This is a genomic window from Streptomyces sp. NBC_01498 (assembly GCF_036327775.1).
GTDB lineage: Bacteria > Actinomycetota > Actinomycetes > Streptomycetales > Streptomycetaceae > Streptomyces.
Genome location: NZ_CP109598.1, coordinates 4,772,160 through 4,885,925, shown reverse-complemented (window position 1 = coordinate 4,885,925; position 113,766 = coordinate 4,772,160). Strand labels below are relative to the sequence as shown.

At 71.9% G+C, this 113,766-nt stretch carries 102 protein-coding genes, 3 tRNA genes and 1 pseudogene (2 of these 106 running past the window's edge); 61 read left to right on the top strand and 45 right to left on the bottom strand.

Annotation, left to right across the window (positions count from 1 at the left end):
* The 6 genes from OG875_RS20935 to OG875_RS20910 all read left to right on the top strand — a co-directional run.
* Positions 1-972: the 3' portion of a T3SS effector HopA1 family protein gene (locus OG875_RS20935; RefSeq protein WP_330175749.1), read on the top strand. 153 nt of this gene lie to the left of the window's left edge; only the last 972 of its 1,125 coding nucleotides appear in the window; its start codon lies beyond the left edge, outside the window; its stop codon occupies positions 970-972.
* Positions 973-1,034: 62 nt separating this feature from the next.
* A complete protein-coding gene (locus OG875_RS20930) occupies positions 1,035-2,933 on the top strand; it encodes an ABC transporter ATP-binding protein (protein ID WP_330175748.1) in 1,899 nt (632 codons plus the stop codon).
* Complete coding sequence (locus tag OG875_RS20925) at positions 2,930-3,622, top strand: flavoprotein (RefSeq protein ID WP_330175747.1); 693 nt, start codon at positions 2,930-2,932, stop codon at positions 3,620-3,622. The genes OG875_RS20930 and OG875_RS20925 overlap by 4 nt, the downstream gene beginning before the upstream one ends.
* Entirely contained in the window at positions 3,619-4,488 is an 870-nt protein-coding gene (locus tag OG875_RS20920) for a class I SAM-dependent methyltransferase (protein WP_330175746.1), read from the top strand. Before OG875_RS20925 ends, OG875_RS20920 begins: the two co-directional genes overlap by 4 nt.
* Positions 4,489-4,559: 71 nt before the next feature.
* Complete coding sequence (locus tag OG875_RS20915) at positions 4,560-5,567, top strand: ABC transporter ATP-binding protein (RefSeq protein WP_330175745.1); 1,008 nt, start codon at positions 4,560-4,562, stop codon at positions 5,565-5,567.
* The gene (locus OG875_RS20910) at positions 5,564-6,856 is read left to right on the top strand and encodes an ABC transporter permease (protein ID WP_330175744.1); all 1,293 of its coding nucleotides are present in this window, start codon (positions 5,564-5,566) and stop codon (positions 6,854-6,856) included. Before OG875_RS20915 ends, OG875_RS20910 begins: the two co-directional genes overlap by 4 nt.
* 473 nt (positions 6,857-7,329) lie before the next feature.
* On the opposite strand, the gene OG875_RS20905 is transcribed toward OG875_RS20910, so the two are convergent.
* The 3 genes and pseudogenes from OG875_RS20905 to OG875_RS31040 form a co-directional block, all read right to left on the bottom strand.
* Positions 7,330-8,652: a M16 family metallopeptidase gene (locus OG875_RS20905; protein WP_330175743.1), complete on the bottom strand. Its 1,323-nt coding sequence runs from the start codon at positions 8,650-8,652 to the stop codon at positions 7,330-7,332.
* Positions 8,649-9,530: a M16 family metallopeptidase gene (locus OG875_RS20900; protein WP_330175742.1), complete on the bottom strand. Its 882-nt coding sequence runs from the start codon at positions 9,528-9,530 to the stop codon at positions 8,649-8,651. The genes OG875_RS20905 and OG875_RS20900 overlap by 4 nt, the downstream gene beginning before the upstream one ends.
* A gap of 63 nt (positions 9,531-9,593) precedes the next feature.
* Positions 9,594-9,977 (bottom strand): annotated as a pseudogene (locus tag OG875_RS31040) (M16 family metallopeptidase); the annotation flags it as partial.
* Between the two features lie 196 nt (positions 9,978-10,173).
* Here OG875_RS31040 and OG875_RS20895 point away from each other — a divergent pair.
* The 3 genes from OG875_RS20895 to OG875_RS20885 all read left to right on the top strand — a co-directional run bounded on the left by OG875_RS20895 (position 10,174) and on the right by OG875_RS20885 (position 10,920).
* Positions 10,174-10,356, top strand: coding sequence for an LxmA leader domain family RiPP (locus tag OG875_RS20895; RefSeq protein WP_330175741.1), 183 nt, complete (start codon positions 10,174-10,176; stop codon positions 10,354-10,356).
* Between the two features lie 119 nt (positions 10,357-10,475).
* Entirely contained in the window at positions 10,476-10,658 is a 183-nt protein-coding gene (locus OG875_RS20890) for an LxmA leader domain family RiPP (protein WP_330175740.1), read from the top strand.
* A gap of 79 nt (positions 10,659-10,737) precedes the next feature.
* Complete coding sequence (locus OG875_RS20885) at positions 10,738-10,920, top strand: LxmA leader domain family RiPP (RefSeq protein ID WP_078077248.1); 183 nt, start codon at positions 10,738-10,740, stop codon at positions 10,918-10,920.
* Positions 10,921-11,061: 141 nt separating this feature from the next.
* Here the strand turns inward: OG875_RS20885 and OG875_RS20880 are convergent, their stop codons facing one another.
* Together OG875_RS20880 and OG875_RS20875 are read right to left on the bottom strand one after the other, a co-directional pair.
* Positions 11,062-11,529, bottom strand: a complete 468-nt coding sequence (locus tag OG875_RS20880; protein ID WP_330175739.1) for a hypothetical protein — start codon at positions 11,527-11,529, stop codon at positions 11,062-11,064.
* On the bottom strand, positions 11,526-11,798 hold the full coding sequence (locus OG875_RS20875; protein ID WP_330175738.1) for a helix-turn-helix transcriptional regulator: 273 nt from the start codon (positions 11,796-11,798) through the stop codon (positions 11,526-11,528). The genes OG875_RS20880 and OG875_RS20875 overlap by 4 nt, the downstream gene beginning before the upstream one ends.
* A gap of 149 nt (positions 11,799-11,947) precedes the next feature.
* Here OG875_RS20875 and OG875_RS20870 point away from each other — a divergent pair, with 149 nt between their 5' ends.
* The gene (locus OG875_RS20870; protein ID WP_330175737.1) at positions 11,948-12,946 is read left to right on the top strand and encodes an LLM class flavin-dependent oxidoreductase; all 999 of its coding nucleotides are present in this window, start codon (positions 11,948-11,950) and stop codon (positions 12,944-12,946) included.
* Positions 12,939-14,078 carry a hypothetical protein gene (locus OG875_RS20865; protein WP_330175736.1) on the top strand — a complete coding sequence of 380 codons (1,140 nt, stop codon included), beginning with the start codon at positions 12,939-12,941 and terminating at the stop codon, positions 14,076-14,078. The genes OG875_RS20870 and OG875_RS20865 overlap by 8 nt, the downstream gene beginning before the upstream one ends.
* 39 nt (positions 14,079-14,117) lie before the next feature.
* Here OG875_RS20865 and OG875_RS20860 read toward each other — a convergent pair whose 3' ends face one another.
* From OG875_RS20860 to speB, 3 genes are all read right to left on the bottom strand, one after another.
* Complete coding sequence (locus OG875_RS20860; RefSeq protein WP_443079158.1) at positions 14,118-18,128, bottom strand: ABC transporter ATP-binding protein; 4,011 nt, start codon at positions 18,126-18,128, stop codon at positions 14,118-14,120.
* A gap of 82 nt (positions 18,129-18,210) precedes the next feature.
* Entirely contained in the window at positions 18,211-19,896 is a 1,686-nt protein-coding gene (locus OG875_RS20855) for a thiamine pyrophosphate-binding protein (RefSeq protein WP_330175734.1), read from the bottom strand.
* Complete coding sequence (gene speB, locus OG875_RS20850; protein ID WP_330175733.1) at positions 19,893-20,924, bottom strand: agmatinase; 1,032 nt, start codon at positions 20,922-20,924, stop codon at positions 19,893-19,895. The genes OG875_RS20855 and speB overlap by 4 nt, the downstream gene beginning before the upstream one ends.
* A 373-nt stretch (positions 20,925-21,297) precedes the next feature.
* Between speB and OG875_RS20845 the strand changes: the two genes are divergently transcribed.
* Together OG875_RS20845 and tesB are read left to right on the top strand one after the other, a co-directional pair.
* A complete protein-coding gene (locus tag OG875_RS20845) occupies positions 21,298-22,455 on the top strand; it encodes an acyl-CoA dehydrogenase family protein (protein WP_330175732.1) in 1,158 nt (385 codons plus the stop codon).
* A gap of 47 nt (positions 22,456-22,502) precedes the next feature.
* Positions 22,503-23,399, top strand: coding sequence for an acyl-CoA thioesterase II (gene tesB, locus OG875_RS20840; protein ID WP_330175731.1), 897 nt, complete (start codon positions 22,503-22,505; stop codon positions 23,397-23,399).
* A gap of 29 nt (positions 23,400-23,428) precedes the next feature.
* Here the strand turns inward: tesB and OG875_RS20835 are convergent, their stop codons facing one another.
* Entirely contained in the window at positions 23,429-24,217 is a 789-nt protein-coding gene (locus tag OG875_RS20835) for a phosphatase (RefSeq protein ID WP_330175730.1), read from the bottom strand.
* Between the two features lie 189 nt (positions 24,218-24,406).
* Here OG875_RS20835 and OG875_RS20830 point away from each other — a divergent pair, with 189 nt between their 5' ends.
* Positions 24,407-24,892 (top strand): peroxiredoxin, encoded by a 486-nt coding sequence (locus OG875_RS20830; RefSeq protein WP_330175729.1) that lies wholly within the window; start codon positions 24,407-24,409, stop codon positions 24,890-24,892.
* 37 nt (positions 24,893-24,929) lie between these two features.
* Here the strand turns inward: OG875_RS20830 and OG875_RS20825 are convergent, their stop codons facing one another.
* Positions 24,930-25,544 (bottom strand): SACE_7040 family transcriptional regulator, encoded by a 615-nt coding sequence (locus OG875_RS20825; RefSeq protein ID WP_330175728.1) that lies wholly within the window; start codon positions 25,542-25,544, stop codon positions 24,930-24,932.
* Between the two features lie 88 nt (positions 25,545-25,632).
* Here OG875_RS20825 and OG875_RS20820 point away from each other — a divergent pair, with 88 nt between their 5' ends.
* The 5 genes from OG875_RS20820 to OG875_RS20800 all read left to right on the top strand — a co-directional run bounded on the left by OG875_RS20820 (position 25,633) and on the right by OG875_RS20800 (position 32,603).
* Entirely contained in the window at positions 25,633-27,264 is a 1,632-nt protein-coding gene (locus OG875_RS20820; protein ID WP_330175727.1) for a carboxyl transferase domain-containing protein, read from the top strand.
* A gap of 106 nt (positions 27,265-27,370) precedes the next feature.
* Positions 27,371-29,329 (top strand): acetyl-CoA carboxylase biotin carboxylase subunit, encoded by a 1,959-nt coding sequence (locus OG875_RS20815; RefSeq protein ID WP_330177837.1) that lies wholly within the window; start codon positions 27,371-27,373, stop codon positions 29,327-29,329.
* Complete coding sequence (locus OG875_RS20810) at positions 29,326-30,261, top strand: hydroxymethylglutaryl-CoA lyase (protein ID WP_330175726.1); 936 nt, start codon at positions 29,326-29,328, stop codon at positions 30,259-30,261. Before OG875_RS20815 ends, OG875_RS20810 begins: the two co-directional genes overlap by 4 nt.
* A 2-nt stretch (positions 30,262-30,263) precedes the next feature.
* Positions 30,264-31,418, top strand: coding sequence for an acyl-CoA dehydrogenase family protein (locus OG875_RS20805; RefSeq protein WP_330175725.1), 1,155 nt, complete (start codon positions 30,264-30,266; stop codon positions 31,416-31,418).
* 150 nt (positions 31,419-31,568) lie between these two features.
* Positions 31,569-32,603: an ABC transporter substrate-binding protein gene (locus OG875_RS20800; RefSeq protein ID WP_330175724.1), complete on the top strand. Its 1,035-nt coding sequence runs from the start codon at positions 31,569-31,571 to the stop codon at positions 32,601-32,603.
* A gap of 57 nt (positions 32,604-32,660) precedes the next feature.
* Here the strand turns inward: OG875_RS20800 and OG875_RS20795 are convergent, their stop codons facing one another.
* On the bottom strand, positions 32,661-33,413 hold the full coding sequence (locus tag OG875_RS20795) for a lysophospholipid acyltransferase family protein (protein ID WP_330175723.1): 753 nt from the start codon (positions 33,411-33,413) through the stop codon (positions 32,661-32,663).
* 491 nt (positions 33,414-33,904) lie between these two features.
* Positions 33,905-35,674, bottom strand: a complete 1,770-nt coding sequence (locus OG875_RS20790) for a beta-N-acetylhexosaminidase (protein ID WP_330175722.1) — start codon at positions 35,672-35,674, stop codon at positions 33,905-33,907.
* 129 nt (positions 35,675-35,803) lie between these two features.
* On the opposite strand from OG875_RS20790, the gene OG875_RS20785 reads away from it, so the two are divergent.
* From OG875_RS20785 to glmS, 3 genes are all read left to right on the top strand, one after another.
* Positions 35,804-36,688, top strand: coding sequence for a DUF4429 domain-containing protein (locus tag OG875_RS20785; RefSeq protein WP_330175721.1), 885 nt, complete (start codon positions 35,804-35,806; stop codon positions 36,686-36,688).
* Between the two features lie 280 nt (positions 36,689-36,968).
* The gene (locus OG875_RS20780) at positions 36,969-37,250 is read left to right on the top strand and encodes a hypothetical protein (protein WP_330175720.1); all 282 of its coding nucleotides are present in this window, start codon (positions 36,969-36,971) and stop codon (positions 37,248-37,250) included.
* A 101-nt stretch (positions 37,251-37,351) separates the two neighbouring features.
* Positions 37,352-39,181: a glutamine--fructose-6-phosphate transaminase (isomerizing) gene (gene glmS, locus OG875_RS20775; RefSeq protein WP_330175719.1), complete on the top strand. Its 1,830-nt coding sequence runs from the start codon at positions 37,352-37,354 to the stop codon at positions 39,179-39,181.
* A gap of 78 nt (positions 39,182-39,259) precedes the next feature.
* Here the strand turns inward: glmS and OG875_RS20770 are convergent, their stop codons facing one another.
* Positions 39,260-39,781 carry a universal stress protein gene (locus OG875_RS20770; protein ID WP_330175718.1) on the bottom strand — a complete coding sequence of 174 codons (522 nt, stop codon included), beginning with the start codon at positions 39,779-39,781 and terminating at the stop codon, positions 39,260-39,262.
* Positions 39,782-40,214: 433 nt separating this feature from the next.
* On the opposite strand from OG875_RS20770, the gene OG875_RS20765 reads away from it, so the two are divergent.
* From OG875_RS20765 to OG875_RS20730, 8 genes are all read left to right on the top strand, one after another.
* Positions 40,215-40,493 (top strand): hypothetical protein, encoded by a 279-nt coding sequence (locus OG875_RS20765; RefSeq protein WP_330175717.1) that lies wholly within the window; start codon positions 40,215-40,217, stop codon positions 40,491-40,493.
* A 550-nt stretch (positions 40,494-41,043) separates the two neighbouring features.
* On the top strand, positions 41,044-42,249 hold the full coding sequence (locus OG875_RS20760) for a GlxA family transcriptional regulator (RefSeq protein ID WP_330175716.1): 1,206 nt from the start codon (positions 41,044-41,046) through the stop codon (positions 42,247-42,249).
* A gap of 10 nt (positions 42,250-42,259) precedes the next feature.
* Positions 42,260-42,853: an oligoribonuclease gene (gene orn / locus OG875_RS20755; protein ID WP_330175715.1), complete on the top strand. Its 594-nt coding sequence runs from the start codon at positions 42,260-42,262 to the stop codon at positions 42,851-42,853.
* A 207-nt stretch (positions 42,854-43,060) separates the two neighbouring features.
* Positions 43,061-43,133 (top strand) — tRNA-His (locus OG875_RS20750).
* A gap of 223 nt (positions 43,134-43,356) precedes the next feature.
* On the top strand, positions 43,357-44,703 hold the full coding sequence (locus tag OG875_RS20745) for an ABC transporter substrate-binding protein (protein ID WP_330175714.1): 1,347 nt from the start codon (positions 43,357-43,359) through the stop codon (positions 44,701-44,703).
* A 5-nt stretch (positions 44,704-44,708) separates the two neighbouring features.
* Positions 44,709-45,842, top strand: a complete 1,134-nt coding sequence (locus OG875_RS20740; RefSeq protein WP_443079276.1) for a carbohydrate ABC transporter permease — start codon at positions 44,709-44,711, stop codon at positions 45,840-45,842.
* 116 nt (positions 45,843-45,958) lie between these two features.
* Positions 45,959-46,747, top strand: coding sequence for a carbohydrate ABC transporter permease (locus OG875_RS20735; protein ID WP_330177836.1), 789 nt, complete (start codon positions 45,959-45,961; stop codon positions 46,745-46,747).
* An 89-nt stretch (positions 46,748-46,836) separates the two neighbouring features.
* Positions 46,837-48,261, top strand: a complete 1,425-nt coding sequence (locus OG875_RS20730; RefSeq protein ID WP_330175712.1) for a GH1 family beta-glucosidase — start codon at positions 46,837-46,839, stop codon at positions 48,259-48,261.
* A gap of 193 nt (positions 48,262-48,454) precedes the next feature.
* Here the strand turns inward: OG875_RS20730 and OG875_RS20725 are convergent, their stop codons facing one another.
* Positions 48,455-49,840 carry a sensor histidine kinase gene (locus tag OG875_RS20725; protein ID WP_330175711.1) on the bottom strand — a complete coding sequence of 462 codons (1,386 nt, stop codon included), beginning with the start codon at positions 49,838-49,840 and terminating at the stop codon, positions 48,455-48,457.
* Positions 49,837-50,571 (bottom strand): response regulator transcription factor, encoded by a 735-nt coding sequence (locus tag OG875_RS20720; RefSeq protein WP_330175710.1) that lies wholly within the window; start codon positions 50,569-50,571, stop codon positions 49,837-49,839. Before OG875_RS20720 ends, OG875_RS20725 begins: the two co-directional genes overlap by 4 nt.
* A gap of 118 nt (positions 50,572-50,689) precedes the next feature.
* Between OG875_RS20720 and OG875_RS20715 the strand changes: the two genes are divergently transcribed.
* On the top strand, positions 50,690-51,280 hold the full coding sequence (locus tag OG875_RS20715; protein ID WP_443079157.1) for a hypothetical protein: 591 nt from the start codon (positions 50,690-50,692) through the stop codon (positions 51,278-51,280).
* Positions 51,281-51,344: 64 nt separating this feature from the next.
* Here the strand turns inward: OG875_RS20715 and OG875_RS20710 are convergent, their stop codons facing one another.
* Positions 51,345-52,229 carry a spermidine synthase gene (locus OG875_RS20710; protein WP_330175708.1) on the bottom strand — a complete coding sequence of 295 codons (885 nt, stop codon included), beginning with the start codon at positions 52,227-52,229 and terminating at the stop codon, positions 51,345-51,347.
* A 153-nt stretch (positions 52,230-52,382) separates the two neighbouring features.
* Positions 52,383-52,865: a hypothetical protein gene (locus OG875_RS20705; protein WP_330177835.1), complete on the bottom strand. Its 483-nt coding sequence runs from the start codon at positions 52,863-52,865 to the stop codon at positions 52,383-52,385.
* A 343-nt stretch (positions 52,866-53,208) separates the two neighbouring features.
* On the opposite strand from OG875_RS20705, the gene OG875_RS20700 reads away from it, so the two are divergent.
* Positions 53,209-54,675, top strand: a complete 1,467-nt coding sequence (locus tag OG875_RS20700; RefSeq protein WP_330175707.1) for a tetratricopeptide repeat protein — start codon at positions 53,209-53,211, stop codon at positions 54,673-54,675.
* 138 nt (positions 54,676-54,813) lie between these two features.
* Here the strand turns inward: OG875_RS20700 and OG875_RS20695 are convergent, their stop codons facing one another.
* Positions 54,814-55,410 carry a histidine phosphatase family protein gene (locus tag OG875_RS20695; protein WP_330175706.1) on the bottom strand — a complete coding sequence of 199 codons (597 nt, stop codon included), beginning with the start codon at positions 55,408-55,410 and terminating at the stop codon, positions 54,814-54,816.
* 232 nt (positions 55,411-55,642) lie between these two features.
* On the opposite strand from OG875_RS20695, the gene OG875_RS20690 reads away from it, so the two are divergent.
* The 4 genes from OG875_RS20690 (at position 55,643) to OG875_RS20675 (ending at position 60,930) form a co-directional block, all read left to right on the top strand.
* Positions 55,643-56,713 (top strand): phosphatase PAP2 family protein, encoded by a 1,071-nt coding sequence (locus OG875_RS20690; protein ID WP_330175705.1) that lies wholly within the window; start codon positions 55,643-55,645, stop codon positions 56,711-56,713.
* Positions 56,613-57,878 (top strand): hypothetical protein, encoded by a 1,266-nt coding sequence (locus OG875_RS20685; RefSeq protein ID WP_330175704.1) that lies wholly within the window; start codon positions 56,613-56,615, stop codon positions 57,876-57,878. The genes OG875_RS20690 and OG875_RS20685 overlap by 101 nt, the downstream gene beginning before the upstream one ends.
* A complete protein-coding gene (locus OG875_RS20680; protein ID WP_443079156.1) occupies positions 57,878-59,569 on the top strand; it encodes a hypothetical protein in 1,692 nt (563 codons plus the stop codon). The genes OG875_RS20685 and OG875_RS20680 overlap by 1 nt, the downstream gene beginning before the upstream one ends.
* A gap of 92 nt (positions 59,570-59,661) precedes the next feature.
* A complete protein-coding gene (locus OG875_RS20675; protein WP_330177834.1) occupies positions 59,662-60,930 on the top strand; it encodes an AAA domain-containing protein in 1,269 nt (422 codons plus the stop codon).
* A gap of 310 nt (positions 60,931-61,240) precedes the next feature.
* On the opposite strand, the gene OG875_RS20670 is transcribed toward OG875_RS20675, so the two are convergent.
* Complete coding sequence (locus tag OG875_RS20670; RefSeq protein ID WP_330175703.1) at positions 61,241-61,453, bottom strand: DUF397 domain-containing protein; 213 nt, start codon at positions 61,451-61,453, stop codon at positions 61,241-61,243.
* A gap of 205 nt (positions 61,454-61,658) precedes the next feature.
* On the opposite strand from OG875_RS20670, the gene OG875_RS20665 reads away from it, so the two are divergent.
* The 3 genes from OG875_RS20665 to OG875_RS20655 are packed head-to-tail and all read left to right on the top strand — an operon-like array spanning position 61,659 to position 63,206.
* Positions 61,659-61,871, top strand: a complete 213-nt coding sequence (locus OG875_RS20665; protein WP_330175702.1) for a hypothetical protein — start codon at positions 61,659-61,661, stop codon at positions 61,869-61,871.
* Positions 61,855-62,376 (top strand): DUF6879 family protein, encoded by a 522-nt coding sequence (locus tag OG875_RS20660; RefSeq protein WP_330175701.1) that lies wholly within the window; start codon positions 61,855-61,857, stop codon positions 62,374-62,376. The genes OG875_RS20665 and OG875_RS20660 overlap by 17 nt, the downstream gene beginning before the upstream one ends.
* The gene (locus OG875_RS20655) at positions 62,373-63,206 is read left to right on the top strand and encodes a helix-turn-helix domain-containing protein (RefSeq protein WP_330175700.1); all 834 of its coding nucleotides are present in this window, start codon (positions 62,373-62,375) and stop codon (positions 63,204-63,206) included. Before OG875_RS20660 ends, OG875_RS20655 begins: the two co-directional genes overlap by 4 nt.
* A gap of 398 nt (positions 63,207-63,604) precedes the next feature.
* Here the strand turns inward: OG875_RS20655 and OG875_RS31035 are convergent, their stop codons facing one another.
* Together OG875_RS31035 and OG875_RS20650 are read right to left on the bottom strand one after the other, a co-directional pair.
* Positions 63,605-63,790 (bottom strand): DUF397 domain-containing protein, encoded by a 186-nt coding sequence (locus OG875_RS31035; RefSeq protein WP_443079275.1) that lies wholly within the window; start codon positions 63,788-63,790, stop codon positions 63,605-63,607.
* Positions 63,791-63,845: 55 nt separating this feature from the next.
* Positions 63,846-64,730 (bottom strand): helix-turn-helix domain-containing protein, encoded by an 885-nt coding sequence (locus OG875_RS20650; RefSeq protein ID WP_330175699.1) that lies wholly within the window; start codon positions 64,728-64,730, stop codon positions 63,846-63,848.
* A 203-nt stretch (positions 64,731-64,933) separates the two neighbouring features.
* Here OG875_RS20650 and OG875_RS20645 point away from each other — a divergent pair, with 203 nt between their 5' ends.
* The gene (locus OG875_RS20645) at positions 64,934-65,341 is read left to right on the top strand and encodes an ATP-binding protein (protein ID WP_330175698.1); all 408 of its coding nucleotides are present in this window, start codon (positions 64,934-64,936) and stop codon (positions 65,339-65,341) included.
* Between the two features lie 4 nt (positions 65,342-65,345).
* Positions 65,346-65,717 carry a hypothetical protein gene (locus OG875_RS20640; protein ID WP_330175697.1) on the top strand — a complete coding sequence of 124 codons (372 nt, stop codon included), beginning with the start codon at positions 65,346-65,348 and terminating at the stop codon, positions 65,715-65,717.
* A 309-nt stretch (positions 65,718-66,026) separates the two neighbouring features.
* Here OG875_RS20640 and OG875_RS20635 read toward each other — a convergent pair whose 3' ends face one another.
* Both OG875_RS20635 and OG875_RS20630 read right to left on the bottom strand, forming a co-directional pair.
* Complete coding sequence (locus tag OG875_RS20635; protein WP_330175696.1) at positions 66,027-66,908, bottom strand: glycosyltransferase family 2 protein; 882 nt, start codon at positions 66,906-66,908, stop codon at positions 66,027-66,029.
* A 179-nt stretch (positions 66,909-67,087) separates the two neighbouring features.
* The gene (locus tag OG875_RS20630) at positions 67,088-68,347 is read right to left on the bottom strand and encodes a cytochrome P450 (protein ID WP_330175695.1); all 1,260 of its coding nucleotides are present in this window, start codon (positions 68,345-68,347) and stop codon (positions 67,088-67,090) included.
* 535 nt (positions 68,348-68,882) lie between these two features.
* Between OG875_RS20630 and OG875_RS20625 the strand changes: the two genes are divergently transcribed.
* The 3 genes from OG875_RS20625 (at position 68,883) to OG875_RS20615 (ending at position 70,309) form a co-directional block, all read left to right on the top strand.
* The gene (locus tag OG875_RS20625; RefSeq protein ID WP_330175694.1) at positions 68,883-69,230 is read left to right on the top strand and encodes a hypothetical protein; all 348 of its coding nucleotides are present in this window, start codon (positions 68,883-68,885) and stop codon (positions 69,228-69,230) included.
* A gap of 244 nt (positions 69,231-69,474) precedes the next feature.
* Entirely contained in the window at positions 69,475-70,152 is a 678-nt protein-coding gene (locus OG875_RS20620) for a bifunctional DNA primase/polymerase (protein WP_330175693.1), read from the top strand.
* Between the two features lie 83 nt (positions 70,153-70,235).
* Positions 70,236-70,309 (top strand) — tRNA-Lys (locus OG875_RS20615).
* A 74-nt stretch (positions 70,310-70,383) separates the two neighbouring features.
* On the opposite strand, the gene OG875_RS20610 is transcribed toward OG875_RS20615, so the two are convergent.
* Positions 70,384-71,601, bottom strand: coding sequence for a M6 family metalloprotease domain-containing protein (locus tag OG875_RS20610; RefSeq protein ID WP_443079155.1), 1,218 nt, complete (start codon positions 71,599-71,601; stop codon positions 70,384-70,386).
* Between the two features lie 717 nt (positions 71,602-72,318).
* Between OG875_RS20610 and OG875_RS20605 the strand changes: the two genes are divergently transcribed.
* Complete coding sequence (locus OG875_RS20605; RefSeq protein WP_443079274.1) at positions 72,319-74,148, top strand: putative bifunctional diguanylate cyclase/phosphodiesterase; 1,830 nt, start codon at positions 72,319-72,321, stop codon at positions 74,146-74,148.
* 144 nt (positions 74,149-74,292) lie between these two features.
* On the opposite strand, the gene OG875_RS20600 is transcribed toward OG875_RS20605, so the two are convergent.
* From OG875_RS20600 to OG875_RS20590, 3 genes are all read right to left on the bottom strand, one after another.
* Entirely contained in the window at positions 74,293-75,354 is a 1,062-nt protein-coding gene (locus OG875_RS20600; RefSeq protein WP_330175690.1) for an LLM class flavin-dependent oxidoreductase, read from the bottom strand.
* A 242-nt stretch (positions 75,355-75,596) separates the two neighbouring features.
* The gene (locus OG875_RS20595; protein WP_330175689.1) at positions 75,597-76,316 is read right to left on the bottom strand and encodes a maleate cis-trans isomerase family protein; all 720 of its coding nucleotides are present in this window, start codon (positions 76,314-76,316) and stop codon (positions 75,597-75,599) included.
* Entirely contained in the window at positions 76,313-77,332 is a 1,020-nt protein-coding gene (locus tag OG875_RS20590) for a maleate cis-trans isomerase family protein (protein WP_330175688.1), read from the bottom strand. The genes OG875_RS20595 and OG875_RS20590 overlap by 4 nt, the downstream gene beginning before the upstream one ends.
* 159 nt (positions 77,333-77,491) lie before the next feature.
* On the opposite strand from OG875_RS20590, the gene OG875_RS20585 reads away from it, so the two are divergent.
* Positions 77,492-78,442, top strand: coding sequence for a D-2-hydroxyacid dehydrogenase (locus OG875_RS20585; RefSeq protein ID WP_330175687.1), 951 nt, complete (start codon positions 77,492-77,494; stop codon positions 78,440-78,442).
* Positions 78,435-79,844 (top strand): amidase, encoded by a 1,410-nt coding sequence (locus OG875_RS20580; RefSeq protein ID WP_330175686.1) that lies wholly within the window; start codon positions 78,435-78,437, stop codon positions 79,842-79,844. The genes OG875_RS20585 and OG875_RS20580 overlap by 8 nt, the downstream gene beginning before the upstream one ends.
* Before the next feature lie 116 nt (positions 79,845-79,960).
* Here the strand turns inward: OG875_RS20580 and OG875_RS20575 are convergent, their stop codons facing one another.
* On the bottom strand, positions 79,961-80,461 hold the full coding sequence (locus tag OG875_RS20575; protein WP_330175685.1) for a DUF3830 family protein: 501 nt from the start codon (positions 80,459-80,461) through the stop codon (positions 79,961-79,963).
* A gap of 276 nt (positions 80,462-80,737) precedes the next feature.
* Between OG875_RS20575 and ehuB the strand changes: the two genes are divergently transcribed.
* The 5 genes from ehuB to OG875_RS20550 all read left to right on the top strand — a co-directional run bounded on the left by ehuB (position 80,738) and on the right by OG875_RS20550 (position 84,879).
* Positions 80,738-81,661: an ectoine/hydroxyectoine ABC transporter substrate-binding protein EhuB gene (ehuB, locus tag OG875_RS20570; RefSeq protein ID WP_330175684.1), complete on the top strand. Its 924-nt coding sequence runs from the start codon at positions 80,738-80,740 to the stop codon at positions 81,659-81,661.
* Positions 81,658-82,404, top strand: a complete 747-nt coding sequence (ehuC, locus tag OG875_RS20565; protein WP_330175683.1) for an ectoine/hydroxyectoine ABC transporter permease subunit EhuC — start codon at positions 81,658-81,660, stop codon at positions 82,402-82,404. The genes ehuB and ehuC overlap by 4 nt, the downstream gene beginning before the upstream one ends.
* Positions 82,401-83,051, top strand: a complete 651-nt coding sequence (ehuD, locus tag OG875_RS20560; protein ID WP_330175682.1) for an ectoine/hydroxyectoine ABC transporter permease subunit EhuD — start codon at positions 82,401-82,403, stop codon at positions 83,049-83,051. Before ehuC ends, ehuD begins: the two co-directional genes overlap by 4 nt.
* Positions 83,041-83,865 carry an ectoine/hydroxyectoine ABC transporter ATP-binding protein EhuA gene (ehuA, locus tag OG875_RS20555; RefSeq protein WP_330175681.1) on the top strand — a complete coding sequence of 275 codons (825 nt, stop codon included), beginning with the start codon at positions 83,041-83,043 and terminating at the stop codon, positions 83,863-83,865. Before ehuD ends, ehuA begins: the two co-directional genes overlap by 11 nt.
* A 255-nt stretch (positions 83,866-84,120) precedes the next feature.
* Positions 84,121-84,879, top strand: coding sequence for an IclR family transcriptional regulator (locus tag OG875_RS20550; RefSeq protein ID WP_330175680.1), 759 nt, complete (start codon positions 84,121-84,123; stop codon positions 84,877-84,879).
* 179 nt (positions 84,880-85,058) lie between these two features.
* Here OG875_RS20550 and OG875_RS20545 read toward each other — a convergent pair whose 3' ends face one another.
* From OG875_RS20545 to OG875_RS20535, 3 genes are all read right to left on the bottom strand, one after another.
* Positions 85,059-85,652 carry a lytic polysaccharide monooxygenase auxiliary activity family 9 protein gene (locus OG875_RS20545; protein WP_330175679.1) on the bottom strand — a complete coding sequence of 198 codons (594 nt, stop codon included), beginning with the start codon at positions 85,650-85,652 and terminating at the stop codon, positions 85,059-85,061.
* Positions 85,653-85,850: 198 nt separating this feature from the next.
* Positions 85,851-88,100, bottom strand: a complete 2,250-nt coding sequence (locus OG875_RS20540; protein WP_330175678.1) for an SPFH domain-containing protein — start codon at positions 88,098-88,100, stop codon at positions 85,851-85,853.
* 14 nt (positions 88,101-88,114) lie between these two features.
* Entirely contained in the window at positions 88,115-89,620 is a 1,506-nt protein-coding gene (locus OG875_RS20535; protein WP_330175677.1) for a peptidoglycan-binding protein, read from the bottom strand.
* 181 nt (positions 89,621-89,801) lie between these two features.
* On the opposite strand from OG875_RS20535, the gene OG875_RS20530 reads away from it, so the two are divergent.
* From OG875_RS20530 to OG875_RS20520, 3 genes are all read left to right on the top strand, one after another.
* A tRNA-Lys gene (locus OG875_RS20530) sits at positions 89,802-89,875 on the top strand.
* 548 nt (positions 89,876-90,423) lie between these two features.
* A complete protein-coding gene (locus OG875_RS20525; RefSeq protein WP_330175676.1) occupies positions 90,424-92,418 on the top strand; it encodes a glycosyltransferase family 2 protein in 1,995 nt (664 codons plus the stop codon).
* Positions 92,415-94,367, top strand: coding sequence for a kelch motif-containing protein (locus OG875_RS20520; protein WP_330175675.1), 1,953 nt, complete (start codon positions 92,415-92,417; stop codon positions 94,365-94,367). Before OG875_RS20525 ends, OG875_RS20520 begins: the two co-directional genes overlap by 4 nt.
* An 82-nt stretch (positions 94,368-94,449) precedes the next feature.
* Here OG875_RS20520 and OG875_RS20515 read toward each other — a convergent pair whose 3' ends face one another.
* The 5 genes from OG875_RS20515 to OG875_RS20495 form a co-directional block, all read right to left on the bottom strand.
* On the bottom strand, positions 94,450-95,469 hold the full coding sequence (locus OG875_RS20515; protein WP_330175674.1) for a glycoside hydrolase family 6 protein: 1,020 nt from the start codon (positions 95,467-95,469) through the stop codon (positions 94,450-94,452).
* A 182-nt stretch (positions 95,470-95,651) separates the two neighbouring features.
* Positions 95,652-96,335 (bottom strand): class F sortase, encoded by a 684-nt coding sequence (locus tag OG875_RS20510; protein ID WP_330175673.1) that lies wholly within the window; start codon positions 96,333-96,335, stop codon positions 95,652-95,654.
* Between the two features lie 19 nt (positions 96,336-96,354).
* The gene (locus OG875_RS20505; RefSeq protein WP_330175672.1) at positions 96,355-97,320 is read right to left on the bottom strand and encodes a hypothetical protein; all 966 of its coding nucleotides are present in this window, start codon (positions 97,318-97,320) and stop codon (positions 96,355-96,357) included.
* 220 nt (positions 97,321-97,540) lie between these two features.
* A complete protein-coding gene (locus OG875_RS20500) occupies positions 97,541-98,362 on the bottom strand; it encodes a helix-turn-helix domain-containing protein (RefSeq protein ID WP_330175671.1) in 822 nt (273 codons plus the stop codon).
* Positions 98,363-98,402: 40 nt separating this feature from the next.
* The gene (locus OG875_RS20495; RefSeq protein WP_330175670.1) at positions 98,403-98,927 is read right to left on the bottom strand and encodes a DUF6879 family protein; all 525 of its coding nucleotides are present in this window, start codon (positions 98,925-98,927) and stop codon (positions 98,403-98,405) included.
* 127 nt (positions 98,928-99,054) lie between these two features.
* Between OG875_RS20495 and OG875_RS20490 the strand changes: the two genes are divergently transcribed.
* Positions 99,055-99,789 (top strand): aKG-HExxH-type peptide beta-hydroxylase, encoded by a 735-nt coding sequence (locus OG875_RS20490; RefSeq protein ID WP_330175669.1) that lies wholly within the window; start codon positions 99,055-99,057, stop codon positions 99,787-99,789.
* Positions 99,790-99,793: 4 nt separating this feature from the next.
* Here the strand turns inward: OG875_RS20490 and OG875_RS20485 are convergent, their stop codons facing one another.
* Positions 99,794-100,480: a pentapeptide repeat-containing protein gene (locus tag OG875_RS20485; RefSeq protein WP_330175668.1), complete on the bottom strand. Its 687-nt coding sequence runs from the start codon at positions 100,478-100,480 to the stop codon at positions 99,794-99,796.
* Positions 100,481-100,884: 404 nt separating this feature from the next.
* Between OG875_RS20485 and OG875_RS20480 the strand changes: the two genes are divergently transcribed.
* Positions 100,885-101,664: an HAD-IIA family hydrolase gene (locus OG875_RS20480; protein ID WP_330175667.1), complete on the top strand. Its 780-nt coding sequence runs from the start codon at positions 100,885-100,887 to the stop codon at positions 101,662-101,664.
* Between the two features lie 84 nt (positions 101,665-101,748).
* Here the strand turns inward: OG875_RS20480 and OG875_RS20475 are convergent, their stop codons facing one another.
* From OG875_RS20475 to OG875_RS20465, 3 genes are all read right to left on the bottom strand, one after another.
* Positions 101,749-102,855, bottom strand: coding sequence for a 2-aminoethylphosphonate ABC transporter substrate-binding protein (locus tag OG875_RS20475; protein ID WP_330175666.1), 1,107 nt, complete (start codon positions 102,853-102,855; stop codon positions 101,749-101,751).
* Positions 102,856-103,063: 208 nt separating this feature from the next.
* Positions 103,064-104,092: a hypothetical protein gene (locus OG875_RS20470; protein WP_330175665.1), complete on the bottom strand. Its 1,029-nt coding sequence runs from the start codon at positions 104,090-104,092 to the stop codon at positions 103,064-103,066.
* A gap of 224 nt (positions 104,093-104,316) precedes the next feature.
* Positions 104,317-105,588, bottom strand: a complete 1,272-nt coding sequence (locus OG875_RS20465; protein ID WP_443079273.1) for an ROK family transcriptional regulator — start codon at positions 105,586-105,588, stop codon at positions 104,317-104,319.
* Positions 105,589-105,737: 149 nt separating this feature from the next.
* Here OG875_RS20465 and OG875_RS20460 point away from each other — a divergent pair, with 149 nt between their 5' ends.
* Entirely contained in the window at positions 105,738-106,841 is a 1,104-nt protein-coding gene (locus OG875_RS20460; protein WP_330175664.1) for a Gfo/Idh/MocA family oxidoreductase, read from the top strand.
* Positions 106,838-107,344, top strand: coding sequence for a heme-degrading domain-containing protein (locus tag OG875_RS20455; RefSeq protein WP_330175663.1), 507 nt, complete (start codon positions 106,838-106,840; stop codon positions 107,342-107,344). Before OG875_RS20460 ends, OG875_RS20455 begins: the two co-directional genes overlap by 4 nt.
* 104 nt (positions 107,345-107,448) lie before the next feature.
* On the opposite strand, the gene OG875_RS20450 is transcribed toward OG875_RS20455, so the two are convergent.
* The 5 genes from OG875_RS20450 to OG875_RS20430 all read right to left on the bottom strand — a co-directional run bounded on the left by OG875_RS20450 (position 107,449) and on the right by OG875_RS20430 (position 111,151).
* Positions 107,449-108,090, bottom strand: a complete 642-nt coding sequence (locus tag OG875_RS20450) for a mycothiol-dependent nitroreductase Rv2466c family protein (protein ID WP_330175662.1) — start codon at positions 108,088-108,090, stop codon at positions 107,449-107,451.
* 112 nt (positions 108,091-108,202) lie between these two features.
* Positions 108,203-109,060 (bottom strand): fumarylacetoacetate hydrolase family protein, encoded by an 858-nt coding sequence (locus OG875_RS20445; RefSeq protein ID WP_330175661.1) that lies wholly within the window; start codon positions 109,058-109,060, stop codon positions 108,203-108,205.
* Between the two features lie 229 nt (positions 109,061-109,289).
* On the bottom strand, positions 109,290-110,054 hold the full coding sequence (locus OG875_RS20440; RefSeq protein WP_330175660.1) for a YidC/Oxa1 family membrane protein insertase: 765 nt from the start codon (positions 110,052-110,054) through the stop codon (positions 109,290-109,292).
* 174 nt (positions 110,055-110,228) lie between these two features.
* Entirely contained in the window at positions 110,229-110,549 is a 321-nt protein-coding gene (locus OG875_RS20435; RefSeq protein WP_330175659.1) for a DUF6412 domain-containing protein, read from the bottom strand.
* Between the two features lie 71 nt (positions 110,550-110,620).
* Entirely contained in the window at positions 110,621-111,151 is a 531-nt protein-coding gene (locus OG875_RS20430; RefSeq protein ID WP_330175658.1) for a winged helix-turn-helix transcriptional regulator, read from the bottom strand.
* Positions 111,152-111,254: 103 nt separating this feature from the next.
* Here OG875_RS20430 and OG875_RS20425 point away from each other — a divergent pair, with 103 nt between their 5' ends.
* Positions 111,255-112,772 carry an MFS transporter gene (locus tag OG875_RS20425; RefSeq protein ID WP_330175657.1) on the top strand — a complete coding sequence of 506 codons (1,518 nt, stop codon included), beginning with the start codon at positions 111,255-111,257 and terminating at the stop codon, positions 112,770-112,772.
* Between the two features lie 89 nt (positions 112,773-112,861).
* Positions 112,862-113,766, top strand: partial view of an SEC-C domain-containing protein gene (locus OG875_RS20420; protein ID WP_330175656.1) — the 5' portion only. Its footprint extends 94 nt past the window's final position; only the first 905 of its 999 coding nucleotides appear in the window; it begins with the start codon at positions 112,862-112,864; its stop codon lies off the right edge, out of view.

Below are 113,766 nucleotides of genomic sequence, written 5' to 3'. Positions count from 1 at the left end.
GCCTGGGTCGGCGAGGACGAGGTGACGGCCGAGTCCCCGTCCGCGATGCGCTTCACACTGGCCCGCACCCTGTACGAGGTGCTGCACACCGGGCGCGGCATACGCGACCGCAAGGCGCCCAAGACGCTGCGCGCCCCGGAGTACGAGGCCCGGCTCGCCGCGGCGACGCCCCACGCGACGACCGTCGCGCCCGCGATCCTCACCGACGGGCGGACGGCCGCCGGACGGCGTGTCGTGGAGATCGACGGTCTGCGGCTGAACCTGCCGGATTCGGTGTCGCTGGAGGAGACCGGCCGTACGGTCGGCGAACCGGCGCGCCCCGTGGTCCGGATGACGATGCCCGCCGCCCGCCCGCTGCTCTCGCCGGGCTTCTTCCTGGTGGACAGCGGCAAGGGCCGTACCGGCGGCGGCGATCTGCTGCGCGTCTATCTGCGGGTGAACGACGCCGAGCAGGGACCCGTCCTGTGGAACTCCGTCCTGAGCACGCTGGAGAGCCGGTCGGCGATCTACCGCGCGAAGATCATCTCGAACCCGGGCAGCCTGCCGCGCAACGACGGCATGGTGGTCTATCTCAGCTCCGAATCCTGGGGCGTGGTCGACGCGTTGACCGAGAGCGCCGTGGCCACCGGACTGCCGGACGGCCCCTCCCCCGCGTACGCGCATGTCGTGGCCCCGGGTGTGACGGCCGCCTGGGAGCCGAAGGACGACCGGGCCGGGATGCGCGGACTCAGTTTCGGCGAGCACCGTTCGCATGTGGTGGCGCGCGCGTTCGTGGCCGCCGCCGAGCAGGGGCGGGAACGCCCGACCGCCGCCGAGCTGTCGGCGGCCTGCGCCGCGGCGAACGTCGACCCCGCCGACCCCGCCCGGAACCTCGACTCGGCGCCCTGGCCCTGGACGGCCGGCACCGGGTCCACGTCCGCCGAGCCCACCACCGACCTCACCACCGGCACCGGAGCCGCCACCGCGCCCTGAACCGTCCGCCGTGCGACCGAAAGTGACCGGATGTAACCGCAAGCTGGAGGAGAACCACCACCATGGCCAAGGAAGAACCACGTCCGGCCGGCACCGACGAACTGCGCGTCTTCGCCCAGCTCCTGGAGGGCAGGAAGGCCGCCGTCGCCGGTGCGGTGGTGATGAGCATGCTCTCCGCCGTCGCCACGCTCCTGCTGCCCCTCCAGGTCCGGGACCTGGTGATGGCACTGGGCCAGGACGAGCGGCCGGTCCGTCCGATGCTCCTGATGGCCGGACTCGCCCTCGGCGCCGGTCTGACCGCGGCGCTCGGCTCCTTCCTGCTCGCCCGCGCCGGTGAGGCCCTGGTCTCCGAGGCGCGCTTCCGGATCGCCGCGCACATCCTGACCCTGCCGCTGCGGCGGGTACGGCGCGAGGGGGCCGGCAATCTCGTGGCCCGCGCCAGCTCCGACAGTTCGCAGCTGCGCTCCGTGGTGGACGTCGGTGTCGCGCAGATACCGTCGTCGCTCTTCCTGGCCGTGGGCACCCTGATCGCCATGGGAGTGCTGGACTGGGTCCTGCTCCTGGTCGTGCTGGCCACCTTCACGGTCGCCGGGCTGGGCATCGCCGCCTGCGTACGGGCGATCCGCAGCGGAGTCGAGCAGCAGCAGAACGCCATCGGCTCCATGTCCCAGCAGATGACGGCGGCCGTGCTGTCGCTGCCGACCGTCAAGGCGTTCCTGGCCGAGCGTCAGGTCGCCGCCTCCCTCGGGCACAGCGTGGACGACGCCCGCAAGGCCGCCGTGTCGGTCGCGCGGGTGAGCGCGCTGGTCGGTCCCACGATGCAGTTCGGCCAGCAGCTGTCGATCGTCGCGGTGATGGTCGTCAGCGGCGCCCGGCTGGCCTCCGGGGATCTGAACATCGGCGAGTTCGCCGCCTTCATCGTCTATCTGCTGCAACTGGTCTCGCCGATCACCCTGCTCGTCTCCGGCTTCGCCCGGATGCAGGCGGGCCTGGCCGCGCGCGGCCGGCTGAACAGCGTGCTCATGATCCCGTCCGAGGAGCCCGGACCGGCCGGTCCGGTCGAGCCCTCGCCCACCGCGCCGGCCGTGGAGTTCGACCAGGTCGTGTACGCGGACGGCGGGCGCACCATCATCCACGAGGCGTCCTTCGCCGCTCCCGCGCGCGGACTGACCGCCATCGTCGGCCCCTCCGGCGCGGGCAAGACCACGCTGCTCGGACTGACCGAGCGGTTCCTGCTGCCGGACTCGGGCCGGATATCCCTGTGCGGCCATCCGGTCGAGCGGTGGCCGCTGCGGCAGCTGCGCGGTGAGATCAGCTATGTCGACCAGAGCTTCACCCTGGTCGAGGGCACGGTGCGGCAGAACCTCCAGCTCGGCCAGGACACCGACGTACCGGAGACGGAGCTGTGGCGGGCGCTGGAGACGCTCGGGCTGCGCGCGGCCGTCGAGGCGCTGCCGGACGGGCTGGACACCGAACTGGGCCGTGCCGAGGACCTGTCGGGCGGTCAGCGGCAGCGGCTGGCGGCGGCCCGGGTGCTGCTCCGCGAGACCCGCATCGTGCTCTTCGACGAGCCGACGTCGCAGCTCGACAGCGAGAACGAGGAGCGGCTGCGGGCGCTGATGCGTGAACTGTCCGCCGAGCGCGCGGTGATCGCCGTCGCGCACCGCATCTCGACCGTGCAGGACGCCGATCTGATCGTGGTTGTGGACGAGGGCCACATCGTGGACCGGGGTACGCACGAGGAACTGCTGACGCGCTCCGCGCTCTACCAGGAGCTGGTGCACGGCCAGACGCTGCGCGGCGGCGACACCCCGCGCGCCGCCGCGCCCGCACCGGTGTCCGCGCCGGTCGACCCCGCGTCGACCGCCACCCCCATGGACCCGGCGCTCGCGCCGGAACCCGCCCCCGCTTCCGGACCCGCGCCCGTGGCGGGTTCGGGGGCGGGAGCGGCGGGCCGGTGACCGCCGGGGCGGGGGTGCCCGAACAGGTCGGCGTACGGCGGCTGCTGGTCGTCGGTACGGGGTCGGTGACCGCCGCCCATCTGCCGTTCTGGGCGAGCTGGCTGAAGATGGGGCAGCCGGGGGTGGAGGTGCGGTACGTCCTGACGGGCGCCGCTTCCCGGTTCGTCACCCGCGAGGCGCTGGTCGCCATCGGCGGCTGCGACGTGCTGGAGGACCGCTGGCCCGACGAGCCGGAGCCGCGCGCCCGCCATGTGGATCTCGCCCAGTGGCCGGACGCCGTGGTGGTCCTGCCCGCGACGCTCAACTACCTGGCCCGGCTGGCGCTCGGCCTCGGCGACTCGCCGTCCATGCTGGCGCTCCAGTGCACGGAGGCCGCGATCGCGCTGGCGCCCGCGCTGCCGCCCGGCGGCGCGCAGAGCGCGGCGTACGCGGAGCACTCCGCGAAGCTCGCCGCCCGCCGCAACGTGGTCGTCGTCCCGCCCCATCCCGGCCGCAGCACGACCAGTGGCCGGCGTGAGGCGTGGGCGCCCGCGTCGTTCCCCGACGTCCTGGCGGCGGCCGACACTCTGCGGTCCGAGCTGGCGGCGGCGTCGCAGGAGACGCCGCGGACGCCGGGTGAGCAGGAGCGGCCGGGCGGGCAGCAGGAACAGGCATCACCGGAACAGCGGAAGCAGAGGGAGAGATCATGACCACCGAGGCACCCGAGCAGGCGGAGCGGACCGAGCGCTCCGAGCAGCCGACCGGACCGACCGCGAACGGCACCGACAGCACCGACGGCTCCACGGCTTCCGCAGGTTCGAAGAGCCAGGCCGGCGCCCCCGGCAGCAGCGCGTACGGCGAGGCGCTCGCCGACGTCTACGACTCGCTCTACCCCACCTCGGGCCCGGCCATCGACTCCATGATCGCCTTCCTGGAGGAGCTGCGCCCGGCCCCCGCCTCCCTGCTCGAACTGGGCGTCGGTACGGGCCGGCTGGCCATCCCGCTGGCCACGCACGGCTACCGGGTGCACGGCGTCGACGCCTCCCCCGCGATGCTGGCGAAGCTGCACGAGAACGACCCCACGGGCGGGATCACCAGCTCGGTCGCCGACTTCAGCGCCCTGGTGGTGGAGGAGCGCTACGACGTCGTCCTCACCGCGCTCAACACGTTCTTCATGCTGCCCACGCAGGAGTTGCAGATCAGCTGTCTGCGCGGCATCCACGACGCGCTCGCCGACGGCGGGGTCGCGGTCTTCGAGACGTACAACCCGCAGAACTACCACCGGCTCTCCGAGGCGACCACCCAGATCGGCCATCTGGCCGCCGACGCGCTGCTGCTGGACACGATCCAGGTGAACCGTCAGCTCCAGTCCGCGCTCGTCGTCCACACGATCCTGGGCCCCGGCGGGCTGCGGAAGGTGCCCGAGGTCAGCCGGTACGCGTGGCCCGCCGAGTTCGACGTGATGGCCCGGCTCGCCGGACTGCGTGTCACCGGCCGCTGGGCGGGCTGGGACCGGAGCCCGCTGTCGGAGCTGACGGAGAAGCACATCGTCGTGGTAGAGCGTCAGGACGCGTGAAAGCTTGACGGAGTGATGTGTTAACGCAATACTCCAATGAGTTAACACATCACCGTCGGGAGGTGCGGCACATGACTGCGGCAGCGCTGGAGGTCGACCGCGTACGGAAGAGCTACGGCAAGCGCCGGGCCGTCGACGACATGAGTTTCGACATCCGCGCCGGTGAGCTGTTCGGCTTCGTGGGCAGCAACGGCGCGGGCAAGACCACCACGATGCGGATCATCCTCGGCGTCCTCACACCCGATGCCGGGGAGGTCCGCTGGCAGGGCCGTCCCGTCGACTTCGAGGCCCGCAGGCAGTTCGGCTACATGCCCGAGGAGCGCGGACTGTATCCGCGTATGAAGGTCGTCGAACAGCTGCGGTACCTGGGCGAGTTGCACGGCATGCCGGCCGCCGCCGCGCGTGCGGCGGCCGACCGCTGGATCGAGCGGCTGGAAGTCACGTCGTACGCCACCGAGGAGGTCCAGAACCTCAGCCTCGGCAACCAGCAGCGCGTACAGCTCGCCGCCGCCCTGGTGCACGAGCCGAAGGCACTGGTGCTGGACGAACCGTTCTCCGGGCTCGACCCGGTGGCGGTGGACGTGATGCGCGAGGTGCTCGTGGAGCGGGCCGCGCAGGGTGTGCCCATCATCTTCTCCAGCCACCAACTCGCCCTGGTGGAGCGGGTCTGCCACCGCGTCGGCATCGTCGGCGGCGGCAAGCTCATCGCCTGCGGCACGGTCCAGGAGCTGAGCGAGAGCGCCGAGCGCCGGCTGCTGGTCGACGCGCCCGGGGCGGGCGAGAACTGGGCGGCGGGGCTGCCGGGCGTGGAGGTCCTGAGCCGGGAGGGCACCCGTACCCGGCTGCGGCTGGCGAAGGGCGCCGACGACCAGCGGGTGCTGCACGCGGCACTCGCCACCGGTCCGGTGTCCGCCTTCGTCTCCGAACGGCCGCCGCTGACCGAGCTGTACCGCGATCTGGTCAGCAGAGACGACAGCGGGAACACGGAGGACGGAGACAGCGCGGGCACGGCCGGGACTCCCGTCACGGCCGCGGTCGCGGCAGGGGCGGACACCGAGAGCGAGGGCGGCGGACGATGAGCACAGCGGCACAGACGGACGCGGACGCGGTCACGGCGTCGGACCCGGCCACGGACCCCGGCGCGGGCCCGCAGGCACCGGACCCCGGCGCCTCCCCCGCCTCCGGCGGGCTCTCGGCCCGCCGGGCGGTCGGCCTGGTCGCCAAGCGCGAGATCAACAGCCGGCTGCGGACGAAGTCGTTCGTCCTCAGCACGCTCGGACTGGTCCTCGCCCTCGGCGTCTACACCCTGATCATCCTCTTCTCCAAGGAGGGGCCGACCAAGGTCGGTCTCGACGCGGACACCACCGCGATGCGCCCGATACTGACGGCCGTCGCCGACCGCGCGCCCGACCTCGACATCGAGTTCGTCCCCGTCGACGGCGACCGCGCCGAGACGCTGCTGCGCGACGGCGATGTCGCCGCCGTACTGAGCGGCGGCGCGGCCGACCTCACGATGACCGTGGAACGCGAGACGGACCAGGACCTGCTGGCCGTCGTGAACGCCGCGGTGACCGAGCAGCGCACCACCCTGGAGCTGGAACGCGCGGGCGTCGACCCGGTCGAGTTCGGTGAACGCGTGGCGTCGTCGGCCACCGTGACCAAGGCGCTGGACCCGTCCGGCAACAGCGCGGCCGAGCAGTTCGCGCTGATCCTCTCCTCCACCGGCCTGCTGTACTTCTTCTTCATCATCTACGGGATCATGCTGGCCCAGGGGGTCGTGGAGGAGAAGACGAGCCGCGTGGTCGAGCTGCTGCTCTCCAGCATCCGGCCCTGGCAGCTCCTCGCGGGCAAGCTGATCGGTGTGGCCGTGGTCGGCGTGACGCAGCTCGTCCTGCTCGGCGGCGCGGCGGTCGTGCTCGCCGAGGGCACGGGAGCCATCTCGCTGCCGACGGCGGTGGCCGGGACGCTGCTGACGATGGGCGTCTGGTTCCTGCTCGGCTTCTTCCTCTTCGCCGCCATGCTGGCCGCCGCGGCGGCGCGCGTCTCACGGCAGGAGGATCTCCAGGCGGTGGTGCAGCCGGTGATGGTGCTCATCACCACACCGTTCGTGCTGGGCATCGCCCTGCTGAGCAAGAACGCCCACGACCCGGTCATCGAGTGGCTCTCGCTCGTCCCGCCGCTCAGCCCGATCCTCATGCCGGCGCGCATGCTGCTGGGCATCGCCCCGGCGTGGCAGGTCGCGGTCTCCCTGGTGCTGGCCGTGGCCGCGCTGGCGGGGCTGACCCGGATCGCCGGGCGGATGTACGCCAACAGCGTGCTGCGCAGCGGTTCCAGGGTCCCGCTGGCCGAGTCCCTGCGGCTGCGCTAGTCCCGGCCCCGCCCGGGGTTCCGCGCCGTACCGCACCTCTCGGCCGGATCTCCCGCCCCGTCCCGCCCCGCGCCGTACGCGGAGCACCGACCCCGTCCGTTCCTCCGCCCTCCACCTCGTCCGTCCGCCGGCTCCCGCCCCCCGCGCAGAACGCGGGGTGGTAGGCCCGGCCCGATCCCCCCACCCGACCCCACATCTCACCCTCATCTCACTCACCGGGAGTACCTCATGAGCACAGCAGTCTGGATCGCCATCGCCGTCGCCCTCCTCGTCGCCGTCGTCGCGGGCACCAAGAAGGGCCGCCGCTGACCGGCCGGCCGGACCGGCGGCAGTGACTGAGGGGCCGGTGTTCCCGGGGGTCTCCCTGGAACACCGGCCCCTCACACGCGTCCACCCACGCGTGCGTCATGGGCGCCGCTTCCGGCGTCTCTTCCGACGCCGGGGGCGACACCGGAAGAGACCTCGGGAACGACTCAGAAGGTCATCTCGGCCGATCCTTCGCGGCGCAGTGGCGCGACCGCCGATTCGTCGGCGAGGACGACACCGGTGAAGGCCGACGGCCGGAAGAACCGCCGGGCGGCCTCCGCGACCGCGTCGTACGACACCCCGTCCAGCAGCGGACCCCACCCGTGCAGCCAGTCGGCGCCGACCCCGATGTGCAGCAGGTTCGACAGACCGGAGGCGAGGGAGGCCGGGGAGGACATCGCCGTGGCGAGCGAGCCGATGGCGAAGCTCCGGGCCTCGTCCACCTCCCGCTCGGACGGCGGTTCGGCGGCCATCCGCTCCAGTTCGTCCCGGATCACCCCGAGCGCGGCCACCGTGTGTTCGGCGGCGGTGTCGGCCTCGATCATCAGGGTCGACGCGCCCGGTACGGACTCCATGCCGGACCCGAGCTGGTACGCGTAACCCTTCTCCTCGCGCAGGTGCGCCACCAGCCGCGAGGCGAAGGACCCGCCGAAGACCAACTGGGCCAGATGCAGGGCCGGATAGCCCGGATCGGTGCGCGGCAGCGCCGGGGTGGCCAGCCGGATCATGCTCTGTACGGCGCCGGGCCGGTCCACCCACAGGGGCGGGCCGCCGAGGAACACCGGCGGCGGCCCGGGTACGTCGCCGGCCTCCCCCGCCCGCCAGGACCCGAACACGTCGGTGACGGCGGCGAGCGCGTCCCCGGGCCGCAGATCGCCGACCAGGACGAGCACCGCGCCCGCCGCCCCCAGATGCCGGGCGTGCAGTTCGGCGAGGTCCTCCGGTGTGCAGGCGGCGGCCAGCCGGGGCGCGGGCTCCCAGCGGGCGGCCACCTCGTCGCCGTACCGCCGGCGCAGCAGCGCCCGCTGGGCGATCGCCGCGGGCTGGTGCGAGGAGAGTTCGATGCGGCGGGCGAGCCGGGTGCGTTCGGGCGCGACGACGTCCTCCGTCAGCCGGGGCCCGAGGACGGTCTCGGCGAGCAGGGCCAGCACGGCGGGCAGGGAGTCGGCGAGGGTGTGCCCGGTGACGGTGAACCGGCGGGCGTCGGCGCCCGCGCCGAACGCGGCCCCGTGGGTGGCGAGGGCGGTGTCGAAGGCGTCGGCGTCGCGGCGCGAGGTGCCTTGCAGCAGGACTCCGGCCAGCAGTTGGCGCAGCGCCACCTCGCCCGGTCCCGTGGCGGCGTACGGAACGCTGAGCCGCACCTCGACCAGGGGGACGACGGGAGCCGAACAGAGCACCACTCGCAGCCCGTTGGGGAGGGTGGTGTCGAGATCGGGCAGCGGCAGCCGCGCAGCACCGCCCGTGGTGCCCGTGGTCCGGTCGTCGTTCATGCCGCCGCCTTTCCGGAAGCGGTCGCGGTCGCGCGCGGCACGAACCGTACGACCGCGCGGTGGGAGTCCCGGAGCCGCGCGGCGGCCCGGCTCACCTGCTCGGCGCTCACCCCGGTCCGTATCAGTTCCGGGAGCCGCTCGGTCAGTTCGGCCTCGCCGAAGAGCATCTCGCGCAGGCCGAGGAGTTGGGCGCGGGTGCCCGGATCGCCCAGTTCGCGCAGCGCGCCGGACGCCCAGCGGGCGGTGGTGGCCCGCAGCAGCCCCGCGTCGACCTCGTTCTCCGCCAGCCTCGCGAGGACGGTGTCCAGCGCGTCGGTCACCCGCCCGCCGTCGTCCGCCCCGCCCGGCCCGCTCTCCGCCGCTCCCCCGTACACGGCGAACAGCGTCAGCAGATCGGGTCCGGTCGTGTCCAGCGGCAGCCCGAACAGCCCGCAGCCCACGGACAGGCTCGCCACCCCGGTCGGCGCCGCCGGCCCCCGGCGCAGCAGCGCGTGGCGCCCCTGCCCCAGCAGCGCGGCCAGGACCAGGTGCGCGAGGTAGTCGGCACGTTCGGTCACGGGGTCGGGCATCCGGTAGCCGACGGCCACGGCGGGCAGTCCGGCGTGCGGATCGGTGACCGACAGCCGTATCTCCCGGCGGGGCTCCGGTTCGGGGCCGTCGGGGGCGGTCACCACGGGGCGGCCGGGCAGGGGTTCGAAGTACCGGCGTACGAGACGCTCCGCCGCGTCCGGGTCGAACGCGCCGGTGAGCGTCACCAGCGCATTTCCCGGGCCGTAGTGGTCGATGAAAAAGCGCTCGCAGAGCGGGATGTCGAGAGCCGCCAGATCGACGGTCTCGCCGTATCCGTCCCGGGCGTTTCCGGGACGACTGTGCAGCACACGCGGCAGTACCCAGGGAAATGCGCCGTACGGACGATTCCGCACCATGAGTCGTATCTCTTCGTCAATCACCGCGGTCTGTGTGCGCAGATTCTGCGAAGAAATACGTGGGGAATGCATTCTGTCGGCTTCCAGAGCGAGCAGCATTTCCAACGCGTCGGCGGGGGCGGCCGCGTAATAAACCGTCAGGTCCTGTCGGGTCTTGGCGTCCCCGAGTCCGCCGGCCCGCTGTACCTGGGGCAGGTATCCGCCGGGTGGGCCCCCGTGGCCGCCCTGGATCATGAGGTGTTCGAAGAGATGGGCAAGACCCGTGTGCCCCTCGGGCTCCGTCCGGAAACCCACTCCGTAGTGCACGGCGACACCGATTGACGCGCCGGTCGGATTGGGTGCGAGCAGCACCCTCAGGCCGTTGTCCAATACCAGGCGACGCAGCAGATTTCGGGTCATCCGGGCGAGCATAGACGGGGTCAACTACGGGCTCAACGGTGCCCGTTGACCGAAGGCGGCCACTGTCCGAAAGCGGTCAACCCCATTGCCAGCGCGGCACCGGTGGCGGAATGGTGCTGGCACAGCCGGAGAACGCGATTCACTCAATTGCCGATCCGGTCACCGTTCATTCTCGCTATCGACCGAGGGAGTTGCCATGAACACCCAGTCCCTGATCAGCGGCTACGCCAGCTACGCCGACGCCGAGGAGCTCGTTCCGGCGGTGGAGGCGCCCGGCGGCACCATCACCGTCACGGTGACCTCGTCGCAGGCGTGCATCTCCGCGGCCTCCGCCATCTCGGCCGTGTCGATCGACAACACCTTCGATCACTCCTGCTGAACCGCTTGATCGCTCGGTCGCTCTGATCGCGTCACCACGTGATCACACGGCAGCGAAATCTTCGGCGAAAGCCGAATGGGTCACCCGCTCGTTCTCGTTCCGCTTCAAAGGGAGTTTCCATGAACACCCAGTCCCTGATCGGCGGCTACACCAGCTACGCCGAGGCTGAGGAGATCGTTCCGGCGGTGGAGGCCCCCGGCCTCATCATCACCATCACGGTGACCTCGTCGCAGGCGTGCATCTCCGCGGCCTCCGCCATCTCGGCCGTGTCGATCGACAACACCTTCGATCACTCCTGCTGACGGAAGCACGACGCACCACGTTTCACCCGGCGTTCGCCGGTCCGCTCATCCGCTCCACACAACCCATCAAGGAGTCACCATGAACACCCAGTCCCTGATCAGCGGTTACACCAGCTACGCCGACGCCGACGAGCTCGTCCCCGCCGTCGAGGCCCCGGGCGCGACCATCACCGTCACGGTGACCTCGTCGGCCGCGTGCATCTCCGCCGCGTCCGCCATCTCGGCCGTGTCGATCGACAACACGTTCGACCACTCCTGCTGAACCGTGTAGCCCCTGAGCACGACGCATGACGGACAGGGCGGGTGCCCACCGCCGCAATCGGTGGGCACCCGCCCTGCTTCGCTTCACGATAGACGGGGCACCGCGGCCCGGAGGCCACTCGCCGGAGGTCGTTCGCCGGGGTCACTCGTCCCCGAAGGTCTCGGTCTCCTCGCCGTCCATGCCGGACAGCCCCAGCAGGATCGAGGGCAGGGCGGCCGAGGTCAGCATCAACGTGGTGAGCAGGGCGGGGATCCGCTCGATCACCTCGGGCTTGTTCTGGAAGGCGACCATGATCAGCACGACCAGCATGCCGGCGCCGACCGCGCACTGGTATCCGATGAAGGCGACCCGGTTGCGTACGTCGCGCTCGCGCTCGTCGAGTCCCGCCACCGGCCGTTCGCCGAGGCCGCGGGTCATGGAGCGCAGCAGGCCCCAGAGCATCAGCCAGACGACGAAGGCCACCAGCCACCAGGAGTCGGAGAAGGCGTTGCCGTCCGAGATCTGCGACAGCACCAGCATCGCCACGCTGAGCGCGGACAGTCCGATCGCCATCGGCCTCAGGGGACCCCGGGCCACGGTCGTCTCGTCGGAACCTTGTTGCGGGGTCACGAGCGTTCCTCCTTGTTGTACAACTGGGCGGACAGCGGGACGAAGGGCTTACGGCTGAAGATCGCCTCGACCGGAAGCCCGAAGACGTCGCTGAGCCGGAACGCCAGATCGAGGCTCGGGAAGTAGTCGCCCCGCTCGATGGCGCCGATGGTCTGCGGATGGACCTCCACCGAGTCGGCGAGCGCCACCCTGCTGAGGCCGCGTTCGGCACGCAGGACTCTCAACTGGTTGTAGATCGGCGATCCCTCGCGATGGCTCACTGGGCTCATGCGAGAGAAGATAATGGAAACACAACATTCCGTCAAGGAACAACAACGGATACAGTGAGCAACAGGCACCGCCGCACTCGCGACGACCGCCCTCGCCTCCGGCACCGCCAGAGACACCGCCACAGCTACCAGGGAAGGTGTGCTGCCTCGTGACCACCGACGCCTCCGACCGGTCCACGCTGCCGAGCATCCTCGTACCGAGCATGCCGGACACCACCGAGACCGTCCGTCCCTACGCCGAGCTGGTACGCGACGGCGACGCACGCCGCGTCTGGATGGGCCAGTCCCTCAAGGTCGAGACCCACCAGGTGTTCGCGCACCTCGCCGGCGCGGGCGTACGCGTCCCGGTCGGCACCAGCGTGACCCTGATGCCGCTGCGCCATCCTTACGAGGCCGCCCTCCAGGCGCGCTCCCTGGCCCTGACGACGGGTCACCCCGTGGTGGCCGGCTACGGCGTCGGCGCGCCCGCCTTCGTACGGAGCCTCAACGGCAAGCCGTACGACAGCCCCCGCACGATGGCCGCCGAGTATCTGCGTACGGTCCGCTCCCTGCTCGACGGCGAGATCGTCGACCACGCCGGTGACTACCACGCGCTGCGCGGCCGGCTGATGCCGATGGAACACCCGCGCGTGGAGGTCGGGGTGGGTGTGCTGCGCCCCAACATGGCGCGCACGGCGGGCGGTGTCGCGGACGTCGCCATCACCTGGATGACCCCGCCCGGCTATCTCGCGGAGACCCTGATACCGGCCCTGGACGAGGGCGCCAAGGGCCGGGACGCCCGGTGCCGGGTCGCGACCGTCGTCCATGTCGCCGTCGACCGCCCGAAGCGCGACCCGTACGTCCTCGCCCACACCGCCGCCGCCGGCCACCTCTCCGCCGACCACTACACGGACATGCTGCGCCGCGCGGGAGTCGCCGCCGACCCGGCCGACCCGCAGGCCGGCGCCGCCTCGCTGGTGGACAGCGGTACGTACGTGTACGGCTCCCCGGACCACATCGCGGGCGTGCTCGACGAGTACCGCAAAGCCGGGGTCGACGAGGTGATCCTCAACTGCGGCGGCGTCCTCTTCACCGAGGGCCAGGCCGCCGCCCTCCGGGACGCGCGCGAGATCGTCGAGGCCGTCCGGCGGCGGGGCGGCCGTGACTGACCGGACGGACACCCCGGCGGCCCCCGCGACGGTACGGCCCGCGGGAGCCGCCGGATCGGTGACCGTACGCGAGTACGGCACCCGGTATCTGCGGATCACCGTGCGGTACCACGGCGGCACCCGCTTCAGCTGGCTGCGGACCCGTGGACCGGCGCACGACCAGCCGCAGGTGCCGCCCTCGCCGGAGGTGGGCGCGGCACTGCGCGCGGTGGACACGGCGGTCGCCGGGTCCGGCGCGCGGCTGGCGCTGGGCGACTGGGACACGCCGCCCGAGGAGGACGGTGTGGTCTACGAGGTGCCCGCCGCCGTGTCGGTGGCGCGGCTGCTGCCGTCCGGCGACGAGACCGGGTACCGGCTCTCCGTACGGGCGTTGGCGGACCAGGGGCGGACCCTGCGGCGGCTGCACGAGGTGCCGTGGGAGACCGGATCCGGGGATACGGGATTCGGGGAGCCCCCGCCGCACCAGGGCATACGGCGGCTGGTGGACTGGCTCTCCGGATCGTCCGACACGGGCGCGCGTGCGGACGCGGGAGCCGGTGTCGCGGGAGGGAGCGTCCCGGACGGCTCCCGGCTGCGCGCCCTGGCCCACGACCGGCTCGGCCCCCGGCTGTGGGCCCGGCTGGCCGAATGGGCCGCCGCCGCCCAGGAACCACCCGGCAGGGGAGGAGCGGTCCTGCTGCACGGTGCGCCCAGCACCGGCTGGCTGGTCCCCTCCCCTGCCGGTGACCACACGGTCCTGCTCACCGGCGAGGAGGTCACCGGCGGCGACCCGGCGCTCGACCTGGGCTGGGTCCTCGGCGAACTGCACGAGCTGCGCTCCGCCGCCTCGCGCGGTCTCGGCGCCGCCGGCCAGGGCCCGCCCGTGGACTACCCGGCCGCCGCCCGCGCCCTGCTCGCCGGCTACCTCCGTAAGGAGGCCGTCGTCACGGAGGGAAGCGGCGAGGCCCCCCTCTTCACGGAGGACGACGCGGCGGCGCTCCCGCCGGGCACCGCCCGCGCCGCCACCCTCCGGCTCGCCGTCCACATGCGGGACTTCGCGTGCTTCGTCGGCTGGCACGAGGACCTGCGCCGGTACGCCGACCTGCTCGCCGAGGCCCTCGACGCGGAGGGCGCCCCCACCCTGCGGTGGTGAGGCGCCCCGCCCGTGCCTGCCGGCACGCCCCGGCTGCTCTCAGGCCCCGGCGACGGTGGCCCGCTCCGCCTCCGGCTCCTCCGGCCTGCCCGGTCCACCCGGCTCCGCCGCGCCCGTGAAGCTGCGCCACAGCCGCGCGTACGCGCCGTCCAGCGCCAGCAGTTCGCCGTGCGTACCGTCCTCCACGACCCGCCCGTGGTCCAGCACGACCACCCGGTCCGCGCGCGCCGCCGTCGTCAGCCGGTGGGCGACGACCAGGGTCGTACGCCGTCCCGCCAGCCGGTCCGTCGCCTGGTTGACCAGCGCCTCCGAGGCGAGGTCCAGCGCGGCGGTCGCCTCGTCCAGGAGCAGGATGTCCGGATCGACCAGCTCGGCGCGGGCCAGGGCGATCAACTGCCGCTGGCCGGCGGAGAGGTTGCGGCCCCGCTCGGCGACCTCGTGCAGATAACCGCCGTCGAGCGTGGCGATCATCTCGTGCGCGCCGACCGCGCGCGCCGCCGCCTCCACCTCGGCGTCGGTGGCCCCGGGCCGCCCGTACGCGACGGCGTCGCGCACCGTCCCGGCGAACAGGTACGCCTCCTGGGGCACCACCCCGAGCCGGTGCCGGTACGCGGTCATGTCCAGGTCCCGCACATCGTCGCCGTCCGCCGTGACACGCCCCGACGTCGGGTCGTAGAAGCGGGCGACGAGCTTGACGAGCGTGGACTTGCCCGCCCCCGTCTCGCCGACGAAGGCGACCGTCTGGCCCGCCGGTATACGGAGGTTGATCCCCATGAGGGCGGTCTCCTCCCGGACCGGCGTGGCGCTCAGCACGACGGCCTCGTCCGGGTCGCCCGCCCCGCCGCCCTCGGCCAGGCCGCCCTCCAGGGTGCCGTAGGCGAAGTACACGTCCTCGAAGGCGATCTCGCCGCGCAGCGAGGGCACCGCGAGCGGCCGGGCCGCCCCGGCCGTGGACGTGGGCTCCCGCAGCAGTTCCTGGATGCGTCCCAGCGAGACCGTGGCCTGCTGGTAGCCGTCGAAGACCTGTGACAGCTGCTGCACGGGCGCGAAGAACAGCTCGATGTAGAGGAGATACGCGACGAGCGCGCCCGTCGTCAGCGTGCCGGCCTCCACCCGGCCCGCGCCGACGATCAGCACGGCCGCCGCCGCCACCGACGACAGCAGCTGGACGAACGGGAAGTACACGGATATCAGCCACTGGCCGCGCACCCGTGCCTGCCGGTAGTGGTCGCTGCGGCCCGCGAAGCGCGCCGCGCCGTCCTTCTCGCGGCCGAACGCCTGGACGATGCGCAGCCCCGACACGGACTCCTGGAGGTCGGCGTTGACGACGCTGATCCGCTCACGCGCCAGCTCGTACGCCTGGACGCTCCTGCGCCGGAAGAAGACGGTGCAGACGATCAGCACGGGCAGCGTCGCGAAGACCACCAGGGCCAGTTGCAGGTCGATGACGAGCAGGACGACGAGGATGCCGAAGAAGGTGACGACGGAGACGAAGGCGGTGACGAGCCCGGTCTGGAGGAAGGTGGACAGGGCGTCCACGTCCGTCGTCATCCGGGTCATGATGCGGCCGGTCAGTTCGCGTTCGTAGTAGTCGAGTCCGAGCCGCTGGAGCTGCGCGAATATCTTCAGGCGCAGCGCGTACAGCACCCGTTCGCCGGTGCGGCCGGTCATGCGTGTCTCGCCGGTCTGGGCCGCCCACTGGACGGCCACGACGAGCAGGCCCAGCAGGGACGCGGCCCACACCGCGCCGAGCGCGAGGCGTTCCACGCCCTCGTCGATGCCGTGCCGGATCAGGACCGGGAGCAGCAGGCCCATGCCCGCGTCGACGGCGACCAGGGCCAGGCTGGCGGCCAGGGGCCGTCCGAAGCCGCGCAGCAGCCGGCGCAGCCCGTACGACGACTCGGACGCGACGGCGCGGGCCTCGTCGACGGCGGGCACGTCGGTGGCCGGGGGCAACGCCTCGACCTGCGCGAGCAGTTCGGGTGTCGCGCCGGGCGCCGCCGACTCCTCGCCGGACGTGTCGTCCCGTACCCACAGGGCGGGGGTGATGCCCCGTTCGGCGTCGAACTCGGCGTCGATCTCGCGCTGGACGGTGCGGTCGTCCTCGGCCGAGGCGGCGCCGACGACGGCCGGGAGATGGCCCGGGGAGACGCCGCCCAGTTCGTCCGGGTCGGTGAGCAGCCTTCGGTAGAGGGCGGAGCGTTCCTGGAGTTCGTCGTGGGTGCCGATGTCGGCGAGCCGTCCGTCGTCCAGGACGGCGATGCGGTCGGCGAGGCCGAGGGTGGAGCGCCGGTGGGCGATGAGCAGCGTCGTGCGGCCGGCCATCACCGAGCGCAGCGCCTCGTGGATCTCGTGCTCCACGCGCGCGTCGACGGCGGACGTGGCGTCGTCCAGGAGCAGCAGCCGGGGGTCGGTGAGGATGGCGCGGGCCAGGGCGATGCGCTGGCGCTGGCCGCCGGAGAGGGTCAGGCCCTGTTCGCCGACGGTGGTGTCGTAACCGGCGGGGAGTTCGGCGATGAAGCGGTCGGCCTGGGCGGCGCGGACGGCGCGTGCGATCTCCTCGTCGGTGGCGTCGGGTTTGCCGTAGGCGATGTTGGCGCGGACGGTGTCGGAGAAGAGGAAGCTGTCCTCCGGTACGAGCCCGATGGCGGAGCGCAGCGAGTCGAGGGTCAGTTCGCGTACGTCGTGGCCGCCGACGAGGACGGCGCCGCGTGAGACGTCGTAGAAGCGCGGCAGGAGCAGGGAGACGGTGGATTTGCCGCTGCCGGAGGAGCCGACGACGGCGACGGTCTCGCCGGGGCGGATCTCCAGCGAGAAGCCGTCGAGGACGGTGCGGCCGTCCGCGTAGGCGAACGCCACGTCGTCGAACTCGACGGACGCCTCGGCGTCGGCGGGGAGGTCCTTCGTGCCGTCCTCGATGGAGGGTGCGGTGTCGATGAGTTCGAGGACGCGTTCCACACCGGCGCGGGCCTGCTGGCCGACGGTCAGGACCATGGCGAGCATCCGGACGGGGCCGATGAGCTGCGCGAGGTAGGTGGAGAAGGCGACGAACGTGCCGAGGGTGATCTGTCCCCGGGTGGCGAGCCAGCCGCCGAGGGCGAGCATCACGACCTGCCCGAGGGCCGGTACGGCCTGGAGGGCGGGGGTGTAGCGGGAGTTGAGCCTGATCGTGCGCAGCCGGCCCGCGAACAGCTTGCGGCCGGCCTCGCGCAGCTTGCCGGTCTCCTGCTCCTCCTGGCCGAAGCCCTTGACGACGCGTACGCCGGAGACGGAGCCGTCCACGACTCCGGCGACGGCGGCGGCCTGCGACTGGGCGTACCAGGTGGCGGGGTGCAGCCGGGTGCGGCTGCGGCGGGCGATGTACCAGAGGGCGGGGGCGACGGCGAGGGCGACGAGGGTCAGGGGCAGCGACAGCCACGCCATGATCACGAGGGAGATCAGGAAGAGCAGCACGTTGCCGATGGTCATCGGCAGCATGAAGAGCAGGCTCTGGATGAGCTGGAGGTCGCTGGTGGCGCGGCCGACGACCTGTCCGGTGGACAGTTCGTCCTGGCGGCGGCCGTCGAGCCGGGCGATGGTGCCGTACATCTCCGTACGGAGGTCGTGCTGGACGTCGAGGGCGAGGCGCCCGCCGTAGTAGCGGCGGATGTAGGTGAGGACGTAGATGACCGTGGCGGCGGCGATCAGCAGGCCGGTCCAGACGGCGATGGACCGGGTGCCGGTGCCGATGACGTCGTCGATGACGACTTTGGTGATCAGCGGGACCAGAGCCATGACGGCCATGCCGCCGAGGGAGGAGCCGAGGGCGAGGAGGGTGTTGCGCCGGTAGCGCCAGGCGTAGCCGGTGAGCCGCCGGGCCCAGCCGGCCGTCTCGGCGCCACCGCCCGTCCCGCCGTCCCGTTCGCTCCCGCCGGGCTTCTCGCGCCCCGGTTCTGTCCGTTCCGCCGCCACTCTTGCCGCCTCCCGTTGCCCTGCCGGTCGTTCCGGTCCGCGGGCGTCCCCCGTGGGCCACCTGCCGGATGGCTCAACGCGGCCACGTGCGGATTTCATCCCCCCGCAACACATACCCGCCGCAGGTCCCATGCGCCCGCCGGGGGTCCTAGGACCGATGCCCGATCCCGTCGGGCGGCCCCTACGCCGGCAGGTGCGTCGGGGCGAACAGCTTCAGGACCGCCGGGAGCACCACCACGGACGGGCCCGGCGCGGCCAGTGCCTTCGCCAGGTCCTCGCGCAGCGCCTCGGGGCTCGTACGGACCGCCGGTATCCCGAAGGACTCGGCGAGCGCGACGAAGTCGGGGCGGGCCAGTTCGGTGCCGGCCGTCGCGCCGTAGGCGTCCGTCATGTACGTCCGCAGGACGCCGTAGCCGCCGTCGTCCACGATCAGCCAGGTGACCGGGAGGTCGTGCTGCCGGGCCGTGGCCAGCTCGGCGAGGGAGTACATGGCGCCGCCGTCGCCGGAGACCGCGAGGACGGGTGTCGCGCGGTCGGCCGCCGCCGCGCCGAGGGCGGCCGGGAAGGCGTACCCGAGGCCGCCCGCGCCCTGGGCGGAGTGCATCGGGCCGGGCCAGGCGGACCAGGCCCAGTAGGCGAGGATCGTCATGTCCCAGAAGCTGGGCGAGTCGGCGGGCAGCGCCTCCCGCACGGCGGCGAGGATCCGCTGCTCCCGCTCCAGGTCCTGTGCGCCGATCCGCTCCCGTACCTTCGCCAGCACCGTACGGACGGCGTCCCGCGCGGTCTCGGCGGCCGGGCCGCCGCGCCCGGTCACCGACTCCAGCAGCGCGGAGAGCGCCTCGCGGGCGTCGGCGTGGATGCCGAGCGCGGGCAGGTTGGACTCCAGCTTGCCGAGGTCGGCCTCGATCTGGACGACCCGGCCGCGCGGGCGGAACGTGTGGTAGTTGGAGGTCAGTTCGCCGAGTCCGGAGCCGACGACCAGGACGACGTCGGCGTCCTCCAGGAAGTCGGTGGTGTGCCGGTCCTCCAGCCACGACTGGAGCGACAGCGGGTGCTCCCAGGGGAAGGCGCCCTTGCCGCCGAAGGTGGTGACGACGGGGGCGGCCAGCTTCTCGGCGAGGGCCCGCAGTTTCCCGGCGGCGTCCGCCCGGACGACCCCGCCGCCCGCGATGATCACCGGGCGCTCGGCGTGCGACAGGGCGTGCGCCGCCGCGGCGACCAGTTCGGGACGCGGCGGCAGTTCGCGCGGGGTGGCGTCGACGGCGGTGACGACCGGCAGCGTCGTCTCCGTAAGGAGGACGTCCTGCGGGATCTCCACCCAGACCGGTCCGTGCGGCGCGGTGAGCGCGGACTGCCAGGCCGCCGCGACGGCGGACGGGATCTGGGAGGCCGCCCGGACCGGGTGCACGGACTTGACGAGGTCGCGGACCGACGCCTGCTGGTCGCGCAGTTCGTGCAGATAGCCGTGCCGGCCGCCGCCGAGACCCGCCGTGGGGATCTGGCCGGAGATCGCCAGCACGGGCGAGGAGGCCGCCGCGGCCTCCTGGAGAGCGGCGAGCGAGGTGAGCGCGCCGGGCCCGGTGGAGAGCAGCAGGGGCGCGACCTGGCCGGTGACGCGGCCGTAGGCGTCGGCGGCGAACCCGGCGTTGTTCTCGACGCGCAGCCCGACGTACTCCAGGCCGGAGCGGCGCAGGGCGTCGAACATGCCGAGGGCGTGCTGGCCTGGCAGGCCGAAGACGGTGGTGGCGCCGAGGCCGTGCAGCGTCTCCATGACGAGGTCGCCGCCGTGCCGCCCGGCGGGCGGGTTCAGGGCCCGCGCGGTCTGCTCGGGGGTGAGGCGGGGGACGTCGTGGTGGTCGTGGCTCATGTGGCGCGGGCCTCCCCGATCTGCCGGGCCATGATCGTGGTCAGTTCGTACGCCGTGTGGGAGGCGGCGACGGAGGTGATCTCCGCGTGGTCGTACGCCGGGGCGACCTCGACCACGTCGGCGGAGACGAGGTGGCAGGCGGCCAGCCCCCGGAGGATTTCGAGGAGTTCGCGGGAGGTGAGCCCGCCGGCCTCGGGGGTGCCGGTGCCGGGCGCGTGGGCCGGGTCCAGGACGTCGATGTCGATGGAGATGTACAGCGGGCGGTCCCCGATGCGCTGCCGCAGCTGGTCGGCGACCTCGTCGACACCGCGCCGCATGACGTCGGCGGAGGTGACGATGCCGAAGCCCATGCGGTGGTCGTCGTCCAGGTCCTTCTTGCCGTACAGCGGCCCCCGGGTGCCGACGTGCGACAGCGCCTCCGTGTCGAGGATGCCCTCCTCGACGGCCCGGCGGAACGGGGTGCCGTGGGTGTACTCGGCGCCGAAGTACGTGTCCCAGGTGTCGAGGTGCGCGTCGAAGTGGAGCAGCGCGACGGGGCCGTGCCTCTTGGCGACCGAGCGCAGCAGGGGCAGGGCGATGGTGTGGTCGCCGCCGAGGGTCATCAGGCGCGCGCCGGTACCGAGCAGGTCGTCGGCCGCCGCCTCGATCGTGTCGACGGCCTCGTCGATGTGGAACGGGTTGGCGGCGATGTCCCCGGCGTCGGCGACCTGCGCGAGCGCGAAGGGCGAGGCGTCCTGTGCGGGGTTGTACGGGCGCAGCAGCCGGGACGCCTCACGGATGGCGTTGCCGCCGAAGCGGGCGCCGGGCCGGTAGGAGACCCCGCTGTCGAAGGGGACGCCGACGACGGCCACGTCGGCCGCCCCGACCTCGTCCAGCCGGGGCAGGCGGGCGAAGGTGGCGGGGCCGGCGTACCGGGGCACGCGGGAGGAGTCGACGGGGCCCCGCGGGCCGTTCTCCCGGCCGGTGTCCGGGCCGGCCGCGGTGGTGGCGCCGGGCCGGGGGGTGTCGGATCCTGCTGCGCTGCTCATCGTCGAGCCCTTTCGTCTGCGGGTGCGTGTCCAGCATGACCCCCGCCACTGACAACGCCGGGGGTCCGCCGTGACGGGTGGAGGCGCCGGGGTCGTTTCCCGCGCCCGGGGTGGGTTTCCCGTACGCCGGGGTGGGTTCTCGTACGCCGGTTCGTGCGCCCGGCGGGACGGACGGCCGGGAAGCGACCCCGAAGTGTACGTTTCGCGTTTCCTCCGGTCGGCGCCGGACCGGTGGTGCGGTGATGTGCGCCATGACTCGGGCCCCGCCCTGGACAGCCGGGGTGACTGCCCGGTAACTTTTTCTCAGGACTGAGCAAGCGCTTAGACATTCAGGACCACTCAGGGACCGCACCGACCGAAGGAGAGGGCTTCCGTGCGCCGTAGCGTTTTCAACGAGGACCACGAGGCGTTCCGGGAGACCCTCCGCGCCTTCATCGAGTCCGAGGTCGTGCCGGTCTACGACCAGTGGTACGCGGACGGGCTGGTGCCGCGCGAGTTCTACTACAAGCTCGGGGAGCTGGGCATCTTCGGGATCGAGGTGCCCGAGGAGTACGGCGGCGCCGGCCAGGAGTCGTTCAAGTTCCAGGCGATCGTCTCCGAGGAGTGCGCCCGCGCGGGCGTCTCCTTCGGAGGGTCCAGCGTGCATGTGGCGCTCTGTCTGCCGTATGTGAAGGCGTACGCCACCGCCGAGCAGAAGAAGCGCTGGCTGCCCGGCTTCGTGACCGGCGAGACCATGTACGCCATCGCCATGACCGAGCCCGGCACCGGCTCCGACCTGGCGGGCATGAAGACCACCGCCAAGCTCTCCGCCGACGGCTCCCACTACGTGCTCAACGGCGCGAAGACCTTCATCACCGGCGGGGTGCACGCGGACCGGGTCATCGTCTGCGCCCGGACCGCCCCGCAGAGCCCCGACGACCGCCGGCACGGCATCTCGCTCTTCGTCGTGGACACGAAGTCCGAGGGGTACGCGGTCGGCCGCAAGCTGGACAAGCTGGGCCTGAAGTCCTCGGACACCGCCGAACTGTCCTTCAGCGACGTCAAGGTGCCCGTCGAGGACCTGCTGGGCGAGGAGAACAAGGGCTTCTCCTACCTCGGCCAGAATCTGCCGCAGGAGCGCCTGGGCATCGCCGTCGGCGCGTACGCGCAGGCGTCGGCCGCGATCCGGTTCGCGCAGCTCTACGTCCAGGACCGCACCGTCTTCGGCAGGACCGTCGCCTCCTTCCAGAACACGAAGTTCGAACTGGCCGCCTGCAAGGCCGAGGTCGACGCCGCCGAGGCCGTCTGCGACCGCGCCCTCGACGCGCACGACGCGGGTGAGCTGTCGGCCGCCGAGGCCGCGTCCGCGAAGCTCTTCTGTACGGAGGTCGCGCACCGCGTGATCGACAAGTGTCTGCAACTGCACGGCGGCTACGGCTACATGAACGAGTACCCGATCGCCCGTCTGTACGCGGACAACCGGGTCAACCGCATCTACGGCGGCACCAGCGAGGTCATGAAGATGATCATCGCCAAGTCCATGGGCCTGTAACGCCGCGAGCCCCGACGGAAGAACACCCACAGGACACCCTCAGCACCATGAACGCACTGGAGTCCCTTCTCGATCTGCTCGACCTGGAGCGGATCGAGGAGGACATCTTCCGCGGCCTCAGCCGCCCGGCGGCGATCCCCCGCGTCTACGGCGGCCAGGTCGCCGCCCAGGCGCTGGTGGCCGCGGGCCGGACCGTCCCCGCCGACCGGCCGCCGCACTCCCTGCACGCGTACTTCCTGCGCGCGGGCGATCCGGGCGCGCCGATCGTCTACACGGTCGACCGCATCCGCGACGGCCGCTCCTTCACCACGCGCCGGGTCGTGGCCGTCCAGCACGGGCGGCCGATCTTCCATCTCTCGGCGTCCTTCCAGACGTACGAGGAGGGCCTGGAGCACCAGAGCGCGATGCCGGCCGCGCCGGATCCGGAGACGCTGCCGACCTCGGCCGAACTGCTGCCGAGGTACGCGGACCGGTTCGTCGACCCGTCCGTGGCCGACCGGCTGCTGGAGGCGAGGGCGGCGGTGGACCTGCGGTACGTGGACCCGCCGCCGTACGCCACGGCCGGGGAGCCGCGCGAGGCCCGCTCGCAGGTCTGGTTCCGTACGGAGGGCAAGCTCGCCGACGACCCGCTGCTGCACGTCTGCCTGGCGACGTACGTCTCCGACATGACGCTGCTCGACTCGGTGCTGCTCGCGCACGGCAGGGGCGGCTGGGCGAGCGGGGACATCGTCGGGGCGAGCCTGGACCACGCGATGTGGTTCCACCGCCCCTTCCGGGCGGACGAGTGGCTGCTGTACGACCAGACGTCGCCGTCCGCGTCCGGCGGCCGGGGACTCGGCCAGGCCCGGATCTTCACGCGGGACGGGCAACTGGCGATCTCGGTGATCCAGGAGGGCGTCATGAGAGTGCCGCGCGGGCCGGGGTCCGCTTCCGGAACGGGCTGAGGAACGGGTGTCGGCGGTGTCAGGTGGTGTCAGACGGTGTTCGTGAGGCCCGCCTGGTGCAGCAGGTACTCGGTCATCGGGTCGTAGAAGCGCGGGTCCGTCACATGGTCGTCCAGCGGGACCGTGACCTGGAGCGTGCCCTCCGCCTCGCCGATGAACAGGGCCGGGTCGTTGCAGTCCGCGTAACCGATCGAGTCGAGGCCCCGCTGGCCCGCGCAGCCCGCCCAGCCGTGGTCGGCGAGCACCAGGTCCGGCTGGGGTCTGCCGTCGCGCTCCAGGCCGTCCAGGATGGCCCGCATCGGCTCGGGCGAGTGGGTGTGCCAGAGCGTCGCCCCGCGCTCCAGCATCGCGACGCCCGCGAACTGGAAGACCATGCCCTCGTCCGCCGTCAGGCCGCCGGGGATCCGGACGATCTCGCAGCCCGCCAGCCGCAGCGCGTCCGCCGTCTGCCGGTGCACGTCCAGCAGCCCGCCGGGGTGGCCGGTGGCGCACAGCACCCGCTCGCGGTCCGCCGCGGCCTTGCGCAGCCGCGCCGCCATCCGGTCCAGCGCGTCGACGGTCAGCTCGGGGTCGATGGTGTCCTGGCCGTGGCGGTGGCCCGGGTCGTCGTTGACACCGCAGCGCTCGGCCATCACGGCGAGCACGTCCTGCTCGTCGGTCCAGCGGTCACCGAGCTCCAGGCCCAGCCAGAAATGACGGTCGCCGTTGGCGAGCTTGCGATAGTGGGAGAGGTTGTTGTCCCGGGGTGTGGCCACGTCTCCCGCGATTCGCGTGCGGACGAGGTGGTCGACGAGAGCTTCGCGGCTGGGTATCGGCATGAACCCATTGTGCCGTCAGACGCGCGCGGGGTGCCGCCCGTCCCGGCGACCGGACGTGCCCGAGGCGTACGGGACGGCCCACGCGCACCCCCGTCCACACCCGCCGCGCCGCATCCGTGCCGACACCGGCACCGGCACCCGAGCCCGCAACCGCAACCGCAACCGCACCCTCAACAGAAGGAGCCCTTCGTGGCAGCAGCACCCGGTCCCGGACATCCCGTCGAGAACTTCGCCCTGCCCGGCGGGGTGCTCGACGCCGACGGCACCTTCGTACGGAGGCAGTACCGCCTCGACGAACAGCGGGGCCGCCCGCTGGTCCTCGCCTTCTACCCCGGCGACGACACCACCGTCTGCACCAAACAGCTGTGCGCGTACTCCAGCGGCCTGGAGACCTTCACCGGCCTGGGCGCCGAGGTGTGGGGCATCAGCCCGCAGGACGTCGACAGCCACGAGGCGTTCGCCCGCAAGCACGGCCTGCGGATTCCGCTGCTGGCCGACACCGACCGGATGGTGACCCGGGCGTTCGGCGCCACCGCGCCCGGGATCGGGGTGCGCCGCTCGGTGTTCCTGATCGCGCCGGACGGCACGCTGCACTGGAAGCACGTCTCGTTGCTCGGTGTCACCTTCCAGCCGGTGGAGACCCTGGCCAGGGAGCTGGCGGCGCTCACGCACTGACCGGCCCGGCCGCCGCACCCGCCCCCGGTCCGCCGCCTCACGGCCACGGCGCGCCGTCCTCGTCACCGAGGGCGGCGAACGCGCCGTGCGCCAGGCGGCGCAGGAGCGTTTCCGCCACCGCGCGCCGGGGGGTGCCCCGCCCGTTCGGGCCCAGATGGGGCGTCGAGTTCAGCAGACCGAAGACGGCGTGCACCGCGCCGCGCGCGACCGGCTCCGGGAGATCCCGGTGGATCTCGCGGACGACACCGACCCACAGCTCCACGTACTGCCGCTGGAGCTGCCGTACGAGCTTGCGGTCGCTGTCCCGGAGCCGGTCCAGCTCACGGTCGTGCAGGGTGATCAGCGGGCGGTCGTCCAGCGCGAAGTCGATATGGCCGTCGATCAGCGAGGCGAGCACGGCCCCGGGATCGCCGGCCGACGCCGCGACCCGTTTCCTGCCGCCGTCGAGCAGCCGGCCGCTGATCCCGACGAGAAGTTCGGCGAGCATCGCGTCCTTGCCCGCGAAATGCCGGTACAGCCCCGGCCCGCTGATACCGACGGCCGCCCCTATCTCGTCCACTCCCACGCCGTGGAAACCACGCTCGGCGAAGAGCCTGGCGGCCTCGTTGAGGATCTGCTCGCGCCGCGTCGGCGCCGCGGTCCGGGTGCTCATGGAAATCCATTCTAGACAGGACGGTTAGCGGTCGTTAACCTGAGAGCGCTACGTTAACGCTCATTAACCGTGCGAGGGAGCTCGACCGATGCAGCAGGCACCCGTGCTGGCGAGCGCCGCGGACCCGGCGTCCGAGTCCTGGCACGCCAACGAGACGGCGCACCGCCGACTCACCGGCGCGCTGCGGGACCGGCTGGCCGCCGCCCGGCTCGGCGGCGGCGAGAAGTCCCGTGCCCGCCATGTGGCGCGCGGGAAGCTGCTCCCCCGCGACCGGGTGGACACCCTGCTGGACCCGGGCTCGCCCTTCCTGGAGCTGGCCCCGCTGGCGGCGGAGGACATGTACGGCGGCCAGGCGCCGGCGGCCGGGGTGATCGCCGGGATCGGCCGGGTCGGCGGCCGTGAGGTGGTCGTCGTCGCCAACGACGCCACGGTCAAGGGCGGCACCTATTACCCGATGACCGTGAAGAAGCATCTGCGCGCCCAGGAGATCGCGCTGGAGAACAGGCTCCCGTGCGTCTATCTCGTGGACTCGGGCGGCGCCTTCCTGCCGATGCAGGACGAGGTCTTCCCGGACCGTGACCACTTCGGCCGGATCTTCTACAACCAGGCGCGGATGTCGGGCGCCGGCATCCCGCAGATCGCGGCCGTCCTCGGTTCCTGCACGGCCGGGGGCGCGTACGTGCCCGCGATGAGCGACGAGGCCGTGATCGTCCGCGACCAGGGCACGATCTTCCTGGGCGGCCCGCCGCTGGTGAAGGCGGCGACCGGCGAGGTCGTCACCGCCGAGGAGCTGGGCGGCGGCGAGGTCCACTCCCGTACGTCGGGGGTGACCGACCATCTCGCCGAGGACGACGCGCACGCGCTGCGGATCGTCCGCACGATCGTCTCCACCCTCCCGGAGCGGGGCCCGCTGCCCTGGCGGGTCGAGCCCGTCGAGGAGCCGAAGGTCGACCCGGCGGGGCTGTACGGGGCGGTGCCGGTCGACTCGCGCACGCCGTACGACGTCCGCGAGGTGATCGCCCGGCTCGTGGACGGCTCACGGTTCGCGGAGTTCAAGTCCGAGTTCGGTACGACGCTGGTCACGGGCTTCGCCCGGGTCCACGGCCACCCGGTGGGGATCGTCGCGAACAACGGCATCCTGTTCTCCGAGTCGGCCCAGAAGGGCGCGCACTTCATCGAGTTGTGCGACCAGCGCGGTATCCCGCTGCTCTTCCTCCAGAACATCTCGGGGTTCATGGTCGGCAAGGCGTACGAGGCGGGCGGCATCGCCAAGCACGGCGCGAAGATGGTGACGGCCGTGGCCTGCGCGCGCGTGCCGAAGCTGACCGTCGTCGTCGGCGGTTCGTACGGCGCGGGGAACTACTCGATGTGCGGCCGGGCCTACTCCCCCCGCTTCCTGTGGATGTGGCCCAACGCCAAGATCTCCGTGATGGGCGGTGAGCAGGCCGCCTCGGTGCTGGCGACGGTCAAGCGCGACCAGATCGAGGGCCGTGGCGAGCAGTGGCCGGCGGAGGACGAAGAGGCGTTCAAGGACCCGGTGCGCGCGCAGTACGAGACACAGGGCAGCGCCTACTACGCGACGGCGCGGCTCTGGGACGACGGCGTGATCGACCCGCTGGAGACCCGTCAGGTGGTGGGTCTGGCGCTGACGGCCTGCGCCAACGCCCCGCTTCCCCAGAAGGACAGCACCGCCCCCGGCTTCGGCGTCTTCCGGATGTGAGTGACAGATGACCACGCAGCACACCAGCACCCCGCCCACCACCGCGCGGCCCGGCGACATCCCGCGCGCCGGCACCCCGGACGTTGACACCCCGCGCGCCACCGGCATGTTCGACACCGTCCTCGTCGCGAACCGCGGCGAGATCGCGGTCCGTGTCATCCGGACGCTGCGCGCGCTCGGCATCCGATCGGTCGCCGTCTTCAGTGACGCGGACGCGGACGCCCGGCACGTACGGGAGGCCGACACCGCCGTCCGGATCGGCCCCGCAGCCGCCTCCGAGAGCTATCTGGTGGGCGAGCGGCTGCTGGAGGCCGCGGCCCGCACGGGCGCGCAGGCGGTCCACCCGGGCTACGGCTTCCTCGCGGAGAACGCGGCCTTCGCGCGGGCCTGCGCCGACGCCGGTCTGGTCTTCATCGGCCCGTCCGCCTCCGCCATCTCCTTGATGGGCGACAAGATCCGCGCCAAGGAGACCGTCGCGGCGGCCGGGGTGCCGGTCGTCCCCGGCTCGTCGGGCAGCGGCCTGACCGACGACCAACTGGCCGACGCCGCACGGGAGATCGGCATGCCGGTGCTGCTGAAGCCGTCGGCGGGCGGCGGCGGCAAGGGCATGCGGCTCACCCGCCTGGAGTCGGCCCTGGCGGACGAGATCGCGGCGGCCCGGCGCGAGGCCCGCGCCTCCTTCGGAGACGACACGCTGCTGGTGGAGCGGTGGATCGACCGGCCGCGCCACATCGAGATCCAGGTGCTGGCCGACGGGCACGGCAACGTGGTCCATCTCGGCGAGCGCGAGTGCTCGTTGCAGCGCCGCCACCAGAAGATCATCGAAGAGGCGCCGTCCGTCCTGCTGGACGAGAAGACCCGCGCCGCGATGGGCGAGGCGGCCGTGCAGGCGGCGCGCTCCTGCGGCTACCGGGGCGCGGGCACGGTCGAGTTCATCGTGCCGGGCGAGGACCCCGCCTCGTACTTCTTCATGGAGATGAACACCCGCCTCCAGGTGGAGCACCCCGTCACGGAGATGATCACCGGCCTGGACCTGGTCGAGTGGCAGCTGCGGGTCGCCGCCGGTGAACGGCTGCCGTTCACCCAGGAGGACATCACCCTCACCGGGCACGCGATCGAGGCCCGGATCTGCGCGGAGGACCCCGCGCGCGGCTTCCTGCCCTCCGGCGGGCGGGTGCTGGCGCTGCGCGAGCCGGCGGGCGACGGGGTGCGCACCGACTCCGGGCTCAGCGAGGGCACGGAGGTCGGCAGCCTGTACGACCCGATGCTGTCGAAGGTGATCGTGCACGGCCCGGACCGGGCGACGGCGCTGCGCCGGCTGCGGGCTGCCCTGTCGGAGACGGTGACGCTGGGCGTCCCGACCAACGCGGGCTTCCTGCGCAGGCTGCTGGCCCACCCGGCGGTGATGGCGGGCGAGCTGGACACGGGCCTGGTGGAGCGGGACGCGGAGTCGCTGGTGCCCACGGAGGTGCCGCCCGAGGTGTACGAGGCGGCGGCGGCGGTACGGGAGTCGGCGCTGGCCCCGGTCACCCCGCCCTCCGGCTGGACCGACCCCTTCTCCGTACCGAGCGGCTGGCGCATGGGCGCCGCGCCCGTCCCCGTCACCCACCAGCTGCGGGTGGCGGGACACGAGCCGGTCGGCCACCGGGTGGCCGGCGACGGCCCGGCGCGGGTGACGCCGGACCGGGTGACCGTCACCGTGGACGGGACGACCCACACCTTCCACCGCGCGGACGACTGGCTCGGCCGCGACGGCGACAGCTGGCACGTCCAGGACCACGACCCGGTCGAGGCGGCGCTGCTCGGCGCGGCCGGCGCGGGCGGGGCCGACGCGCTGACCGCCCCCATGCCCGGCACGGTCACGGTCGTCAAGGTGGCGGTCGGGGACACCGTCGTCGCGGGTCAGGGCCTGGTGGTGGTGGAGGCCATGAAGATGGAGCACGTCGTCTCGGCCCCGCACGACGGCACGGTCACGGAGCTGGACGTCACTCCGGGCGCGACCGTGGCCATGGACCAGGTGCTCGCGGTCGTCGCCCCGGCCACGGACGCCGAGGAGGAGAAATGACACTCCCGATGACCGTGCCCGACGAGGGCCTGCCGGCCCGGGTCCGGATCCACGAGGTGGGCGCGCGCGACGGCCTCCAGAACGAGGCGGCGACCGTCCCCACCGAGATCAAGGCGGAGTTCATCCACCGCCTCGCCGCCGCCGGGCTCACCACGATCGAGGCGACCAGCTTCGTCCACCCGAAGTGGGTGCCCCAACTGGCCGACGCGGAGCGGCTGTTCCCCATGGTGCGGGATCTGGAGGGCGTACGGCTGCCGGTCCTGGTGCCCAACGACCGAGGTCTGGACCGGGCGCTGGCCCTCGGGGCCCGCGAGGTGGCGGTCTTCGCCAGCGCGACGGAGTCCTTCGCCAAGGCCAATCTGAACCGGACGCTGGACGAGTCGCTCGCCGTGTTCGAGCCCGTCGTGGCCCGCGCCCGGGAGGAGCGGCTCCATGTGCGGGGCTATCTGTCGATGTGCTTCGGCGACCCCTGGGAGGGCGCCGTCCCGGTCGCCCAGGTCGCCCGGGTCGTCCGGGCGCTGGTGGACATGGGCTGCGACGAGATCAGCCTCGGCGACACGATCGGCGTGGCCACGCCCGGTCATGTGCGGAGCCTCCTGGAGACGCTCGCCGGGCAGGGCGTTCCGGTCTCCGCCGTCGGCGTGCACTTCCACGACACCTACGGCCAGGCCCTGGCCAACACCCTCGCCGCGCTCCGGCAGGGCGTGACCACCGTCGACGCGTCGGCGGGCGGCCTCGGGGGCTGCCCGTTCGCGAAGAGCGCCACCGGGAATCTCGCCACCGAGGACCTCCTGTGGATGCTGCGGGGTCTCGGCATCGACACCGGGGTCGATCTCGGCCTCCTCACCGCCACCAGCGTCTGGATGGCCGGCCAACTGGGGCGACCGAGCCCCTCCCGCACCGTAAGAGCCCTCTCCCACAAGGAGTCCTAGCCATGTCCCTGGACCACCGGCTCTCGCCGGAACACGACGAACTGCGCCGCACCGTCGAGGCGTTCGCGCAGGACGTCGTCGCGCCCAAGATCGGCGACTTCTACGAGCGCCACGAGTTCCCGTACGAGATCGTGCGCGAGATGGGCCGGATGGGGCTGTTCGGTCTGCCCTTCCCCGAGGAGTACGGCGGCATGGGCGGCGACTACATGGCGCTCGGTATCGCCCTGGAGGAGCTGGCGCGCGTCGACTCGTCGGTGGCCATCACCCTGGAGGCGGGTGTCTCGCTCGGCGCGATGCCGCTGCACCTCTTCGGTACGGAGGAGCAGAAGCGGGAGTGGCTGCCGCGTCTGTGCTCCGGTGAGCTGCTGGGCGCCTTCGGCCTGACCGAGCCCGAGGCGGGCTCGGACGCCGGAGGCACGCGCACCACGGCCGTGCGTGACGGGGACGAGTGGGTCATCAACGGCTCGAAGTGCTTCATCACCAACTCCGGTACGGACATCACCGGTCTGGTCACGGTCACGGCGGTCACCGGCCGCAAGGAGGACGGCCGCCCGGAGATCTCCTCGATCATCGTCCCCTCCGGCACCCCCGGCTTCACGGTCGCCGCCCCGTACTCGAAGGTCGGCTGGAACGCGTCGGACACCCGTGAGCTGTCCTTCTCCGACGTCCGCGTCCCGCTGGCGAACCTGCTCGGCACGGAGGGCCGGGGGTACGCCCAGTTCCTCCGCATCCTGGACGAGGGCCGGATCGCGATCTCCGCGCTGGCGACGGGCCTGGCGCAGGGCTGTGTGGACGAATCGGTGAAGTACGCGAGGGAGCGCCGCGCCTTCGGCCGTCCGATCGGCGCCAACCAGGCGATCCAGTTCAAGATCGCCGACATGGAGATGCGCGCGCACATGGCCCGTCTGGGCTGGCGTGACGCGGCCTCCCGGCTGGTCCACGGCGAGTCCTTCAAGAAGGAGGCGGCGCTGGCGAAGCTCTACTCGTCCACGGTGGCGGTGGACAACGCGCGCGAGGCCACCCAGATCCACGGCGGCTACGGCTTCATGAACGAGTATCCGGTGGCCCGTATGTGGCGCGACTCCAAGATCCTGGAGATCGGCGAGGGCACGAGCGAGGTCCAGCGGATGCTGATCGCACGGGAGTTGGGGCTGTAGGGCTCAGCTCCGGCACCGGCCGCCGAGCGGTGCCGCCGGAGGCGACCGTGTACGGCGGCGACCCGGCCGGTTGCAGTGAAGGAAGGTTAGGCTAACCTACTTTCACCAGTCACCGGCCGGTCCCCGGCGCGTACGAAAGCGGACATCGACATGCGCAACACCCTGCACTCGTCCCTCAGCCGTCGCGGTGTCCTCGCCGCCGGGGGCGCCGTCGGTCTCGGGGTCGTGCTCGCCGCGTGCGGGGACGGGGACTCCGCCGGGAACGCCGGGAGCACCGGGGACGGGGACGCGAAGGCCGGACCCTGGTCGTTCAAGGACGACCGGGGCGAGACGGCCGAGGCCGACAGCGTCCCCACGAACATCGTCGCCTTCACCGGCCTCGCCGCCGCGCTCCACGACTACGGGGTCCAGGTCAAGGGCGTCTTCGGGCCGACCACCACCAAGGACGGCAAGCCCGACCTCCAGGCGGGCGACCTCGATGTCACCAAGGTCGAGATCATCGGCAACGTCTGGGGCGAGTTCAACGTCGAGAAATACGCGGCGCTCAACCCCGAGCTGCTCATCACCACCCAGTGGATCGAGGGCGAACTCTGGTACGTGCCCGAGGAGTCCAAGGACAAGATCCTCCAGCTGGCCCCCAGCGTCGCGCTCCTCGCCTCCGGCACCACCGTCCCCAAGGCGATCCAGCGGCACGCGGATCTCGCCGAGTCACTGGGCGCGGACCTGACGACCAAGAAGGTCTCCGACGCCAAGGCCGCGTTCGAGAAGGCGGCGGCGCGGCTGCGGGCCGCCGCCAAGTCCAAGCCGGAGATCACGGTGATGATCGCCGGCGCCGGCCAGGACCTGCTCTACGTCTCCCTCGCCAAGACGTCCGCCGACACCCTCTACTACCAGGAGCTCGGCGTGAAGTTCGTCGAGCCGAAGGTCAACGCCCAGGGCTTCTACGAGGAGTTGAGCTGGGAGAACGCGGACAAGTACCCGGCCGACGTGATCATGCTGGACAACCGCTCCTCGCAGCTTCAGCCCGACGACCTGACCGTGAAGCCGACATGGGCGCAGCTGCCGGCCGTCAAGGCGGGCCAGGTGACTCCGCGCGTGACGGAGCCCATCTACTCGTACGACAAGTGCGCGCTGATCCTGGACGAACTGGCCGCCGCGATCGAGAAGGCCCGGAAGGTCACCTGACGGACCCGGACCTGGCCCCGGGGCCGGGCCTGGAAGCGGACCCGCCCCCGGGCCGGGTCAGACGCCCGCCCGCGCCGCCGGAACCGGGTCCGAAACACGGCCCGGGTTCGGAACCGGGTCCGAAACACGGCCCGGTTCGGCGGCCCGGCCCGGTTCGGCGACCGGGCCCGACGGCGCCCCGGCCACGCCCGTCGCGGTCAGCCAGGCGGCCGTGACCGCCGCGTGCGCCTGCGCGGTGGCCGCCGGCAGACCGCCCGTCAGCCGCACGGGGGCGCCGATGTGCACCCGCAGCTCCGGGCGGCGCAGCGGTGCGGCGGCCAACCGTGCCAACTGCCCCGCGCCACCGCCGGACATGACGCGCCGGGCCCCGGCCTGTCCGAGCGGGACCACGGGCGCGCCCGTGGCGGCGGCGAGCCGGGCCAGTCCGCTGCGGAACCGCCGGGGAGGCGCCTCGGCGGTGCCGTCCGGTATGCCGCCCTCGCCGTAGATGAGCACGACTCGTCCCCGCGCCAGCGCGTCGGCGGCGTCTTCGAGGCAGCGGGCGGCACGGGGGTCCGCCCGCCGGACGGGCACGTGCCCGCCGCGGGTGAGCACCCGCCCGATGATCGGTACGCGCCACAGCCCCGCCGCCGCCATCACGACCGGCTCGACGCCCTGCCGGCGCAGCGCGGCGAGCACGATCGCCGGGTCGCTGAGCGAGGTGTGGTTCGCGGCGACGATGCTCCCCGGCGCGAGGTCCGCCCCGGCGTCCAGCGTGACCGTGAGGCGGCCGAAGAACGGCACCAGGGCGGCGGCTGTACGGCTGAGCATGAGGAGCCTCCGGGAGGGACGGCGAGCGGCGATCGCTCTCATGGTCGCCGAGCGCGTCGCCGGCGGCGTGAGTACCCGTACTCAACCAGACGGCTCAACGGCACGGGCCGCCAACCGAATCGACCGACCACCCGGCGGCGCCCCGCCGTGAGCCGACCCCACGACGACCCGGTCCGACCATGCGCCCCGCCGTGAGCCGACCCCACGACGACCCGGTCCGACCATGCGCCCCGCCGTGAGCCGACCCCACGACGACCCGGTCCGACCGTGCGCCCCGCCGTGAGACCGGCCGCCACGAGCCGGCACCACCTGCCGACCCGACCGCCCGACCCGCCCCGCCCTGAGCCCGACCGATCCACGAGCCTCACGGCGGGTCCCCGGATCGGCCGACCCCCCGGCCCCGACCCGTCACGGCATGTCCGCGCCACGGCACATTCCCGTCACCGCGTCTCCGCCCCTCAGCCGGCCCCGCCGCCGGCCGGCCGCCGCCCTCACTCCTCGGACCACGGCACCACCGGTGAGCGGTAGTAGTCGATCCCCAGCGCCGTCAGCCGGGGCCCCTGGGACGCCAGGCGCTCGCGGTAGGTGTCCCAGTCCCGTGCCGACTGCGGGGACCAGCCGATCTCCGCCACTCCGGGCAGCCTCGGGAACGCCATCGTCTCGATGTCGTCGCTCGTCGTCAGCGTCTCCGACCAGAGCGGGGCCTCGATGCCCAGCACCGCGCCCGGGTCGACCCCCGCGTCCGCGAGATAGGCCGCCGGGTCCCAGTCGTACGAGCGGTCCACCTCCACCAGTCCGGCCCAGGTCTGCCCCAGCTCGGTGTTCCGGTCGTACTTCATGTCGAGATAGACCCGGTCGGCGGGGGACAGCACCAGCTTCGTACCGTTCCTCGTCGCCTCCGCGACCTGCGCGCGCTCGGCTGCGCCCGTGGCGTCGTACCCCCAGTACTGCGCGACCCGGCCCTCCACCGGTTCCGCGCCGGTCAGCTGGTGCCAGCCCATCACCGTCTTGCCGTACCCGGCCACCACGGCCTGGGCGCGGCGCATGAACTCCACGTAGTCGGCGTGGCTGGTGGAGTGCGCCTCGTCGCCGCCGATGTGCAGATACCGGCCGGGCGTCAGCGCGGCCAGCTCCCGCACCACGTCGTCGACGAAGTCGTACGTGATCTCCTTCGTCGCGCACAGCGAGCTGAAGCCGACGGCCGTGCCGGTGTAGAGGGGCGGCGCGACACCGTCGCAGTTCAGCTCGGCGTACGAGGCGAGCGCGGCGTTCGTGTGGCCCGGCATGTCGATCTCGGGGACGACTTCGAGATGGCGGGAGGCGGCGTAACGCACGAGTTCGCGGTACTGCGCCTTGGTGTAGTGACCGCCGGGGCCGCCGCCGACGGCGGTCGAGCCGCCGTAGGTGGCCAGGCGCGGCCAGGAGTCGATGGCGAGGCGCCAGCCCTGGTCGTCGGAGAGGTGCAGATGCAAGGTGTTGATCTTGTAGAGGGCCAGCTGGTCGATGTAGCGCTTGACCTGTCCGACGTCGAAGAAGTGGCGGGAGACGTCGAGCATGGCGCCCCGGTAGGCGTAGCGCGGGGTGTCGGTGAGGGTGCCGCCGGCGATTCTCCAGGGGCCGCGCTGCCGGCTGTCGCGCTCCACGGCGGCGGGGAGTTGCTGCCGCAGGGTCTGGACGGCGTGGAAGAGTCCGGCGGGCTCGCGGGCGGTGAGCGTGACGCCGTCGCGGCCGGACTCCAGCCGGTAGCCCTCGGGGCCGAGCGCGCGGTCCCGGTCGCCGGAGACCAGCCGCAGCCGTATCCCGGCGTCGCCCCGGCCGCCCCGTCCCCGGTCCCCGCTTCCCCCGCCGTCGTCGGTGATCCGCAGGTCGTAGCCGGTGGAGGGCCGCAGCAGCCCCGCCAGATAACCGGCGACGCGGCGCGCCTCGCGGGAGTCGTCGGCGACCCGGATGCGGGTCGAGGCGGTGATGGCGTACGGCGTCCCGCCCGGCCGCACCGAGGCGGGCACGGGGACGATGTCGCCGAGCGGCCGGACGGCCGGGGCGGTCGTGGCCGCCGTACGCCAGCCGCCCCCGCCGCCACCTCCGCCGCCGCCTCCCGCACCGCCGCCACCGCCGGCTCCGGGGTCGGCGACACCGCCCGAGGCGGCCACGCACGAGAGGAGGGCGACGGCGGCGAGCAGCGGTGCGCGCAGGCGGCGGGTCGCGGAGCGACGCCCGGCGGGCGGCGCGGGGGTGTGGGGGGTTGTTCCGTGCTGTCTCACAGAGCTTGCTCCTTCGGGGAGTTCACGACTGTGGTGCGAAGCGGTCGGACCTCCCCCATCGGAACTCCCCACCCCTCCCGGGGTCAAGGTGTAGACCAATTTCGGGTGGTCGGGTGGAAGAATCGGCGCATGGCGGAAATCATCCAGACGGACGGCACCTGGACCTTCGACGGCGAGACGGTGCGCATCGTGCCCGGCAGCGACAAACGCGTCGGTCTGCTCCGCAAGTCGCTGGGCGAAGTCGCCGTCCCGCTCCAGGCGTTGGCGGGTGTCACGTTCGAACCGGGCCGCAGGTCGGGGCGGCTCAGGCTGCGGCTGCGCGACGGCGCGGACCCGCTGACGGGGGTCGCGGGCGGCAAGCTGGACGACGGTTCCGACCCGTACCGGCTGACCGTGGACAACGACCGCGCGGGGGTCGCCGAGTACGTCGTGGACGAGGTGCGCACCGCCCTGCTGCTGGACGAGGTCGACACGGGCCGGACCGACCGCTATCTGCTGCCCGGCCCGTCCCTGCCGATCACGACGGGCGCGGGCGACGGGACGGCCTCCTTCGACGGAGAGCTGATACGGCTGGAGTGGAACTGGAAGACCGAGGAGTCGAAGTCCTCGCGGGGCACCACCACCCTCCCGATCGGCGACGTGGAGTCCGTGGAGTGGCGGCCCAGCGCGGGGCTGGAGAACGGCTTCCTGCGCTTCCGGGTCGGCAGGGGCAACTCCCCGGCGCCCAAGTACGACCCGCACGCCGTGGAGCTGTACGGCTTCCGGAAGGACCCGCTGATGGCGCTGGTCGCCGCCGCCGTGGCCGCCCGGCTGCCGCATCCGTACGCCCCGCCCGCCGACGTCGCCGCCCTCACGGCGGGCCCCGTGGAGGGCGGCGCGCCCGCGTCGGCGAGCGGGGACGACCACGACGCGCTGCTGCGCAGGCTGCGGGAGCTGGGCGAGCTGCACCAGGCGGGCATCCTGACGGCGGAGGAGTTCACCACCGCCAAGCAGGCGATCCTCAAGCGCCTCTGACCCCGCCGCCCCTACCCCAGCCCCAGCCCCGGCCCCGGCCCCGGACGATCGTCACCCGGGGCCCGGAGGCGTCCGACGACCCCGGACCGCTTCCGACCGGCCCGCCCGCAGCTCCGTCGGGCGGATCCTTCGAGCAGACCCGTCGACCAGACGGCCCGTCGAGCGGATCCGCCCATGACTCCGTCCGCGTACGCGCGCCTCCCCTTGAGATCAAGGCCACCCTTGCCCGGAATCGGGCAGATTTCTTGCAAAGACCTCCGGACACCAGCAGTATCTACGCGTGCTCGAACGCCGTTCTCCCTCGTCCCACGACGACCTCGTCGACCATCTGGTCCGCAGCACCGCGCTTCCGCGCGGCGAGGCCGCCCGCGTGATCCTGGACGTCCTGGCGTACTTCGACGAGACCACCGAGGAGTTCGTCCGGCGCCGACACCGCGAGCTCCAGGGCGGCGGCGCCGTGAACCCGGCGATCTTCGAACGGATCGCGGCCGAACTGCCGCACCGCGCGGTGGCACCGCCGGAGCTGTCCCTCAGACAGCTCCGGCGCATCGTCTACGGCTGACACGCCCGGCGCGACCTTCGCGCCGATCGGCACGGCCTCGCGCGGGACCGGACAGCGGGCGCGGGCACCACTGGACAACGACGGATGGGGCAGGGACTGATATGTGCGGAATCGTCGGTTACATCGGACGGCGGGACGTCGCGCCGCTGCTGCTGGAGGGGCTCCAGCGGCTGGAGTACCGGGGGTACGACTCCGCGGGCCTGGTCATCACCGGGAAGCCTGCCGCCGGCAAGCCCGCGACGCTGAAGATGGTCAAGGCCAAGGGCCGCGTCCGTGAGCTGGAGTCCCGTGTCCCCAAGCGTTTCGCGGGCACCACCGGTATCGCGCACACCCGCTGGGCGACCCACGGCGTCCCGAGCGACCACAACGCGCACCCGCACCTCGACGCGGACAACAAGGTCGCCGTCGTCCACAACGGCATCATCGACAACGCCACCGAACTCCGCGCGAGGCTGGAGGCCGACGGTGTCGTGTTCCTCTCCGAGACCGACACCGAGGTCCTGACCCACCTCATCGCCCGCTCGACGGCCGACACGCTGGAGGAGAAGGTCCGCCAGTCGCTGAAGCTGGTGGAGGGCACGTACGGACTCGCCGTCCTGCACGCCGACTTCCCGGACCGGATCGTCGTCGCCCGCAACGGCTCGCCCGTCGTCCTCGGCATCGGCGAGAAGGAGATGTTCGTCGCCTCCGACGTGGCCGCGCTGGTCTCCCACACCCGCCAGGTCGTCACCCTGGACGACGGCGAGATGGCCACCCTCAAGGCCGACGACTTCCGTACGTACACCACCGAGGGCTCGCGCACCTCGGCCACGCCGACCACCGTGGAGTGGGAGGCCGAGTCGTACGACATGGGCGGCCACGACACGTACATGCACAAGGAGATCTCCGAGCAGGCCGAGGCCGTGGACCGGGTGCTGCGGGGCCGGATCGACGACCGGTTCTCCACCGTGCACCTGGGCGGCCTGAACCTGGACGCGCGCGAGGCGCGCGGGGTGCGGCGCATCAAGATCCTCGGCTGTGGCACCTCGTACCACGCGGGTCTCATCGGCGCCGGGCTGATCGAGTCGCTGGCGCGCATCCCGGCGGACGCCGAGCCCGCGTCCGAGTTCCGCTACCGCAACCCGGTCGTGGACCCGGACACGCTCTACATCGCCGTGTCGCAGTCGGGCGAGACGTACGACGTCCTGGCCGCCGTGCAGGAACTGAAGCGCAAGGGCGCCCGGGTGCTCGGCGTCGTCAACGTCGTCGGCTCGGCGATCGCCCGCGAGACCGACGGCGGTGTGTACGTGCACGCGGGCCCCGAGGTCTGCGTCGTCTCCACCAAGTGCTTCACCAACACGGTGGTCGCCTTCGCGCTGCTCGCGCTGCACCTGGGCCGGATCCGCGACCTGTCGGTGGCCGACGGCAGGCGGATCATCGAGGGGCTGCGCAGGCTGCCCGCCCAGATCGAGGAGATCCTGAAGACCGAGGCCGAGATCAAGAAGGTCTCGGAGGAGTACGCGGACGCGAAGTCGATGATGTTCATCGGCCGGGTGCGCGGCTATCCGGTGGCGCTGGAAGCCTCGTTGAAGCTCAAGGAGATCTCGTACATCCACGCCGAGGCGTACCCCGCCTCGGAGTTGAAGCACGGACCGCTGGCGCTCATCGAGCCGGCCCTGCCGACGGTGGCGATCGTGCCGGACGACGACCTGCTGGAGAAGAACCGCGCGGCGCTGGAGGAGATCAAGGCGCGCAGCGGCCGGATCCTGGCGGTCGCGCACCAGGAGCAGCCGAAGGCCGACCACACGATCGTGGTGCCGAAGAACGAGACGGAGCTGGACCCGATCCTGATGGGGATTCCGCTCCAACTGCTCGCCTACCACACGGCGTTGGCGCTGGGCCGGGACATCGACAAGCCGCGCAATCTGGCGAAGTCCGTGACGGTGGAGTAGACGGCCCCGCCGGACGGAGCGACACGGACCCCGCCGGACCGAGGGGTTACCGGACCACGGGACCACCGGGCCGGCGGACTACGGGATGACCACGACGGGCCGTCTGGCCCGTCGTGCCAGCCGTCCCGCCACCGTGCCGAAGATGCGCCCGACGACGCCCTGTGTGGAGCCCACGACGATCGCGTCGGCGGAGTACTCCTGGCCGACCTCTTCGAGTTCGTGGCAGATGTCGCCGCCGCGCTCGACGAGGATCCAGGGCACCTCCGCGAGATAGTCCGCGCAGGCCAGTTCGAGGCCGAGCACTTCGGTGCGGTGGTCCGGGACGTCCACGAAGACCGGGGGTTCGCAGCCCGCCCAGACGGTCGTGGGCAGCCGGTTGGCGACATGAACGATGATCAGGGCCGAGCCGAGCCTGCGGGCCATGCCGATGGCGTACGCCAGCGCGCGCTCGCTCGACGTCGAGCCGTCGAAGCCCACGACCACTCCGTGCCGGAAGGCGGGATCACAGGAGTGGCGCGTCTCTTCCGCCGCTCGCAGGTCCGACGCGGGGTCGGTCAACTGCTCGCGGTCAGCGGGTTCGGGGATTTCGTGACCGGCCATCGATGTCTCGGCGAGGAAGGTCCTTGTGTGAAGGAGCAATAATTGACGGGGCAACAGAGCTGTGTCTGGGAATCATCTTCCCAACCCCTTACCCCCAAGGGTACGGCGGCACTCCTCTTCTGCCCAGACAACGCCGCGGCGTGAGCGGCGCTGTCTGGGGAGCATGCCCGAGCCCGTCGGTGATCGCAACGCCGGATGGCCCGTACACCGGGGCGTCCGGGGGCGGGCCACTCGGGGGGTGGTGAGTGACCGGACGGCCGGAGACCTCGTTGATCACGGGTCCTCGTCGTCCACGCAGTCACACCAGTCACCACAGCCACCCCGTCACCAGGGAGCTCACGTGTCCGTACGACCGCACCCTCACGTCTCCCCCGCCGGAACCGAGGCCGTAACGGGCGTGTCCGCGACGCCGGAAGCGTCGGCCGCTCCGGGCGTGTCCGCCGCACCGACGGCGCCCGGGGCCCTCGCCGGACCCGCCGAACCCGCCGATTCCGCGAGTGATGTGGTTCGCTGGGCGGCGTTCGGTTGTCTGCTGGTGCCCGTCGTGGTCGTGGTGTTCGGCACCTCGGTCGGCGGGGCGGCCGTACCCGCGCTCGCGCTCGTCGCCGTGACGGCCGTCTGCCGGCTGCTGCTGCGCCGCGCGGAACGCCCGCTCCGGGCGCGGCGGACGGGAGCGCGTGGGGCACTGGACGGTGGCGGACGGCGGCGCTGAAAGTGCGACGGTGGCGGCGCGGTCGGTGACGGCGGCGACGCGGGCGGTGACGGGGCCGGGGTCGTGGGCAGCGGGGTGAACGGGACGCCGTACGGCGGGTAACCCCAAGCCCCGGGGGCGCGACGGAGCGCTCGGACGCTTGACTGAAGTGCGCCGGGGGCTGACACTTCCGGGTCTGCACACCCGTAAGTTTTCAGCCAACTTCGCCCCTGCGACACATCCATGGCGAAATGGCCTGCCAACCCCCTTGTCACCAGCGCAGAGAGGTCCTTTCCGGCCGCGAAGAGCCTACGGGGACGGGCCATGCGCGTGAGGCGCACTTCCCTGAGGGCCGCGCGAGTGGAACGCTTCGTGATCGAATGCTTCGCGCCACGTTGCCTTGTCGACATAGCGCTGGATAGCGAACTTGTCACGCCGGCACCACGGGACACAGTAGATTCGATCATGAGTAGCGAAGAGTGGGGTCCCGTGCAAAACCGAGGGGAATCGTGCAGGAGCGAAAGACCCGACACGAACGGGGAGACGCGAACACCGAGGGGGGCTTAGCGCCATGAGCCAGGACTCCATTGCCGCACCGGAGTCAGCACGCAAGCTTTCCGGCCGCCGACGCCGTGAAGTCGTCGCCGTACTGCTGTTCAGCGGTGGGCCCATCTTCGAGAGCTCCATCCCGCTCTCCGTGTTCGGCATCGACCGCCAGGATGCCGGGGTTCCGCGCTACCGGCTGCTCGTGTGCGGTGGGGAGGACGGTCCGCTCCGCACCACCGGCGGGCTCGAACTCACCACGCCCTACGGCCTGGACGCGATCGGCAGAGCGGGCACGGTGGTCGTCCCGGCCTGGCGGTCCATCACCTCGCCGCCGCCGCCCGAGGCGCTCGACGCGCTGCGCCGGGCGCACGAGGAGGGGGCGCGGATCGTCGGCCTGTGCACCGGCGCGTTCGTGCTCGCCGCGGCCGGTCTGCTGGACGGCCGCCCGGCGACCACGCACTGGATGTACGCGCCGACGCTGGCCAAGCGTTATCCGTCCGTCCATGTGGACCCGCGCGAACTGTTCGTGGACGACGGTGACGTGCTCACCTCCGCGGGCACGGCGGCGGGCATCGATTTGTGTCTGCACATAGTGCGTACGGATCACGGGACCGAGGCCGCCGGGGCACTGGCGCGCAGGCTCGTCGTCCCGCCGCGCCGCAGTGGCGGTCAGGAGCGCTATCTCGACAGGTCTTTACCGGAGGAAATCGGCTCCGACCCGCTCGCCGAGGTCGTCGCCTGGGCGCTGGAGCATCTGCACGAGCAGTTCGACGTGGAGACTCTGGCCGCCCGCGCCTACATGAGCCGCAGGACGTTCGACCGCCGTTTCCGTTCGCTCACCGGCAGCGCGCCGCTCCAGTGGCTGATCACGCAGCGCGTGCTCCAGGCGCAGCGGCTGCTGGAGACCTCCGACTACTCGGTCGACGAGGTCGCCGGCCGCTGCGGCTTCCGTTCGCCGGTGGCGCTGCGCGGGCACTTCCGGCGACAGCTGGGCTCCTCCCCCGCCGCGTACCGGGCCGCCTACCGGGCCCGCCGCCCGAACGGGGACCAGCACGTACCGGCTCCGATGGAGCCGGTCGTACCGGCACAGGTCTCGCCGGGGTCCCGGCGGCCGGTGTCCGGTTCCGCGACGGCGTCGTCGGCACTGTCCGAGCCGGTGAAGCCCTACTCGGAGGCGTTCGCCTCCGGTCCCGGGCGCCCGAGCCTGCCCGGCCAGCGGAGCGCACCGTAGGGTTGGGCGCATGAATGATCGAATGGTGTGGATCGACTGCGAGATGACCGGGCTCTCGCTGACGGAGGACGCACTCGTCGAGGTGGCGGCGCTGGTCACCGACTCGGAGCTGAACGTGCTCGGCGAGGGCGTCGACATCGTCGTGCGTCCCCCGGACGCGGCGCTGGAGACGATGCCCGAGGTGGTGCGGCAGATGCACACCGCCTCGGGCCTCCTCGACGAGCTGGCCGGCGGCACCACGCTGGCCGACGCCGAGGAGCGGGTCCTGGCGTACGTACGCGAGCATGTCAAGGAGCCGGGCAAGGCCCCCCTGTGCGGGAACACGGTCGGCACCGACCGGGGCTTCCTGCTGCGTGACATGCCGGAGCTGGAGGGCTACCTCCACTACCGGATCGTGGACGTCTCGTCGGTCAAGGAGCTGGCGCGCCGCTGGTATCCGCGCGCCTACTTCAACAGCCCGGAGAAAAGCGGCAATCACCGGGCGCTGGCCGACATCCGCGAGTCCATCGCGGAGCTGCGCTACTACCGCGAGGCGGTCTTCGTGCCGCAGCCCGGCCCGGACTCGGACACGGCGAAGGCGATCGCGGCGAAGCACGTGCGGTAGGGCGTCCGGTCCGGCGCGTGGGGCGGGTCCGCCACCGGCGTCGTCACCGGCGTCCCCAGTGGCATCGGCGTCGTTACGGGCACTGCCACGGACGCGCGGGGACCACGGGAACGCCCGCCCGCACCCCGCGAAACTCGGGAGCGAGCACCCTCACGGACCCTGTACACTTTTTCTCGGCCGGTCGGAAACATGGACCGACCGGGCATGGTGGGTATAGCTCAGCTGGTAGAGCACCTGGTTGTGGTCCAGGATGTCGCGGGTTCAAGTCCCGTTACTCACCCTTACGAAGCAAGGGCCGGTTCGCGCGAGCGGACCGGCCCTTCGCCGTGTCGCCGCCCGGTCCCTTGACACCTCCCATGCGAGCGGGGACGCTCGACCCACTCGTGGGAGCGCTCCCACGATGTCTCGCCCCAGGTCCGGGACGTGCGGACGGGACCTGCGACCGGGTCCAGCACCGGGGGCCTGCGGGCGCGGCCCCCGGCCGGTGTCGAAGGAAGGACGTCATGCGCGCACATCGCCGCGTCTCCCGCCGGCTGGCGGGCCTCGCCGTCGTCGCCGCGCTCGCGGCCGGACCGCTCGCCGCGTGCGCCGAGGACCCGGCCGAGCCCGCGTACGGCACCGTGACCGGGGGCGGCACCGGCGGTGTGGGCGGCGACCGGGGGACGACGCTGACCGTGGGGGTCTTCGGGACGTTCGGACTCAAGGAGGCCGGGCTGTACGACGAGTACATGCGGCTCCACCGGGACGTCACCGTCAGGCAGACGTCGATCGAGCGCAACGAGAACTACTACCCGCAGCTCCTCACCCATCTGGGCAGCGGCAGCGGACTCGCCGACATCCAGGCCGTCGAGGTCAACAACATCGCCGAGGTCACCGCCACCCAGGCCGGCCGGCTCATGGACCTGGGCCGGGTCGAGGGTGTACGGAAGGACGGCTTCCTGCCCTGGAAGTGGGCGCAGGGCACCACCGCGAACGGGAGGACCGTCGGCCTCGGCACCGACGTCGGACCGCAGGGCATCTGCTACCGCCGGGACCTGTTCGCCAAGGCGGGGCTGCCCACCGACCGCAGGGCCGTCGGGAGGATGTGGGCGGGCGACTGGCGGAAGTATCTGGTGGCGGGGAAGCGGTACCGGGCGCGGGCGCCGAAGGGGACCGCCTTCGTCGACTCGGCGGCCGGGGTGATGGCGGCGATCACCGGCGGGAGCCGGAAACGGTTCTACGACGCGGACGGCCGGGTCGTCTACAAGACCAGCCCCGCCGTACGGCACGCCTGGGACACCGCGGCGGCGTTCGCCCGCGAGGGACTGACCGGCAGGCTCCAGCAGTTCACCCCTTCCTGGGACCAGGGATTCGCCAACGCAACGTTCGCGACCGTCTCCTGTCCGGCCTGGATGCTCGGGTACATCCAGGACAAGGCGGGCGAGGCGGGCGAGGGTGCCTGGGACATCGCGGCGGCGCCCCGGCCCAGCAACTGGGGCGGCTCGTTCCTGACCGTGCCGGAGGCCGGGCGGAACAAGGCGGCGGCGGCCCGGCTGGCCGCCTGGCTGACCGCGCCCGAGCAGCAGGCGAAGCTGTTCGAGAGGCGCGGCAGCTTTCCGAGTTCCCGTGCCGCGTACGATCTGCCGGCCGTCGCCCGCGCCCGCCATCCCTACTTCGGCAACGCGCCCCTGGGCCGGATCTTCGCCGACGCGGCCAAGGGCGTGCCCGTCCAGATCGTGGGCCCGAAGGACCTGGTCATCGCCCAGAACCTGGCGGACGTCGGCATGCTCCAGGTCGACCAGCGGGGAAGATCGGCGCGGCAGGGCTGGGACGCCGCGGTGAAGGCGATCGACAACGCGCTGGACCGGTGAGCGACATGACGGGGGTGACGGGTGACGCGACAGCACCGGCGCCCGCCGGGTGGGAGGGGAGCGCGGCGCCGTGTCCCGCGCGCCCCGGCGGCCGCCCGGACCGCGACGCCCACGAGGGCCGGGAGAGCCGCGAGGACCGGGACAGCCCTCAGGACCGGGAAGGCCGCAGAGTCCAGGAGGACCGCGAAGGCCACGAAAGCCACGAAGGCCGGAAACAGCGGAACTCCCTGACCTGGCGCACCCGTCGGCACCGGTGGGACGCCCGGTGGAGCCCGTACGCCTTCGTCGCCCCCTTCTTCCTCCTCTTCGCCGTCTTCGGGCTCTTCCCGCTCCTCTACACCGGCTGGGCCTCGCTGCACCGGGTGGAGCTCACCGCGCCCGGCGACCCGGAGTGGGTGGGGCTCCGCAACTACTCCCGGCTGCTCACCGACACGTTCTTCTGGAACGCCCTGCGGAACACCGTGACCATCGGGCTGCTCTCGACCGTCCCCCAACTGCTCGTCGCCCTGGGCCTGGCGCACCTGCTCAACCACCGGCTGCGCGGCTCGGTGTTCTTCCGGGTCGCGGTCCTCACGCCGTACGCCACGAGCGTCGCCGCCGCGACCCTGGTCTTCGTGCTGCTCTTCGGCCGTGACCACGGGATGATCAACTGGGCGCTGGGACTGGCCGGGTTCGGCGCGGTCGACTGGCAGAACGGCACGTGGACCTCCCAACTGGCCGTCTCCGCAATCGTCGTGTGGCGGTGGACGGGCTACCACGCGCTGATCTATCTGGCGGCGATGCGGTCGATCCCCGAGGAGCTGTACGAGTCGGCGGCGCTCGACGGGGCGTCGCGGTGGCGGCAGTTCCTGCATGTGACGGTGCCGTCCCTGCGGCCCACGATCCTCTTCACCTGTGTCGTGTCGACGATCGGCGCGACCCAGCTGTTCGGTGAGCCGCTGCTGTTCAGCGGCGGCGGGAGCGCGACCGGCGGGGCGGACCACCAGTTCCAGACGCTCGGGCTCTATCTGTACGAGCAGGGCTGGGTGAATCTGCATCTCGGCCGGGCCTCGGCGATCGCCTGGGCGATGTTCCTGATCCTGCTGATCATCGGCGCGGTGAACCGGCTCGTCGCGCGCAGGCTGCGGAGGAGTACGTGACGGAGACGGCGACCACGAGCGTGACGGAGACCGTACGAACCTCCCCCGTTCGACAGCAACGACAACGCCCTCAGCACCGGCATCTCCACCGGCACGCGGGCCGGCTCACGTACGCCGTGCTCACGCTGTTCGCCGCCGGTTCGCTGTTCCCGCTCGTCTGGACCGCGATCGCCGCCTCCCGCAACACGACCCGGCTGGCACAGACTCCCCCGCCGTTCTGGTTCGGCCGCAATCTCCCGCGCAATCTCCGGATCGCCTGGACCGACGCGAACATGGGTACGGCGCTGCTCAACACCCTCCTGGTGGCGGGCACCGTGGCCGCCGGGACGGTGCTGTTCTCCACCCTCGCGGGCTTCGCCTTCGCCAAGCTCCGCTTCCGTTTCAAGAACGCGCTGCTGCTGGTGGTGATCGGCACGATGATGGTGCCGCCCCAGCTCGGTGTCGTCCCGCTCTACCTGCTGATCGCGGAGCTGTCCTGGACCGACCGGCTCCAGTCCGTCGTGCTGCCCACGCTGGTGAGCGCGTTCGGGGTGTTCTTCATGCGGCAGTATCTGCTCCAGGCGCTGCCGACCGAGCTGATCGAGGCGGCGCGGGTGGACGGCGCGAGCAGTTGGCGCGTTGTGCGGCACGTCGTCCTCCCGGTGGCGCGGCCCGCGATGGCGGTGCTGGGCATGCTCACCTTCGTACTGGCCTGGAACGACTTCTTCTGGCCGATCATCGCGCTCACCCAGAGCGGCAACCCGACCGTGCAGGTGGCCCTCACCGGCCTCGGCCGCGGTTACATTCCCGACCAGTCGGTCATCATGGCCGGCGCGCTGCTCGGCACGCTTCCGCTGCTGCTCGCCTTCGTGATCTTCGGCAGGCAGATCGTCGGTGGCATCATGACAGGAGCGGTCAAGGGCTGACCGCGCCTTCTTCCGCCGTGACCGCGCATTCCTCCGCCACCGGCCCGCGGCGACCCGTCCTCACCCCGACTCCCCTACCCGGAGTACTCATGTCCCTCAGCTTCCCTCCCGACTTCCTGTGGGGTACCGCCACCGCCGCGTACCAGATCGAGGGCGGCGCGCGGGAGATCGGCCGTACCCCGTCGATCTGGGACACCTTCAGCCACACCCCCGGCAAGGTCGAGAACGGCGACACCGGGGACACCGCCGCCGACCACATACACCGCAGGGCCGAGGACGTACGGCTGATGGCGGACCTCGGGGTGAACGCGTACCGCTTCTCGGTCTCCTGGTCCCGGGTCCAGCCCATCGGCCGGGGCCCGGCGGTCCAGCGCGGTCTCGACTTCTACCGCAAGCTCGTCGACGACCTGCTGGAGCGCGGCATCCGGCCCGTCCTGACCCTCTACCACTGGGACCTGCCGCACGATCTGGAGACGGCGGGCGGCTGGCCGGTACGGGAGACGGCCTTCAGGTTCGCGGAGTACGCGCGCATACTCGGCGACGCGCTCGGCGACCGGGTCGACCGCTGGGTGACTCTCAACGAGCCCTGGTGCAGCGCGTTCCTGGGATACGCCTCCGGGGTGCACGCGCCGGGCCGCACCGATCCGGTGCTCGCGCTGCGGGCCGCGCACCATCTCAACCTCGGTCACGGGCTGGCCGCGCAGGCGCTGCGTACGGTGCTGCCCCGCCGGGCGGAGATCACCGTCTGCCACAACGCGGCGGTGGTAAGGGCCCGTTCGCAGTCGCCGGAGGATCTGGACGCCCAGCGGCGTATCGACACCCTGGCGAACCGGATCTTCACCGGGCCGATGCTGGCGGGCGCCTACCCGGAGGACCTGTTCAAGGACACCGCGCGGATCACCGACTGGTCCTTCGTGAAGGCCGCCGACCCGGCGACGATCCACCAGCCGCTGGACTGGCTGGGCGTCAACTACTACACGCCGCATCTCGTCTCGGCCGCCACGGACACCGGCGCGGACGCCTCGGGCCGGGACAGTCACGGCCACGCGCACGGCGCGGGCCGGAACTCCCCGTGGCCGGGCGCCGAGTCGGTGACGTTTCATCAGCCGCCGGGCAGGACCACGGAGATGGGCTGGACGGTCGATCCCTCGGGCCTGTACGACGCGCTGATGCGCTTCACCCGCGAGGCGCCCGGCGTGCCGCTGGTGATCACCGAGAACGGCGCGGCCTACGACGACCGGCCGGACGCGGAGGGGACGGTGCACGACCCGGAGCGCGTCCGCTTCGTGCACGACCATCTGGCGGCGGCGCACCGGGCGATGGCCGACGGGGCGGACGTACGGGGGTACTTCCTCTGGTCGCTGCTGGACAACTTCGAGTGGGAGCGCGGCTACGGGAAGCGGTTCGGCGCGGTGTACGTCGACTACGAGACACAGGCCCGTACGCCGAAGACCAGCGCCCGCTGGTACGCGCGGCTGACGGGGACGGGCGTGCTGCCCGAGCCGCCGGAGTAACCGGAAGGGCGCGTCCCGGCCGACCGGGGACGGGTCGGCCGGGACGCGGTGGGGTGGCGACCGGTGGGGGTCGGCAGCCGTGCGGTCGGAGGGTTCCGTTCACGTACGCTAGCCGCCCCCGCCCGGACAAGTCGCCCATAAGCGGCGGAACTTCGGGTTCTTGAGGTCGCCTTAAGGCAGCGTTGGGAGTCGGTTAACGGTGGGCCCGGCGGCGCGGCCGGTGGCCCCGGCGCTCCCCGTCGGCGCGCGGGTCGCGCCGCCCGTCCAGTCCGATCCAGATCCGTATCTCCGTGCCGCCGAGCACGGAGCGCCCGATGCGGACATCGCCGCCGGTCGACTCGGCGACCCGGCGCACGATGTCGAGTCCGAGCCCCGTCGAGCCGTCGCCGGCACCGCTGTTGCCGCGTACGAGGGCCGCCTCGGGGTCGGCGATGCCCGGTCCCGCGTCCGAGACGAGGACGATCACGGCGTCGTCGGCGTGGTGGACGTCGACGGCGAAGGCGGTCCCCTCGGGGGTGTGCCGGAAGACATTGCCGAGCAACGCGTCGAGGGCGGCGGCCAGTTCGGGCCGGGCGACCGGGATGCGTACCGTACGGCCGAGCCCGGCCAGCCGTACGGTCCGGCCCTCGTCCTCGGCCAGCGCGGACCAGAAGTCCATGCGTTCGCGGATGACCTCGGAGACGTCGCAGCCGACGCCGGGGGTGGTCGCGCGGGTCTGCGGTTTGGCCTTGCGGGCCGTACGGATGATGGTGTCGACCTCGCGTTCCAGCTGCGCGACGGCCGCCCGGGTCTGGTCGGCGGCCGGACTCTCGCCGAGCGAGGCGGCGTTGAGGCGCAGGACGGTCAGCGGGGTGCGCAGCCGGTGCGAGAGGTCGGCGGCCAGTTCCCGCTCGTTGGCGAGGAGTTGGACGACCTGGTCGGCCATCGAGTTGAAGGCGATCGCGGCGGACCGCAGTTCCGTGGGGCCCTTCTCCGGCACCCGGGCGCCGAGCCGCCCCTCGCCCAGGTCGTGGGCGGCGCCCGCGAGTTGCTGGGCGGGCTCGACCATCCGTACGCCGAGCCGGTCGGCGACGGCGACGGAGCCCACCACCAGCGCGACGCCGACGCCCGCGAGGACGAGCCAGGCGGTGGTGACACCGTTGGAGACCTCGTCCTCGGGGACGAAGACCTCGATGATGGCGATCTTCCCGGTGGAGACCGCGATCGGCTGGAGCAGCGCCGAGCCGCCGCTGACCTCGGCGATGGACGCCCTGCCGAGGGCCTCGGTGGCGCGCAGGTCCTTCTGCGCGGCCCGCCGGGTGCCGATCTCCATGGGCACGCTGCCCGGTTCGTCGGAGGCCGGTACGTGCACGGCCAGCTGGCCCGTGTCGCCGATGGGGCTGGAGCGGACGGCCCATTCGAGCTGTTCGCGGCCCCGGGCGATGGAGAGCACGGGGCCGAGGGTGGCGGCCTGCCGTTCGGCGTTGGAGAACGCCCGGTCCTTGGCCATCTCCTTGATGACGAGGCCCAGCGGGACGGCGAAGGCGAGCACGACCATCACGGTCACCGCGAGCGAGACCCTGACCAGCGCCCATCTCATGACGGGGGCTCGTGGGCCGGGGGGCCGGACAGCGGGGGCCGGGGCGCCGGGGGTTCCAGCTTGACGCCGACCCCGCGCAGCGTGTGCAGATAGCGCGGCCGGGCCGCCGTCTCGCCCAGTTTCCGGCGCAGCCAGGAGAGATGGACGTCGATGGTCTGGTCGTCGCCGTACGACTGCTGCCACACCTCGGCCAGCAGCTCCTTGCGCGCGACGACCACACCGGGCCGTCCGGCGAGGAAGGCGAGCAGGTCGAACTCACGGCGGGTCAGATCCAGCCGGGCGCCGTCGAGTTCGGCCTGGCGGCGCAGCGGGTCGATGATGAGGCCGCCGACCCGGATGACGTGCGAGGGCGGGCCCTCGGGCGCGGCGGCACGCGAACGGCGCAGCACGGCGGCCATCCGCGCCGACAGGTGCTCCACCGAGAAGGGCTTGGTGAGGTAGTCGTCGGCGCCGTCGTTCAACAGCCGTACGATCTCGGCCTCGTCGTCCCGCGCGGTGGCGATGATCACGGGCACGTCGGTGATGCCGCGCAGCATCTTCAGCGCCTCCGACCCGTCGAGGTCGGGCAGTCCGAGGTCGAGTATGACCACGTCGAAACGGAAGTGGGCGACCTCGCGCAGCGCCTCCAGGGCGGTGCCGACGCTCCGTACGGTGTGGGACGCCTCGGTCAGGTGTCTGATGAGGGCGGAGCGCACGAACTGGTCGTCCTCGACCACGAGCACACTGGGCATGGGCGGCACCGTACGCCATCCGGGGGACTCCGGACCGCCGTTCGCGGACGCCGGGGCTCCGGATGGGTCCCCGCGCGGGCGGCGACCGGAGCGACAGGTGCGGGGCGGGTGGTGCAGTATGGCCCCGATGCGCAGAGGACTCGTACACGCACTGGCGTGGACGCTGGCGACCGGGTCGGCGGTCACGCTGTCGTGGTGGGGTGTCCACACGGTCGTGGTGGGCACGGTGTACGACCGGCCGCGCGCGCTTCCCATCAGCGCGGACGCGACGCGCGACACGTTGCCGCGGTCGGCCTCCACGCACCGTCCGCCGAGCCCGCCGCCCTCGCCGCCTTCGCCGTCACCGTCCGCCACGCGGCCCCCGGTGTCGTCCGAGCCCCCGGACCCGGCCCGGACACCCGACGACGACGAGCCGTCGGCGAGTCCGCCGGCGCCTCCGTCGCGGGAGCGGCCGCCGGCGGCGCCCGGACCGGACTCCGGCGGGCACGGCGAGGTGAGGAGCTATCCGGTCGACGGCGGCCGGGTCGTCTTCGATCTGGGCGGCGACGCGGGCGAGTTGGTGTCGGCGACGCCGGAGAGCGGCTGGCAGATGCAGGTCTGGAAGCAGGACTACTGGATCCGGGTGACGTTCACGCGGGACGACCGGGAGATCTCCGTCTTCTGCACCTGGCACGACTCGGCGCCGCGCGTCCAGATCGACGAGCGGTGAGGGGTGAGGGGTAGCGGTGAGCGATCCGGGACCGCCGGGCGGGGCCGGGGAGTTCACCGGCCGGTCAGTCGAAGGAACCGGCCGGTGGCAGGGGTGACGGCCGGGCGTCCGCGTCGGTGACGGGCAGCGCGCCTCCGGTGAAGTCCCGGAGCGCGCGCCCGTGTTCCACCCGCCCCGGGTGCGGGTCGCCCGCGATCCGGCGGGTCAGCTCGGCCAGCGGCAACTCCCGGTCCGACGCGAGGAGTACGGCGTTGCCGAAGCGCCGGCCGCGCAGTACGGCGGGGTCGGCGGCGAGCGCGAGTTCCGGGAAGACGGTCGCGGCGGTGGCGATCTGGGAGCGCAGATGCGCGAGGGGCGGCCCGTCGGCGAGGTTGGCGGCGTAACCGCCGCCGGGCGCCAGCACCCGTCGTACGTCGGCGAGGAATTCGGCGCTGGTGAGATGCGCCGGGGTGCGGGCGCCGCCGAAGACGTCCGCGATGATCAGGTCCGCCCAGCCGTCGGGCACCTTGGCGAGCCCGGCCCGCGCGTCGGTGGAGCGGACCCGGATCCGGGCGCCGGGGTCCAGCGGCAGTTCCGCGCGGACCAGTTGGACCAGAGCGGCGTCCAGCTCCACGATCTGCTGGGTGGAACGGGGGCGGGTCGCCGCGACGTACCGGGCCAGGGTGAAGGCGCCGCCGCCGAGGTGCACCACGCGCAGTGCCTGGCCGGCGGGCGCGAGAAGGTCGGCGATGTGTCCGAGCCTGCGCTGGTAGGCGTAGGCGAGCCGGGTCGGGTCGGCCAGATCGACGTGGGACTGCGGGGCGCCGTCGATCAGCAGCTCCCAGGCGCGGGGGCGCTCGCGGTCGGGGACCAGTTCGGCGAGCCCGCCGTCGACGGGCGCGGTGACGGTCTCGGGCCCGGGGGCACCGCGTCCGCGCCGTCTGTTCTTCGCCGCCGGGTTCTTCGCCACCGGTTCATTGTCCCCCGTCGGCGGGGGCGCCCGGTGGCGGGGGACGTACGCCCGGTGGTGGGGGGCCGCACGGGCCGGGCCCGCGCGCGGGTCCTGCCGGGGTCGCTCGCAGGTCCTGCCGGGCCTGCCGGCCCCGCCGGTGGTGTCGGGGCCCTACCGGGTGCTGTCCGCCGCCTCGATCAGCCGGGCCGCCTCGTCCAGGGCCTCCCGCAGCACCGCCGGGTCCGTGACCCCGCCGACGGCCCCGCCCGGCGGCAGCAGCCAGGCCCCTCCCGTGACGGGCGGCTCGGCGGGGATCCGCAGCCCCCGGCCCGCCGTCTCCGTACACGCGCTGCCCGGCATGTCCCAGCCCGCCGCCGTACCGGACGGCACCAGGAATCCGAGGTTGTCGCAGTCGCCGTCGAGGACCACCGGTCCCACGGCCGGGGCCTCGCCCGCACCCCGCCGCAGGATGTCGACGGCCTCCAGTCCCTGCCGGGCCGGCACGGTCACCAGGTCGCAGCACACATCGGCACCCTCGTCGTGGCCCTCGGAGGCCGCGGCGGGCGGGGCGACCGGGTCGACGGGAGGCGTGGCGCACGCCCCGGCGGCCGGGCCGTGCTGAGCAGTCGTCCACGAGCCGTCACTGGTCTTCATCCCGATCTCCAGCTCCAACAAGGGAACCCTCCTCGTCGAATGGAGACACGTGGCGCGTCTCCGCATGGTTCAACGGTTCGCGGAGTCAGCGGCTACGGCGCGATTCCGGCGCAAAGGATGGCAGTTCATGGCAGATCGTGGGTGAGATATCCGGTTTGTAGCTAAACTCTCTGTAGCCAAGCCGTCACACCAGGTAGGTTCTTGTGCGGCCGAACAGTCGGGCCACCGGATCTCCGGGCAGCCGGAACACCGGATCTCCCGGCGACCGGAACCAGAAGTGACCGGGGACGACCGGGGGTCGACCGGCAAGCAGGACCACGGTGTTCCAGGAGAGGTCTCGGCCATGGCGTCGACCCGGGCAGTGCCCAATTCCGCCTTCCGCAGGCTGCGCGGCCACCGCTCGCCGGGGGAGTTCGCGGCGGCCGTGCGCCGGGCGGCGCGGGAGATCGGTGAGCAGGTCGCGTGCGACGCGCGCTATGTCGGACGGGTCGAGGCGGGCGAGATCCGCTGCCCCAACTACGCGTACGAACGGGTCTTCCTCCACATGTTCCCCGGACTCACCCTGACCGATCTCGGCTTCTCGGACCGCGAGAGCGTGCGCGGCCGGGCGTCCAGGACCTCGGCGGGCGCCCACCCGGTGCCGTGTCCGGTGTCGCCGGCGCCCGCGCCCGTCCCGGAGCAGCGCCGGACCCCGCCCACGCCTCCCGCCCCGGCCCCGGCCGGTGGCGACACCGGACACGGCGGCGAGGAGAGCGACGTGCGGCGGCGCGCGTTCATGACGAGCGGTACGGCGTCGGTGGCCGCCGTCTCCCTGAGCCTCGGCATCGGCGTCGGCCTCGGCGCCGTGCCCGCGACCGCCGCCGTGCCGGGCCCCCGGCGGGTGGGCGCGGCGGAGGTGGACGCGCTGGAGGAGACGGTGCGCCGGATCCGTCTGCTGGACGACCGGCACGGCGCGGACGGGCTGTACCGGCGGGCGGCGCAGCCGCTGCGTACCGCGTACGCGCTCCTCGACGCGGGCACCCGGTCCCGGCGCGCGACGGCCGGGCGGCTGCACGCGAGCGCGGGCGAACTGGCGATCTCGGTGGGCTGGCTGGCGCACGACTCGGGCCGGTTCGACGACGCGCGGTCGCACTACGCGGAGGCGCTGGCGACCGCGCGGATCGCCGACGACCCGGGTGTGGAGGCGCACGCGTTCAGCAACATGTCGTTCCTGGCGCGGGACGCGGGCAGGTACCGCGAGGCGGTCCGGGCGGCGCAGGCCGGGCTGCGGGCGGCACGGGACCTCGGCTCGCCCCGGCTGCTGTCGCTCCTCGCGCTGCGCGAGGCGGGCGGCTGGGCGGGGCTCGGGGACCGTACGGCCTGCGAGCGGTCCCTCGGGCAGGCGCACGCGCTGTTCGGGCGGGGCACGTCGGACACCGATCCCGAGTGGATGTCGTTCTTCGGGGAGCCGGAACGGGAGTCGCTGGAGGCCCGGTGCCGCGCGGCGCTGGGCGACTGGCCGGCGGCGGCCCGGCACGCGTACCGGGCCACGGTCCTGCTGGACCCGCACTTCGCCCGCAATCTGGCGCTCTACCGGGCGGAGTTGGCGACGGACCTGGCACAGGCGGGCTTCCCGGACGAGGCCGCGTCGGCCGGGCACCAGGTGCTGGACCTGATGGGCGAGGTCCAGTCCACGCGTATCCAGGGCATGCTCGCGGGCATGGCGCGGACGCTGCTGCCGAGACGTCGGGCGGCGGAGGTGAGCGGGTTCCTGGACCGTCACGCGTCGACGGCGGCGACCGCGCACCGGACCGGACCGTCACGGGTGTGAGCGTCGGCGGTCCGAACGTCGCGGGCCCGCGCGTCCCGGACCCGGACCACCCGCGCGCGTGCCCCCGGCCGCCGGACCGCCGAGGGGATCACCGGGGGACCGCCGTACCCGCCTCCCGATACGCCCTGTACGCGCCCGTCAGGCCGCCAGATGCCCCGTGTCGTTCCAGATGTCCAGCGCCGGTTCCCCGTACGCCCAGCTCAGGACCGACAGCGAGGTCGGCGCCAGCCGGATGCGGGACGCGAACGACACGTCCTCCCCCAGCCAGCGCGCCCCGATCGCGCGCAGGATGTGGCCGTGCGCGAAGACCAGGGCGTCCCGGTCCGCCGAACGCGCCCACGCCACCACCTCGTCGGCGCGTGCCGCGACCTGCGCCAGGGTCTCGCCGTCCGGGACGCCGTCGCGCCAGATGAACCAGCCGGGCCGCACCGCCTGGATCTCCGCCGGGGTCATGCCCTCGTACGCGCCGTAGTCGAACTCCATCAGCGCGTCCCACGCCTGGGCCCGGCCGCCGAACCCGGCGAGTTCACAGGTGTCGCTCGCGCGCAGCAGCGGACTGGTCCGGATCTCCGTGCCGGGCAGCCCGGACCACGGCTCGCGGTGCAGCCGCTCCCCCAGCAGCTTGGCGCCGCGCCGGCCCTCGTCGAGCAGGGGGACATCCGTCCGGCCGGTGTGCCTGCCGGACAGCGACCACGCCGTCTGACCGTGCCGGGCGAGAAGGATGCGCGGTGCCATGGAGGGTCTCCCTCAGGTTCACAACAGGTGCCGTGCCATCATCCCGCACCTGAACGGAGAGCAACCTCGAGGACTGTCCCGGCGTCCCCCTGGGCAACCGGCGGGTGGGATCACCGCGGCCCGCCGGCTTACGGAGGGCCGCGGGGGACCCCTGGCGTGCGGGCGATCGCCTACGCCGTACGGTTGAACGTCGGCGGAAGGCCGCGTGAATACATGAGAGAGAGCGTTCCGGATGCCGCAGACCGTCCACGCCGGCACCTCCCGGCGGCCCCGCTGGTGGGCCGAACTGCTGCTGCTGGCAGTGGTGTACGGGGCGTACTCGGCCGGCCGGCTGCTGGCGCGCGGTGACGTGTCGACGGCCGTCGACCACGGTCTGGCGATCCTCCGAATAGAGAAGGCGTTCCGACTGAACGCCGAACACCCTCTCAACCGCCTCTTCACCGATGTCCCCGCCCTGGGCATACCGGCCGACTTCGCGTACGCCACGCTGCACTACCTCGTCACCCCGGCCGTCCTGATCTGGATCTTCCGCCGCCGCGCCGCGCGCTACCGCGCGGCGCGTACCTGGCTGATGGTCTCCACCCTGCTCGGCCTGGTCGGCTTCACCCTGCTCCCGACGTGCCCGCCGAGGCTGCTCGACGCCGGTTACGGGTTCGTCGACACGATGGCGCAGTACAGCTCGTACGGCTGGTGGGGTGCCGAGGCGAGCGCGCCGCGCGGGCTGGGCGGGATGACCAACCAGTACGCGGCGATGCCGAGTCTGCACGTCGGGTGGGCGCTGTGGTGCGGGGTGCTGCTGTGGCGGTACGGCAAGACGCCGCTGCTGCGGGTCCTCGGTGTCCTCCATCCGCTGGTCACGGTGGTCGTGGTGATGGGGACGGCGAACCACTACTTCCTCGACGCGGTGGCCGGTGCCGCGGTGATGGGCGCGGGGGCGCTGCTGACGGCGCCGTCGCTGCGGGCCGCCGACCGGTGCCGGGCGTACCTGGCCCGCCGGTACGCGTTCGTGGCGCGGGTGGCGCCGCCGCCGGGGCCCACACGGTCGTCGCACGAGTTGTCCGAGTCGCACGAGTCCTACGAGTCGCGTGAGCCGCGTGAGCCGCGTGAGCCGCGTGAGTCGGTCCCGGCCGCGGCGGCGGGAAGTACGGCCGACTCCCCCGTCAAACCTCCGATTGTCAGTGACGGGTGCGAGACTTCGGCGGGTGAGCGATTCCCCGGGCAGCGCACCCGCACCCACGGCAGCACCGGCAACCCCAGCGGTACCGGAGCCGCGACCGACGACGCTCCGGCAGCGGCTCGCTGAGCTGCGCGGACCGGACGTCGCGCCGCATCCGCTGGACGCCCGCGCGCTGGCCGCGCTGGCGGCCAACCCCGGCTGCGGGCGCCGCGCGCTGCTGGACGGCGCGGGGGTCGACAAGACGGCGCTCGCGGCGGCGCTCGGCTCCCCGGCGCCGTTCGGGCAGTCGCAGTTCGCGTTCATGCGGGGGAACGCGTTCGAGGCCCGGGTGAAGGCCGACGGCGGTACGGAGCTGCTGCGGCTGCTGCACGAGCGCATGGGCGCGGGCCTGCCGGCGCCGGTGCCCGGTGAGGTACGGGTCCCGGATCTCGCGGCGGTCGGCCCCGAGGGGCGTGCCGCGCGGACGGCACTGGCGTTGCGCGAGGCGACGGAAGCGGCCGGGGCGGCGCGGGAGAGCGGCGCGGACGGCGCCTGGACGCTGCTGGTGCACCCGCTGCTCGCGCTGGAGGTGGCGGGCTCGCCCGCGTATCTGGAGCCGGACGCCGTGGTGGTCCGCCCGGACGGCCGGTGGACGGTCGTGGAGATCAAGTCCTTCCCGATGATCGACAGTTCGGCCGACCCGTCGAAGGTGGGCGCCGCCGCCCGGCAGGCCGCCGTCTACGTGCTGGCGCTGGAGCGGGTCGCCGGGCGGCTGGCCGGCGCCCGGGTCGACCACTCGGTGCTGCTGGTCTGCCCGCGGGACTTCTCCAATCTGCCGACCGCGTCGGTCGTGGACGTACGCAAGCAACTCTCCGTGACCCGGCGCCAGTTGACGCGGCTCACCCGGATCGAGGACATCACGGCGGCCCTGCCCGAGGGCACCCGTTTCGATCTGGCGCGCTGCTCGCCGGCCGAGCTGACGGCGGCGGTCGACTCCGTCCCGGCGGCGTACGCGCCGGAGTGTCTGTCCGCGTGCGAGCTGGCCTTCCACTGCCGGGGCCGGGCGCGTACGGCGGGCGCCGTGGAGGCGCTCGGGCGGGGTGTACGGGGCGAGTTGGGCGGTCTGACGACGGTCGGCGCGGTGCTGGCGGCGGCGCGCGGGGCACACACCCCGGGGCTGGCGGACGACGATCCTACGGTCGTGGCGCTGCGCCGGGCCGCCGCGCTGCGCGCCGAGGCGCTGGCCACCGCGCGCGCCGCCGCCGAGGGCACGCTCACCGGGGGCGGTCTCACCGAGGGCGCGGTCGCCTGATGTCGCTGATCAACACCCTGGCCCGGCTGGAGGCGGTGGAGAGCGGACGCGCGCAGCCACTGGCGACGGTCCGCCACCGGCGGCTGTCGGACCGCCCGTTGGTGTTCGTGCCGCTGACCACGGCGGGCGAGGCCGGTGCCCCGCTGGGGGCGCTCGTCGGTACGGAGCGGGATGCGCCCCGGCTGCTGACCGTGGCCCAGCCGCGCGACCGCGATCTGCGTTTCGCCTTCCTCGCCGATCTGGCGGAGGCCCTGCTGCCGTATCTGGACGCGTACGCGGACGACGTGGAGCCCGCCGAGCGGGGCGAGACCGACCCGGAGACGGGCAAGCGCGTCAAGGTCGAGGTCGAACTGTGCGTGGACGCGCCGCAGTTGATCGTCCCCAACCGGCCGGGGATCGACTTCGTACGGCTGCTGGGGCGCTCCATGCGGTTCCGGCGTACGGCGGAGCAGGACCCGGACACCCCGTATCCGGCGCCGGCCCGGGTGCCGCTGCTGGGCCGCTGGCTGACGCACTACGGCGAGCGGGCGCGGGTGCCGGGTTCGTCGCTGCTGCTGGCGGCGACGGATCTGCTGAACCGGCACTGGGCGACCGGGCAGTCGAATCTGGAGGACCAGCATCTGGGGGCGCTGCTGGCCTGGATCGATCCGCCGGACGGCGGATCGGGCCGGGACGCGGCGCTGCGGGCGGAGACGGAGCGCGACGCCCGGGGGCAGTTGCGCTGCCCGCCGGCGGGTCCGGCCACGGATCCGGCGTTCGACAACCGGCTGCTGGCGCCCGCGATCGACACGTACGACCGGGCGCGCCAGTCGCTCGGGGCGGCCGAGGACGGCCCCGGCGCGGACGAGCAGCTGGGGCGGCTGACCAGGGCGGAGCGGGAGATCCGGCGGCTGCTGGAGAGCCAGACGCGGCCGACGTGGGACGCGGTGTGGCGGGGGCTGGACCTGGTGCGGGAGCTGCCGGAGGGGGCGCGGGTCGCGGACCGGTGGACGCGGGACCGCTGGTCGTTCACGGGCCACCGGGACCGGGTGCGGTCGGGCGAGCCGCCGCAGCCCCGGCACGACGACGCGGTGACGGCGGCGCAGAAGCTGGCCGCGCGGGAGACGGCGCAGGGGCAGTTGGAGGCGCAGGAGGCGCTGGACGACCCGCTGGTGCTGGCGGGGCGCAGGCTGGCGGGTGAGGCGTTCGTCGCGGAGGTGACGGACGTGGTGATGGCCTACAGCGAGAGCAAGCGGCCGAGCCCCCGCCCCCTGGTCACGCTGTGGACCGGGGACCGCCCGCAGGTGGGCGAGCGTACGAAGGTCTACCGGTCGCTGGACGGCAGGCCGCAGTCGGCGGAGTTCGTGGGGTGGGAGCCGGACGGGGAGGGCCTGCTGGTGGTGCGGCTGCTCGACCGGATGGGCCGGGGGCGGGAGCCTGCCGAGGGGTCGCTGCCGGAGAAGGGCGAGCGGATCGCCTGGACGCTGTTCGAGCACGACCAGCGGGGCGGTCCGAAGCTGCCGTCGGCGGAGGAGACGCCGTGGACGCACGGGGGCCCGCCGGACGGGGGTGCGGCGGTCGCCGCTGCCGCTGCCGCCGGCGTGCCCGGTCCCGTCCTCGGAGCCGTACAGGCTTCCGATCGTTCTTCCGACCTGCCCGCGCCGCGTCCGGGGCCGCTGCCCGACCCGGTGACCGAGGAGGACTTCCTGTGACCACGACCTCCCTGTCCGGGCCGGGCGAGCGGGCCGGTTTCGATCCCGGCGCCGAGGCGGCGCTGGCCACCGACGCGATCCTGCACGACACGATGTACGGGGCGCACCGGGGCGTGGTGGTCGACTCGCCGCCCGGCGCGGGCAAGTCGACGCTGGTGGTGCGCGCCGCGCTCGAACTGGCCACGGCGGGGCGGCCGTTGATGGTCGTCGCGCAGACCAACGCCCAGGTGGACGACCTGGTCACCCGGCTCGCCGAGAAGGCCCCGGACCTGCCGGTGGGGCGGCTGCACAGCAACGACCCCGATCCGTACGACCCGTCGCTCGACGCGCTCGACTCCGTACGGAAGTCGGCGAAGGCGGCCGATCTGGCGGGGCTCGACGTCGTCGTGTCGACGGCGGCCAAGTGGGCGCACGTACAGGGTGTCGAGCCGTGGCGGCACGCCATCGTGGACGAGGCCTACCAGATGCGTTCGGACGCGCTGCTCGCCGTCGCCGGGCTCTTCGAACGGGCCCTGTTCGTGGGCGATCCCGGCCAGTTGGACCCGTTCAGCGTGGTCGGCGCCGACCAGTGGGCGGGGCTCAGCTACGACCCCTCGGCGAGCGCGGTCGCCACACTCCTCGCGCACAATCCCGAACTGCCGCAGCACCGGCTGCCGGTGTCGTGGCGGCTGCCCGCGTCGGCGGCGCCGCTGGTGTCGGACGCGTTCTACCCGTACACCCCGTTCCGCAGCGGTACGGGCCCCGCCGACCGCCGGCTCACCTTCGCGGTCCCGTCCGACGGCTCCGGCCCGGACCGGGTCGTGGACGAAGCGGCGGCGTCCGGCTGGGGCCTCCTGGAACTGCCCGCCCGGCGGACACCCCGTACGGATCCGGAGGCGGTAAGGGCCGTGGCCCTGGTCGTCCGGCGGCTGCTGGACCGGGGCGGCGCGACGACGGGCGAACGCGGCCCGGACCCGGCGCCGCTGACCCCCGACCGGGTGGCGGTCGGCACGGCCCACCGCGACCAGGCCGCGGCGATCCGCGCGGCCCTGGCGGCGCTGGGCGTGACGGGCGTGGCGGTGGACACGGCCAACCGGCTCCAGGGCCGCGAGTTCGACGTCACGGTGGTCCTGCACCCCCTGTCGGGCCGCCCGGACGCGACGGCGTTCCACCTGGAGACGGGCCGCCTGTGCGTCCTGACCTCCCGCCACCGGCACGCCTGCGTCGTGGTCTGCCGCGCGGGCGTCCCGGAACTCCTGGACGAACACCCCTCGACGGAACCGGTCCAGCTGGGAGTCACGATCAAGTTCCCGGACGGCTGGGAGGCCAACCACGCGGTGCTGTCGCACTTGGCGGAACACCGGGTGAGGTGGGGGGCGTGACGGGTCCCGGACCTACGAAGGTGAGTCTTCCACCGGTCACGTGACCGGGAGAGTTCAAGAGGAAAAGGGTTCCCCGCCGCGTGCCACGAGGGAGACGAGCGGCGGAGATTGTCGTTGCCGGTTCAGTGTCGGCGTGGCCGGTAAGGCAATTGAGTGGACTTGCCTTTCCAGGGTTCCGGACCGGAACACGGCAGGGGTTCCGGAGGCGCGAGGGACTCACCACACATCAGACAGAAGACCCACCCTGTCTCGGGGTCCGTCACGCACCCCGTGGCGCAGCGTGGGCACTTCTGCACAGTGGCCTCTCAGGTCATGCCGTGATGTCGTACTCCCCGGCCTTCACGGCGTCGGTGAACAGCGACCACGACTCCGTCGTCATCACCACGACGGATTCGGGAGCATTGCTGTCGCGGAGGGCAACAACGCCGGGTACGTTGGCGGCGACTTCCGGGCAGTTCTGGACACCTGATCGAGGGCGGCATGCGGACAGGCCGATGAACTCGAATGAAGGGTTCGCACCCATGATGCATTCCTTTCCCTGAGCATACGGGGATTCGGTCCCCGCGCCTTCCTGGGGAGTTCCGATCCAACCACGCCGCAGCCGTCGGCCAACAAGATCGTCTATGCCGGAACGGGAATAATCCAGAGTTGGCATGGACGTGGAAGGGCCCGACTCCGTAGCGTCACCGCAGACAAAGCCCAAGAGGGTTGAGAGACAGGGGCATACCATGACGCGAGGCGGACTGATCCGGCTCACCGGCAAAGCCGACGGACCCAACTGTGACGACAACGACTGCCCGAACGTCTACCGGCACGAAGGGCGCGGCTCCTTCGTCGTACAGGGCGATGTCTTCAACGGCTTCGCCGCCCCGGAGGGAGAGGGTCTTGTGGAGATCCCCGAGCACGTCCTGAGGGAGGCCGTTCGTGCGCTTGGATGGTGACGAGTGGCAGAGGACCTTCGACTCCTTCACGCACGACGCGTGGCGGTTCGAGACCCAGCCGACCTACACCATGCCTCGGGAGACGGAGAACGTCGCCCGATTCCTCAGAGGCGAGAGCAAGCCGGCCGACCACAACGCGCGTTGGCACGGTCGTGTGCGCGACTACGTCTCGTCAGGGCGACGGATCGGCCGGGTCCGCACGGTCCGGCAACCCCTCACCGACTATCAGCGCTATCAGTTCGCCTGGGGCATTCCCGGAAACATCGCGGCCGGGGAAGACATCCGGATCCTCGATGTCACCGACCACGACCACGGATTGCCCCTCGGCACGACCGACTGGTGGATGTTCGACGACACGGGCGTCGTTCATCTGAACTTTCGGCCCGACGGAACGCAGATCGACCGGGAAACGTTCGACGGCGACGTCACCTCGTATCGGGAGTGGAAGCGCATCGCGCTTGCCGCGTCCGTTCCGTTCGCGGAGTACGTGAAAGAACATAGGTGACGTTCGATCCAGACCAACTAGGCCGGTCGAAGAGCGATCTGGCCAAGAAGTTGAGAGAAATGCGCAGGGCAGCCGGTCTCACCGGAGACCGGCTGGCCAAGCGTTGCAACATGTCCCAGTCTCAGATCAGTAAGTTTGAGACGGGGAGAAGGATACCCACACTCGTCGATGTGGAACGCATCCTCCGAGCGCTTGACGTTCCACCGGAACTGGTGGCTGAAGTCACATCTCTGGCCAGAATGGCCAACACCGAGTGGCAGGACAAACGGTCAACATGGCGCAGAGGCCTGGAGAAGCGGCAGACAGAACTGGCCGCTCTGGAGGCCGAGGCGACGTTCCTCCGGTATTTCCTCCCGGCCATGGTCACCGGCTTGTTGGCAACGCCGGAGTACATACGTGCCAGCTTGCAGCACTCTCCCGGCGACACCTCAAAAACGGTGGCTCGAAAATTGGAGAGACAAGCGGTTCTTCACGACGCATCGAAATCGTTCACCTTCCTGCTCACCGAGCAGGCGGTGAGATGGGCGATCGTGCCACCTGCGGCCATGGCCATACAGATCGACCGACTCGCCTCCCTCTCATACCTGCCGAACGTGCGCGTGGGTGTGATTCCGTTTGATTCCCAGGTACCCCGCGGCCCGATGAACACGTTTACCGTCTATGACGAACGACTGGCGACGGTGGAGAACTTCACCGGCCGCATGGTGTTTCAGGATTCCCGAGACATCGCCGACTATCTTGCCGTGTTCTCGTCTTTTGAACGTCATGCCCTGTTCGGCGCGTCAGCGCGGCAGAGGCTGTCCGAGTGGGCCGGGACCTATCGAGGTTGACTTTATTCCACAACGAGAATGTGGCTGTCCGCGCGGCCGAGACACTGGAACCATCTCATCCATGCCGACACAACAGCGTCGAGGGATGGAATTCAAGTGAGGAGACTCCGGACCGCGATGGACCCGCCCGTTCACCTGCCCCTCCCCGCCAAGCCCCCTGCCCCCGCCCCGGGCTGTGGTGTCTGCGCCGCACTGGCGAAGCAGCGAGCGGCGGCTCGCGCGAGCGGCGACTTCTCCGCCGCCTCCGACTGCAACGTCGAGTTGGCCGCGCACCCTGTTCACAAGGAGGCTTGTCGGCGATAGGCAATCGGGCTGTACGGCCCGATGCCGGCGGGCCGGTACGCAAGCCGAAGTCCCGCCCCCTTTCGATGGCGGGACTTCGGCGTTCGTGCGAAACGTCAGACGCCGGGAACCAGTCCCGATTCTCCTGCTCGCACTCCCCCGACGTAGGCGTCGTACTCGGCCTCCGTCAGGGGAATGCGATGCTCGGTCAGAACCGAGTGACGCAGAACCCACCCCAGACCCGGCACGCGAGCCACCTCCAAGCAGTCCTGCCCCGTCCCCCCGGAGAGGGACGACTTCACGTATGCGCTGTCCGGAATATCAGTAGCCAGCAGGGCTTCCAGGGTCCTCAATTTATCATTCACACGCCATCTCTTTTCGCCGGGCCCTCAATATCTCAATCGATGCCACTTCGTCCTTCGCCACATTCCGCAGAGCTTCCACGTATGCCTTGATGCTCCGGACGTCCCCTTGCTTGTCCTTAAAATCCATACCGGTCATCTGATCGAAAGCCGCCACAGGGGTCTCACCCTGCCCCGGGAATTCCATGAGCGTGAACATGTACGTCAGCGTGGCAGGTGCGGTGAAGGGGATGATCCGGAAGCGCACTCGGCCGGAAACGGCATCCTCGATCAGGGCGTCAAGCTGCTCGACCATCACCGCGGGGCCACCGACGACCTGGTGCAACGCCCCCTCGGAGAACACCGCTTCGACATCGGGCGCCGGGGACTTCTGGAAGATCATGCGCCGCTGGGATCGCATCGAGGCCGAACGGTCCGCAGCGTGCGGCGTCATCACGGTACTGCTGAGGGTCAGCACAAGAGACTGCGCGTACGCGGGTGTCTGGAGCAGGCCGGGCAGGACGTTGCCGGCGAGCGCGGTCATGCGGGACGCGCTGTCCTCATGGGCGACGAACTTGATCAGAGAATCCGGGACGACGCCTTGGAACTCCTCCCACCAGGCGTCCTCGATAGCCATTCCCTCGACGCGCATCGCGCTGAGGGTCGCCTTGGTCATCTCATCAAGTCTCAGGACTTTGCAGATGACCCGCCACTCGGCGTCCTTGGGCCACGTTTCACCTCGTTCGATCCGCGAGTAGCGGTCGTACGACTTGAGCTTCATCGCGCGGGCGACCTCGATCTGCTGCACCTTCTTGCCGGTGGCAGTCGTGCCGTCCCGCGCCTGTCGAAGTGCCTTGCCGAAGCGGCGGCGAGCAGCCGCCGCTGCCAGGTTCAGTCCCACGGCAATCCCTCCTTGCGCCTCCCGGCGTCATGCGCAGGGTAGCGCGGAGCAGGTTGGCTTCAGCACGTCCGAGGGAATTTCCAGCCCTACGGTTGCGTACGCAGTTGCGTACGCACCACACTGGCTGTCACGCATCGATCAACGCCCGTCGCGGTGCGTGTCCATCAAGCGCGGCTCGACCTGGCCGCGTCCTGGAGGCCGTCATGCTGTCAGAGCAGCAATCCGCAGAAAAACGAGTTCCATTGGCGAAAGCGCTGTTCAACCGCCATCCGGACTCGGTCTCTTCCGCCCGGGAATGGGTACGGCAGCAGCTCGCCAGAACCGCCTGCACGGGCAACGTTGTGCAGGTCTGCGAGTTGTTGGTGAGCGAAGTTGCCACCAACTGCGTGTTGCACGGCGCCGGTCCGACGTACAGCGTGGCTGTTTTTCCCGATCTGTCGATCGAGATCTGGGATGTGTCGAACGAGTTGCCGCAGCCCAGAGCCGCAGACGAAGAGTCCCTCGGTGGACGAGGGCTGGCGTTGCTCGCGGCCCTTGCGCCTGGTTACACCGTCTGCACCGACGTGGAGCTGGGCGGGAAGACCGTTCGCTTCACACCGAAGGGGTGGTGAGCCGATGCACGCGTCGGAGGCCGCCTTCCACTTCGAAGTGTCGGAGGGCGATCCGGCCGTTCCGGGACTGCCCGTTCTCCTTCACGTAACGGGTCAATTCTCCGAGCCAGTTGACGGAGTCACCACGGCCGTCGTCACCATCCTCATGGACAGTGCGCAGCTCAGCGACCTCGTAGCCAGGAGTCGCGCTGCTCAGAACAGCCTGATCCGTGCTGCCCATGATTCGGCAACCATCGCCACGGCTGGACGAGTTCTCCGGGAAACCGACCCGTCGGCTCGTCAGGACATCGAGCTGCTGATGGCACTGAAGGCGGGGCTGGAGACGTACGACGTCGAGGCCGCGCGCGCCACATTCTCCCCGTCATCGTCGGAGTGAGCGCCCCGCTGATGCGGCGGAATCCCGCCCGGAGCACGCAGGACATCCTCGTCCTGAGCGACTGGACGGCCTGCGTTGCCGCAGCGCTTCTCGCAGTCGCGGTCCTCCTCGGCCTCATCTCCATAGGGATCTCTGTCTACCGGCTCTCGTCAGACCCACTCGGCTCGACGTTATGGAAGGAACACTGAGCCCCTCCCACCCGTAGAGCGCGAGCGCGCCGGCCGACCGCTCATGAGCCTTCGTCCTTTAGCCGTTCCACGAGTTCATCCGCACGTGGCCCGTATCGGTCTGCGGGGAGTTCACGCCCGTCTAGATGACCGGCGGTCGGCCCGGGCGGGACATCCGCCAGACCGTGCGCCACCTGATGGGGCGCCGAGGGCCGCCGCTGGTCCGTACGCCCTCGGTGAATCCCCCGAGCCAGGCGCGCAGCCCCGCCAGGGACCTGATGCGGAACACGGTCAGCACCACCCACACCCCCAGGTAGACCGGCACGAGAGGGGCCGGCAGATGGCGCTTCGCCAGCCATGCCCGGTTGCGGGCCGTCATCCGGTAGTAGACCGCGTGCCGGGCCGGCGAGGTCTTCGGGTGCTGGAGAACGAGCTGCGGCTCGTAGAGAACGTCCCAGCCCCGGTCGAGCGCGCGCCAGGCGAGGTCCGTCTCCTCGTGCGTGAAGAAGAACGCGTCGGGCCAGCCGCCGGTCTGCTCCAGCATCGGCATCGACAGCGCGTGGCCGCCACCGAGGAACGTGGTCACCAGCCCCCGCCGCATCGGGTCCTTGGCCCGCAGCCGGGGCACGTGGCGCCGCTGGGTGGTGCCGGTCTCGTCCGCGATCCGGAAACTCACGATGCCCGGACGGCGATCCGCCTCGTACAGGTCCGCGATACGACGGAACACGTCTGCCGCGATCAGCAACCCGTCGTCGTCCAGGTCCACGAGCACGTCCACGTCCCCGAACTCGCGCAGCCGCCGCCAGGCGGCGTTACGGCCGCCGGCCACGCCGAGGTTCTCCCCCAGCTCGATCGCGGTCACCCCGTCGGGCAACCCCGGCAGGGCCGTGCCGTTGCCGACCACGACCACCCGGGCGGCGGGCTCGTCCTGCTTGGCCACCGACTCCAGCAGGGCCAGCAGATCGGGCATCCGGTCACCCATGGTCAGCACGGCGACACCCACACGTGGCCGGGTCACAGCCATCACTACGTCCCTCGAACCGGCATCAGGTGAACGGCGAGCGTACCCCGGTCAAAACCTGCTGCCGCACCCCTCAGAAATGCCCACCGTGTCGTCGCCCCGTACGCCACAGAAGTCGGCGTCCACTGCCCTCGCACCTGGCGCAACACCCCATATGCCGGGCGGGAAGGGCAGTTGACCGGCTACTGCACCACCGGCACGAAACGGGCCCGCAGGCCCGCCGGGGCCAGGCGGTCGACGAACCGGGGGTTCGCCGACGGGGCGTTCGGGGACTCGATGGTGAAGCGGTGGGCCAGCCGGGACGTGGTCAGGGTCAGTTGGCGCAGGGTCAGGGCCGCGCCCAGGCAGACCCGTGGTCCGGCGCCGAACGGGAGGTAGGCGCGGCCGGGGGCCGTATGGCCGTTCAGCCAGCGGGTGGGGTCGAACTCGTCCGGGCGGGGCCACCAGCGGGGGTCCCGGTGGATCAGGTAGGGGTTGAGCAGGACGTCGTCGCCGGGGCTGAGCGACCAGGCGCCCAGGGTGGTCGCCGTCCGGGCGGTACGGGTCATCAGCCACGCGGGCGGATACAGGCGCAGCGTCTCGCGGACCACCGCCTCGGCCAGCCGGGTGCCGTCCTCGGCGCGGAGGTCGGCGACCAGGCCGGGCCGGCGGGCGAGTTCCCGTACGACGGAGGTGAGTGCGGCGGCGGGGATGCCGTGGCCGCCCATGAGGACGCTGTGCAGGGTCGACGCCAGGGCCGCGTCGGACGGGGCCGGTTCGGCGGCGAGAAGGGAGCCGAGCAGGTCCTTCGGGGGCGCGTCGGAGGTCGACGCGCGCCGTTCCCGGACGAGGCGGCTCAGCGTTTCGCCGAGGAGCCGGTTGGTACGGAAGAAGCGCCGGTGGCGCGGGAGCGGCAGCCACGCGGGGAACTCGCGGGACGACTCCGCGAACGGCTCGGTGGCGCGGACGGTCTCGTGGAGCAGTTCGGGGACGCCGGTGGAGTCCGCGCCGAAGCAGTACGCGGCGATCGTCCGGGCGGCGAGCGTCCGCATGGTGGTGAGTACGTCGACCTCGTGGCCCGCCGCCTCGGCGACGACCGTGTCGAGGATCGCGAGGGTCAGGTCGTCGGTCGTGGCCGCCGCCGTCCGGTTGAGCCCCGGCCACGCGGATCGGCGTTCGGACATCCAGGAGGTGGCGTGCGTGGCGGCCCGGTCGAGATCGCGCCGTGTGTCGAAGGGTGCCAGTTCGGTGACGAAGGCGTCGCCCGTGCGGGTGAGTGCCTCGTGGGTGAGGTCCGGGTCGATCACGAAGAGCGTGTGGTCGTCGTACGAGAAGACGTCGCCGTACTCGCGGTGGCAGCGGCGCAGGAAGCCGATCCGGTCGGCCTCGTACGCGCGGGTGTTGCCCGTCAGCCAGTGCCCGCGCGGGCCCGGCGGCCGACGGGGCCTCTCGCGGTGTGCCATGCGCCCTCCCCCGGTGGATCACGGTGAATCGCGGGACCCCTCCGTGAGGAATCCCGCGATCGGTGTTCTGCGCCGAGCCGGTCGGGTTACCGCGTGTGGTAGGGCCAGTAGGGATAGCGTCCGCTGACCCGCTTGCGGCCCACCAGGTGAGCCACCAGGCGCCGTGTCCTTTTCATGAACACCTCACTGCCATCAGGGCGAATAATTTTTCGATCGTGACACGGTCTTTTGCATCGGACAATATCGCCTCCCGGCGCCGTCCCCGGGGGTTGCGACGGAAGATGATGACGGGTCAGATGGGGTGGCTGGGGGGAGAGATCCGTGGTCGGTTCCGGAGATTCGTGAGGGGCCCGGCCCGTCGGACGGGCACCTTGCCGGAGCTTCCGGGCCCCGGCGGGACCTCCGCCGGGGCCCGTCCCATCGAGGGCGCCGGGCGAGCCGTGAGGCCCTCTTGCGCGGGGCGGGACAATGGACGGTGGCCGAATCGGCACGTACGAGAGCACAAGGCCCCGTACCAGGAACAGCAGGAGGACACATGGCGGAATCCGAGTCGAGTCGGCGACGGCTGCGGCCCGCCCCGCTGCTGTTCGAGCCGTCGGAGGCGGCCTCCGATCCCGAGCGCTTCTTCGATCTGGAGTCGATCGACGACCCGGGCGCGCTGCTGGACCGCGCCACCGAGCTGACGCTGGCCTTCCGGGCCGCCACCGACCGTGCCGTGGAGTTCCAGGCCGTCGCCGCCGCGCAGCTCGCCGATCCGCGCCGGTTCGACCGGCTGACGGAGGCGGACATCGCCGAGCGGGCGGAGTGGACCGAGGACTATGCCCGGAAGATGGTCGAGTTCGGGCGCGATCTGCTGCGCAACGGGCGCACGCCCGGGGAGTGAGCGGCGGCCGGCCCGCGTCGGCGCGGTGCCACTGTCGGCGAACCCGGCCCGTCGCGCGCAGCAGGCCCCTCGGCCTCACGGGCTCGCCCGCGTCACGGCGCCCCCGCCGACGCCGACAGCCGTGCCCGCCCGTCCGGCTCTCTGGCATATGCCGGGGCGTAGGTTACGCCCTCCCCCGCCGCCCCGTCCCGGCTTTCCGCAACTGCCCGGAAGCGGATCGTCACTCCAGGTAGACCTGGCTGTCATGAGCGCATGGCTGCGAGACGAATCCCCCGTGAGTCCGGGTGCCTGCGACGAGCGCCGGACCGACACCTTCGACCACCTCCGCGAGCACGGCCGCCTCCGTGAGCACGGCCACGACCGGGGCGCGCGGATCACCGCCGCCGGCGCCGGATGGCTCGCCTCGGCCGGGCCGTATCCCCGCTCCACGCTCGCCCTCTGGGCGGACCGCCCGACCGCCCCCGGCGTACTGCCCTGCGGCACCGTCTTCGACGTGGTGAACGTGCCCGCGGTCTTCGGCAGGCGCATGCTCGACCGGCTGTGGTTCGAGGGGCCGGGCTCCGGGCCGGTCGCCACGCACCGGGGCCGGACGATGCTGTTCACCCTGCCCGGCACCGCCCAGCGGCTGCCGTCCCTGCTGTCCTGGGAGGAGTGGGGCCGCTCGGCCCCCGGAGACGCCGCGCCCGCCGTCCCCCCGCTGATCTGCCACGGGCTCGGCGACGCGGTCACCGTGCCGTCGCTGGTGCACGGCACCGGTCCGGGGCCCCGCTGGGTGGTGGCGCCCGACGGCCGGCATCCGTGGCTGCCGGGTCCCGAGGTGCTGCTGTGGGCGTGCGTACGGGCGAGCCGTCCGCGCGTACGGAACGCGGTCGCCCGACCTCGTACCGGCACCGTGACGAGCCTGCCCGGTTCCTGCTCCTGAGCAGGTCAGGGGTGCCGTCGGGGCCCGGTCGTATCGATTTTTCCTCACACGGATCCTGGTGCTAAAGTCTGTCACGTCAGCAGGCGCCGCTAGCTCAGTTGGTTAGAGCAGCTGACTCTTAATCAGCGGGTCCGGGGTTCGAGTCCCTGGCGGCGCACCGACAGGGAAAGCCCCTCGCGAGAGCGAGGGGCTTTTCTCGTGCCGGCGGTGCTACGGCGCGCCCACCACGCGTCACACCACCGTCGTGACCTTCACCGTCCACGCCCCCGTCCGCGTCCGGTCCGCCACCTCCACCTTCGTGCCCTCCCCCGGCACCGTGAACGTCTCACCGACCCCCAGCGGCGCGTCCGCCAGCGGCGGGTAGACCGACTGGTCCCAGCACGCCTCGCTGTCCGGGTGCGCGTCCACGACCTCGATGGGGCCGCCGCCCGACTCCGCCTCGCCCCGGACCCGGTAGATCAGCACGCCCTCGGTGCAGGTCGTCGCGTCGTTGCCGGTGGAACCGCGTGCCTCGATCGCCAGCACCGAGTGCGGGCCGGTCCTGACCACCGCGAGCCGGGTCCCGGCACCCGCGCCGGACAGCGGCGCCGCGTCCAGTGGTTCCAGGGTCAGCATGCTGCTGCCCGTGGGCTTCACACAGCTCACCTGCCGCCCGTCGAGCCAGCCCAGCTTCCACTTGTGCCAGCCGAACAGGTCCGGCGCCAGGCCGAACTGGCTGCCCATCACGTCCCAGTCGCCGACGTGGGTGTCCCAGTCGCCCTTCCCGTCGTTCGGCCGGTGGTAGAGGTCGGGCAGGTCGAAGACGTGCCCCGTCTCGTGCGCCAGCACGTTGCGGTCCGGCGGGTGCCGCTCGAAGACGGTGACGACCCGCTTGATCTCGGTGCCGTCCGCGCTCATCGGATCGTCGAAGTTGACCACCTTCGTGGCGTCCGAGTCGACGCCGGGCGCGTCCGGGTCGGCGACCAGGTAGACGATGTCGTACCGCGAGAAGTCGATCACCGGATCGGCGACCTTGAGCGCGTCACGCAGATACGCCGTGCGCATCGCCGGGTCCCAGTCGCGCTGTATCGCGTACTCCGTGGACGGGCGCGGCATGTCGATCCAGCGGAGCCGGGGATGCGGGCGCAGGGCGAACTTCCCGTACGACGCCCGCTCGAAGAACCGGCTGGTCTCCGGAAAGTGGTCGGCCAGGAGATCCGCCGGGTCGGTTCGCGGCACCGCGTCCGGGAATGAAAGAAACACCATGACCGCGTCAAGGGTCCTGGCCGGGCGCGGGTAGGAGGCGTTCCACGTGTCGAGTCCGAGCGAGTGGTGCGCGGTGGTACGCGGCAGGGCGCACGGCCCGGCGGAGTGCGCGGCCACGGCGGGTCCGGCCACCAGGGAGGTGGCGGCGACCGCGGCGAGCGAGGTGAAGGCCGCGGTCGTACTGCGCAGGCGCGGCCGTTCCACTCCCCCGGGTGTCGGGCGACGCTCCACGTGGACCTCCGGCTGCGGAATGCGGGACGGCCCACCCACCTTGTGCCTGTTCACGGGGGTACGGCCTGTTCCGGGCGCCCAGTCGGGTGAGCGGGCCGACACCCCCGGCGGATCACGGAAAGTCACCATCGATCAGGCGCGGGACATCCCGCGCCGTATCCGCGCAGAAACGATCGTCCGTCGGCCGGCGTCGGCCTCGGGGACCGGGGCTCACCACCCGGGAGCTGGAACGGCCGACCGGCCAGCCTCTATGATCGGCACACTTTCCTGCGCCGACCATCCCGAATCACACCTCTGTACGACACCACTGCACTGCGGGAGCGAGCCGTGAGCGGAACCTCCGAAGGGCCGCGGTCCGCGGCAGTCGCGGCACCCGATTCCTCCTCGTCGGCAATCACGGAAAGTGATGCTGTGGGCAGCGCGCGGCGCGAACACGCGCTCCCCCTCGACGGGTGCCGAGGCGAAGGCCGTGACGAACGCCGTGAGGAGCACCGGAACGAGCACCGGAACGAGGGTCATACCGACGGGCCCGCCGACGGACATGCCGACCACCGTGATGACCACCGTGACGAACGCCGTGACGAGCGCTGTGAGAACCACCGGGCGCACCCCGCCGGCGAACACCCGGGCCGTGCGGACGACCTGGGCGACGCACGAGAGGCACGGGACACCCAGGACTCCCCCGATGTCCTGGACACCAGCAGCACACCTGGCACCCCCGGCACCCGCGACCGGCTCGACCCCCGTGACCGGGACGGGGACAGGGACAGGAACCGCGATCGGGACCGGGACACGGATCGCGACCGGGACCGGGACTACCGCGCCGCCTTCAACGCCGCCCTCCTCCCCATGGCCGTCCTCGACCGCCGCGGCACCGTCGTCTCCGCCAACGACGCCCTCGCCGAGCTGATCGGCGCGGAGCGCGCCTCGCTCCCCGACCGCCCCGCCGCCGAGCTGATCGACCTCGCCTCCGACGAGCGGACCTGGCACGCGTACCACGAGGTCCTGCGCGGACGGCGCTCCCGCTTCCGCTGCACCCGCCGGCTCACCCACCCCGACGGCCGCGCGCTCTGGGCCGAGGTCACCGTCGCGCCGCTGCCCGGCGGCACCGGCGCCCTGCTCTCCCTCACGGACATCAGCGAGCGCCGCGAACTCCAGGCCAGGCTCCGCCATCTCCAGATGCACGACCCGGTGACCCGGCTGCCCAACCGCACGCTGTTCTTCGAACGGCTCGCGACCGCGCTCGAAACGTCGTACGACCATGGCAGAACAGGGCGGATCGGTCTCTGCTATCTGGACCTGGACGGGTTCAAGGCCGTCAACGACACCCTCGGGCACCGGGTCGGCGACCGGCTGCTCGCGGCCGTCGGGAGCCGCCTCACCGAGTGCGCCGACAACGACGCGCACCGGCGCGGCGCCCGGCACCTCGTCGCGCGCCTCGGCGGCGACGAGTTCGCGATCCTGGTCGAGGACTCGGCCGGTACGGAACAGCTCGCCGACCTCGCCCGCTCCGTCCTCGCCGCGCTCCAGCTCCCCTTCGACCTGGCGGGGCAGCGGCTCTCCGTCTCCGCCTCCATCGGTGTCGTGGAACGGTCCGCCGACGGCACCACGCCCACCGGTCTGATGCAGGTCGCCGACACGACGCTCTACTGGGCGAAGGCCGACGGCAAGGCGCGCTGGACCCTCTTCGACCCCGAGCGCAACGCGCACCGGATGACCCGTCAGGCGCTGGCGTCGTCGCTGCGCCCGGCGGTCGAGCGCGAGGAGTTCACGCTCCAGTACCAGCCGCTGGTGGGCATGGCCGACGGGGTCGTGCAGGGGGTGGAGGCGCTGGTCCGCTGGGACCACCCGCAGTTCGGTGTCCTCGCGCCCAACCGCTTCATCGGGATCGCCGAGGAGGACGGCTCGATCGTGCAGCTCGGGCGGTGGGTGCTGCGGACGGCCTGCCGCCAGGCCCGCCGCTGGCAGTGCGAGCACCCGGCGGACCTGCCGCTGTTCGTGAGCGTGAACGTCGCCGTACGGCAGGTCTGGGACTCCGACCTGGTGGCCGACGTGGCCGCGATCCTCGCCGAGACCGGACTGGCGCCGCATCTGCTGCAACTGGAGCTGACCGAGTCGGCCGTGATGGGCTCGGCGGGCCGGCCGCTCCAGGCGCTCCAGGCGCTGAGCGACATGGGTGTGCGGATCGCCATCGACGACTTCGGGACCGGGTACTCGAACCTGGCGTATCTGAGCCGGCTGCCCGTCTCCGTACTGAAGCTGGACGGCTCGTTCGTCCGGGGCTTCCGTTACGACGAGGGTGTGCACCCCAATCCGGCGGACGAGACGATCGTGGAGACGCTGGTCCATCTCGCCCACCGGCTGGGTCTGACGGTCACGGCGGAGTGCGTGGAGACGGCCGGGCAGGCGGCGCGGCTGCGGCGGATCGGCTGCGACACCGGGCAGGGCTGGCTGTACTCACGGGCGGTGGCGCCGGAGCGCATCGCGGAGATGATCGGCGTCAGTCCGCTGGCGGTCTGACCGGGACGGGTCCTGTACCCGGCCGGGGCGGCACCGCCGCCGCCTCGCGCCCACACGGCCACCCGGCGCCCACACGGCCGTGCCGCGCACCCGGCGCGTACAAGCCCCGCCCGGCCGTGCGGCGGTCACACAGCCGGGGCGCGCTCAGCCGGGCATGCCGTACGCGTCGGCGATCAGTCCGTAGCTGCGCAGCCGTGCCTCGCCGCCGTGGGCGTTGGTGGTGAGCATCAGCTCGTCGGCCCCGGTGCGCTTCTGGAGGCCGTCCAGACCGGCGCGGACGGCGTCCGGGGTGCCGTGGACGATGTTCGCCAGCCAGCCGTCCACGAAGTCGCGCTCCTGCGGGCTGAAGGAGTACGCCTCCGCCTCCTCGGGCGTCGGGACCAGGCCGGGGCGCCCGGTGCGCAGCCGCAGCATCGAGAGGGCGCCGGTGAGGACCTGGCGGCGGGCCTCGCTCTCGTCGTCGGCGGCCAGGGCGGCCACGCCGATCACCGCGTACGGGGCGTCGAGCACGGCGGACGGCCGGAAGGACTCCCGGTACAGGTCCAGCGCGGGGACGGTGTTCTGCGCGGAGAAGTGGTGCGCGAAGGCGAACGGCAGCCCGAGCACGGCGGCGAGCCGGGCGCTGAACCCGGAGGAGCCGAGCAGCCAGACCGGCGGCCGGGCGGCCGGGCCCTGGACCGGGCCGGGGACGGCGTGGATCCGGGCGTACGGGTGTCCGTCGGGGAAGTCGTCGTCGAGGAAGCGGGTGAGTTCGGCGAGCTGCTGCGGGAAGTCGTCGGCGCCCTCGTTCGGCCGGTCGGTACGGCGCAGCGCGGCGGCCGTGGCCCCGTCGGTGCCGGGCGCGCGCCCGAGGCCGAGGTCGATCCGGCCGGGGGCCAGGGCCTCCAGGGTGCCGAACTGCTCGGCGATGACGAGCGGGGCGTGGTTGGGCAGCATGACGCCGCCCGAACCGAGCCGGATGCGCTCGGTGTGGGCGGCGAGATGCGCCAGGATCACGGCCGGTGACGAGGAGGCGACGCCGGGCATCGAGTGGTGTTCGGCGACCCAGTGCCGGTGGTAGCCCCGGCGCTCGGCGAGCCGGGCGATCCCGACGCTGGTCCGCAGCGACTCCCGGGCGGTGCTTCCGCTGCCGACCGTGACCAGGTCCAGTACGGACAGTGGGACGGGCGCGCTGCCCGGCGCCGTACCTCGAATTGCGTCAACCACCGGTGCGAACCCTCCTGCGTGGGAAGTATGTACGGCCCGCGACAACAGGAGGGCAACTCCGTTTTATTCCCGACAGACGCCAGGTCGCCACGGGCGCGCTCCCCGGCGGTGCGTTCCCGACGAGCGCGTTCCCGGGCGGGGCGCGCCCCGCAGGCGCGTTCTCCCACAGCTTGCCCGCAGATCGCCCGCAGCCGCGCTCCCGCCCGGACGGACGCGCGCCGTACCGACCGCCCGCCCGCCACCTACTCCCGGCTCGCGAACAGCGTCCCCAGCTTCGGGGCCCACGCCCGGCGTTCCACCAGCCGCAGACCCTCCCAGACGGTCACCTGGTTCGCGGTGAGGACCGGTTTGCCCAGGGCCTCCTCCAGGTCCGGGAGGTACGCCGCGGTGTGCAGCGCCGTGTCCGGCAGGAGGACCACCTCGGCGTCCGGGTGGTCGCCGGCGCGGGCCAGCGCCAGGACCTCGTCCCGGCCCCAGGTGCCGACCTCGGCCGCCGTGATGATGCCGCTGCCCCGGGTGGAGACCACCTCGATACCGGCCGCCTTCAGGAAGGCGGCGAAGTAGCCGGCGACGTCCTCCGGGTAGGTCGCGGCGACCGCGACCCGCCGGGCGCCCAGCGCCCGCACGGCGTGGGCGAAGGCGAAGGACGTGCTGGAGGCGGGCAGGCCCGCCTCGTGGGCCAGCTGCCGGGCCTGTTCCCGGGCACCCTCCCAGCCGTACACGAAGCTGCCGCTCGTACAGGCCCAGACCACGGACTCGGCGCCCGCCATCCGCAGCTCCTCGACGCCCTCCGCCAGCCGGCGCGCGGCGCCCATCTCCAGCAGCGCGTCGACCCGGTGGGCGTCCTCGCCGATGTCGGTGTGGACCAGGGGCAGTCTGATGTCGCTGTCGAAGAGCATCTCCAGACGGGGGTAGTCGTCCTCGGCGGAGTGGCCGGGGTAGAGGAGTCCGACGGTCGTCATGTCCACCCTTCCTGTTCCTCGGTCGGAGGATCCGGCTGGGAGGGCTGGGCCCACTCGCCGGGCTGGACCGGCTGAACGTCCTGCGCGCGCCGGACCGTTTCCATCCGTCCCATCTCCGCGATACCGGGGATGTCGCCGATCTCCGAGAACTCGCCGATCTCGTCCAGCTCGGCGAGTGGCATCCCCTCGGGGAGGGGTATCCCGGAGAGCGGGTTCTCGGGGATTCCGGAGCCTCCGGAAATCCCGCCCGTCCCTTCCAGGGTAGGCACGCGGCGTGCGGAAGGCCGGTCGAGGAGCAGGCCCTGGTACGGGCCCACCGCGTGGGCGCCGATTCTGCGCAGGGCCGCCCACATCGTGACCTGGTTCGCCGACAGCACCGGCATTCTCAGCTCGGCCTCCAACTGCGGGATCGCGTCGTACGTCGGCAGGTTCGTACAGCTGATGAACAGCGCGTCGGCCGCGCCGACCACGGCCTGCCGCGCCATGTCCACGACCGACCGGTACGGCACCTTCCAGATGTGCCGGGTCAGCCCCAGAAAGGCGCGACCCGTGACGGCTACCCCGGCCTCCGCCAGGTACTCCTCCAGCGAGTCGGTGACGGACTCCGTATAGGGCGTGACCAGCGCGATCCGTTTCGCGCCCAGCTCTCCGAGCGCCTCCAGGAGCGCGCCGGACGTGGTGAGGGAGGGGACCTCACCGGCCGTGTTCATCGCCTCGCACATGGCGCGCTCGCCGACGACACCGCCGACGAAGCTGCCCGAGGTGCAGGCGTACGCGATCACCTCGGGTTCGGACGCGCCGAGGGCGCGCACCGCCTCGCCGAGGGTCTCGTGCTCGCTGACGATCCGGGCAAGGTCCAGCGACACCTCGACGGGCACGTAAGGCGTCCGGGTCAGTCGCAGCGATATATCGTCCGGCATCCAGCGCCAGAGTTCCCGGTCGAGGGCGAAATCGAATGGGGCGACCACTCCGATGCCGCGCTGTGGCTGCGGTCCGCCCAGAAAGGAAACATCCATCCCACGGCCCCCTTTGGCTGGTGGTGACGACGGTAGGAGCCAATGGCTGTTCTTGACGACGGTAGGAGGCAAATGCGAGCGTGGTCAATGCGCACAGGAAAGACGTTGCACCGAGTTTTCCTCGGGGAAATCCCCGCCCCGCTCAGAAGGGCTCTCCCGATGGCTGAACCGACACTTCTCGTCCTGGGTGCCGACCCGCCTCCGCGTCTCGGCCGGCTGACCGGCCGGGCCCGTGTCCGGTACGCCGACGAGTCCGATCTCGCTGCTCAACTCCCTTCCGCCGATGTTCTGTTGGCGTGGGATTTCACTTCCGACGCGATCCGGCTCGCCTGGCCGGGCGACGGCCCGCGGCCCGGCTGGGTGCATACGGCGAGCGCCGGCGTGGACCGGCTGCTCTGTCCCGAGCTGATCAACTCCGAAACATTGGTGACCAACGCCCGCGGCATCTTCGAGGAGCCCATTGCCGAATATGTGACAAGTCTTGTCCTTGCCATGGCCAAGGATCTGCCGGGGACGCTCGAACTCCAGCGCCAGCGGCGCTGGCGTCACCGGGAGGGACTGCGGGTGGCGGGCAGCCGCGCGACGGTCGTCGGCGCGGGTCCGATCGGCCGGGCGGTGGCGAAGACGCTGAAGGCGATCGGCGTGAAGGTGGCCATCACCGGCCGTACGGCTCGGCCCGGCATCCACGGGGCCGACGAGCTGGACCGGCTGCTGACCCGTTCGGACTGGGTGATCTCCGCGGCGCCGCTCACCGAGGCCACCCGGGGCATGTTCGACGCGCGGCTGTTCGGTCTGATGCAGCCGTCGGCGCGCTTCATCAATGTCGGGCGCGGTCAGCTCGTGGACGAGAACGCGCTGGTGGAGGCGGTCTCCAAGCGCTGGATCGCGGGCGCCGCCCTCGATGTGGTGGAGTCCGAGCCACTGGATCCGACGAGCCCGCTGTGGGACGTTCCCGGTCTGATCATCTCTCCGCACATGAGTGGTGACACGGTCGGCTGGCGCGACCGCCTGGGCGAGCAATTTGTCGAACTTTACGACATTTGGGCGTCCGGAGAGCCGTTGCCCAACGTGGTCGACAAGAAACGTGGGTACGTCCCCATGCATGACTGACTCCATGTTCCTCACCGACCTCACCGCACGACAGCTGCTGGCCGGCTACGAGCGGGGCGACTTCTCCCCGGTCGACGTGGTGCGGGCCGTCCTGGAGCGGATCGAGGCGATCGAACCGCTCGTCAACGCCTTCGTCCGGGTCGGCGCCGACGAGGCGCTGGCCGCCGCCGAGGCGTCCACCGCCCGCTGGCGGGCGAAGGAGCCCCAGGGGCTGCTGGACGGGGTCCCCGTCTCGGTGAAGGACATCTTCCTCCAGCGCGGCGCCCCGACCCTGCGCGGTTCCCGGACGGTCGATCCGGCGGGCCCCTGGCCGGACGACGCCCCGGCGGTGGCCCGGCTGCGCGAGCACGGCGCGGTCCTCGTCGGCAAGACGACGACCCCGGAGTTCGGCTGGAAGGGCGTGACGGACTCGCCGCTGAGCGGGGTGACCCGTAACCCGTACGACCTGTCACGCACCGCCGGCGGGTCGAGCGGCGGCAGCGCGGCGGCGGTGGCACTGGGCGCGGCCCCGCTGTCCATCGGCACCGACGGCGGCGGCTCGGTCCGGATCCCGGCGTCCTTCTGCGGCGTCTTCGGGCTCAAGCCCACCTACGGCCGGATCCCGCTCTACCCGTCCAGCCCGTTCGGCACCCTCGCGCACGCGGGCCCGATGGCGCGCGACGCGGCGGACGGCGCGCTGCTGCTGGACGTCATCAGCCGCCCCGACCGGCGCGACTGGTCGCAGCTGGCCCCGGCACCGGGTGTCTCCGCCGTCCTGTCGGAGGGCGTGGCGGAGCTGCGGATCGCGTACTCGCCGTCGTTCGGCGGGCAGGTCGCGGTGCGGCCGGACGTGGCGGCGGCGGTACGGCGCGGGGTGGAGCGGCTGGCGGAGCTGGGCGCGTACGTCGAGGAGGCCGACCCGGACGTGCCGGACACGGTCGAGGCGTTCCACACGCTGTGGTTCACGGGCGCGGCGCGGGTGGCGCAGCCGCTCGGTGCCGAGCGGCGCGCGCTGCTCGACCCGGGACTCCAGGAGGCCGTCGCGGCCGGGGCCGCGGCGAGCGCGCTGGACTATCTGGCGGCCGTGGACGCGCGGATGGACCTGGGGCGGCGGCTGGGCCTGTTCCACGAGTCGTACGACCTGCTGGTGACGCCGACCCTGCCGATCACGGCCTTCGAGGCGGGGGTCGAGACGCCGAAGGACTCGGGGCAGCGCCGCTGGACCTCGTGGACCCCGTTCACCTACCCGTTCAACCTGACGCAGCAGCCCGCGGCGAGCGTGCCGTGCGGGGTGGACGCGGACGGGCTGCCGATCGGGCTCCAGCTGATCGGCGCCCGTCACGCGGACGCGCTGGTGATGCGGGCGGCACACGCGCTGTACGAGTCGGGGGCGACGTCGCTGCCGGCCCCGACGGGCGCGTAGACGGGCGCCCGGGGCCCGCCCCGGGGCCGCTTGCCCCGGTCCCGTCGCGCGCCCCCGCCTCTCAGGGCCTTGCCGCGCGCCCACACCCCCTCAGCGTCCCGCCGCGCGCCCCGCCCTCAGACCCGGCGGAAGGAGAGCGTCTCGCCGGTGGCGCCCGCGCGCCACAGGTCCTGGCAGGCCGCCGCCATCGCGTCCAGCCCCTCGACGACCGAGCCCCACACGATGCCGGGCACCCACCCGGTGTCACCGTTGATCAGCAGATTGTTCCGCTCGTAGAACAGCGCGAGGTCGACCACGGTACGGCGGCCCCGGTGGGCGGCCTGCTCCTCGTACCCGTACGACGTCGTGCCCAGCACCGTGTCGGAGAAGGTGAAGTAGCACAGGTCACCGGGGATGGGGGTGACCGTCGGATTCTCCAGCGGTGGCTCCTCGGCGGCGAAGCCGGGCATCAGCGCGTAGATCTCGTTGCGCGCGTACTTCGCGTGGTAGACGTCACCGCCCAGCGGCAGCGCGTCCCACACGGCGGCGCAGGTGATCGGCGCCAGCTCGTCCAGGAGTTTCGCGGTGCAGCGCACGCCGCGCTTGTCCAGGGAGACTTCGATGAAACGGTCGCTCATGAGTTCCTCGCGCCCTTCTCGTCGGTTCGGTGCGGCCTTCTCGCCTGATTTCCGTACGGCCTTCCCGGTTGTTCGGTACGGCCTTCCCGGTTGTTCCGCACCGCCTTCACATCTGTTCCGTACGGGTGTTCCCTACGGCCTGTGTCCGGCCATGAATACCCGCCCCGGCCGTGCGAATACCGGGTCGGCCGGACCGCCTCCCCGCGCACCACGATAGGCATACCGGTCCGAAAATGATCCGCATAACCCCCGACGATTCGGGGTAGTCGCGCGGCCATGGCTCCACTACAGCGCGACAACACACCAAGGACAAAAGGCGGGCTCCGGCGCCGCTCGCTGCTCGCGGGTGCCGCGGCGCTCGGCGTGGCGGGAGCGGCCGGGGCCGCCGGCGGATGCAGCCGCGTGGCCACCGCCGACGCGGGGGACGGCGGAACGCTCCTGGACCAGCTGCGCGCCAAGGGCACGGTGCGCCTCGGGCTGGCCGGTGAGCAGCCGTACAGCTACATCGGCAAGGACGGCGAGATGACGGGCTCGGCCCCGGCCATCGCGTCCCGGGTCTTCAAGGAGCTGGGGGTGGGGAGCGTCCAGCCGTTCGCCACCGAGTTCGGCTCGCTGATCGCGGGGCTGAACTCACTCCAGTTCGACGTGGTCGCCGCCGGGATGTACATCACCCCGGAACGCTGCGAGCAGGTCATCTTCGCGGACCCCGAGTACCAGATGCTCGACGCGTTCATCGTGCGCAAGGGCAACCCGAAGAAGCTGAACAGCTACCAGGACATCGCCGACGCGGGAGCCTCGATGGCCACCGGCATCGGCTACGCGGAGATCGGTTACGCGGAGGAGGCCGGGGTCAAGAAGATCACGGCCCTGCCCGACCAGCTGGCCGGGCTGCTCGCCGTCGAGCAGGGCCGGGTGGATGTCTTCGCCGGCACGGCGGTCACCGTGTTCAACGTCGTCGAGGAGACCGGGACCACCAAGGCCGAGGCCACCAAGGAGGTCACGCCGATCGTGGACGGCAAGCCCGTCGTCGACGTCGGCGGCTTCGCCTTCCGCTCCCCCGAGACCACCCTCCGCGACGCCTTCAACCGCGAGCTGCACAAGCTCAAGAAGAGCGGTGAACTCCTGGAGATCATGCGGCCCTTCGGCTTCACGAAGGACCAGATGACGACCATCACCGCCAAGGAGAAGTGCGCGCCATGAGCGAGATCACCTGGGGTCTGTGGGAGATCCTCCTCAAGGGCGTCTGGATCACCGTTCAGCTGACCGTCTTCAGCTCCGCGCTGGCGGCCGTGGTCGCGCTGGTGATCGGGCTCGCCCGCGCCCACCGCCGGTGGATCGTGCGCTTCCTGTCCGGCGTCTACTTCGAGATCTTCCGCGGCACGTCCGCGCTGATCCTGATGTTCTGGATCTTCTTCGTCCTTCCGCTGGGCTTCGGCTGGCAGCTCGTCCCGCTGTGGGCGGCGACGCTGGCGCTCGGGCTCACCTACGGGGCGTACGGCTCCGAGGTCGTCCGGGGCGCCGTACAGGCGGTGGCGCCCGCGCAGCGCGAGGCGGGGATCGCGCTGAGCTTCACGCCCGCGCAGCAGCTGCGGAAGGTCATCCTGCCGCAGGCGTGGCCGGAGATGATCCCGCCGTTCAACAACCTGCTGATCGAACTGCTCAAGGGCACCGCGCTGGTCTCCGTGATGGGCGTGGCCGACATCGCCTTCGGCGCGTCGCTGGTGCGCAACGCGACCGGTCAGAGCGCGCCCGTCTACACAATCATCCTGCTGATGTACTTCGTGCTCGCCTTCGTGCTCACGCGCGGGATGCGCGCCCTCGAACGGCAGGCCAAGGCCGGGATCGGCCAGCTCCCGGCGAAGACACCGCGGCTCGGGCGCAAGGCCGGATCCGGCCATCAGGAAGCGCCCGTACCGGCGACCGCCGGAGGTGAGCGGGGATGAACTGGAACTGGTCCGCCGTCGGCGACTTCATGCCGATGTTCTGGGACGGCCTGCTCGTCACGCTCCAGGCGCTGGCCCTGGGCGCGCTGCTCGCCTTCGCGCTCGGCCTGGTCTGGGCGATGGCCCAGCGCTCGGGTCTCGCGGTGGTGCGCGGGCCGGTGAACGCCGTCACCGAGTTCGTACGCAACACCCCGCTGCTGGTGCAGCTGTTCTTCCTCTACTACGTGCTCCCCGAGTGGGGTGTCACGTTCAGCGCCATGGTCACCGGGGTGGTCGGCCTGGGCCTGCACTACTCGACGTACACCGCCGAGGTCTACCGGGCCGGTATCGACGGTGTCCCGGCCGGCCAGTGGGAGGCGGCGAAGGCGCTGAGCCTGCCGAGGTCCCGCACCTGGGGTGCGGTGATCCTCCCGCAGGCGATCCGCCGCGTCGTGCCCGCGCTGGGCAACTACGTCGTCGCGATGCTGAAGGACACTCCGATGATCTTCGTCATCGGAGTGATGGAGATGCTCAACCAGGCGCGGCAGTTCTCCTCGGAGACCTTCCAGCCGACGGAGCCGTTCACGGTCGTCGGCGTCGCGTTCATCCTCATCGCCTACCCGGCATCCCTTCTCATGCGAGCATTGGAGCGTCGCCTTGTCCGCTGACAGCACTCCCCCCGGCCTCTCGAAGGCACCGGCCGCTCCGCCCGCCGACGGCGGCGAACTGATCCGCTTCGACAAGGTCACCAAGCGCTTCGGCGACCACACGGTCCTGGACTCGCTGGACTTCACGGTCACCTCCGGCAAGCACGTCACGCTCATCGGCGCGTCCGGCTCGGGCAAGACGACCATCCTCAGGCTGCTGATGACGCTGATCAGGCCGGAGGAGGGCACCATCACGGTGGCCGGTGACTCCCTCACGCACGAGGAGAAGGGCGGCAGGCTCGTCCCCGCCGGGGAGCGCCATGTCCGTGAGGTGCGGAAGAAGATAGGCATGGTCTTCCAGCAGTTCAACCTCTTCCCGAACATGAAGGTGCTGCGGAACATCACCGAGGCCCCGGTGCACGTGCTCGGTCTCTCCAAGGACGAGGCCGACGTGCGGGCGCGCGAACTGCTCGACCTGGTGGGGCTCGGCGACCGCGCCGACGCCTACCCGAGCCAGCTGTCGGGCGGCCAGCAGCAGCGGGTGGCGATCGCGCGGGCGCTCGCCATGCGGCCCCGGGTGCTGCTCCTGGACGAGGTCACCTCCGCGCTCGACCCCGAGCTGGTCGCGGGTGTCCTGGACGTGCTGCGGGACATCGCCCGTACGACGGACATCACGATGCTGTGCGTGACGCACGAGATGAACTTCGCGCGCGACATCTCCGACGACGTACTCATGTTCGACGGCGGGCGGGTCATCGAGTCCGGTCCGCCGGAGAAGATCTTCAGCGCCCCGGAGCACGAGCGCACCCGCGAGTTCCTGAGCGCGGTGCTGTAGGCGTACGCCGGCGCGCCGCACGGGCGCCCGGCCTCGACCGACACCGAGGGACCCGGTCCGCTTCCCGTGGACCGGGTCCCGCCGTTCTGTGCCCCGGCAGCTCGAAGGGGTGTGTCAGAGGCATATGCCAGAGCGATAAGCCCAGCACGGGACGGCCGGGAAGGGCGGTCGCTCTGGTCAACAGCCGCCCCGCGAGGGGCTCTTGGCGGCTATCGTGGCGGAGAAGCTTGCGGTCACGACCTCCAGGGGGACACCGTGGCGCTGAAGCCGGAACCGACCGCGCCGTTCCACTCGGTGCACTACGTCCTGCGCGTCCTCGAAGCGGTCTCCCGGCACACCGGTGGCGTCCAGGACACCCGGATCGCCCGCGAGACGGGCCTGCCGACCGGCCATCTCACCCCGCTGCTCGCGATGCTGCGGCGCGAGGGGTACGTCGAGCAGCTGGCGGACGGCGCGTATGTCGCCGGGGACTCCCTGGACCTGCTCGGCTCCGGCACCACCCGCGAGGCGGCGCTGGAGGACCGGCTCCAGGACACACTCGGCGAGCTGCGCGACTCGGTCGGCGCGGCCGTCTACCTCAGCCGGTACATCGACGGCGAGATCCGGATCACGCAGTACGCGGACGGCCCCGACACCCCCGCAGTCAACGAGTGGGTGGACTTCCGCTCGGCGGCGCACGCGAGCGCGATCGGCAAGTGCCTGCTGACCCAGCTCGACCAGAACGGCCGCCGGGACCACCTGTCCCGGCACCGGATCGCCCGTCTCACCTCCCGGACCATCACCAGCGAACGGGTGCTCTTCTCCACGCTGGACAGCCAGCCGGCGACGGTACCGGTCCTGGACCTCCAGGAGTACGCGGTGGGAACGGTCTGCGCGGCGGTGCCGCTCACGGCGGGCTCGGCGGTCGGCTGCCTCGCCCTGTCGATGCCGATCGAGCACGCGCACCGGCTGCGCTCGGCGGCGGACACACTGAACCGGGGCGCGGCGCCGCTGGCTCTCTCGCTGGCCATCTGACCCGGGGACCGGCCCGAAGCGTCGTCATCCCGGCCGCAGACTCTCCGACACTCCGGCGCGCCCGGAAAAGCCGGGGGCCGGGCCGTTGCAGGCGGGGTGCGGCACACACCCGGCGTACGACGACCCGGCTCGTCAGCGATGAAGCAGACCCTCGCCGGTCACATGCTGACTGGGCTGGATCAGAACTTGACGTCGGAGCAGGCGTAGAACGCGTTGGTGGTGTCCGCGACGTTCCACACGGCCAGGACGATGTGCTTGCCGGTCTTCTGGGTCGGCATCGTGCCCTGGTGGACCAGGGTGGCCGGCGGCTGCTGGTTGCCGTAGGCCACGGTCATGAACGGCTGCGGGTCGAGGGCCGCGCGGGTGAGCGGCTTGGTCGGGTCCCATCCGTTCTTGGTGATGTAGTAACGGAAGTCCGAGGTCGAGTGCCGGGCGGTGAACTGCCAGCGGAAGCTGTAGCCCTGACCGCCGGTGACGCTGGTGGCGGGCCAGTTGCCGCCACGCGGGTCGTCGAGCTGGGCGAACTGGCCGTTGCCGGCCGAGCAGATCTTGCCGTCGGCGGGACCGGCCGCCGGGAAGCCCTTGGGGCCCTCGGCGCTCTGCGGCTCCCACTGGATGTTCCCGCAGTTGGTGACGGTGCCGTTGGCGCAGAGCTTCTGACGGCTGATCGGCGAATCGGTGTAGCCGTGGCTGCTGGCGCTGCCGGTGGCGAGCAGGGACACGCCTGCCACCGCCAGACCGAGTACGGCGGCGCTGATTCTCTTGTTTCGCATGCTCTTCGCTCCAGAGACGGGTGGGAGTTCGGGTGAGCCGTACTGCACGCGTGCGGTGAAACGGGGTGGTGCGGGTGACGCGGTGACTCCTGACTGCGCAATCAGGTCTAGACCAAGGCTCAGCGTAGGGACCGAAGTTGATCGTGTCCATAACAAAGACCGAGAAAGGTCCAGACCAATCACCCGCGACCGGAACGGTCAGTTCCCCTCGTTCAGCCCGTGCCTGCCCGTGTAGAACGCCACCGTCAGGTCCTTCACCAGGACCTTCCGCTCGTAGTCGTCCAGCTCCACCAGCCCCCGCGACGTCAGCCGGTGCACCGTGTCGTCCACCGCGTCGACCACCGAGGTCAGCACCGTGTCCCGGTGCCGGGCGTCGATCGCCGCGATCCGGCTGCGCTGCATCGCCGCCGCGATCTCCGGCGCGTACTCGATCCGCGTCGGCTGCGCCGAGAAGATGTCGAGCCCGACGGGGCGGCACTCGGCCGACAGCATCCGGGTCAGCGCCTCGCCGACCGCCTCCGCGTCGCGCAGCGTCGGCGCCGCCTCGTGGAAGGCGTCGGCGGGCAGCTGGGAGAGCACGCGCGCCATCGCCGACTCGACCTGCTCGCGCAGATACTCCTCGTGGTCGTGCACGCCGAGCGCGGCCCGGACGGTGTCCCTGACCCGCCAGACCACCAGGACCACGACCCGCAGCGCCGTACCGTTCGCGTCCACTGCGGGCATCGGCTCGCTGCGCCAGTGCCGCAGCCGTACGTCCACCCGTCGGCGCAGCAGCAGCGGGCTCACCCACAGCAGCCCGGTACGGCGCACGCTGCCCCGGTACTCGCCGAACAGCGTCAGCACCCAGGCGTGGCCGACCCGGCCCCGGCCGAGCCCGCCGAACGCGAAGAGCGTGAGCGTCACGGCGAGGGCGAGCAGCGTCCACATGCCGATACCGATGCCCCGGTACGGGCGTGGGGCCAGCCCGAACATCTCGGTCAGCGCGTCGGGCACCGCCCCGGCCCACCAGAGCACCACCGCGCAGCCGAACAGCCCCGCGACCCCGGCGAGCGCGGCCGTCCAGCCGGGCAGGGTGGGGCCGGGCCGCTCGACGAGCTTGGTGTCGACGGGTGTCGCGGGGCGTGAGGCGGCCGGTGCCAGGGCCGGCGGCTGGGACACGGTGACAGCGCCGGGCGCACGCCGGGCGCGCGGGCGTCCGGCGGCGGGGACGGGGACGGGCACGGCCGCCTCGTCGCGGAACAGGAGGTGGACGGGGATCTCGTGGGTGGCCTCGCCGACGATGAGCGGGCTCCAGCGCTGGGGGTCGGTGGTGAGCGCGGCACGTGTGGGGACGACGGAGCCGCACCCGGGCCGCACGGAGATGTCCCGGGACGGGACGGGCACCCCGCCCGGTGCCTCGGCGGCCGGGCTCGACGGCGCGCCGGCCGTGTCGGCGGCGGCCGGTTCCGGGTCTTCTGTCGGTCCGTCACCGGCCGGGCCGTCGGGGGCGTCGGCCTCCGCCGGGGCGGGCGCGTCGGCGGGGGCCAGCGCCCAGGACTCCTCCCGCGAGTGGGGTACGTCGGCGGCCTCGGGCACCGGCGTGGGAGCACCGATCTCCACGGGCTCACCGAACTCGACCGACACGACCGGCTGTACGGATCGGCCCGGCCGGCCGGGCTCCGACGGCGCCCCGGGCTCCGTCTGCGCTTCGTGATCCGTCGGCACCCCGAGCTGCGACGGCTCCCCGGTCGCGGTCCCGGACAGCTCCGGCGGGGTCTCCTCCGGCCGGGTCTCCGGTACGACGTGGCTGACCGGCGGCGCGGGGGTCTCGGTCCGTACCGTCTCCAGGAGATCACCGGGCCCGGCACCCCCGCCGGCACGGACACCGCTCGCCGTGTCCCAGTCAGTGAGGACCACCGGGGAGCCCGTCTCGCCCGGCGGTTCCACGGGCGCCGGTTCCACGACCCCGGTCCGCGACTCCGGTTCCGGCTTCCGCGGCTCCTCCTCCGCCGCGACCCACTCCACGACACCGGCGACCTCGGGCCCCGTCCCGCCGTAACACGCCTCCGGCCCGGCCCCGTAGCCAGCCACCGGCTCAGCCACCGCCTCCGCCCCCGTCCCCGCCCCAGCTCCCGGCGGTTCCCCCGCGTCCGGTGGGCCGGGTTCGGCCGGGGGCCCGGTCAGCAGGCGTACGTTCTGGTGCCAGCCGGACCCGCTCGCCCCGGCCACTCCCGCCTCTCCCGCCGCCGTCAACTCCGGGCGCCCCGCCGGATCCACGGTCTCCACAGCCCCGACGCCCGGTACGGGCTCAGCCGTTTCCCCCAGTTCCGTGGGCTCCCCCGGCTCCGGCCGCTCCGCCGGTTCCGCCGGTCCTCGTGCCGTCAGCGCGTTGCGCGCCGCCGCCCGGAGTGCCGGGGCGCCCCGCAGCAGTTGCCCGTCGCCGCCCGGTTGCGATGTCTGTGTGGTCATCCTTGCCTCCGTCGTCATGCGAAGAGTCGTCGCCAAGTCTCGGGGCCGGGGTACCCGTCGGCGGCGCTGCCGCGCCAGCCCTGCGCCCGTTGGAAGTCCTCGACGTTGCGCCGGTCGGCCTCGCCCCACGCGGGACCGGGGCCGGACGCGTAGTGGCGGCCGTAACCGCGCCGGACGAGCCGCTCGCCGAGCTGGGTGACGTACGCCCCGGACCGGCCGGGCCGGAACCGGTCCGCTCCGGGGTACGCCGGGCGCGCGCCCGTCCCGCCGCTTCCGGCCGTTCCCGCTGTCCCGCCGGTTCCGGCCGTTCCCGCCGCTGGGATGTCCTTGCCGAGCCCGCCGGTCAGCAGGCGCCAGGTGTCCGGCCCCGGCAGCCCGTCCGCCTGCGCGCCCCGCCAGCCCTGCGCGCGCTGGAACGCCTCGGTGGCACGCCGGTCGGACTCGCCCCACCGGGGCCCCGGCGCCGCCGCGTAGAAGCGCGCCCCGCCGCGGGCGGCGAGCATCTCGGCGAGCCGGGTGACATGCGCGTTGTCGGCGCCGGGCCCGAAGGACTTCGCACCGGGGAAGACCGTCGGCGTAGGGGCGCCGGGGCTGTCCGGGGCTTCGGGAGTGCTCGGGCCCTCCGGCACTTGGGGGGTGTCCGGAGCCTCGGGGGTGTCCGGGCTCTCCGGCGCTTCGGGGGTGCCCGTGTCCGGGGTGCTGCCGCCGCTGCCGCCGGTCACGCCCTTGTAGCGGTAGGCGAGGTAACGGTCCGAGTTCTTCCAGTACGCCATGGGCGTCGCCCGCGCCCGCGTCACCGGCTTGGTCTGCTCGTACGCGAGGTAGTGGCTGTGCGTGTCGTCGGTCCAGCCGCCGAAGATCGTCACGTGCGACCCCTTCGTGGGGTCGGACGGATTGTGGAAGAGCAGGATGTCGCCGGGCTGGAGGTCCTCCCGGGCGATCCGGTCGGCGAACCGGGACAGGCTTCCCGTCCACTCGTTGCCGTCCAGGTGCCAGGCCATGGAGACGTAGCCCGAGCAGTCCTGGCGGTAGCCGTCGGACCAGTACCGCGTCATGGAGTAGGGGACCCCGGCGTCGACCCACAGCTTGGCGCGGCTGATGATCTCGGCGCGTGTGATGCCGCGCGCCGGGTCGGCCGGGGTGTCGGGTGACGGCCCGGCCGACGGGGACCCGTACAGCGGGCCGCTCCCGCCCTGCGGAGTCGCCGGGTCCGGTTCGGCGGCCGACGGCCCGTCGGCCGGCGCCGGGTCCGGTCCGGTGACGGCCGGTTCGTCCGCCCGCGCCGTTCCCCGCGCGGCACCGGCGCTGTCCGCGTCCGCCTCGCCGGCACTGGCGCCCGTGACGCCGAGGGCGACCCCGGCGGCGGTGACGAGGACGAGGGCGCGGCGCGCGCCCCGGGCGGCGGGGTGTCCGCCCGCGCGCGGGGACAGTCCCTGGGCGAGCAGGCGGCGCCGTTCGGCGCAGCCGCCGCAGGGGCAGTCGCAAGCGGGTTCGTAATCCTCGAAGACAGGTACGGTCATGCGATCCCCTCCACGCTCGACAGGGTGCTGCGCGCTGGTGCGCGAGGCCGGGGACGGACCATCCCGACGCATGACATTTTGCGGGACCAAAGGGAAAAAACGACCATCCGACAGGCCGCAAGCGCTCATCAAATGGTTCGGAGCACCCCGGCGAGTCGGGTAGAGTTCTCCAGGTCAGCAGGCGCCGCTAGCTCAGTTGGTTAGAGCAGCTGACTCTTAATCAGCGGGTCCGGGGTTCGAGTCCCTGGCGGCGCACGCGCAACTGAGGCCCTCTCGCATCACGCGAGGGGGCCTCAGTCGTTCCCGATACTTCTCGACGCACGCCACGCTCGCCTCTACCGACGCACGCCACGCTCGCTTCCCCCGACGCACGCCACGTTCGCCTCCCCCGGTGTACGCCACGCGCTCTCCGCGCACACCGTGTGCGCTCCCGGCGCACGCCGCGTGCGAGGCGGCCTTCGCGGCAACTTCACAGTCCGGCCACAGCATCCCTCTCCAGCACCCCCCAATGGGGGCATATGACACGCAAGTAGTATGTTTCACTCTTGCGATCAAGGCTGGGGTCGTAGAACCTATCCTGAAGCCGACGGGCCCAAGGCAGCGCGCGTTGAATGCAGTTGGGGCAGCTGAAGAGTTTGCTCCGGTTTGCAGACCGAGCGGGGCGGGGTCCCGTTCACGCGCGGATGCCGCGAACGGCATCATGCAACCGGAAGGTCCCGACGCGTGTCTGTACTGACGGCACGCGAGCCCGGACGAACCGACCGACCAATCACGCGGCGAGCACGCGTGCGGGGAGATGACTGATGACGTCGACGCCGAGCGGCGAGCGGCCGGACAACGACGTGTCCCGGACCACTCAGCTCCGGATTCCCTCGCAGCTCAGGACCGGCGGCCCCCGGGCCCGCGCGCCCAAGAAGGAACTGCCCAAGTACGACTACGAGCACTACAGCCGGCTCGCCGGGCCGCTCACCCAGCCGTCCCCGGACAAGCCGTACAAGGTGCAGTACCGCTCGCTGCTCTCCCAGGAGCCGCACCGCATCCGGGCCGCCCTGCTGCTCGGCGCCGCCCCGCTGCTCTCCCTCGGACTCTTCGCCTGGCTGATGCAGCCCCAGCACTGGACCGAGCGCGACCCGAACCTCAAGAACGACACGCTGCTCGTCCTCGACATCGTCATGCTCGTCTCGATCGGACTGATCGAGCTGTTCCGGACGATGAACGTGCTGTCCAACGCGCACGCCACGCTCGTGGCGCGCGACCCCGTGCCCGTCGTCCCGGCGAGCGGCACCCGCGTCGCCTTCCTCACCTCCTTCGTCCCGGGGAAGGAGCCCCTGGAGATGGTGACGAAGACGCTGGAGGCGGCGGTCCGGATCCGGCACCGCGGACTGATGCACGTCTGGCTCCTCGACGAGGGCGACGACCCCGCCGTCAAGGAGGTCTGCGCCCGGCTCGGTGTGCACCACTTCTCCCGCAAGGGAATCGCGAAGTGGAACCAGGCCAAGGGCGCGCACCGCGCCAAGACCAAGCACGGCAACTACAACGCCTGGCTCGACGCCCACGGCGACGACTACGACTTCTTCGCCTCCGTCGACACCGACCACATCCCCATGGCCAACTACCTGGAGCGGATGCTCGGTTACTTCCGGGACCCGGACGTCGGCTTCGTCATCGGCCCGCAGGTCTACGGCAACTACGACACGTTCGTCACGAAGGCCGCCGAGTCGCAGCAGTTCCTCTTCCACGCCCTGATCCAGCGGGCGGGCAACCGCTACGGCTCGCCCATGTTCGTCGGCACCAGCAACGCCGTACGCATCTCGGCGCTCAAGCAGATCGGCGGACTGTACGACTCGATCACCGAGGACATGGCGACGGGCTTCGAGATGCACCGCGCCCGCAACCCCGGAACGGGCAACAAGTGGCGCTCGGTCTACACCCCCGACGTGCTCGCCGTCGGTGAGGGCCCGACCGCCTGGACGGACTTCTTCACCCAGCAGCTGCGCTGGTCGCGGGGCACGTACGAGACGATCCTCAAGCAGTACTGGAGGGGCTTCGGCACCCTGCCGCCCGGCAAGCTCTTCAACTACACGATGATGATCATCTTCTACCCGATGTCGGCGCTCAACTGGATCCTGGCGGCGCTGAGTTGCGCGCTGTTCCTGGGCATGGGCGCCTCGGGTGTGCAGATCGACCCGGCGATCTGGATGATGCTGTACGGCAACGCCTCCGCCCTCCAGATCGGCCTCTACATCTGGAACCGGCGGCACAACGTCTCGCCGCACGAGCCCGAGGGGTCCGGCGGTCTCGCCGGTATGGCGATGTCCGCGCTCTCCGCGCCGATCTACGCGCGCTCGCTGCTCGACGCCGTACTGCGCCGCAAGAGCGGCTTCGTCGTGACGCCCAAGGGCGACTCGTCCAGCCCGGACACGCTGTTCGGGACGTTCCGGATCCATCTGTTCTTCATTCTCGTCTTCGCCGGGTCGCTGGTCTCGTCCTTCTTCCTGGGGCACGACCATCCGGCGATGATCACCTGGGCGACGCTGGCGATGCTGATCACGGCGTCCCCGATCATCGTGTGGCGGATGGGGATCCGGGCCGAGAAGAAGAAGCGGGGCAAGCGCGGCAGGCACGGCGGCCGGGCCGACACCCCGCCCGCCGCCGCCTCGCGGGCGCCGCAGGTCCCGGGGGCCGACCGGACCGCTCAGCTCCCGGGCGCCGGACCGGACCCGCACACCCCGGAGCGGACACCCTCCGGGCCCGTCGACCAGACCATACAGATTTCCCTTGGGGGACCTAAGCAATGAGTGCGCTTCCCGTCCGGCCGAACCACCGCAGGAACCGCGCCCGCCGGCTGGCGATAGGCGCGGCGGTGGTCGTCGTGGTGGCCGGGATGAACGGGCCGGCGATGTGGCGGTTCGGTTCGGAGCAGTACCACGAGTACAAGATCAACCGGCCCGAGTACAAGGCCGCGAACGGTCACTGGGACTTTCTCGACATCCCCGCGAAATTCAAGATCAATTCAATTCACGCGTCGCTGCTGCACACCGGCAAAGTGCTGCTGATAGCCGGGTCTGGCAACAATCAGCGGAACTTCGACGCCAACAAGTTCGAGTCCGTTCTCTGGGACCCGGCGACGAACGACTACAAGCTGATACCGACGCCGAAGGACATGTTCTGCTCCGGGCACACCCAACTGCCCGACGGAAAGCTCCTGGTGGCGGGCGGTACGAAGCGGTACGAGAAGCTCAAGGGCGACATCACCAAGGCCGGCGGCCTGATGGTGGTCCACAACGAGGACCCCGACAAGCCGATGACGCTGCCGGCGGGCACGATGTTCACCGGCAAGAAGAACGGCAAGACCTTCGAGTCCAAGGACCCGGTCCTGGTCGAGAAGGCGAAGAAGATATTCGACCCGGTGACCGGCGCCTTCCAGCGGACCGAGCCGGGCCTCGGCCGTATCTACGTCGAGGCCCGGAAGTCCGGGAAGAAGTACGAGACCGGCACCGAGGACAACTACCGGGTGCAGGGCATGAAGGGCGCCGACGCCCGCAATGTCTACGGCATCGCGCAGAAACTCGCCCTCGACAAGAAGGATTTCCAGGGCATCAAGGACGCCTTCGAGTTCGACCCGGTCGCCGAGAAGTACATCAAGGTCGACCCGATGAACGAGGCCCGCTGGTATCCGACGCTCACGACGCTGGAGGACGGCAAGGTCCTCGCGCTGTCGGGCCTGGACGAGATCGGCCAGATCGTCCCCGGCAAGGACGAGGTCTACGACCCGGAGACCAAGGAGTGGGAGTACACCGGCATCATCCGGAAGTTCCCCACCTACCCGGCGCTCTTCCTGATGGACAACGGCAAGCTGTTCTACAGCGGCTCCAACGCCGGTTACGGCCCCGCCGACGTGGGCCGTGAGCCCGGTGTCTGGGACCTGGACACCAACAAGTTCCAGAAGATCCCCGGGCTGGGCGACTCGGGGATGATGGAGACGTCGGCGACCGTCATGCTGCCGCCCGCGCAGGACCAGAGGTTCATGGTCATCGGCGGCGGCGGGGTCGGCGAGTCCGAGAGGTCCAGCGAGAAGTCCCGGCTGGTCGACCTCAAGGAGAAGAAGCCGAAGTTCACGGACGGCGCCACGCTCGACAAGGGCACCCGCTACCCCAGCGCGTCGCTGATGCCGGACGACACGGTCCTGGTGACCGGCGGCTCCGAGGACTACCGGGGCCGGGGCGGCTCGGACATCCTCGAAGCCCGGATGTACGACCCGAGGACGGGCGAGTACCGGCGCGTCGCCGACCCCCAGGTCGGCCGCAACTACCACTCGGGCTCGCTCCTGCTGCCCGACGGCCGCGTCATGATCTTCGGCTCCGACTCGCTCTACGCCGACAAGGCCAACACCAAGCCGGGCGTCTTCGAGCAGCGGATCGAGATCTACACCCCGCCGTATCTCTTCCGGGACCCCAAGCCCACGCTGGGCGGCGGGCCGGAGCGGATCAAGCGCGGCGGCTCGGGGGTCTTCACCACGAAGGACCCGTCGTCCCTGAAGACCGCGCGGCTGATGCGGCCGAGTGCCGTCACCCATGTCACGGATGTCGAACAGCGGTCGGTCGAGCTGGACATGAAGGCGACGGACGGCGGGATCGAGGTGACCGTGCCGAAGAACCGGGCACTGGTGCCGGCCGGCTGGTACATGCTCTTCGTGACGGACGCCGAGGGGACCCCGTCGGAGGGCGTCTGGGTCGAGGTGCCGTAGCGGCCGGTGCCGGTGCCGCAGACCGGGGTGGGTGAGTCCGTACGCGTACGGACTCACCCACCCCGCGCCGACTCACCCCGCGCTAGGTGGCGTTGCGGGCCAGTTCCAGGGCGTACTCCGGATACCACTCGCCCGCCTTGGGGCCGCCCTTGCAGTCGCCGTCCGACTCGCCGGGGCGCTTGATCCACAGATACGCCTTCACCAGCGGGTCACCCGTCTTGACGGTCGGCGGCTCGCCCAGCGCGCGGCCGGGCGGGTTGCACCAGTTCTCGCTCGGATCGCCGCCCGTGTAGGGGCCGTTGCCGTTCCGGCTGGTGTCGATCACGAACGGTTTGTTCCCGACCTTCGCCGACAGCTTCTTGCCGAACTCCTGGCTCACATCGGTCGGGAAGAAGTTCGAGACGTTGACGGAGAAGCCGTCGGCCGCGTCGATGCCCGCCCGCCGGAGCGGCTCGAAGAGCGTGTCGGGCGACTGCCAGCCCGCGTTCCCCGCGTCGAGGTAGACCGTGGTGGCGGGCTGTTGCTTGAGCCGTTCGACGGCCCCCTTCAGCAGGTCGTACCGCTCCTCGTGGAACTCCTGGGGCGTGCACCCGTCCACCAGGTGCAGCACCGCGTCCGGTTCCAGCACGACCGTGGCCCGCCGGTCGCCGATGCCCTTGGCGACCTGGTCGACCCAGCCCCGGTACGCGTCACCGTCGGCGGCGCCGCCCTTCGAGAACTGCCCGCAGTCGCGGTGCGGGACGTTGTAGAGGACCAGCAGGGCCTCCCGGTCGACCTCGGCGGCGGCCTCCGTGTAACCACGGGCCTGCTCCTCCGCGTTCTCCGGGCCGATCCACTCGCCCACGGGCTGAGCGGCGATCTTCTCGATCAGCGCGGCGTTGCCGTCGTCGCCGTCGCCCGTGTACTCCACGACCTGCTCGGCCGCGTTCCCGTCGGGGTTGACCCAGTACGGGTCGATCGCCTTCGGCTGCTGGCGCGCGGCCGTGTCCTTCCCGGCCTTGTCCTCGCTGTCGGAGGAGCAGCCCGCGAGAAGCAGTGCCGCCCCCGTGGCGGCGGCGCACGCCGTCACTCTCAGACCGCGACCGGAATTACTGCCGTACATCCACTCCCCCTCGGTGCCCGTTCGTCAAAGCCGCCCCCCAGGCGCCCCGTTCCTGTCCCGGGCGGTGCCCGCCTGCCCCGGCAGGACCGGTCGAATCCATCCTGGCACACGGGCCCCGGCCGGAACCGCGCCGCTCGTGATCGTGCGCGAGCTGTGGCCGCGGGGGCGCGGGCCGGGCCGGATCAGCCATCCCGGCGGGCCTCTTCCACAGCGGTGAGGTACGCCGAGACGACCACGTTCGCCGTGTACGTCCGGCTCTCCCGGTCGAAGGTCCCGCCGCAGGTGATCAGCCGCAGCTCGGCGCGGTCCGGCAGATGGGGGCCGTACACCTTCCGCGCGTCGAAACGCTCGCGCGAGTGGACCCGTACGTCGTCGACGGTGAACTCCGCGACCGAGCCGTCGGATCGGGTGACGCGGATCTTCTCGCCGGGGCGGGTCGCGCTCAGGTCGTAGAAGACCGCCCGCCCGGTGCGGGTGTCCACATGGCCGACGAAGAGCGCGGTGCCCCGGGCACCGGGGCGGACCCCGCCGCTGTACCAGCCGACGACTCCCGGGCGATCGTACGCGGGCGGATCGACCGCCCCGGTCACGTCCAGGCCGCGCGGGACGACCGGTGCCGCCACGCCCACGGACGGCACGTCCACCCGGCGCGGCTCGGCGGGCTCACCGCCCTCGCGGGCGGCCGGGGGCCGCCGCTCCATCGGGCGGCCGACGGCGGCGACGTCACCGGTCATGGGCGCGGAGGTACCGGCGAAACCGTCGGCTCCCCAGCCCCAGAGGCCGAGCAGCAGCGCGGCCCAGGCCACCCCGGCCAGCAGCCGGCCCGGCCCGGCCGGGTGTTCGGTGCGCGGCGTCTGCTCGGCCATCCCTGTCCACCCGGCCGTCTCAGTCGGAGTCCCGCGCGGCGGAACGCTTCCGGCGCACACTGCGGACGGCCACCGCCACGGCGGCGACCCCGGCCAGGACCAGACCGATCACGGTGTGCGGAAGCCCGGGGCCCGCCTCGTCGGCGGCCACGGCGGTGACCGTCCGACCGCCGCCACCGGCACGCACCGGGGCGACGGGGGACGCCTGCGGCTCACCGGAGCCGGAGTCGGCGTTGGCATCGGAGCCGGAATCCGAGTCAGCATCGGTGTCGGTGTCGGCCCGGGGCGCGGCCCCGGAACGGTCGCGGGACGCGTCGGGCCTGTCGCCAGGCCGGTCGGGCTTGGCCTCGGGCCGGTCCTCGGGCCGGTCCTCGGGCCGGTCCTCGGGCCGGTCCTCGGCCTTCGGCCTGGGCCTGTCCCGAGGCTCGGGCCTGCCCGTGGACTTCTCCCCCGCCTCGCGTGTCTCGCGCCCGGCGTCGGACTTCCCGGGCTTGGCGGACTTGGCGGACGCCTTCGGCTCGGCCTCCGGCTTCGGCGTCTGCGACGGCTTCTCCGACGTGGTCGGCCGGGTCGGCCGGGTCGGCGTGACGGTGGCACTCGGCCGGGCCTTCGGGTCGCGGGCCACCTCGAAGACGACCGCGCGCCGGTGCTCGTGTCCGTCGCACCAGATGTCGACCGCGTACGTCCCCTCCTTGGCCGACGACTTGACCTTCGCCTCGCCGGTCAGCGTCGCCTTGACCGTGCGGTCACGCGCGCCCACGAGCTCGGAGTCCGCGACCAGCACGCCGGACCGGGCCGCCGCCCCGCGCGGGTTCTCGCACCCGGCGACATCGATCCGCACCTCCCCGCCGGGACGCACGGCGGACGGCGTGACGGCCGCGTTCACGGAGTCGTGGGCATCAGCGGCGGTGGTACCGAGAACGGGTACCGCCACCATGGCGGCCACCAGTCCGGCGGCACGGAGAGTGAGCAAACCTGAACGCATCGCGAACCTCCCTGACAGGGGAAGCCTCACGCGTCCGACCGGATCCCGCATCCGCAGCGAACCCCGCGAAGTCCGCCGGACCTCTGCGACCTGCGCGTATCCGCCCCGATCCGGTCAGATCAGCTCCACCAGATCGGCGATGGAGTCAACGATCGTCGAGGGCCGGAACGGATACCGGTCGACTCGGCCGACCGGGCGAACCCGGCCACCGTCCACTTTTCTAGCGGGGTGGGATCTGCTCAAAATGATGGGCGGCCTTCAGTATCAGGTCCCTGGCGGCCTTTCCGTAGACTGCCGATCTCTTCAGAGATGTGAAAGCCTTCCCGTAGAGCTCGATCTCACGAGGCTGAGTCACCGAGAATTCGGCAGAGTAAGTTTCGACAAGCACAATCTTGTTGTCGAACATCGAAAAAGAATTGCCCGGCCAAATGTGCAAGGGCGCCGACCGCGGAACGAATCCCAAGCTGAGCCGCGGGAGCCCTATCACCGCCAGGAGACGGTCCAACTGTCCCCTCATCACCTCCGATCCTCCGAAGTTGGAGTAAAGAGCCTGCTCGGCGAGCAGTACGTTGAAGATGCGGTCGCCCTGGGTCAGGTACTTCTGCCGTTCGAGCCTCTTTGCCGTGGCCGCTTCAGCATCATCCGGAATTTCAAAGAAGTCGACAACCTGCCTGAACGTCTCCGCAGCGTATTCCGCAGTCTGAAGCGTGCCCCAAATCAGCGTCGGATGCCAGATCCGGAAGACCCTGGTCCTGGAGTAGAGCGGAAGGGCCTTGGCCTGACGCTTCTCCGCTCCCTTCGCAAGCTGTCGGCGCCACTCCAACCACAGTTCGTCGATGTGCCGGACGGTGGCAACCAGGTCGGCGGTCAGGTTCTGGGTATGCGTCTTCTCGCACCAGGTGCGGATGTCATCTTCGCTTGCAGCCTGCCGACCGTTCTCGATCCGGGAGACTTTCGACTCCTGCCACCCGGTAGCCGCAGCGAATGCCCGGCCGCTGGAGAATCCCGCGTCCTTACGGAATCCCCGCAGCCGGGCACCCAAAGCCGTCCGCGCTTCCTGCGCTTGACTATTCACCGATGGGTCAGGGCTTGTACTCGGCATGATGAACGGCGGAGGACCAGAGTAGATCCCGCACTCGGACGCAGTCGGCCACGATGTCGGGATCTTCGATCAGTTCGGACCCGAGGACGCGGCCTTCCTGGTCGAAATGCCCGACGGCCAGGAGGTTGTCATCAAACAGCCACCAGTCATTGCCGGAGACCGGGAAGACGATTCCGTCCGGAAGTTGATGCCGAGGGAACCACCTGATGTCTTCACCGGCCGCCAGGTTCAGATGAGTGAGTGAGTTCTCCCACTTCACATACTGGGAGTGGGGCTCGGTGATCACGCGTACGCGTCGCACCGTCTTGCCGTCACCAGTCACCCGCTTCATGAGCGCCATCCACGGGTCAAGCCATCGGTAGTCGTCCGGCTCGCCCCTCCGCCATCGGGCGTAGGGGGTGTCCTCGACAGGCGATCCGTAGTTGTCCCTCAATTCAAGATGGAAGGCGCTGCGCTCGAAACTGTCGAACAGCTCGTCACGCCGGCCGCTGGTGATCAGGTCCACCGTTCTCCTCCAGTAGGGCCGTGATCGAGGACATCGGTACCTCGACGCAGTCCTCGTAGTCAGGCACGCGCATCTGGCTCAGGGCTTCGGCGTCCCGCATCTCCGGACCTTGCCGGCTTTCCGCCCGATGCCCGTCACGAGCGAAGGCGTCTCGATCACGTACGAGGACGGGCCGTGGGCGAAGTACTGCACCATCAACGGAGTCTTCCCCCACATCTTCGAAGGTGCCGGCCCCACCGAAGGTCCCACTCGCGAAGGTTGGGACACAGAAGTCGCCTCGGCCTTCGATCTGATCCAGGAGATCAGTCCCGATCTCCGGCGCATGGTCGACCTGTTGGTCACCGATCTGGTGATCGTCGATTCGGGCGCCGACGGCGGCGGCTCCGCCTCGCGCCTCCCCGGCACGGTGGTCATGAGCCCCGGAGCAGACTGGGCGACGCTCGACTACGCCATGTGCCTGGTGCACGAGGGCATGCACCTGAACCTCTTCGTCGCCGACAAGGTGAACGGGATGTTCGGCCTCACGTCCAGCGCCCTGGAAGCGGATGAGTACCGTGCGCTGTCGGCCGTGAAGATCGGGCAGCGCCGTCCGCTCGACAAGGCGTTTCACGCCGCAGTGGTCACGGTCCCCCTCATGTTCATGCAGGACCAGCAGGGCGTCACGACCCTGGTCGACCTCTACAGCGAGTCCCTGCGGGACGCCTGCGAAGACCTGAAGAGGCAGCGCCCGCACTTCAACGAGTACGGGCGGATACTCCTCGACGAGCTGTGCGACTTCGGGGAGGACATCAACTTCGATCTCGTGGCCCGCGCGATCTCCAGCCCGGAGTACGCGGGATACCGACCGAACATTGCCGCCTGACGAGCTACGGCTCGAACAGGATTCCCGCCTCCCGTGCAAGGCCCAGGGCCAGTTCCACCGCTCCTGGGCCCTGCACGGTTGCGCCCTTGAGGCTCGCGGCGCCGCCGACGTCGACAAGCGTGCTGTTCTCGAACCGGACCGCACCTACCTGAACGTTGGCGAATTGCGCTCCCGTGAGGTCGCAATTTTCGAACCGCACATTGTGCAGGTGCGTCGACTGAAAATCAGCGCCAACCATTTTGCAGTCGGCGAACACCACACTGAACATCTTCATATGCCTGAGCATTGCGGGGGCGATGACGCAGTTGTCGAACCGTACGTCCCGGAACGTTCCGGACTTCCATGTCGAGCCCGTCATTCGACTTCCGCCCACGGTGCAGCGAATGAGTGACACGTCTTGCGTGTCGACCTCGGCGAAGTCGCACGTGGTGAACTGCGAGTCGCTGAACTGACTCCTGAGCAGGCGCGTTCCCGTGAAGCGCGAGTTCTCGAAGACGCACCCTTCGGCTTCGAGAGCCTCAGCCTCCAGGCCGACGAAGGGCGTTCCGTCGTACCTGACCCCTTTGATGACGGAATCGTCTTCGAGGTCATCGCCCGGCATTTCCGCCGGTCGAATCGACAGCGTCGGTTTCGGGGGCGTGGGATTCTTGATTCGCGTGATCCTGCTGCCTTGCCGAGCGACTTGAGCCATGTCAGAAGAATCCACTTCTCGGAGGGATTGAGCCTACCCGTCACCCGTTCGGAACATGCTGCCCGACGGCAGGAAGGCTCCGATCCTACCGGCAGAAACCTTCCCGATTTGTCGAGTCGAACTTCGCGAAAGATGACTTTCGAAATCGATCGATTCGTGGGCCAGACACCTTCAGTGGACCAAATCGGGCCGACTGCTCGATGTCGATCGCCGAGACGACCTGCACGCGGGAGCAGTGGCTGGTATTGCAGCGAGAACCTCGCCGGTCTCGCTGAGTCGTCGTGATCAACGTCATGTCCGATGGGAACCCGCCCATCGGGCGCCGGGAATCGAACACCCGTCGGCGGTAGTGTCTACGGCGAGCGCAGCCGCCTCGAACGACCGCTTCCCGCAGGAGAGACCCCATGGCAGACCGCAAGCCCATCGAGTCGTGGCTGACCGACATGGACGGCGTCCTGCTTCACGAGGGTGTGCCGATTCCCGGGGCGGAGGACTTTCTCAAACGGCTCAAGGAGTCCGGGAAGCCCTTCCTCGTCCTCACCAACAACTCGATCTATACCCAGCGCGACCTGCACGCCCGACTGCGTCGCATGGGGCTGGACGTGCCGGTGGAGAACATCTGGACCTCCGCTCTCGCCACCGCACAGTTCCTCAACGACCAGCGCCCCGGCGGCACCGCCTACGTCATCGGCGAGGCTGGTCTGACGACCGCCCTGCACGAGATCGGGTACGTCCTGACGGACACCGAGCCCGACTTCGTGATTCTCGGCGAGACCCGGACCTACTCGTTCGAGGCCATGACGAAGGCGGTGCGGCTCATCAACAACGGGGCCCGCTTCATCGCCACGAACCCCGACGAGACCGGCCCTTCCACCGAGGGCGCACTTCCGGCCACGGGGGCCGTCGCGGCGCTGATCACCGCGGCGACGGGAAAGAAGCCGTACTTCGTCGGCAAGCCGAACCCGCTGATGATGCGGGCCGGCCTGAACGCGATCGGGGCCCACTCGGAGACGTCGGCCATGATCGGCGACCGTATGGACACGGATGTGCTCGCGGGCCTGGAGGCCGGTATGCAGACCTTCCTCGTCCTGACCGGAGTCACTCAGCCGGGCGAGATGGACCGCTTCCCGTATGGGCCGTCGAAGGTCGTGGACTCGATCGCCGACCTGATCGGCTACGTCTGATCAACGCCTCAGCAGTGGCGACGACGGGCCCGGCCGGTACGTCGTCGGCCGGGCCCGGGGCGGCAACAAGGCGGCCGGGGCCGTTCAGTTGCCGGTGGCGTCCTTCCAGGAGTCGATGTAGCCGTCGAGGCTGGGCTCTATGCGCTGCCAGTTGGGCTCGAAGAGCTGGATGCCGTCCATCAGCCCGGCCAGTTCGATGGCGTTCTCGTCCGTGGGCCTGACGTCCGTGCGCGCGGGGAAGCCGCCGCCGATGCCGCTGACCTGCTTCTGCGCCTTCTCGGTGAGCATGTGGTCGAGCAGCTTCTTGCCGTTCTCGCTGTGCGGGGCGCCCTCGGCGAGCCCGGCGCCGTAGTACATGGCGAACGTGGTCGGCTCGCCGCCCTCCCGCGCCGGGAACCAGATTCCCAGGTTGGGCAGGGACTTGGACTGCTCGAAGTTCGTCTGCACGTCGCCGTTGGCCACCAGGATCTCGCCCTTGTCGACCTTGGCCGCGAGCTTGAAGGTGGAGGGCGTGGGGCCGATGTTGTTCTTTTCGAGCTTCCGGAGATAGTCCATCGCCGGCTTCTCGCCGCCGAAGTCCTCCATGGCCTTGATGAGGAGACCCGTGCCGTCGCCCGCGACCCCGGGGGTGGAGTACTGGAGCTTGCCCTCGTACTTGGGGTCCAGCAGTTCCTCCCAGGTGACCGGAGGGTCCTTCAATTCCTTCGTGTTGTACACGAACCCGAAGTAGTTGTTGACGACGGACACCCACCGGTCCCGCGTCGACTTGCCCGAACCGTGCACCCGCTCCGAGCCCTTGGGCTCGTACGGCGCCAACAGGCCCAGTCTCTCCGCGTGTTGGATGTACGGCGGCAGAGCGATGATGACGTCCGCGCGGGGGTTGTCCTTCTCCCCGGCGGCGCGGTCCACCATCTCGCCGGAACCGCCCTCCGCGTATGTCACCTTGATCCCGGTCTCCTTCTCGAAGTCCGCGAACACCTGGTCGTACCAGCCGTCGTTCTTGACCCCCTTGAGGCCGTCGGCGCTGTAGACGGTGACGACCGGCGCCTCGGAGGCGCCCGAACCTCCGCCGCATCCGGCGAGCGAGGCGGTGAGAACGAGGGCGCCGAGGCCGCCGACGACGGCGGTGAACGGCGTACGACGCAGAGCGAAGGTGCTGCCGGGTCTGACGGGGCGGGAGTTGCTGGGCATGACGGCTCGGTATCTCCTAGCGGACGGTGGCTCGGGGCGGGGCCGGGCGACGTCCCGTACCGCTGTGCACCGACACGCCCGCTCACCACCCGTAGATCGCCTAGGGACCCGCGGAAATGGCGATGTCGCTTCGTTCAGGCCCAGGACGACCATGAGGGTACCGCCCGCCGGGCACTCCGGCGGCGCTCACGCATGGATCGGACGGCGTTCAGGGGCGGTTGCGCAGGTGACGGGCGCGGAGGAGCAGGGCGGCACCGGAGAACAGGAGCGCGGCGGCGGCGATCGCGGGGCCGGCGACGGAACGTGCGGAGCGTCCACCGGTGTCGGCGAGGGAGCCGATACCGGGGGGGAGCGAAGTGTCCTCGCGGTGACCGGAGTTGGGGGTGGAGGTGAGGGTGGGGGCGGGGGTGCGGCCCGCGCCGGAGGCGCTGGAGTCCTCCGTGCGCTCGGTGCTTTCGGTGCTTTCGGTGCTTTCGAGGGGCGTACGGGCGGGGGCGGGGGTACGGGGGCCGTCACCGCTTCCGGGGTCCGGGTCCGGCTCCGGGACCTGGTCCTGGCTCTGCTGCCGGTCCCGGCCCCGGTTTCCCGCCGCGTCGTCCACGGAGAAGCGGTACGCGTTCGACTCCCCCACCCAGTCGCCGTCACCGCCGCGCCGCTGCACCGTCGCCGCGTTCGCCACGACCGTGTTGGCCTCGGCGGCATCCGTGAACGCCAGCCGCACCCGTACGGTGACGGTCCCCCGGGCCGGTACCGCGAAGCCCGCGAAGTCGCCTTCCAGGACGCCGATCGTCTCGTGCTCGTCCGACGTCTCCAGGGACATGGCCCGCCACCGGCCCTTGTCGTCGGTGAGCTGGAGCCGGACCTGGGCGTCGGTGAGGGACCGGTGCCGGTCGGCGAGAACGATGACCGGGTGGATGTTGTGGCACGTCTCGCCGGTGCCGTTGACGAGATCGACGGACCAGGTGCCCGGCCCTCCGCCGGCGACGTACGCGCCGGGGCCGTCGTGGATGCGCGCCCGGAGGGGGAAGTCCCGCTCGGACACCTTGCCGCAGGTCGGCTGCCGGTCGGCTCCGGGGCCGCGCCCCGGCCCGTCGCCCGCTCCCGCATCCGCCACAGCGGCGTTCGCCGTCGGCGCGGGCAGCGAGGCGGGCACGATCGTGCCGGTGGTCACCCCGACGGCGCCGGCGGCTCCGAGGACTCCGGTGACGAGGGCGGGGCGCAGTCGCGTGGTTCGCATGAGGGGGCCTTTGCCGATGCGGAGAGACGGGGCGACAGGGCGGGGAGAGGGGACAGGGGAAGCCCCGACGCTGCCACGGGCCGGCCGCCCGGCACGGGAGCCACGTCCATCCAGGGTCGGAAAATCGTACGAATACGCCCCAACGGCCCCGCCTGCCCGTGCCCGCGCCCAAGTCCGAGCCCCCGTCCGCGCCCCGGCGCCTGCCTCCACCCCGTCTCACCGCGCTACCGCCCCGGCAGCCCCCGCCCGAAGACCCGCGCGTGCCCGAACACGGGCGCGAGCACCAGCTGCGCCGCGCCCTCGGCGACCGGGTGCGTGCCGCAGTCGGCCGGTACCACCGGGACGAACGGCCCGCGCGCACGCTCTTCGAGTACGGCTCCGACTCCCGTGACGAACTGTTCCCGGGCGGCGGCCACGGCGCGCCCCCCGAGCAGCACCCGGTCGATGTCGAGCAGCCCGACGAGATTGGCCGCCCCGGCGCCCAGTACCCGCGCCGCCTCCGCCAGGTCGCCGCGCGCGACGGCCGCCAGACAGAGCGCCTCGATACAGCCTCGGTTGCCGCAGTCGCACGGCGGTCCGTCGAGCTGGATGACCTGGTGCCCGAACTCGCCCGCGCCGGTGCGCTCGCCCCGGTAGAGCGCGCCGCCCAGCACCAGTCCGGCGCCCAGGCCCGTACCGAGGTGGAGGTACGCGAACGAGTCGCCGGGCGCGCGCAGTGCGAGGCCGAGGGCGGCGGCGTTGGTGTCCTTGTCGAGGACGACGGGCAGGCCGAGGCGGGCGGCGAGCGCGTCGCGCAGCGGGAAGCCGTCCCACTTCGGGAAGCCGGTGACCCGCTGGAGAACACCGGTGGTGTGGTCGAGCGGGCCCGGCATGGCGACGCCGACGCCCAGCAGCCGGCCGGGCGCGGCGGCCGGCGAGCGGCCGGGCGAGGGGTCCGGGCTCCCGGCGGGTCCGGTGCCGGGATCGTTCGGACGGAGAGCCGCCGCATCCACCCGTACCGACTCGACCTGTTCGGCCGCCGTCCCGACGACCTCCGCCGCACCGGCGCCCAGGTCGAACGGCACCGTGCGCGAGGCGACCGTGGTGCCCGCGAGGTCGACCACGACGGCGGTCAGTTCGTCGCGGTCCAGATGGAGTCCGACGGCGTGCGCGGCGGCGGGAACGAGACGGAGCACGGTCCGGGGCTTGCCACCGGTCGACGCCCGCTGCCCGGCCCCGGCCGCCAGGCCCTCCGCGCGCAGTCTGGCCGTGATCTTGCTGACCGCCTGCGGGGTGAGGCCGGTGGACTCGGCGAGTTCCAGCCGGCTGATGCCGCCCTCCCCCGCCGTACGGAGCAGGTCGAGGACCAGGGCGGAGTTGTGGCTGCGCAGGGACGGCAGATTCGCACCGGCTCCCGCCGGCCCCTGACCCGTGCCCGCACCTGTAGCCGCGCCCGTACCCGCACCCGCACCCGCGCGGACGCCCGCCGGTACGGACCGGGCCGACTCCCCGGCCACGACGCCACGCCCCTCACCCGGTACGTCGCCATATCCGTACCCCTTGCCGTCGCCGCTGCCACGACCGCCGTGCTGCCCGCCACCGTTGTTCACCCGGTCATTGTCCCGCGCGCTTGCACTATGGCAACACCGTTGCTTAAGTGGCACGCATGACCTCCACCGGTACCCCTCCTCTGCGCGTCGCACTCGTGGGCTACGGCCTCGCGGGCTCCGTCTTCCACGCCCCGCTGATCTCGGCGACCCGGGATCTCGTCCTGGACACCGTCGTGACCTCGAACCCCGAGCGCCAGGAGCAGGCGCGCACCGAGTTCCCCGACGTCCGCTTCGCGGCCTCGCCCGACGAGTTGTGGGCGCGGGCCGGCCAGCTGGACCTGGTCGTGATCGCGTCGCCGAACAAGACGCATGTCCCGATCGCCACGGCCGCGCTGACGGCGGGGCTGCCGGTCGTCGTGGACAAGCCGATCGCCGGGACCGCCGCCGAGGCGCGCGCTCTGGCCGCGCTCGCCGAGGAGCGGGGTCTGCTGCTCTCCGTCTTCCAGAACCGCCGCTGGGACAACGACTTCCTCACTCTCGCCCGCCTCGTCAAGGAAGGCCGGCTCGGCGACGTCCAGCGCTTCGAGTCACGCTTCGAGCGGTGGCGGCCGGAGACCAAGGGCGGCTGGCGGGAGTCGGGAGCGCCGGAAGAGATCGGAGGACTGCTGTACGACCTGGGCAGCCATGTCGTGGACCAGGCGCTGGTGCTCTTCGGTCCGGCGGCGTCCGTGTACGCGGAGTCCGACGTACGCAGGCCCGGTGCCGCCGCCGACGACGACACCTTCGTCGCGATCACCCACACCGGCGGTGTCCGCTCGCATCTTTACGTCAGCGCCACGACGGCCCAACTCGGGCCGCGCTTCCGGGTGCTGGGCTCGAAGGCGGGCTACGTGAAGTACGGCCTGGACCCGCAGGAGGCCGACCTGCGCGACGGCAGGCGCCCCAACACCCCGAAGACGGAGGGGAACTGGGGCACGGAGCCCGAGGCGCTGTGGGGCCGGCTCGGCTCGGGCGAGTCGCCCGCGACGGGCGGCGGCCACCCGGTGGAGAGCGTGCCCGGCGACTACCCCGCGTTCTACGCGTCCGTCGCGCGGGCCCTCCGGGAAGGCACGGCGCCGCCGGTGAGCGCGCACGAGGCAGCCGCCACGCTGGATGTGCTGGAGGCGGCCCGCTGCTCCGCCCGCGAGGGCGTCACGGTCACCATCGGGGCGTCGTCATGACCGGGTCCGAGGGCCGCGACTTCCCCACGGTGGCCGAACTGGAGGCGCAGGAGCGGCGGTTGGTGCTGCCCCGCTTCACCTACGACGACGCGTGGGAGCTCGGGAGCCTGCTCGTCCAGCTCTCGCGCGAGCGCGGCGCGCCGGTGGCGATAGACATCCGGCGTGGCGCCCAGCAGCTGTTCCACTGCGCGCTGCCGGGTTCGTCGGCGGACAACGACGCCTGGATCGACCGCAAGCGCCGGGTGGTGGAGCGTTACGGCGCGAGTTCGTTCCTGGTCGGTACGCGCTGCCGCGCCAAGGGCACCACGTTCGAGGACTCCGCGCGCCTGGACCCGGACCGGTACGCGGCGCACGGCGGTTCGTTCCCGATCGCCGTGGAGGGCGCGGGAGTTGTCGGCTCGGTGACGGTCTCGGGCCTGCCGCAGGAGGAGGACCACGCCCTGGTGGTGCAGGCCCTGGAGCGGTTGCTGAGCCGGACACAGGAGGACGCCGCACAACGGTGAAGCCTGGTGCACCGGCACGCCCGGCCTCGTTGAAGCCACCTGCACCGGCCGCGCATTGACGCTCCGTCAGGTCCTGCCGTCAGCCTTGTCGCCAAGTCCCGCCGTCAGGTCTTGATCTCGCGGAACCCCGGCACGCTCGCCACCAGGAGCGTGCCCTCCCACAGTCGCAACGCGTCGTCCTCACCGGGCACTCGGGTGAGGACGGGCCCGAAGAACGCGTGCCGCCGCCCGTCCGGACGGGTGACGGCCAGGACGGGTGTACCCACCTCGCCGGCGACCAGGCTCATGGCTTCCCCGTGCGAGGCGCGCAGCGCCGTGTCGTGGTCGGTGGTGTGCCCGGCGGCGGCCAGGGACTTCGGGAGCCCGGCCGCCTCCAGGCCCTCGGCGAGGTCGCCGACCCACTCGCGCCGCCCGCCCCCCGGCGCGGTCCACAGGGCGTCGTACAGCTCGCTGAGGGCCTTGTGCCCGTACGCGTTCCGTACGGCGACGCAGACCCGGGCGGGAATCCAGAGGTAGCCGTGTTCGTCGCCCTCGGGGTCGACGTCCCTGCCTTCGTTCAGGACGGACAGGCTCATCACGCGCCACCGGATGTCGACGGGGCGCCGGGCGGCGACGGTGACGAGCCAGTCCGCGGTGACACGGCTGAGGGGGCAGGCGGGGTCGAACCAGAGGTCGACGGTCCACCGGCCGGTGGCCGGCGGGGAAGGCCCGGCGTGCGGCGGCCCGTTCGACAACGCGTCGGACATCACGACGCCTCATGCCTCTCGTCGGTCGGGCCCCGCCGACTACCCCGTTCCGCAAGGCGAGTCACGCCCCCGGCATCCCCTCTCCCGCCACCCGACTCCCGCCTCCCGTACGTCACGCGTCCTGGAACACCTGACGCTGCCGCCCGAGCCCGCTGATCTCCAGCTCGACGACGTCCCCGGCCCGCAGATACGGCTTCGGCTCCGGCTGCCCGAGCGCCACACCCGCCGGCGTACCGGTGTTGATGACGTCGCCCGGGTAGAGCGTCATGAACTGGCTGACGTAGCGCACCACTTCGGCCACCGGGAAGATCTGCTCGGCCGTCGTGCCGTCCTGCTTCCGCTCGCCGTTGACGGACAGCGTGAGCGACAGCGCCTGCGGGTCCGGCACCTCGTCGGCCGTCACGAGCCACGGGCCGAACGGGTTGAACGTCTCGCAGTTCTTGCCCTTGTCCCACTGGCCGCCGCGCTCGATCTGGAACGCGCGCTCGGACACGTCGTGCGAGACGGCGTAGCCCGCGACGTGCGCCAGCGCCTCCTCGTGGGAGGCGAGGTAGCGGGCGGTACGGCCGATGACGACGGCCAGTTCGACCTCCCAGTCCGTCTTGACGCTCGTGCGCGGGACGAGAACGGTGTCCTCCGGGCCGACCACCGTGTCCGCCGCCTTGAAGAAGATGATCGGCTCGGTCGGGATGTCCGCCCCGGTCTCGCGCGCGTGGTCGTGGTAGTTCAGCCCGATGCACACGATCTTGCCGATCCGGGCGACCGGCGGGCCGGTGCGCAGTCCGGCCGTGTCCAGGACGGGCAGGTCACCGGAGGCGGCGGCGGCCCGTACCCGGTCCAGCGCGGCGTCGTCGGCGAGCAGCGCGCCGTCGATGTCCGGGACCAGGCCGGACAGGTCCCGCAGGGTCCCGTCCTGGTCGAGCAGCGCCGGGCGCTCCGCACCCGCCGTACCGACACGCAGCAGCTTCATGGTCTGTTTTCTCCCTCTGGTCGCGCTCCGGTCGAGCGGATCGACCTGGTCGAGCGGGGGCCGCCGACGGTCGCGGCCGTCGGCGGGTCGCGGCCGTCGGCGGACTGGCCGATCCTCCAAGACATCCGATCACTCCGCAAGACCCCGTTCATCCTCTGGACCGGGCGCCCCACGCCGACCGGGCGGCTCCTCGCCGGACCGGACGGCGCCTCGCGGACGACCCGACTCGTCAGGTGACGGGCGCCAGCGCCCCGGCGGCCGGGGCGTCCCGGTACAGGAAGTAGCGTTCGACGGCGCTCCAGGTGGTGCTGGTCACGACGTACAGCGCGGCGGCCAGCGGCACCACGCCCACCGTGAGGAGCGTCGCGAAGGAGAGCAGCGGCATCAGCTTGGTCATCGCGCCCATGCCGGGTACCGGCTGTCCGCCCGCGCCGGCCGCCGGTGTCGGCATGGCGGCCATCTGCTGCTTCGCACGCCGGTAGTTGAAGGTGGCGACGGCCAGCACGATCGCGAAGAGCGCGACGTACACCAGCCCCGCCCCGCCGAAGATCCCGCCGTCCGCGAGGGCGTCCTTCCAGCGGTCGCCGAGGGGCGCGGCGCCCAGGGAGTGGCCGAGGAGGCTGTTGGGTTCGCCGCCGATCCGCCGGCTGGAGAACAGGTGGTACATCAGGAAGAACGCGGGCAGCTGGAGCAGGCTCGGCAGGCAGCCCGAGAGCGGTGAGACCTGCTCCTTCTGGTGCAGTTCGATGATCGCCTTCTGGAGGCGGTCGGGGTTCTTGGCGTGCTTCTTGCGCAGGTCGGCGATCTGCGGCGAGAGCCGGGTGCGGGCCTTCTGGCCCCGGGCCGCCGCGCGGGAGAGCGGGTGGACGGCGAGCCGTACGCAGGCGGTGAACAGGATGATCGCCGCGGCGGTCGCGCCGCCGTGGAACAGCGGCTGGAGCAGGTCGGCGAGGTGCCCGACCAGGGTGGCGAAGCCGGACAGGAAGACGGACATGGGTGAGCCCTCCGGGGGTCTCGTCGTGCCGGATGGGAGGCGCGGCGCCGGTGGTTCGGCGCGGCGCGGCTCGGCATGACGGTCCGCGTGGGGTCGCTCGGCTGCCCCCGGCGATGGCCCGGGGTCACCCCGTCCGGCACCCGAAGGGGCGTGCGGAAGCGGGGAGTTGATGCCCTACGCGGTCGTCGGGACGGGACGGCCGGGGGCCCGGGGCCTGGTACGGCCCCGTGCGTCGGGATCTCGCTGCGGCAGGAACGCCGTGCGTTGCTCGCGGTCGCGGATGGCCGTACGGACCCGGGTGGGCGGTACGGCGGGGGCGCAGCGGGCCGCGACGGCGGCCGAGGCGGCGAACGCGGTGGAGGCCGCGGCGGTGGCGGCGAGGGCGACGGCGGCGGAGAGGCTGCCGGTGTCGAGGAGCAGCACCGGGAGGAGGCCGACGAGCAGGAGGAGCAGCGGGGAGGCGGGGCGCGGCGACCGGGTCGCGCGTCGGATCATTGCCTGCCCCTTCCTGGTGCCGTGTCGGGTGCCGTCGTCCGGGTCCTGGTGTGTTCCGGGCCCTCCAGCCGTTATACACGATCCGTTTCGACGGGCAGAAGCAGCCGCCGGGGACCGAGCAGTGCCCGGCTCACCGGATCGTCCGGGTCCGGATCGAGCCCGGGTCCCGGCAGCACCTCGACGTCGTGCGGCGCTACGGCGGTACGGCAGGCGGGGCACTCGCCGTACGAGCCCAGTTCCGTCCCGCAGGCGGCGTGCCGGAACACGCGCATCGGCAGGACGCCCTCGATGTGTTCACGGCCCCAGTGACCGAGGGAGCGCAGGACGGGCCAGAGGGCGATGCCGCGCTCGGTCAGCACGTACTCGTCGCGCGGGGGCGACTCCTGGTAGCGCCGCTTCTCCAGGACTCCGGCCTCCTCCAGGCCGCGGAGGCGGGTGGCGAGGACGGCGCGCGGGATGCCGAGGTGGACGAGGAAGTCGTTGTAGCGGCGCACGCCGTAGAACGCGTCGCGTACGACGAGCAGGGTCCAGCGCTCGCCGACGATCTCCAGCGCCCGCGCGATCGAGCACTGCTGGGTCGCGTAGTCCTTGCCGAGGGCCATGGCCTCACCCTAACAAGCCGAAGGTTCAGTGAATGAACTCACCATGTTACCGTCGGACCGCCACTGAGTTCATTCACCGAACCTTGAAGGGTGTCGCCTCGCCATGTCCTCCACGCCCGTGGCCGCGGGTCCTGCCGCCACACCCACCCCCGCCGCCACACCACCCGCCTCAGCCGCCCCCACGGACACCTCAGCCACCTCAGCCGCCGTCCCGGCCCCCTCCGCGACTCCCGGCGCCACCCGCCCCGGCAGGTCCTCCCCCACGGCCTCCCCTACGGCCTCCCCCGCCGCCACCCTCGCCGTCGCCAGCGCGGCCACGACCGTCGCGCTGATGAACTACACCGTCCCGATGCTCACCCTCCCCGACCTGGCCGCCACCTTCTCCACGGCGACCTCGGCCCAGGCATGGCTCCTGAACGGCGCCCCGCTCGGCCTCGCCGCCCTCCTCCTCGTCGCGGGCAGCCTCGCCGACGACTACGGCCGCCGCCGCCTCTTCCTCGCGGGCACCCTCGGCCTCGCCCTCACCACCGCGCTCGGCGCGCTGGCCGGCTCCACCCTCACGTTCACCCTCGCCCGCGTCGCCCAGGGCGCCTCCAGCGCCGCGATCATCGCCAGCAGCCTCGGCCTGCTCGTCCACGCCTTCCCGCCCGGCCCCGGCCGGATCAGAGCCACGGGCGTCTGGGGCGCGTTCGTGAGCGCAGGCATCGCCACCGGGCCGCTGCTCGCCGGCTGGCTGGGCACGTACAGCTGGCGGCTGCCGTACGTCGTACTCGCCGCCGCGGCGCTCGCCGTGACCGTCCTCGCCCTCCGTACGCTCGCCGAGTCCCGCTCCGCGCGCGGCGGCCGGCCCGACCTCCTGGGCGCCGTCGTACTCGGCCTGGCCATGACCGCGCTGCTGAGCGCGCTGACCCTGGGCCGCGACGGATGGCTCCGGACGCCCGTCGTCCTGCTGCTGGTGGCCGCCGCCGTACTGACCGGGATCTTCGCCGCCGTCGAGCGACGCGGCGCGACCCCGCTGATCGATCCGCGCCTGCTGGGCCGGCGGCCGTTCCAGGCGGCCACCTCGGGGGCCCTGTTCTCGGGGCTCGCGGTCATCGGGTTCTTCAGCTACCTGCCCGCGCTGCTCCAGCGCACCCTCGGCATATCCCCGCTGGGCGCGGCGGGACTCTTCGTGACCTGGTCGGGCACCGCGTTCCTGGTCGCCCTCCAGACCCGCCGCCTCGCGGGCCGGGTGACCGCCCGCCACCAGCTCGCACTGGGCTTCGTCCTGCACGCGGCCGGCGCCCTCGCCATGCTGGGCGCGGCGGCCTCGGGCTCCGCGCTGCGGCTGGTACCGGGGCTCGTCGTCGCGGGCGTGGGCGGCGGTCTGCTCAACGCCGCGCTGCCCCGCCTCTCGGTCGAGTCCGTCCCCCAGGAACGCGCCGCGATGGGCTCGGGCGCCAACAACACCGCCCGCTACATCGGCTCCGCCGCGGGCGTCGCGCTGATGATCGCCGTGGCCACCTCGGCGAGCACCCCCGAGCGCGGCACGGACCTCGCGATCCTGGTGTCCACCGGCCTGACACTGCTGGGCGCCGCCCTCGTCCTGGCGCTGCGGGACGGCCCGCGGGCGCGGGGCTGACGGCACGCGTACGTACGGCGGGCGGCCGCCGTACGTACGTGACCGAACACCCTCCGCTCCGACGGGCGTACAGCAGTACGGTGAGGACCATGCGCCCCGACATCCCTGCCGATCACACCTCTGAAGCCGAGCGCCTGCTGCGCACAGCTGCCCAGTACCCCGAGGACCGCGAGCCCCTGCTGCTCCAGGCCGCGGCCCACCTGGAACTGGCCGGCGCCCGCGACCGCGCCACCGGCCTCTACGACGACCTCCTCGCCGGCGCCCCGGACCACCCCCACCTGGTGAAGGCGCTGAAGGCGGCGAACCTGTGGGAGTACGGCCACGAGGCCGAGGCCCGCGCGATCATCGAGGGCCTGCGGATCGCCGAACCGCTGGAGCCGGCGCCGTGGGAGATCGTGGCGGAGACTCTGGAGGCCCACGACGAACTCGAAGCGGCCCACGACTCCTACACCACGGCCCTCAACGTGCTCCTGACGCCCGGCGAGGAAGTCCCGTACTCCGCCCAGTCCCTGCTCCTCGGCCGCCACCGCCTGCGCCGCCTGCTGGGCCTGGAGCACGACGACTGGGACGCCCTCGGCGACCAGGTGAACAAGACGCCCGTCCCCCTCGACGAACTCCACGACCCCAAACGCGTCTGGGCCCTCGGCTCCGACAACCCGGCGGAACTCCAGGCCGAGATCGCCCGCCTGCGCGCCGAGCTGGGCTCGTACCGCTCGGCCCTCTCCCGCCCGTTCCCGGTCGCGGTCCTGCACTGGCCGGCCACGGAACTGACCGAACTCCTCACGGCGTACCCCGAGTTGCACACCGAGTACCCGTCCCGCGAGGCCCACCTCGCCCAACTGGAGTCCTCCCTCCGCGAACTGGCGGCCACCGGCACCCCGAACCTGGGCATCGTGACGGGCACGGTCCCCTCCTACGAGGCCTTCGCCGCCTCCGAGTCGGCCTCCCCCTCGGACCCGAACCTGCTCCCCCAGTACGCCACCACCCTCGCGGC

Bases quoted from the DNA above. Each gene is read 5' to 3' on its own strand.
- OG875_RS20885 (WP_078077248.1), top strand. From the start codon at position 10,738: ATGAACACCCAGTCCCTGATCAGCGGTTACACCAGCTACGCCGACGCC.
- OG875_RS20800 (WP_330175724.1), top strand. From the start codon at position 31,569: ATGCGCAACACCCTGCACTCGTCCCTCAGCCGTCGCGGTGTCCTCGCC.
- OG875_RS20630 (WP_330175695.1), bottom strand. From the start codon at position 68,347: ATGGCACACCGCGAGAGGCCCCGTCGGCCGCCGGGCCCGCGCGGGCAC.
- OG875_RS20590 (WP_330175688.1), bottom strand. From the start codon at position 77,332: ATGGATGTTTCCTTTCTGGGCGGACCGCAGCCACAGCGCGGCATCGGA.
- OG875_RS20770 (WP_330175718.1), bottom strand. From the start codon at position 39,781: ATGGCCGGTCACGAAATCCCCGAACCCGCTGACCGCGAGCAGTTGACC.
- OG875_RS20860 (WP_443079158.1), bottom strand. From the start codon at position 18,128: ATGAAATCCGCACGTGGCCGCGTTGAGCCATCCGGCAGGTGGCCCACG.
- OG875_RS20425 (WP_330175657.1), top strand. From the start codon at position 111,255: ATGTCCTCCACGCCCGTGGCCGCGGGTCCTGCCGCCACACCCACCCCC.
- OG875_RS20575 (WP_330175685.1), bottom strand. From the start codon at position 80,461: ATGAGCGACCGTTTCATCGAAGTCTCCCTGGACAAGCGCGGCGTGCGC.
- OG875_RS20695 (WP_330175706.1), bottom strand. From the start codon at position 55,410: ATGGCACCGCGCATCCTTCTCGCCCGGCACGGTCAGACGGCGTGGTCG.
- glmS (WP_330175719.1), top strand. From the start codon at position 37,352: ATGTGCGGAATCGTCGGTTACATCGGACGGCGGGACGTCGCGCCGCTG.
- OG875_RS20505 (WP_330175672.1), bottom strand. From the start codon at position 97,320: ATGCGTTCAGGTTTGCTCACTCTCCGTGCCGCCGGACTGGTGGCCGCC.
- OG875_RS20915 (WP_330175745.1), top strand. From the start codon at position 4,560: ATGACTGCGGCAGCGCTGGAGGTCGACCGCGTACGGAAGAGCTACGGC.
- OG875_RS20820 (WP_330175727.1), top strand. From the start codon at position 25,633: ATGCAGCAGGCACCCGTGCTGGCGAGCGCCGCGGACCCGGCGTCCGAG.
- OG875_RS20490 (WP_330175669.1), top strand. From the start codon at position 99,055: ATGCCCGTCACGAGCGAAGGCGTCTCGATCACGTACGAGGACGGGCCG.
- OG875_RS20690 (WP_330175705.1), top strand. From the start codon at position 55,643: ATGCCGCAGACCGTCCACGCCGGCACCTCCCGGCGGCCCCGCTGGTGG.
- OG875_RS20625 (WP_330175694.1), top strand. From the start codon at position 68,883: ATGGCGGAATCCGAGTCGAGTCGGCGACGGCTGCGGCCCGCCCCGCTG.
- ehuC (WP_330175683.1), top strand. From the start codon at position 81,658: ATGAGCGAGATCACCTGGGGTCTGTGGGAGATCCTCCTCAAGGGCGTC.
- OG875_RS20835 (WP_330175730.1), bottom strand. From the start codon at position 24,217: ATGCCGATACCCAGCCGCGAAGCTCTCGTCGACCACCTCGTCCGCACG.
- OG875_RS20720 (WP_330175710.1), bottom strand. From the start codon at position 50,571: ATGCCCAGTGTGCTCGTGGTCGAGGACGACCAGTTCGTGCGCTCCGCC.
- OG875_RS20680 (WP_443079156.1), top strand. From the start codon at position 57,878: ATGTCGCTGATCAACACCCTGGCCCGGCTGGAGGCGGTGGAGAGCGGA.
- OG875_RS20740 (WP_443079276.1), top strand. From the start codon at position 44,709: ATGACGGGGGTGACGGGTGACGCGACAGCACCGGCGCCCGCCGGGTGG.
- OG875_RS20620 (WP_330175693.1), top strand. From the start codon at position 69,475: ATGAGCGCATGGCTGCGAGACGAATCCCCCGTGAGTCCGGGTGCCTGC.
- ehuB (WP_330175684.1), top strand. From the start codon at position 80,738: ATGGCTCCACTACAGCGCGACAACACACCAAGGACAAAAGGCGGGCTC.
- OG875_RS20580 (WP_330175686.1), top strand. From the start codon at position 78,435: ATGACTGACTCCATGTTCCTCACCGACCTCACCGCACGACAGCTGCTG.
- OG875_RS20825 (WP_330175728.1), bottom strand. From the start codon at position 25,544: ATGAGCACCCGGACCGCGGCGCCGACGCGGCGCGAGCAGATCCTCAAC.
- OG875_RS20725 (WP_330175711.1), bottom strand. From the start codon at position 49,840: ATGAGATGGGCGCTGGTCAGGGTCTCGCTCGCGGTGACCGTGATGGTC.
- OG875_RS20540 (WP_330175678.1), bottom strand. From the start codon at position 88,100: ATGACCACACAGACATCGCAACCGGGCGGCGACGGGCAACTGCTGCGG.
- OG875_RS20515 (WP_330175674.1), bottom strand. From the start codon at position 95,469: ATGTACGGCAGTAATTCCGGTCGCGGTCTGAGAGTGACGGCGTGCGCC.
- OG875_RS20475 (WP_330175666.1), bottom strand. From the start codon at position 102,855: ATGCCCAGCAACTCCCGCCCCGTCAGACCCGGCAGCACCTTCGCTCTG.
- OG875_RS20455 (WP_330175663.1), top strand. From the start codon at position 106,838: ATGACCGGGTCCGAGGGCCGCGACTTCCCCACGGTGGCCGAACTGGAG.
- OG875_RS20815 (WP_330177837.1), top strand. From the start codon at position 27,371: ATGTTCGACACCGTCCTCGTCGCGAACCGCGGCGAGATCGCGGTCCGT.
- tesB (WP_330175731.1), top strand. From the start codon at position 22,503: ATGAACGCACTGGAGTCCCTTCTCGATCTGCTCGACCTGGAGCGGATC.
- OG875_RS20705 (WP_330177835.1), bottom strand. From the start codon at position 52,865: ATGAAGACCAGTGACGGCTCGTGGACGACTGCTCAGCACGGCCCGGCC.
- OG875_RS20785 (WP_330175721.1), top strand. From the start codon at position 35,804: ATGGCGGAAATCATCCAGACGGACGGCACCTGGACCTTCGACGGCGAG.
- OG875_RS20670 (WP_330175703.1), bottom strand. From the start codon at position 61,453: ATGGGTGCGAACCCTTCATTCGAGTTCATCGGCCTGTCCGCATGCCGC.
- OG875_RS20665 (WP_330175702.1), top strand. From the start codon at position 61,659: ATGACGCGAGGCGGACTGATCCGGCTCACCGGCAAAGCCGACGGACCC.
- OG875_RS20715 (WP_443079157.1), top strand. From the start codon at position 50,690: ATGGCCCCGATGCGCAGAGGACTCGTACACGCACTGGCGTGGACGCTG.
- OG875_RS20930 (WP_330175748.1), top strand. From the start codon at position 1,035: ATGGCCAAGGAAGAACCACGTCCGGCCGGCACCGACGAACTGCGCGTC.
- OG875_RS20460 (WP_330175664.1), top strand. From the start codon at position 105,738: ATGACCTCCACCGGTACCCCTCCTCTGCGCGTCGCACTCGTGGGCTAC.
- OG875_RS20760 (WP_330175716.1), top strand. From the start codon at position 41,044: ATGAGCCAGGACTCCATTGCCGCACCGGAGTCAGCACGCAAGCTTTCC.
- OG875_RS20855 (WP_330175734.1), bottom strand. From the start codon at position 19,896: ATGAGCCACGACCACCACGACGTCCCCCGCCTCACCCCCGAGCAGACC.
- OG875_RS20875 (WP_330175738.1), bottom strand. From the start codon at position 11,798: ATGAGCCCAGTGAGCCATCGCGAGGGATCGCCGATCTACAACCAGTTG.
- speB (WP_330175733.1), bottom strand. From the start codon at position 20,924: ATGAGCAGCGCAGCAGGATCCGACACCCCCCGGCCCGGCGCCACCACC.
- OG875_RS20435 (WP_330175659.1), bottom strand. From the start codon at position 110,549: ATGATCCGACGCGCGACCCGGTCGCCGCGCCCCGCCTCCCCGCTGCTC.
- orn (WP_330175715.1), top strand. From the start codon at position 42,260: ATGAATGATCGAATGGTGTGGATCGACTGCGAGATGACCGGGCTCTCG.
- OG875_RS20470 (WP_330175665.1), bottom strand. From the start codon at position 104,092: ATGCGAACCACGCGACTGCGCCCCGCCCTCGTCACCGGAGTCCTCGGA.
- OG875_RS20535 (WP_330175677.1), bottom strand. From the start codon at position 89,620: ATGACCGTACCTGTCTTCGAGGATTACGAACCCGCTTGCGACTGCCCC.
- OG875_RS20520 (WP_330175675.1), top strand. From the start codon at position 92,415: ATGAGTGCGCTTCCCGTCCGGCCGAACCACCGCAGGAACCGCGCCCGC.
- OG875_RS20545 (WP_330175679.1), bottom strand. From the start codon at position 85,652: ATGCGAAACAAGAGAATCAGCGCCGCCGTACTCGGTCTGGCGGTGGCA.
- OG875_RS20700 (WP_330175707.1), top strand. From the start codon at position 53,209: ATGGCGTCGACCCGGGCAGTGCCCAATTCCGCCTTCCGCAGGCTGCGC.
- OG875_RS20795 (WP_330175723.1), bottom strand. From the start codon at position 33,413: ATGCTCAGCCGTACAGCCGCCGCCCTGGTGCCGTTCTTCGGCCGCCTC.
- OG875_RS20905 (WP_330175743.1), bottom strand. From the start codon at position 8,652: ATGAACGACGACCGGACCACGGGCACCACGGGCGGTGCTGCGCGGCTG.
- OG875_RS20430 (WP_330175658.1), bottom strand. From the start codon at position 111,151: ATGGCCCTCGGCAAGGACTACGCGACCCAGCAGTGCTCGATCGCGCGG.
- OG875_RS20480 (WP_330175667.1), top strand. From the start codon at position 100,885: ATGGCAGACCGCAAGCCCATCGAGTCGTGGCTGACCGACATGGACGGC.
- OG875_RS20525 (WP_330175676.1), top strand. From the start codon at position 90,424: ATGACGTCGACGCCGAGCGGCGAGCGGCCGGACAACGACGTGTCCCGG.
- ehuD (WP_330175682.1), top strand. From the start codon at position 82,401: ATGAACTGGAACTGGTCCGCCGTCGGCGACTTCATGCCGATGTTCTGG.
- OG875_RS20895 (WP_330175741.1), top strand. From the start codon at position 10,174: ATGAACACCCAGTCCCTGATCAGCGGCTACGCCAGCTACGCCGACGCC.
- OG875_RS20445 (WP_330175661.1), bottom strand. From the start codon at position 109,060: ATGAAGCTGCTGCGTGTCGGTACGGCGGGTGCGGAGCGCCCGGCGCTG.
- OG875_RS20440 (WP_330175660.1), bottom strand. From the start codon at position 110,054: ATGTCCGTCTTCCTGTCCGGCTTCGCCACCCTGGTCGGGCACCTCGCC.
- OG875_RS20585 (WP_330175687.1), top strand. From the start codon at position 77,492: ATGGCTGAACCGACACTTCTCGTCCTGGGTGCCGACCCGCCTCCGCGT.
- OG875_RS20810 (WP_330175726.1), top strand. From the start codon at position 29,326: ATGACACTCCCGATGACCGTGCCCGACGAGGGCCTGCCGGCCCGGGTC.
- OG875_RS20645 (WP_330175698.1), top strand. From the start codon at position 64,934: ATGCTGTCAGAGCAGCAATCCGCAGAAAAACGAGTTCCATTGGCGAAA.
- OG875_RS20730 (WP_330175712.1), top strand. From the start codon at position 46,837: ATGTCCCTCAGCTTCCCTCCCGACTTCCTGTGGGGTACCGCCACCGCC.
- OG875_RS20640 (WP_330175697.1), top strand. From the start codon at position 65,346: ATGCACGCGTCGGAGGCCGCCTTCCACTTCGAAGTGTCGGAGGGCGAT.
- OG875_RS20510 (WP_330175673.1), bottom strand. From the start codon at position 96,335: ATGGCCGAGCAGACGCCGCGCACCGAACACCCGGCCGGGCCGGGCCGG.
- OG875_RS20485 (WP_330175668.1), bottom strand. From the start codon at position 100,480: ATGGCTCAAGTCGCTCGGCAAGGCAGCAGGATCACGCGAATCAAGAAT.
- OG875_RS20910 (WP_330175744.1), top strand. From the start codon at position 5,564: ATGAGCACAGCGGCACAGACGGACGCGGACGCGGTCACGGCGTCGGAC.
- OG875_RS20675 (WP_330177834.1), top strand. From the start codon at position 59,662: ATGTACGGGGCGCACCGGGGCGTGGTGGTCGACTCGCCGCCCGGCGCG.
- OG875_RS20805 (WP_330175725.1), top strand. From the start codon at position 30,264: ATGTCCCTGGACCACCGGCTCTCGCCGGAACACGACGAACTGCGCCGC.
- OG875_RS20890 (WP_330175740.1), top strand. From the start codon at position 10,476: ATGAACACCCAGTCCCTGATCGGCGGCTACACCAGCTACGCCGAGGCT.
- OG875_RS20635 (WP_330175696.1), bottom strand. From the start codon at position 66,908: ATGGCTGTGACCCGGCCACGTGTGGGTGTCGCCGTGCTGACCATGGGT.
- OG875_RS20920 (WP_330175746.1), top strand. From the start codon at position 3,619: ATGACCACCGAGGCACCCGAGCAGGCGGAGCGGACCGAGCGCTCCGAG.
- OG875_RS20745 (WP_330175714.1), top strand. From the start codon at position 43,357: ATGCGCGCACATCGCCGCGTCTCCCGCCGGCTGGCGGGCCTCGCCGTC.
- OG875_RS20450 (WP_330175662.1), bottom strand. From the start codon at position 108,090: ATGTCCGACGCGTTGTCGAACGGGCCGCCGCACGCCGGGCCTTCCCCG.
- OG875_RS20595 (WP_330175689.1), bottom strand. From the start codon at position 76,316: ATGACGACCGTCGGACTCCTCTACCCCGGCCACTCCGCCGAGGACGAC.